At 66.6% G+C, this 110,175-nt stretch carries 115 protein-coding genes and 1 pseudogene (1 of these 116 only partly in view); 66 read left to right on the top strand and 50 right to left on the bottom strand.

What is annotated here, in order from left to right; translation table 11 throughout:
* A protein-coding gene (gene mutY / locus ABCN56_RS07800) for an A/G-specific adenine glycosylase (protein ID WP_343080245.1) crosses the window boundary here: on the bottom strand, positions 1-890 show its 5' portion. Its footprint begins 181 nt before the window's first position; the window shows 890 of its 1,071 coding nt (coding positions 1-890); the start codon lies at positions 888-890; its stop codon lies beyond the left edge, outside the window.
* Between the two features lie 72 nt (positions 891-962).
* On the opposite strand from mutY, the gene ABCN56_RS07795 reads away from it, so the two are divergent.
* Genes ABCN56_RS07795 through ABCN56_RS07785 form a run of 3 tightly spaced genes read left to right on the top strand, consistent with a single transcriptional unit; the run spans position 963 to position 3,304 of the window.
* On the top strand, positions 963-1,493 hold the full coding sequence (locus ABCN56_RS07795) for a DUF721 domain-containing protein (RefSeq protein WP_425466102.1): 531 nt from the start codon (positions 963-965) through the stop codon (positions 1,491-1,493).
* A 5-nt stretch (positions 1,494-1,498) separates the two neighbouring features.
* Positions 1,499-2,167, top strand: coding sequence for a DsbA family protein (locus ABCN56_RS07790; protein WP_343080243.1), 669 nt, complete (start codon positions 1,499-1,501; stop codon positions 2,165-2,167).
* A 3-nt stretch (positions 2,168-2,170) separates the two neighbouring features.
* Positions 2,171-3,304, top strand: coding sequence for a CaiB/BaiF CoA transferase family protein (locus ABCN56_RS07785; protein WP_343080242.1), 1,134 nt, complete (start codon positions 2,171-2,173; stop codon positions 3,302-3,304).
* Between the two features lie 72 nt (positions 3,305-3,376).
* Here ABCN56_RS07785 and lpxK read toward each other — a convergent pair whose 3' ends face one another.
* The 6 genes from lpxK to ABCN56_RS07755 form a co-directional block, all read right to left on the bottom strand.
* A complete protein-coding gene (lpxK, locus tag ABCN56_RS07780) occupies positions 3,377-4,369 on the bottom strand; it encodes a tetraacyldisaccharide 4'-kinase (protein WP_343080241.1) in 993 nt (330 codons plus the stop codon).
* On the bottom strand, positions 4,369-5,625 hold the full coding sequence (locus ABCN56_RS07775; RefSeq protein ID WP_343080240.1) for a 3-deoxy-D-manno-octulosonic acid transferase: 1,257 nt from the start codon (positions 5,623-5,625) through the stop codon (positions 4,369-4,371). Before ABCN56_RS07775 ends, lpxK begins: the two co-directional genes overlap by 1 nt.
* An 11-nt stretch (positions 5,626-5,636) precedes the next feature.
* Positions 5,637-5,882 (bottom strand): DUF4170 domain-containing protein, encoded by a 246-nt coding sequence (locus tag ABCN56_RS07770; RefSeq protein ID WP_343080239.1) that lies wholly within the window; start codon positions 5,880-5,882, stop codon positions 5,637-5,639.
* A gap of 205 nt (positions 5,883-6,087) precedes the next feature.
* A complete protein-coding gene (locus ABCN56_RS07765; protein ID WP_343080238.1) occupies positions 6,088-7,818 on the bottom strand; it encodes a hypothetical protein in 1,731 nt (576 codons plus the stop codon).
* 86 nt (positions 7,819-7,904) lie between these two features.
* Positions 7,905-8,708, bottom strand: coding sequence for a 3'(2'),5'-bisphosphate nucleotidase CysQ (locus ABCN56_RS07760; RefSeq protein ID WP_343080237.1), 804 nt, complete (start codon positions 8,706-8,708; stop codon positions 7,905-7,907).
* Entirely contained in the window at positions 8,695-10,041 is a 1,347-nt protein-coding gene (locus ABCN56_RS07755) for a TldD/PmbA family protein (RefSeq protein WP_343080236.1), read from the bottom strand. The genes ABCN56_RS07760 and ABCN56_RS07755 overlap by 14 nt, the downstream gene beginning before the upstream one ends.
* A gap of 494 nt (positions 10,042-10,535) precedes the next feature.
* Between ABCN56_RS07755 and ABCN56_RS07750 the strand changes: the two genes are divergently transcribed.
* A complete protein-coding gene (locus ABCN56_RS07750; RefSeq protein WP_343080235.1) occupies positions 10,536-10,988 on the top strand; it encodes a universal stress protein in 453 nt (150 codons plus the stop codon).
* Between the two features lie 768 nt (positions 10,989-11,756).
* On the opposite strand, the gene ABCN56_RS07745 is transcribed toward ABCN56_RS07750, so the two are convergent.
* The gene (locus ABCN56_RS07745) at positions 11,757-12,596 is read right to left on the bottom strand and encodes a sulfite exporter TauE/SafE family protein (RefSeq protein WP_343080234.1); all 840 of its coding nucleotides are present in this window, start codon (positions 12,594-12,596) and stop codon (positions 11,757-11,759) included.
* 265 nt (positions 12,597-12,861) lie between these two features.
* Positions 12,862-14,358: a DUF2125 domain-containing protein gene (locus tag ABCN56_RS07740; RefSeq protein WP_343080233.1), complete on the bottom strand. Its 1,497-nt coding sequence runs from the start codon at positions 14,356-14,358 to the stop codon at positions 12,862-12,864.
* 156 nt (positions 14,359-14,514) lie between these two features.
* On the opposite strand from ABCN56_RS07740, the gene ABCN56_RS07735 reads away from it, so the two are divergent.
* Positions 14,515-15,129, top strand: coding sequence for an enoyl-CoA hydratase/isomerase family protein (locus ABCN56_RS07735; protein WP_343080232.1), 615 nt, complete (start codon positions 14,515-14,517; stop codon positions 15,127-15,129).
* A 1-nt stretch (position 15,130) separates the two neighbouring features.
* Here the strand turns inward: ABCN56_RS07735 and ABCN56_RS07730 are convergent, their stop codons facing one another.
* The gene (locus tag ABCN56_RS07730; RefSeq protein ID WP_343080231.1) at positions 15,131-16,309 is read right to left on the bottom strand and encodes a thiolase family protein; all 1,179 of its coding nucleotides are present in this window, start codon (positions 16,307-16,309) and stop codon (positions 15,131-15,133) included.
* Between the two features lie 96 nt (positions 16,310-16,405).
* On the opposite strand from ABCN56_RS07730, the gene ABCN56_RS07725 reads away from it, so the two are divergent.
* From ABCN56_RS07725 to ABCN56_RS07715, 3 genes are all read left to right on the top strand, one after another.
* The gene (locus tag ABCN56_RS07725) at positions 16,406-16,744 is read left to right on the top strand and encodes an STAS domain-containing protein (RefSeq protein ID WP_343080230.1); all 339 of its coding nucleotides are present in this window, start codon (positions 16,406-16,408) and stop codon (positions 16,742-16,744) included.
* Between the two features lie 58 nt (positions 16,745-16,802).
* Entirely contained in the window at positions 16,803-17,309 is a 507-nt protein-coding gene (locus tag ABCN56_RS07720; protein ID WP_343080229.1) for an ATP-binding protein, read from the top strand.
* A gap of 139 nt (positions 17,310-17,448) precedes the next feature.
* Positions 17,449-19,029 (top strand): gamma-glutamyltransferase family protein, encoded by a 1,581-nt coding sequence (locus ABCN56_RS07715; RefSeq protein ID WP_343080228.1) that lies wholly within the window; start codon positions 17,449-17,451, stop codon positions 19,027-19,029.
* A 7-nt stretch (positions 19,030-19,036) separates the two neighbouring features.
* On the opposite strand, the gene hspQ is transcribed toward ABCN56_RS07715, so the two are convergent.
* A complete protein-coding gene (hspQ, locus tag ABCN56_RS07710; RefSeq protein ID WP_343080227.1) occupies positions 19,037-19,363 on the bottom strand; it encodes a heat shock protein HspQ in 327 nt (108 codons plus the stop codon).
* Positions 19,364-19,447: 84 nt separating this feature from the next.
* Here hspQ and ABCN56_RS07705 point away from each other — a divergent pair, with 84 nt between their 5' ends.
* Both ABCN56_RS07705 and ABCN56_RS07700 read left to right on the top strand, forming a co-directional pair.
* A complete protein-coding gene (locus ABCN56_RS07705; protein WP_343080226.1) occupies positions 19,448-20,329 on the top strand; it encodes an AEC family transporter in 882 nt (293 codons plus the stop codon).
* Between the two features lie 76 nt (positions 20,330-20,405).
* Positions 20,406-20,990, top strand: a complete 585-nt coding sequence (locus ABCN56_RS07700) for a transglycosylase SLT domain-containing protein (RefSeq protein ID WP_343080225.1) — start codon at positions 20,406-20,408, stop codon at positions 20,988-20,990.
* A 7-nt stretch (positions 20,991-20,997) separates the two neighbouring features.
* Here ABCN56_RS07700 and ABCN56_RS07695 read toward each other — a convergent pair whose 3' ends face one another.
* Entirely contained in the window at positions 20,998-21,600 is a 603-nt protein-coding gene (locus ABCN56_RS07695; RefSeq protein WP_343080224.1) for a LolA family protein, read from the bottom strand.
* Between the two features lie 102 nt (positions 21,601-21,702).
* Positions 21,703-23,280 (bottom strand): bifunctional metallophosphatase/5'-nucleotidase, encoded by a 1,578-nt coding sequence (locus tag ABCN56_RS07690; protein ID WP_343080223.1) that lies wholly within the window; start codon positions 23,278-23,280, stop codon positions 21,703-21,705.
* A 303-nt stretch (positions 23,281-23,583) separates the two neighbouring features.
* Here ABCN56_RS07690 and ABCN56_RS07685 point away from each other — a divergent pair, with 303 nt between their 5' ends.
* Genes ABCN56_RS07685 through ABCN56_RS07675 form a run of 3 tightly spaced genes read left to right on the top strand, consistent with a single transcriptional unit; the run spans position 23,584 to position 24,674 of the window.
* The gene (locus ABCN56_RS07685; protein WP_343080222.1) at positions 23,584-23,817 is read left to right on the top strand and encodes a hypothetical protein; all 234 of its coding nucleotides are present in this window, start codon (positions 23,584-23,586) and stop codon (positions 23,815-23,817) included.
* Between the two features lie 54 nt (positions 23,818-23,871).
* Complete coding sequence (locus tag ABCN56_RS07680) at positions 23,872-24,090, top strand: hypothetical protein (protein WP_343080221.1); 219 nt, start codon at positions 23,872-23,874, stop codon at positions 24,088-24,090.
* Complete coding sequence (locus ABCN56_RS07675; protein ID WP_343080220.1) at positions 24,087-24,674, top strand: Fic/DOC family protein; 588 nt, start codon at positions 24,087-24,089, stop codon at positions 24,672-24,674. Before ABCN56_RS07680 ends, ABCN56_RS07675 begins: the two co-directional genes overlap by 4 nt.
* A 45-nt stretch (positions 24,675-24,719) precedes the next feature.
* Here ABCN56_RS07675 and ABCN56_RS07670 read toward each other — a convergent pair whose 3' ends face one another.
* The 4 genes from ABCN56_RS07670 to ABCN56_RS07655 form a co-directional block, all read right to left on the bottom strand.
* Positions 24,720-25,508, bottom strand: a complete 789-nt coding sequence (locus ABCN56_RS07670) for a DUF7946 domain-containing protein (protein WP_484214019.1) — start codon at positions 25,506-25,508, stop codon at positions 24,720-24,722.
* 132 nt (positions 25,509-25,640) lie between these two features.
* Positions 25,641-28,541, bottom strand: a complete 2,901-nt coding sequence (locus ABCN56_RS07665) for a DNA translocase FtsK (RefSeq protein WP_343080218.1) — start codon at positions 28,539-28,541, stop codon at positions 25,641-25,643.
* Positions 28,542-28,554: 13 nt separating this feature from the next.
* Positions 28,555-29,736 carry an aminotransferase class I/II-fold pyridoxal phosphate-dependent enzyme gene (locus ABCN56_RS07660; RefSeq protein WP_343080217.1) on the bottom strand — a complete coding sequence of 394 codons (1,182 nt, stop codon included), beginning with the start codon at positions 29,734-29,736 and terminating at the stop codon, positions 28,555-28,557.
* A 131-nt stretch (positions 29,737-29,867) separates the two neighbouring features.
* Positions 29,868-31,196 carry an amidase gene (locus ABCN56_RS07655; protein WP_343080216.1) on the bottom strand — a complete coding sequence of 443 codons (1,329 nt, stop codon included), beginning with the start codon at positions 31,194-31,196 and terminating at the stop codon, positions 29,868-29,870.
* Between the two features lie 85 nt (positions 31,197-31,281).
* Here ABCN56_RS07655 and ABCN56_RS07650 point away from each other — a divergent pair, with 85 nt between their 5' ends.
* A complete protein-coding gene (locus ABCN56_RS07650) occupies positions 31,282-32,508 on the top strand; it encodes an FAD-dependent monooxygenase (RefSeq protein ID WP_343080215.1) in 1,227 nt (408 codons plus the stop codon).
* A 3-nt stretch (positions 32,509-32,511) separates the two neighbouring features.
* On the opposite strand, the gene ABCN56_RS07645 is transcribed toward ABCN56_RS07650, so the two are convergent.
* A complete protein-coding gene (locus ABCN56_RS07645) occupies positions 32,512-34,164 on the bottom strand; it encodes a thiamine pyrophosphate-binding protein (RefSeq protein ID WP_343081451.1) in 1,653 nt (550 codons plus the stop codon).
* A gap of 136 nt (positions 34,165-34,300) precedes the next feature.
* Here ABCN56_RS07645 and ABCN56_RS07640 point away from each other — a divergent pair, with 136 nt between their 5' ends.
* Together ABCN56_RS07640 and ABCN56_RS07635 are read left to right on the top strand one after the other, a co-directional pair.
* A complete protein-coding gene (locus ABCN56_RS07640) occupies positions 34,301-34,783 on the top strand; it encodes an SRPBCC family protein (RefSeq protein WP_343080214.1) in 483 nt (160 codons plus the stop codon).
* Complete coding sequence (locus ABCN56_RS07635; RefSeq protein ID WP_343080213.1) at positions 34,780-35,568, top strand: HTD2 family dehydratase; 789 nt, start codon at positions 34,780-34,782, stop codon at positions 35,566-35,568. Before ABCN56_RS07640 ends, ABCN56_RS07635 begins: the two co-directional genes overlap by 4 nt.
* Positions 35,569-35,572: 4 nt before the next feature.
* Here the strand turns inward: ABCN56_RS07635 and ABCN56_RS07630 are convergent, their stop codons facing one another.
* The 3 genes from ABCN56_RS07630 to ABCN56_RS07620 form a co-directional block, all read right to left on the bottom strand.
* A complete protein-coding gene (locus ABCN56_RS07630; RefSeq protein ID WP_343080212.1) occupies positions 35,573-36,289 on the bottom strand; it encodes an LrgB family protein in 717 nt (238 codons plus the stop codon).
* Positions 36,282-36,638, bottom strand: coding sequence for a CidA/LrgA family protein (locus tag ABCN56_RS07625; RefSeq protein WP_343080211.1), 357 nt, complete (start codon positions 36,636-36,638; stop codon positions 36,282-36,284). Before ABCN56_RS07625 ends, ABCN56_RS07630 begins: the two co-directional genes overlap by 8 nt.
* Positions 36,639-36,780: 142 nt before the next feature.
* Complete coding sequence (locus ABCN56_RS07620) at positions 36,781-37,113, bottom strand: hypothetical protein (RefSeq protein WP_343080210.1); 333 nt, start codon at positions 37,111-37,113, stop codon at positions 36,781-36,783.
* Between the two features lie 234 nt (positions 37,114-37,347).
* Here ABCN56_RS07620 and smc point away from each other — a divergent pair, with 234 nt between their 5' ends.
* A complete protein-coding gene (gene smc, locus ABCN56_RS07615; protein ID WP_343080209.1) occupies positions 37,348-40,806 on the top strand; it encodes a chromosome segregation protein SMC in 3,459 nt (1,152 codons plus the stop codon).
* Positions 40,807-40,814: 8 nt separating this feature from the next.
* On the opposite strand, the gene ABCN56_RS07610 is transcribed toward smc, so the two are convergent.
* Positions 40,815-41,420 (bottom strand): rhodanese-like domain-containing protein, encoded by a 606-nt coding sequence (locus tag ABCN56_RS07610; protein ID WP_343080208.1) that lies wholly within the window; start codon positions 41,418-41,420, stop codon positions 40,815-40,817.
* 201 nt (positions 41,421-41,621) lie between these two features.
* Here ABCN56_RS07610 and ABCN56_RS07605 point away from each other — a divergent pair, with 201 nt between their 5' ends.
* Complete coding sequence (locus ABCN56_RS07605) at positions 41,622-42,797, top strand: helix-turn-helix transcriptional regulator (protein ID WP_343080207.1); 1,176 nt, start codon at positions 41,622-41,624, stop codon at positions 42,795-42,797.
* Between the two features lie 55 nt (positions 42,798-42,852).
* A complete protein-coding gene (locus ABCN56_RS07600; protein WP_343080206.1) occupies positions 42,853-43,329 on the top strand; it encodes a YbjN domain-containing protein in 477 nt (158 codons plus the stop codon).
* Between the two features lie 6 nt (positions 43,330-43,335).
* On the opposite strand, the gene ABCN56_RS07595 is transcribed toward ABCN56_RS07600, so the two are convergent.
* Both ABCN56_RS07595 and ABCN56_RS07590 read right to left on the bottom strand, forming a co-directional pair.
* A complete protein-coding gene (locus ABCN56_RS07595) occupies positions 43,336-44,511 on the bottom strand; it encodes a lytic murein transglycosylase (RefSeq protein ID WP_343080205.1) in 1,176 nt (391 codons plus the stop codon).
* Positions 44,512-44,679: 168 nt separating this feature from the next.
* Complete coding sequence (locus ABCN56_RS07590) at positions 44,680-45,672, bottom strand: glutathione S-transferase family protein (protein ID WP_343080204.1); 993 nt, start codon at positions 45,670-45,672, stop codon at positions 44,680-44,682.
* 198 nt (positions 45,673-45,870) lie between these two features.
* On the opposite strand from ABCN56_RS07590, the gene ABCN56_RS07585 reads away from it, so the two are divergent.
* Positions 45,871-46,221 (top strand): hypothetical protein, encoded by a 351-nt coding sequence (locus ABCN56_RS07585; RefSeq protein ID WP_343080203.1) that lies wholly within the window; start codon positions 45,871-45,873, stop codon positions 46,219-46,221.
* Between the two features lie 43 nt (positions 46,222-46,264).
* Positions 46,265-46,912: an RluA family pseudouridine synthase gene (locus ABCN56_RS07580; RefSeq protein ID WP_343080202.1), complete on the top strand. Its 648-nt coding sequence runs from the start codon at positions 46,265-46,267 to the stop codon at positions 46,910-46,912.
* A 15-nt stretch (positions 46,913-46,927) separates the two neighbouring features.
* On the opposite strand, the gene ABCN56_RS07575 is transcribed toward ABCN56_RS07580, so the two are convergent.
* The 4 genes from ABCN56_RS07575 to ABCN56_RS07560 all read right to left on the bottom strand — a co-directional run bounded on the left by ABCN56_RS07575 (position 46,928) and on the right by ABCN56_RS07560 (position 49,548).
* Positions 46,928-47,110 carry a Trm112 family protein gene (locus ABCN56_RS07575; protein WP_343080201.1) on the bottom strand — a complete coding sequence of 61 codons (183 nt, stop codon included), beginning with the start codon at positions 47,108-47,110 and terminating at the stop codon, positions 46,928-46,930.
* Positions 47,107-47,745, bottom strand: a complete 639-nt coding sequence (locus ABCN56_RS07570) for an LON peptidase substrate-binding domain-containing protein (protein WP_343080200.1) — start codon at positions 47,743-47,745, stop codon at positions 47,107-47,109. The genes ABCN56_RS07575 and ABCN56_RS07570 overlap by 4 nt, the downstream gene beginning before the upstream one ends.
* A gap of 27 nt (positions 47,746-47,772) precedes the next feature.
* Positions 47,773-48,684 (bottom strand): tetratricopeptide repeat protein, encoded by a 912-nt coding sequence (locus tag ABCN56_RS07565; protein ID WP_343080199.1) that lies wholly within the window; start codon positions 48,682-48,684, stop codon positions 47,773-47,775.
* A gap of 75 nt (positions 48,685-48,759) precedes the next feature.
* Positions 48,760-49,548 carry an exodeoxyribonuclease III gene (locus ABCN56_RS07560; protein WP_343080198.1) on the bottom strand — a complete coding sequence of 263 codons (789 nt, stop codon included), beginning with the start codon at positions 49,546-49,548 and terminating at the stop codon, positions 48,760-48,762.
* A 131-nt stretch (positions 49,549-49,679) separates the two neighbouring features.
* Here ABCN56_RS07560 and ABCN56_RS07555 point away from each other — a divergent pair, with 131 nt between their 5' ends.
* On the top strand, positions 49,680-50,222 hold the full coding sequence (locus ABCN56_RS07555; RefSeq protein ID WP_343080197.1) for a hypothetical protein: 543 nt from the start codon (positions 49,680-49,682) through the stop codon (positions 50,220-50,222).
* A 94-nt stretch (positions 50,223-50,316) separates the two neighbouring features.
* Here the strand turns inward: ABCN56_RS07555 and ABCN56_RS07550 are convergent, their stop codons facing one another.
* Complete coding sequence (locus tag ABCN56_RS07550; protein WP_343080196.1) at positions 50,317-51,003, bottom strand: response regulator transcription factor; 687 nt, start codon at positions 51,001-51,003, stop codon at positions 50,317-50,319.
* A gap of 159 nt (positions 51,004-51,162) precedes the next feature.
* Between ABCN56_RS07550 and ribA the strand changes: the two genes are divergently transcribed.
* The gene (gene ribA, locus ABCN56_RS07545) at positions 51,163-52,251 is read left to right on the top strand and encodes a GTP cyclohydrolase II (RefSeq protein WP_343080195.1); all 1,089 of its coding nucleotides are present in this window, start codon (positions 51,163-51,165) and stop codon (positions 52,249-52,251) included.
* Positions 52,248-52,760, top strand: coding sequence for a L,D-transpeptidase family protein (locus tag ABCN56_RS07540; protein ID WP_343080194.1), 513 nt, complete (start codon positions 52,248-52,250; stop codon positions 52,758-52,760). Before ribA ends, ABCN56_RS07540 begins: the two co-directional genes overlap by 4 nt.
* Here ABCN56_RS07540 and ABCN56_RS07535 read toward each other — a convergent pair.
* The 5 genes from ABCN56_RS07535 to ABCN56_RS07515 all read right to left on the bottom strand — a co-directional run bounded on the left by ABCN56_RS07535 (position 52,748) and on the right by ABCN56_RS07515 (position 57,770).
* Positions 52,748-53,404, bottom strand: a complete 657-nt coding sequence (locus tag ABCN56_RS07535; protein WP_343080193.1) for a YggS family pyridoxal phosphate-dependent enzyme — start codon at positions 53,402-53,404, stop codon at positions 52,748-52,750. The two genes, ABCN56_RS07540 and ABCN56_RS07535, sit on opposite strands and share 13 nt — an antisense overlap.
* A gap of 97 nt (positions 53,405-53,501) precedes the next feature.
* Complete coding sequence (locus tag ABCN56_RS07530; protein ID WP_343080192.1) at positions 53,502-54,428, bottom strand: porin; 927 nt, start codon at positions 54,426-54,428, stop codon at positions 53,502-53,504.
* 191 nt (positions 54,429-54,619) lie between these two features.
* A complete protein-coding gene (locus ABCN56_RS07525) occupies positions 54,620-55,561 on the bottom strand; it encodes a porin (protein WP_343080191.1) in 942 nt (313 codons plus the stop codon).
* Between the two features lie 189 nt (positions 55,562-55,750).
* Entirely contained in the window at positions 55,751-56,701 is a 951-nt protein-coding gene (locus ABCN56_RS07520) for a porin (RefSeq protein ID WP_343080190.1), read from the bottom strand.
* A 190-nt stretch (positions 56,702-56,891) separates the two neighbouring features.
* Positions 56,892-57,770 (bottom strand): porin, encoded by an 879-nt coding sequence (locus ABCN56_RS07515; RefSeq protein ID WP_343080189.1) that lies wholly within the window; start codon positions 57,768-57,770, stop codon positions 56,892-56,894.
* A gap of 285 nt (positions 57,771-58,055) precedes the next feature.
* Between ABCN56_RS07515 and ABCN56_RS07510 the strand changes: the two genes are divergently transcribed.
* The 7 genes from ABCN56_RS07510 to ABCN56_RS07480 all read left to right on the top strand — a co-directional run bounded on the left by ABCN56_RS07510 (position 58,056) and on the right by ABCN56_RS07480 (position 65,581).
* Entirely contained in the window at positions 58,056-58,553 is a 498-nt protein-coding gene (locus tag ABCN56_RS07510) for a DUF3576 domain-containing protein (RefSeq protein ID WP_343080188.1), read from the top strand.
* 96 nt (positions 58,554-58,649) lie between these two features.
* A complete protein-coding gene (leuS, locus tag ABCN56_RS07505) occupies positions 58,650-61,202 on the top strand; it encodes a leucine--tRNA ligase (protein ID WP_343080187.1) in 2,553 nt (850 codons plus the stop codon).
* A complete protein-coding gene (gene lptE / locus ABCN56_RS07500; RefSeq protein ID WP_343080186.1) occupies positions 61,189-61,674 on the top strand; it encodes an LPS assembly lipoprotein LptE in 486 nt (161 codons plus the stop codon). Before leuS ends, lptE begins: the two co-directional genes overlap by 14 nt.
* On the top strand, positions 61,671-62,693 hold the full coding sequence (gene holA, locus ABCN56_RS07495; protein WP_343080185.1) for a DNA polymerase III subunit delta: 1,023 nt from the start codon (positions 61,671-61,673) through the stop codon (positions 62,691-62,693). Before lptE ends, holA begins: the two co-directional genes overlap by 4 nt.
* 77 nt (positions 62,694-62,770) lie before the next feature.
* The gene (locus ABCN56_RS07490) at positions 62,771-63,358 is read left to right on the top strand and encodes a glutathione S-transferase family protein (protein WP_343080184.1); all 588 of its coding nucleotides are present in this window, start codon (positions 62,771-62,773) and stop codon (positions 63,356-63,358) included.
* A 379-nt stretch (positions 63,359-63,737) separates the two neighbouring features.
* A complete protein-coding gene (locus tag ABCN56_RS07485) occupies positions 63,738-64,997 on the top strand; it encodes a PQQ-dependent sugar dehydrogenase (protein WP_343080183.1) in 1,260 nt (419 codons plus the stop codon).
* Positions 64,997-65,581 (top strand): c-type cytochrome, encoded by a 585-nt coding sequence (locus ABCN56_RS07480; RefSeq protein ID WP_343080182.1) that lies wholly within the window; start codon positions 64,997-64,999, stop codon positions 65,579-65,581. The genes ABCN56_RS07485 and ABCN56_RS07480 overlap by 1 nt, the downstream gene beginning before the upstream one ends.
* Positions 65,582-65,658: 77 nt before the next feature.
* On the opposite strand, the gene ABCN56_RS07475 is transcribed toward ABCN56_RS07480, so the two are convergent.
* Positions 65,659-66,849, bottom strand: a complete 1,191-nt coding sequence (locus ABCN56_RS07475; RefSeq protein WP_343080181.1) for a TIGR03862 family flavoprotein — start codon at positions 66,847-66,849, stop codon at positions 65,659-65,661.
* A 77-nt stretch (positions 66,850-66,926) separates the two neighbouring features.
* On the opposite strand from ABCN56_RS07475, the gene ABCN56_RS07470 reads away from it, so the two are divergent.
* The 7 genes from ABCN56_RS07470 (at position 66,927) to ABCN56_RS07440 (ending at position 74,852) form a co-directional block, all read left to right on the top strand.
* A complete protein-coding gene (locus tag ABCN56_RS07470; RefSeq protein ID WP_343080180.1) occupies positions 66,927-67,244 on the top strand; it encodes an HNH endonuclease in 318 nt (105 codons plus the stop codon).
* 52 nt (positions 67,245-67,296) lie between these two features.
* Positions 67,297-67,752: a GAF domain-containing protein gene (locus ABCN56_RS07465; protein WP_343080179.1), complete on the top strand. Its 456-nt coding sequence runs from the start codon at positions 67,297-67,299 to the stop codon at positions 67,750-67,752.
* Positions 67,753-67,860: 108 nt separating this feature from the next.
* The gene (locus ABCN56_RS07460; RefSeq protein ID WP_343080178.1) at positions 67,861-68,433 is read left to right on the top strand and encodes a helix-turn-helix domain-containing protein; all 573 of its coding nucleotides are present in this window, start codon (positions 67,861-67,863) and stop codon (positions 68,431-68,433) included.
* Between the two features lie 11 nt (positions 68,434-68,444).
* Positions 68,445-69,068 carry a LysE family translocator gene (locus ABCN56_RS07455; protein ID WP_343080177.1) on the top strand — a complete coding sequence of 208 codons (624 nt, stop codon included), beginning with the start codon at positions 68,445-68,447 and terminating at the stop codon, positions 69,066-69,068.
* A 3-nt stretch (positions 69,069-69,071) separates the two neighbouring features.
* The gene (locus ABCN56_RS07450; protein ID WP_343080176.1) at positions 69,072-71,510 is read left to right on the top strand and encodes a GcvT family protein; all 2,439 of its coding nucleotides are present in this window, start codon (positions 69,072-69,074) and stop codon (positions 71,508-71,510) included.
* The gene (locus tag ABCN56_RS07445; RefSeq protein WP_343080175.1) at positions 71,507-72,403 is read left to right on the top strand and encodes a homocysteine S-methyltransferase family protein; all 897 of its coding nucleotides are present in this window, start codon (positions 71,507-71,509) and stop codon (positions 72,401-72,403) included. Before ABCN56_RS07450 ends, ABCN56_RS07445 begins: the two co-directional genes overlap by 4 nt.
* Before the next feature lie 4 nt (positions 72,404-72,407).
* A complete protein-coding gene (locus tag ABCN56_RS07440) occupies positions 72,408-74,852 on the top strand; it encodes a GcvT family protein (RefSeq protein WP_343081450.1) in 2,445 nt (814 codons plus the stop codon).
* A gap of 57 nt (positions 74,853-74,909) precedes the next feature.
* Here the strand turns inward: ABCN56_RS07440 and ABCN56_RS07435 are convergent, their stop codons facing one another.
* From ABCN56_RS07435 to ABCN56_RS07420, 4 genes are all read right to left on the bottom strand, one after another.
* The gene (locus ABCN56_RS07435; protein ID WP_343080174.1) at positions 74,910-75,680 is read right to left on the bottom strand and encodes a TIGR01458 family HAD-type hydrolase; all 771 of its coding nucleotides are present in this window, start codon (positions 75,678-75,680) and stop codon (positions 74,910-74,912) included.
* 57 nt (positions 75,681-75,737) lie between these two features.
* The gene (locus ABCN56_RS07430; protein WP_343080173.1) at positions 75,738-76,181 is read right to left on the bottom strand and encodes a DMT family transporter; all 444 of its coding nucleotides are present in this window, start codon (positions 76,179-76,181) and stop codon (positions 75,738-75,740) included.
* 89 nt (positions 76,182-76,270) lie between these two features.
* Positions 76,271-77,899: an acyl-CoA dehydrogenase family protein gene (locus tag ABCN56_RS07425; RefSeq protein WP_343080172.1), complete on the bottom strand. Its 1,629-nt coding sequence runs from the start codon at positions 77,897-77,899 to the stop codon at positions 76,271-76,273.
* A gap of 66 nt (positions 77,900-77,965) precedes the next feature.
* Positions 77,966-78,187 (bottom strand): hypothetical protein, encoded by a 222-nt coding sequence (locus tag ABCN56_RS07420; RefSeq protein ID WP_343080171.1) that lies wholly within the window; start codon positions 78,185-78,187, stop codon positions 77,966-77,968.
* 148 nt (positions 78,188-78,335) lie between these two features.
* Between ABCN56_RS07420 and ABCN56_RS07415 the strand changes: the two genes are divergently transcribed.
* Complete coding sequence (locus ABCN56_RS07415; protein WP_343080170.1) at positions 78,336-79,511, top strand: alpha/beta hydrolase; 1,176 nt, start codon at positions 78,336-78,338, stop codon at positions 79,509-79,511.
* Positions 79,512-79,736: 225 nt separating this feature from the next.
* Here the strand turns inward: ABCN56_RS07415 and ABCN56_RS07410 are convergent, their stop codons facing one another.
* Complete coding sequence (locus ABCN56_RS07410) at positions 79,737-80,270, bottom strand: L,D-transpeptidase family protein (RefSeq protein WP_343080169.1); 534 nt, start codon at positions 80,268-80,270, stop codon at positions 79,737-79,739.
* The gene (locus tag ABCN56_RS07405; protein ID WP_343080168.1) at positions 80,267-81,439 is read right to left on the bottom strand and encodes a MalY/PatB family protein; all 1,173 of its coding nucleotides are present in this window, start codon (positions 81,437-81,439) and stop codon (positions 80,267-80,269) included. Before ABCN56_RS07405 ends, ABCN56_RS07410 begins: the two co-directional genes overlap by 4 nt.
* A 129-nt stretch (positions 81,440-81,568) precedes the next feature.
* Between ABCN56_RS07405 and def (ABCN56_RS07400) the strand changes: the two genes are divergently transcribed.
* Genes def (ABCN56_RS07400) through ABCN56_RS07375 form a run of 6 tightly spaced genes read left to right on the top strand, consistent with a single transcriptional unit; the run spans position 81,569 to position 84,421 of the window.
* Positions 81,569-82,090 carry a peptide deformylase gene (gene def / locus ABCN56_RS07400; RefSeq protein WP_343080167.1) on the top strand — a complete coding sequence of 174 codons (522 nt, stop codon included), beginning with the start codon at positions 81,569-81,571 and terminating at the stop codon, positions 82,088-82,090.
* A 1-nt stretch (position 82,091) separates the two neighbouring features.
* A complete protein-coding gene (def, locus tag ABCN56_RS07395; RefSeq protein WP_343080166.1) occupies positions 82,092-82,586 on the top strand; it encodes a peptide deformylase in 495 nt (164 codons plus the stop codon).
* Positions 82,583-83,086 carry a peptide deformylase gene (gene def / locus ABCN56_RS07390; protein WP_343080165.1) on the top strand — a complete coding sequence of 168 codons (504 nt, stop codon included), beginning with the start codon at positions 82,583-82,585 and terminating at the stop codon, positions 83,084-83,086. The genes def (ABCN56_RS07395) and def (ABCN56_RS07390) overlap by 4 nt, the downstream gene beginning before the upstream one ends.
* Entirely contained in the window at positions 83,083-83,979 is an 897-nt protein-coding gene (gene fmt / locus ABCN56_RS07385) for a methionyl-tRNA formyltransferase (protein WP_343080164.1), read from the top strand. The genes def (ABCN56_RS07390) and fmt overlap by 4 nt, the downstream gene beginning before the upstream one ends.
* 53 nt (positions 83,980-84,032) lie before the next feature.
* On the top strand, positions 84,033-84,272 hold the full coding sequence (locus ABCN56_RS07380) for a GlsB/YeaQ/YmgE family stress response membrane protein (protein WP_343080163.1): 240 nt from the start codon (positions 84,033-84,035) through the stop codon (positions 84,270-84,272).
* Entirely contained in the window at positions 84,269-84,421 is a 153-nt protein-coding gene (locus ABCN56_RS07375; RefSeq protein WP_343080162.1) for a hypothetical protein, read from the top strand. The genes ABCN56_RS07380 and ABCN56_RS07375 overlap by 4 nt, the downstream gene beginning before the upstream one ends.
* On the opposite strand, the gene ABCN56_RS07370 is transcribed toward ABCN56_RS07375, so the two are convergent.
* The 4 genes from ABCN56_RS07370 to ABCN56_RS07355 form a co-directional block, all read right to left on the bottom strand.
* Positions 84,418-85,038: a trimeric intracellular cation channel family protein gene (locus tag ABCN56_RS07370; RefSeq protein ID WP_343080161.1), complete on the bottom strand. Its 621-nt coding sequence runs from the start codon at positions 85,036-85,038 to the stop codon at positions 84,418-84,420. The genes ABCN56_RS07375 and ABCN56_RS07370 overlap by 4 nt on opposite strands.
* Entirely contained in the window at positions 85,035-85,505 is a 471-nt protein-coding gene (rnhA, locus tag ABCN56_RS07365; protein ID WP_343080160.1) for a ribonuclease HI, read from the bottom strand. The genes ABCN56_RS07370 and rnhA overlap by 4 nt, the downstream gene beginning before the upstream one ends.
* Before the next feature lie 64 nt (positions 85,506-85,569).
* Complete coding sequence (gene ispH / locus ABCN56_RS07360; protein WP_343080159.1) at positions 85,570-86,523, bottom strand: 4-hydroxy-3-methylbut-2-enyl diphosphate reductase; 954 nt, start codon at positions 86,521-86,523, stop codon at positions 85,570-85,572.
* A 112-nt stretch (positions 86,524-86,635) separates the two neighbouring features.
* Entirely contained in the window at positions 86,636-87,208 is a 573-nt protein-coding gene (locus tag ABCN56_RS07355; protein WP_343080158.1) for a LabA-like NYN domain-containing protein, read from the bottom strand.
* Between the two features lie 107 nt (positions 87,209-87,315).
* Between ABCN56_RS07355 and folK the strand changes: the two genes are divergently transcribed.
* The 11 genes from folK to recO all read left to right on the top strand — a co-directional run bounded on the left by folK (position 87,316) and on the right by recO (position 96,168).
* Positions 87,316-87,909, top strand: coding sequence for a 2-amino-4-hydroxy-6-hydroxymethyldihydropteridine diphosphokinase (folK, locus tag ABCN56_RS07350; RefSeq protein ID WP_343080157.1), 594 nt, complete (start codon positions 87,316-87,318; stop codon positions 87,907-87,909).
* Between the two features lie 79 nt (positions 87,910-87,988).
* On the top strand, positions 87,989-88,342 hold the full coding sequence (gene rpoZ, locus ABCN56_RS07345; protein WP_343080156.1) for a DNA-directed RNA polymerase subunit omega: 354 nt from the start codon (positions 87,989-87,991) through the stop codon (positions 88,340-88,342).
* 28 nt (positions 88,343-88,370) lie between these two features.
* Positions 88,371-90,488: a RelA/SpoT family protein gene (locus tag ABCN56_RS07340; protein WP_343080155.1), complete on the top strand. Its 2,118-nt coding sequence runs from the start codon at positions 88,371-88,373 to the stop codon at positions 90,486-90,488.
* 25 nt (positions 90,489-90,513) lie between these two features.
* The gene (locus ABCN56_RS07335) at positions 90,514-91,170 is read left to right on the top strand and encodes a DUF2062 domain-containing protein (RefSeq protein WP_343080154.1); all 657 of its coding nucleotides are present in this window, start codon (positions 90,514-90,516) and stop codon (positions 91,168-91,170) included.
* Between the two features lie 87 nt (positions 91,171-91,257).
* Positions 91,258-92,019: a pyridoxine 5'-phosphate synthase gene (locus tag ABCN56_RS07330; RefSeq protein WP_343080153.1), complete on the top strand. Its 762-nt coding sequence runs from the start codon at positions 91,258-91,260 to the stop codon at positions 92,017-92,019.
* 8 nt (positions 92,020-92,027) lie between these two features.
* Positions 92,028-92,429, top strand: coding sequence for a holo-ACP synthase (acpS, locus tag ABCN56_RS07325; RefSeq protein WP_343080152.1), 402 nt, complete (start codon positions 92,028-92,030; stop codon positions 92,427-92,429).
* A gap of 129 nt (positions 92,430-92,558) precedes the next feature.
* Complete coding sequence (lepB, locus tag ABCN56_RS07320) at positions 92,559-93,338, top strand: signal peptidase I (RefSeq protein WP_343080151.1); 780 nt, start codon at positions 92,559-92,561, stop codon at positions 93,336-93,338.
* Positions 93,335-94,024: a ribonuclease III gene (gene rnc / locus ABCN56_RS07315; RefSeq protein ID WP_343080150.1), complete on the top strand. Its 690-nt coding sequence runs from the start codon at positions 93,335-93,337 to the stop codon at positions 94,022-94,024. Before lepB ends, rnc begins: the two co-directional genes overlap by 4 nt.
* Positions 94,017-94,931 carry a GTPase Era gene (gene era / locus ABCN56_RS07310; RefSeq protein WP_343080149.1) on the top strand — a complete coding sequence of 305 codons (915 nt, stop codon included), beginning with the start codon at positions 94,017-94,019 and terminating at the stop codon, positions 94,929-94,931. Before rnc ends, era begins: the two co-directional genes overlap by 8 nt.
* On the top strand, positions 94,921-95,259 hold the full coding sequence (locus tag ABCN56_RS07305; protein ID WP_343080148.1) for a DUF1491 family protein: 339 nt from the start codon (positions 94,921-94,923) through the stop codon (positions 95,257-95,259). The genes era and ABCN56_RS07305 overlap by 11 nt, the downstream gene beginning before the upstream one ends.
* Positions 95,260-95,445: 186 nt before the next feature.
* Positions 95,446-96,168, top strand: coding sequence for a DNA repair protein RecO (gene recO, locus ABCN56_RS07300; protein WP_343080147.1), 723 nt, complete (start codon positions 95,446-95,448; stop codon positions 96,166-96,168).
* On the opposite strand, the gene ABCN56_RS07295 is transcribed toward recO, so the two are convergent.
* Entirely contained in the window at positions 96,159-96,551 is a 393-nt protein-coding gene (locus ABCN56_RS07295) for an META domain-containing protein (RefSeq protein ID WP_343080146.1), read from the bottom strand. The two genes, recO and ABCN56_RS07295, sit on opposite strands and share 10 nt — an antisense overlap.
* Before the next feature lie 133 nt (positions 96,552-96,684).
* Here ABCN56_RS07295 and ABCN56_RS07290 point away from each other — a divergent pair, with 133 nt between their 5' ends.
* The gene (locus ABCN56_RS07290; protein ID WP_343080145.1) at positions 96,685-97,893 is read left to right on the top strand and encodes an MFS transporter; all 1,209 of its coding nucleotides are present in this window, start codon (positions 96,685-96,687) and stop codon (positions 97,891-97,893) included.
* A gap of 41 nt (positions 97,894-97,934) precedes the next feature.
* On the opposite strand, the gene ABCN56_RS07285 is transcribed toward ABCN56_RS07290, so the two are convergent.
* The gene (locus ABCN56_RS07285; protein ID WP_343080144.1) at positions 97,935-99,602 is read right to left on the bottom strand and encodes an acyl-CoA dehydrogenase family protein; all 1,668 of its coding nucleotides are present in this window, start codon (positions 99,600-99,602) and stop codon (positions 97,935-97,937) included.
* A 171-nt stretch (positions 99,603-99,773) separates the two neighbouring features.
* On the opposite strand from ABCN56_RS07285, the gene ABCN56_RS07280 reads away from it, so the two are divergent.
* Positions 99,774-100,532, top strand: a complete 759-nt coding sequence (locus tag ABCN56_RS07280; protein WP_343080143.1) for a sulfite exporter TauE/SafE family protein — start codon at positions 99,774-99,776, stop codon at positions 100,530-100,532.
* Positions 100,533-100,730: 198 nt separating this feature from the next.
* Here ABCN56_RS07280 and ABCN56_RS07275 read toward each other — a convergent pair whose 3' ends face one another.
* Positions 100,731-102,329: a phosphoenolpyruvate carboxykinase gene (locus ABCN56_RS07275; RefSeq protein WP_343080142.1), complete on the bottom strand. Its 1,599-nt coding sequence runs from the start codon at positions 102,327-102,329 to the stop codon at positions 100,731-100,733.
* A 354-nt stretch (positions 102,330-102,683) separates the two neighbouring features.
* Here ABCN56_RS07275 and ABCN56_RS07270 point away from each other — a divergent pair, with 354 nt between their 5' ends.
* From ABCN56_RS07270 to ABCN56_RS07240, 7 genes are read left to right on the top strand one after another with little or no spacing between them, the layout of a single operon-like run.
* Complete coding sequence (locus tag ABCN56_RS07270; protein ID WP_343080141.1) at positions 102,684-103,385, top strand: response regulator transcription factor; 702 nt, start codon at positions 102,684-102,686, stop codon at positions 103,383-103,385.
* Positions 103,382-105,109, top strand: coding sequence for an ATP-binding protein (locus tag ABCN56_RS07265; RefSeq protein ID WP_343080140.1), 1,728 nt, complete (start codon positions 103,382-103,384; stop codon positions 105,107-105,109). Before ABCN56_RS07270 ends, ABCN56_RS07265 begins: the two co-directional genes overlap by 4 nt.
* Positions 105,106-105,549 (top strand): HPr kinase/phosphorylase, encoded by a 444-nt coding sequence (locus ABCN56_RS07260; RefSeq protein WP_425466087.1) that lies wholly within the window; start codon positions 105,106-105,108, stop codon positions 105,547-105,549. Before ABCN56_RS07265 ends, ABCN56_RS07260 begins: the two co-directional genes overlap by 4 nt.
* Positions 105,546-106,466, top strand: a complete 921-nt coding sequence (gene rapZ, locus ABCN56_RS07255) for an RNase adapter RapZ (protein WP_343080139.1) — start codon at positions 105,546-105,548, stop codon at positions 106,464-106,466. Before ABCN56_RS07260 ends, rapZ begins: the two co-directional genes overlap by 4 nt.
* A 6-nt stretch (positions 106,467-106,472) precedes the next feature.
* Positions 106,473-106,874, top strand: coding sequence for a PTS sugar transporter subunit IIA (locus tag ABCN56_RS07250; protein ID WP_343080138.1), 402 nt, complete (start codon positions 106,473-106,475; stop codon positions 106,872-106,874).
* Complete coding sequence (locus tag ABCN56_RS07245) at positions 106,871-107,143, top strand: HPr family phosphocarrier protein (protein ID WP_343080137.1); 273 nt, start codon at positions 106,871-106,873, stop codon at positions 107,141-107,143. The genes ABCN56_RS07250 and ABCN56_RS07245 overlap by 4 nt, the downstream gene beginning before the upstream one ends.
* 46 nt (positions 107,144-107,189) lie before the next feature.
* Complete coding sequence (locus tag ABCN56_RS07240) at positions 107,190-108,062, top strand: lysophospholipid acyltransferase family protein (RefSeq protein ID WP_343080136.1); 873 nt, start codon at positions 107,190-107,192, stop codon at positions 108,060-108,062.
* A gap of 30 nt (positions 108,063-108,092) precedes the next feature.
* On the opposite strand, the gene ABCN56_RS07235 is transcribed toward ABCN56_RS07240, so the two are convergent.
* On the bottom strand, positions 108,093-108,968 hold the full coding sequence (locus tag ABCN56_RS07235; protein ID WP_343080135.1) for a 3-hydroxybutyryl-CoA dehydrogenase: 876 nt from the start codon (positions 108,966-108,968) through the stop codon (positions 108,093-108,095).
* Between the two features lie 175 nt (positions 108,969-109,143).
* On the opposite strand from ABCN56_RS07235, the gene ABCN56_RS07230 reads away from it, so the two are divergent.
* A complete protein-coding gene (locus ABCN56_RS07230; protein WP_343080134.1) occupies positions 109,144-109,968 on the top strand; it encodes a DUF6473 family protein in 825 nt (274 codons plus the stop codon).
* Between the two features lie 66 nt (positions 109,969-110,034).
* Here ABCN56_RS07230 and ABCN56_RS07225 read toward each other — a convergent pair.
* A pseudogene (locus ABCN56_RS07225) lies at positions 110,035-110,175 on the bottom strand (electron transfer flavoprotein subunit alpha/FixB family protein); the annotation flags it as partial.

The following is a 110,175-nucleotide window of genomic DNA, read 5'->3' as shown; positions in this document are numbered from 1 at the left end:
TCCGCGCCCGCGTCGCTCCAGCCCGCGTCGAGCGGCGGCGCATCCCGTGGCGTCTCGGACCAGTCCGATCCGGGCCAGCCGAGCATGCCGCCCAGAAGGCCCTTTTCCTCGCGCCTTTCGAGAAGAAACGCCCCGTCCGCCCGCCGCGCCACGTAGGCGATGCCGAGGCGGGTGGGCTTTTCCGGCTTGGGGCTTTTCCGCGGGAGTTCCGCCTGCCGCCCCTGGGCCCGCGCCGCGCAGGGCGCGCGCAGCGGGCAGATCCCGCAGGCGGGGTTGCGCGGGGTGCAGATCGTGGCGCCGAGGTCCATCATCGCCTGCGCGAAATCGCCGGGCCTGGCGCTCGGGGTCAGGCCCTCGGCCAGCGCCACGAGTTCGGACTTGGCGGCGGGGAGGGGTGTTTCGACGGCATGGAGCCGTGCGACGACGCGCTCAACGTTGCCGTCGACCACCGTGGCGGCTTCGTCGAAGGCGATCGCGGCGATGGCGGCCGAGGTGTAGGGGCCGACGCCGGGGAGCGCGGCAAGGCCCTCGCGCGTTTCCGGGAAGCGCCCGCCATGATCTGCCACCACGGCCCGTGCGCATCTCAGAAGGTTCCGCGCCCTGGCGTAGTAGCCGAGCCCCGCCCATTCGGCCATGACATCCGCGTCCTCCGCAGCGGCCAGCGCGGCGACGTCGGGCCAGCGATCCGTGAATCGCCTGAAATAGTCCCGCACGGCGGCGACGGTCGTCTGCTGGAGCATGACCTCCGACAGCCAGACCCGATACGGGTCGGGGCGGACGCCCTGCCGGCGATCGGCCGGGCCGACGCGCCAGGGCATAACGCGCGCATGCGCGTCGTACCAGTCGAGAAGCGCCTCGCTCACGCCACCGCTCTCCAGACCGTCACGCAATCTTTATGCCCCCTGAAGCCATTCCTCTGGCGTCCAGCGCCCGCCCGCATAGAATAGCTCCGGATGCAGGAAATGACAGGCATGAGCGAGGATCGCCAGACCAGACGCCAGCGCGGCTTCGAGCCCGCCTCGGGCCTCTTGCGGGAAAGGATCCGCAAGGCCGGGGAGGCGCGTGGCTTCGCCGTGTCGCGGCTTCTGACGCACTGGACCGAGGTCGTGGGCGAGGAAATCGCCCGCGTCGCCAGGCCGGTGAAGATCGGCTACGGGCGCGAGGGGCTCGGCGCGACGCTCACCCTTCTGACCACGGGCGCCGCCGCGCCGATCCTCCAGATGCACCTGCCGAAGATTCGCGAGCGGGTGAATGCCTGCTACGGTTACAACGCGATCGCCCGTGTGAAGATCACCCAGACCGCTCCATCGGGTTTCGCCGAGGGGCAGGCGGAGTTCATGGCGGCGCCGAAACCCGCGTCCGCCCCGCCGCGCCCCGAGGTCGTCCGTGCCGCGCACACCGTGGCGCGGGACGTTCATGACGATGGATTGCGTGCCGCGCTTGAAGCCTTGGCGCAAAACGTGTTGTCTCGCGCCGACGAACAGAAAGGTTGACCCGGATGTCCAACAAACTCGCCCTTGCCGCCCTCGCCATTGCCGCCGTCGCAGGCGGTGCCTGGTGGACGACCCGCGGCGCGGAGCCGTACCCCGCGCTGTCGATGGCCGCCGTCGCCCAGGAGGCCGTGACGGATGAGCAGTTGGCGATGGTGCCGGACATGGTCATTGGCCAGGCCGATGCACCGGTGACGATCATCGAATACGCGTCCTTCACCTGCCCGCACTGCAAGAACTTCCACGATACCGTGTTCGAGCAACTCAAGGCCGACTACATCGACACCGGCAAGGTGCGCTTCGTCTACCGCGAGGTCTACTTCGATCGCTACGGCCTCTGGGCCGGAATGATCGCCCGCTGCGGCGGCGAGATGCGTTACTTCGGCATCACCGACATGATCTACGACACGCAGAAGGACTGGATCGGCGACGGCGAGCCGGCGACGGTCGCCGAGAACCTGCGGAAGATCGGTCTCAAGGCGGGGCTGTCAAAGGACCAGATCGAGGTTTGCCTCAATGACCAGACGATGGCCGAGGCGATGGTCGCGACCTACCAGAAGAACGCGACCGAGCACGGTGTGAACGGAACGCCGAGCTTCGTTATCGAGGGCACGACCTATTCGAACATGAGCTACGAGGAGATGAAGAAGATCCTCGACGAGAAGCTGGCGAACTGAGGAATGTCGCCGCTTGAGGGCCTGAAGGTCGTCGAATTGGCGCGGATTCTGGCCGGTCCCTGGGCCGGCCAGATGCTCGCCGATCTCGGTGCGGAAGTCATCAAGGTCGAAGCCCCGGAGGGTGACGATACCCGCCGCTGGGGACCGCCGTTCATAGAACGCGAGGGCGATCGCTCGGCCGCCTATTTCCACTCCTGCAATCGCGGCAAGAAATCGGTCATCGCCGATTTCCGGAAGCCGGAGGATCTGGACTTCGTCCGCAAGCTCGTGGCCGAGGCGGACATCCTGATCGAGAACTTCAAGGTCGGCGGCCTGAAGAAATACGGGCTCGACTACGAGAGCCTGAAGGCGGTGAACCCGCGCCTCATCTACTGCTCGATCACGGGCTTCGGGCAGGAGGGCCCCTACGCCCACCGAGCGGGCTACGACTACATCATCCAGGGCATGTCCGGTCTCATGAGCGTCACCGGCGATCCGGAGGGCCAGCCGCAGAAGGTCGGCGTCGCGGTAGCCGACGTGTTCACCGGCGTCTACGCGGCGGCGGGCATCCTTGCCGCCGTCCACCAGCGCGAGAGGACGGGCGAGGGTCAGCACGTCGACATGGCGCTTCTCGACGTCTCGACCGCGATCATGGCGAACCAGGCGATGAACTACCTCGCCACCGGGAACGCGCCGAAGCGGCTCGGCAACGCGCATCCGAACCTCGTGCCCTACCAGGTCTTCGACTGCGCTGATGGCTGGATCATCATCGCGACGGGCAACGACGCGCAGTACCAGCGGCTCTGCCGGCTTCTGGGCCTGCCGGAACTCGCCGAGGCGCCGGAGTTCCGGACCAACGCGGACCGCATCGCGAACCGCGAGGACCTGACGCGCCGCCTGACCGAAGCGACCACGCGGTTCGCCAAGGCCGAGCTTCTCTCCGCCTGCGAGGCAGAGGGCGTTCCGGCCGGGCCGATCAACGAGCTGTCGGAGGTCTTCGACGATCCGCAGATAGTTGCGCGAGGGCTGAAACTGGATCTGGGCGGCGTGCCGACCGTGCGCTCCCCCTTCGTCTTCTCGGGTGCGGAACTGGCCCTGGAACGGCCATCGCCGAAGCTTGGCGAGGATGACGCGGAGGTGCGCGGCCGGCTGGGCTAGGCCTGGCGGAACGCGGGGCACGGGGGGCATACCCCCCGCGCACCCCGAGAGATATTTGTGGCCAGAAAAAAGTCAGAGGTCGAGACGCGAGAGCGCCTCGTCCAGCGGCGTCCAGTCATCGAGCTCGAGCCGCACGGGCAGGCTGAGGACCTTCGGCCGGAACGCGGCGGGCAGCCGCACCGCATCCTTTTCCGTCGTGACCATCTGCGCGTGCAGCAGGTTCGCCTCCGTCTCGAGGCGGGTGAGCAGCGCGGGCGTGAAGGGTTGATGGTCGTCGAGCGCTTCGGCGCGGGCAAGCTCCGCCCCGAGGTTCTTCAGCGTGGCGAAGAATTTCTCCGGATGGCCGATCCCCGCGAAGGCGAGGACGCGGAGGCCGTCCCAGTCCATGCCGGTCTGCAGGGGCGCGAGATGCCCGGTCACGTGCGGAATGGAAACATCCCTTCCCCAGGTGACGCGAAAGGCGGCCTGGGCCTGGTCCGGGCCGATCGAGAGCATGAGGTCGGCGCGCTTCATGCCCGCCGCGACGGGTTCGCGCAAAGGCCCCGCGGGAAGGCAGCGACCGTTGCCGAAGCCCCGCGCGGCATCCACGACCACGAGCGAGAGGTCCTTGGCGAGACCGGGGTTCTGCAGCCCGTCGTCAAGGAGGATCGCCTTCGCGCCGGCGGCCACCGCCGCCCGCGCGCCTTCCGCGCGGTCCTTCGCGACCCAAACCGGCGCGAAGGCCGCGATGAGGAGCGGTTCGTCCCCGACTTCGGCCGCGCTGTGCCTGCGTTCGTCCACCCGGACAGGGCCCTCGAGGCTGCCGCCATGGCCGCGGCTGACGACGTGGACGTCGATGCCGCGGGCGCCGAGGCGCTGGGCGAGCGCGATGACCGTGGGCGTCTTTCCGGTTCCGCCGGCGTTGATGTTTCCGACGCAGATCACCGGGACACCGGGCCGGAAACCGGGCCCCCGCGCGACGCGGCGCGCGGTCAGGAAGGCCGCGATCCAGCCCAGGGGGGCAAGAAGTCGCGCCTGCCATGCGGGGGACCTGGGATCGGTGAACCAGAATGCCGGAGCCCGCATCAGGCCCGCGCCCCGGCCGGCACGGCCTTTCCCGGCGCATTCGCGCTATCCATCAGCGCGAAGAGCATCTGCATCACCCGTTCGGTCACTTCGGCGCCGCCCGAAGATGCGGCCCAGGCGTTATGCGCCAGAAGCGCGGCCTTGTCCGGCGCGATGAGGTCGGTCACGGCTTCTGCAAGGCCGGCCGCATCCCCTACCCGCCGTGCCGCGGCGGCTTCGCCGAGGCGGGCATAGGCCTCCGGATAGGGGCCGGGATTTGGGCCGTGGAGGATCGCCGAGCCGAGCGCGGCCGGTTCGATCGGATTGCGGCCGGTTCCGCCCTCGCTGAGGGTTCCGCCCATGTAGGTCACGGGGGCAAGCCGGTACCAGAGCCCCATCTCGCCCTCGCTGTCGGCGATCAGGACCTGCACGTCGTCCTCGGGGTCCTCATCCCGCGACCGCACCGCGACGGTAAGACCCTCGGCCTTGAGGCGCTCGCGCAGGTGCTGTGCCCTTGCCGGGTGGGAGGGCGCGAGGATCAGGAGCATCCGGTGGGCATGCCTGAGCGCGCGCGAATGCGCGGCGAGCACCGCGTCCTCCTCGCCGGGCGGACAGGCCGCGGCGAGCCAGACGGGCCGTGCCTGAAGGATTTCGGCGAGATCCTCGCGTTCCGCTTCCGAATGGCGGAGAGGTTCGGTCGTCTCTTCGATGCGTCCGGTCACCTTGATCGGAAGCTTCTGGCGAACCGAAGCACGGAGAGCCGCCGCACTGTCCTCGTCGCGCGCGAGGATCAGGTCGAAGCACGACAGAAGCGCGGCGGCCATGCTGCGCGTCCATCGCCAGGGAGTCCTCGCCGTGGCGGAAAACCGGACGTCGGCGAGGACGAGCGGAATACCCTTGGTGCGGGCCGTGGAGAGGAGAACGGGCGGAAGATCCAGCCCGGTGAGAAGAAGCAGCGCCGGGCGCAAATGGTCGAGAACGGTGGTGACATCCGGGGCGCGATCGGCCGGAAACGGCATCGACACACTGCCTTCGGGGAAACCCGAGAGATCAGGCGGATTGCCGGGAGAGGTCACGATGAAAACGAGGTTCGGCCGGGACCGGGCCATCTGCCGCGCGAGGTGCGCGAGGCTGAGAACCGGCGTCCCCGGGCAGGCGTGGAACCAGATGACCTCCCCCGCCGGGCACGGGGGCAACGCAGGCGCGTCCGGCCCGACGCGCCGGCCGGGCCAGCGCGCGAAGAGGAGGTAAAGCCAGAGGCTCAGGGACCCGGGCATCGTTCCTGGGCTCAGCCGCCCAGTTCCTCGGTGGGGCCCGCCTCGGCTTCCTCATCGCGGAGCCGGTGCAGGTGGGCGATGAAATAACGGGTATGAGCGTCGTCGACCGTGCGCTGCGCCTCGGCCTTCCAGGCGGCGTAGGCGGATTTGTAGTCGGGGAAGACGCCGACGACGTGGATCTGGGCGGGGTCCTTGAAGGTCGTCTTCGAGGGGTCCACGAGCTCGCCGCCGAAGACGAGATGAAGACGCTGTGTCATGGATCGGAGCTCCTGTCCTTGTGCCGGCGCGAAGGTATCCGAGGGGACAGGGGGGCTCAAGGAGCGTCTGAAAGGGGGCGGATCTTCACGCGAGAGAGAACGGGTAAGGGGTTGATCCCAAATGGTGTCGCAAATTTCCTTTACGTGATCTCAAGCCTTTGCGCGGGGTTTTCACGGGGGACGCGCCCTGTCCTGCCACCGCGCTTCACCCGCCGCGGCGGGTGGCGATGTCGGCGAGAAGGCGGTCGGCCATGGTGACCATGTGGGCGGCCTGTGCCTTCACGAACACCTCGCGGGCGGCGCGAGCCTGCGCCTCGGCCTCGTCGAGATGGGCGGGGTCGGCGGTCTTGTCGAAGGCGATCAGGGCAAGATTGGCGAGGTTGCCTTGGGTCATCGCCCATTGCAGGGGCGCGGCCTCGCGGGTCCAGACGGTGAGTGCGGCCTCTTGGGCGGCGCGCGCCTCGGGGATGCGGGCAGCGCCAGGCTCGCGCGCGGCGATCTCGGCCAGCGCGTTGCCGAGGTTGCTTTGTGTCATGGCCCAGTCGTTCGGCGCCTTGTCCCGGGTAAACACGGTCAGTGCCGCTCGGTGGGCGGCGACGGCGGATTCCAGCCGGGCGGTGCGCGGTTCCAGCCGGGCGAGGACAGAGAGCGCGGTGCCACGGTTCATCTGGAGAGCGGCCCAGCTGAACGGCACGCGGTCGCGCGTGAGTTCGAGAAGGGCAGAGTCGTAGGCGGCAATCGCGGCCTCAAGCCGCGCGGCGCTGCCTTCGCGTTCGCCCAAGGTGGCGAGCGCATTGCCGAGCGCCATTTGTGTATTGGCCCAGGTTATCGGCGTGGCATCGCGGGTGAACCCGGTCAGCGCGGCCTCGAAGGCGGCGATGGCGGCCCGAAGGCGTGCGGTCCCGGACTCGCGCTGGCCGAGGGAGCGCAGGGCGATGCCGAGGTTCAGCTGGGTCTGCGCCCATTCCAGGGGCTCCGTGTCGGAGTGGCGTTCGGTGAGTGCGGCTTCGAATGCCGCGATGGCGGATTGCAGATCGGCCGGGCTGGCCTCGCGCACGCCGAGGGTGAGGAGCGCTGCGCCGAGGCTGTTCTGGGCAGAGGCCCAGGCAAGGCGTTCTCCCGATCGGTCGTAGCCGGCGATGGCGATGATGAACGTCGCCGCCGCGGCGCGGAGCGTTTCGGGCTCGGCTCGCTGGCGTCCGAGGAAGAACAGGACATAGGCGTGCGCTTCCACCAACACCGCGCGCTGCGCCTCGGTGAGGCCCGGGGGCGGGTTGGTGGCAAGCTGGGCGGTCTGCGGGCGGAGAAGCTCGAAGATGGGCGCGGTGTATTGGCCGGCTTCCTCTTCGCTCAGCCGCACCAGCGCGGCGGTGCGGGCCGCGAGCGGGGGCCCCAACGCCTCACCCAGGGCAACCGGCAGCGCAAAGCGGGCCACACGGAACTCGCCCGTGTCGGTGCCGGTTTCGTGGCTCAGGCGCAGATCGAGGCTGTCGCGGTCGCCGCCGACCTCGCCCCAGATCACCACGTCGGCATGGGCCCTGCGGGCGAGCGCCTCGGCGACGCTTTCGGCGCGCCGGGCGATCTCGGCCTCGGATCCGGCCTCTTCGCGCAAGATGCAAGGCACGGTGACGACGTCGATCGCGGCGCCCGGAAGCTCGGAGTAGAGGCCGCGCAGGGTCTCCACGGCAAGGCGGGAGAATTCCTCGTCCCTGTCGTTCGGAAGATAGGTGACCGCAACGCGGAACAGCGCGGTATCGGGCTGTGGCGGCAAGGGGGTTTCACGCGTGACGCAGGCCATCGCGTCCTCGGGGCGGAGCCGGGCCGTGGCCCAGTCGAGGACCGTCCGCGCGAGGTCGGTCGCGAGCCCGGTCACGACGCCGATCGCGATCGTGGTGGCAAGCGCGACGGCGGCGGTCCAGCCGAGGTATCTGCGCATCTGGGTCTCCGGGCGTGACCGGACTTCGCGAGGGTTTCGCAGCGGCGGGGCGAAGTCAAGCCGGGGGCGGCCGAGGGGGCGCGAGATCAGGCCCGGGCGTCAGGGACACGCAGCGCGGGGGTGAGCCGGCCGATCAGGTCCGCGTGCAGCCCCGGGGGCGCGGCGAGGATGCCTTCGGCGCGGGGTTCGGGGCGGTTGTAGGCGATGGCGCCGCCGTGGCGGTCGGTGACGGCGGCTCCGGCGCGGCGGGCGATGAGGTCGCCGGCGGCGATGTCCCACTCCCAGGTGGGGCGGAGCGAGAGCGCGGCGTCGAAGCGGCCCTGGGCCACGAGGCAGAGGCGGTAGGCCATGGAGGCGCGGAACTCGCGGCGCACGGCCGGCGGGCGGCCCTGCCAATGCTCGGGGGAGAGCGCCCATCTTGCGGTGAGCACCGTGGCGCCGCCGGTACGGGAGGTGCCGCTGGCCGCAATAGGCTGTCCGTTCAAGGTGGCGGGGCCGTCCTCGGCCGCGGCGAAGGTGAGGTTCAGCGCGGGGAGGTGGACGACGGCGGCTGTGACGCGGCCGGCTTCGGCCACGGCGAGGGCGTGGGCGAAGGTCTTGTCGCCTTCGAGGAAGGCGCGTGTGCCGTCGATCGGGTCGACGATGAAGGTGCGCTCGGCGGAGAGGCGGGCGGGGTCGTCCTCGGTTTCCTCGGAGAGCCAGCCGTAGCCGGGGCGCGCGGCCGCGAGTTCGCGCTCGAGCATGGCGTTCACGGCGAGGTCGGCTTCGGTCACCGGGCCCGCGCCCTCGGGTTTCTCCCAGACCTTTGGGCGGTTCCGCCAGTGGCGCAGCGCGATCGTTCCCGCTTCGCGCGCGGCCTCGATCAGGAGGAAGAGGTCATTCGCCGGCAAGCGTGAGGCCCTCGACAAGGAGGCTCGGGACGACGTGCGAGAGGTAGGTGCGGGCGTCGTTCGCTGGCGTGAGGCGCAGGAGCATGTCGCGGAGGTTCCCGGCGATGGTGCATTCGTTGACCGGGTAGGCGATTTCGCCGTTCTCGACCCAGAACCCCGAGGCGCCGCGCGAATAGTCGCCCGTCGTCGGGTTGATCGAGGCGCCGATGAGCGAGGTCACGAGGAGCCCCGTGCCCATATCGCGGATGAGGTCCTCGCGGGACTTGTCGCCCTGCGTGAGCGCGATGTTGGAAACGGCCGGCGAGGGCGGCGAGGAGGTTCCGCGCGCGGCGTTCGCCGTGCTTTCCATCCCGAGCTTCCGGGCGGTGGCGAGGTCGAGGACCCAACCCGTCAGGACGCCGTCCTTCACGATGTCGCGGCGGCGCGTGGCGAGGCCCTCGGCGTCGAAGGGGCGGGAGCCCGAGATGCGCGGGCGGTGCGGGTTCTCGGTCACCGAAAGGGTCGTGGGCAGGACTTCCTTGCCGAGCGCGTCGCGGAGCCAGGAGGAGCCGCGCACGATCGACGCGCCGTTGATCGCGGCGAGGAGGTGACCGACGAGGCCGCCCGAGATGCGTTCGTCGTAGAGGACGGGGTAGGCGCCGGTCTTCGGCTTCCGCGCGCCTGCGCGGGCGACGGCGCGTTCGCCCGCGAGCCTGCCGACTTCCTCGGGCGACGGCAGATCCGCGCCATAGGTTCGGCTTTCGGCGGCCCAGTCGCGTTCCATCTTCGTGCCCTCGCCGGTGATCGCGACAGCGGATACGGAGCGGGAGGTGCGGGCATAACCGCCCGAGAAGCCGTTCGTCGCGGCAAGGTGCAGGCGCCGGCGGCCATAGGCGGCGCTGGCCTGTTCGGCCTTGGCGACGCCCTCGACGCCGAGAGCCGCGGCCTCGGCCCGAAGCGCGTCTTCCTGAAGTTCCGCGGCGGAGGGCTCCGGCGACGGGTCGCAAAGGTCGAGCGCGGTGAGGTCCCAACCGGTCGCGAGCTGCGAGGGGTCGGCGAGGCCCGCGTTCGGGTCCTCGGGCGCCTCGCGCGCCATGGCGACGGCGCGTTCGGCCATCTCTGCCATCGTGCGCGAGGAGGTGTCGGAGGCCGATACACAGGCTTGCCGCCCGCCGATCAGGACGCGGAGCCCGATCTCCACTCCTTCGGACCTTTCGGCCTGTTCCAGCGTGCCGGACCGCACGTCGATCGAGACGGAAGTTCCCTCCACCGCGATCGCGTCGGCGGCCGACGCACCGGCCTTGCGGGCGGCGTCGAGCAGGGCGGCGGTGAGGGTTTCGAGGGTGTCGCTCATGGATCGGGTTCCGGTCTGATCGTGCCCTTCGGACCTAGTGCCGAAGGACGCCCGGCGCAAGTCGGGGCGGGCGGTGTGGGTGGAACGCGCGCAAGGCTCGGGCCGGCCAGACCCCATGCCATATGTGTTGCAGATGGCGCGTCACTTCATTGCCGCAGCTTTTCCTGCGTCCTTGATGCCGCGAATGGCAGCCTCGGCCCGAAGCGGACGAGACAAACAAGGCAAAACCGGCGATTTCTTTCCCCACGCGTTGAGGTCGCGAGATCGGGACCGTTCCCAAGTGACGTCCAGCCGCATTATGGCCCCAGCTTGCCGTCTTTGGCATGACGCGCGAATGCCTGAACGAAGTTTACGTATTCACGCGAACTGCTATAGGTTCGATGGACGCGGCGGCTCGGCGTCTTCCGGCTTGGTTGGTTGGGAACGCGTTTGGCCAATCAACAACGACAGGACAGCGAACTGCCACTATCAGATCTGCGAAGGGAGACACGAGGATGATTGAGAAGCTTTTGGTTGCGGTCGACGGATCCGGCCATTCGCTCAAGGCGGTTGAATATGCGGCGGAAATCGCGGCTGCCTGCAACGCGACACTCCTCATCCTCACGGTATTGAGGCCACGCCAAACCCCGAAGGTATCTGAAGAACTGCGCAAATACGCTCAACTGGAGCAGATCGCAGGGGCCGAGTATGAAGCGATCAAGTTGTTGTCGAGCGAGTTGTTGGCAGAGGCCGAGGAGATCGCACGGAACAAGGGCGCGAAACTCATTGCGAAATCGGTCGAGTCCGGACCGGTCGCCCGAACGATCGTCGATGTTGCCAAGAGGAATGACGTGAGCATCATCGTCATCGGCTCTCGCGGTCTGGGAAACATCGAGGCAACGTTGCGCGGAGGCGTTTCTCACCGCGTCGAGCTTCTGGCAAAATGCCCGGTCCTCACGGTCAAATAAGGATATCGGCCAGAACGCAGGCGCACCTGGTCTTTGGGGGCGATAGCCTTCTCAGAAACCGACCTGCCCAATGCCGGCTCTGTCCCGCAGATCGGACCTTGGGCAGTTCCTGGACTCCCGACACGTCGTCCCACTCTCAGAAACGGCTTTAAGAATAGAAGGGGCGGCTCGATCCATCGAGCCGCCTCAAGCAGGGGCGCGAGCCAGACGGTTGTACATCTGGGTCGTCCTCGCGCAGTTCCGTCAGATCAGGGCGACGACCGCAGCCGGCACGCCCAGCATGCCACCCAGGATCAAAATCATCGCAAGGCCAAGTCCTTTGAACATTCTTTCTCCCACACATTAGGGCTCGGTTGAGGCCAACGAATTAGGAGCGTCTGACATTGGGAGTATGCGTCATCCTGCCGCATTTCCCGAAAGCTCCGCCTGACTGCCGAGCCCGGTCTTGGCCGTCGCGGTCGACCGATGCAGCTCATTCCCAGGCAAGCGACTTGCGGCGGTTGATTGTTCACCGGGGCTATTCCGGCAGACCCTTGCCGGCAATCCGGTCCAATTCGGCGGAGTGACCGATACACACCAAGATCAAAGCCCCGATAATCGCCCAGCCAACGTAAGGCGTCGCAGGCTTGCGCGAGAGCCCGACCAGGAGCGCCAGATGTCAGCTGCGCGTCCAGACTGTCGGATGCTGCGGAGCGTTCGAACGGAAGCAGTTGGGGCATTCCGGACGTTCAGCGAGTGTGCGTCATGCGCATTCCTGACCCTTACGCCTCAGAATGCTCGAACCACAAGGCTCACTCCCATCGCCGACAGCATCAAAAGCACGGAGAGGCGGAAAGCGTCGGGAGATAGGTAGTGCCGAATCCGCTCGCCGAATTTCAGGCCGGTGAAAGCGAAGGCAGTGCCGATAGTCGACAGGATCACTCCGTCCCTAGTGAAGAGGCCAAGGCGCTCGAGCCCGACGGCCATGATGACGCTGGATAAGGTAAACGAGCAGTTGATTGCCTGTACGAAGACGTTTCGTTCGAGATGCAGCGCCATGAGATAGGGCATGGAAGGCATAACCTGCGACCCCGTCAGCCCGTTCACCGCGCCGGTCAGGAAACCGCTGACCGGGCCCAACGGGCGCTCCCACCGCGCGGGCAGCCGTACCTCTGGTCTGGCGTAGGCAAAGGTACACCACGACACGAGCACCACCCCCAGGACGCCGCCCGCCTGCCTCCCGTCGATGAGCGCGAGCGCCCAAAGGCCCACGATCAGCCCCGGTACCGTCGCAACCAGCATGGGCCAGAATCGGCGCAGGGTCTCGCCGAACCGTCCCGCCCCGTGCATCACTGCAAGATTGGATGAGATCGACGGGATTATCAGCAACGGCAGCGCCTCTTTCAGGCCGACGGTCACAGCGAGAAACGGCAGGCATGTCGTCGAGAACCCGAGCCCCGTCACTCCCTTCGCCGTCGCGGCGAGCAGATAGGTCGCGAGGATTGCCGCAACCTGCCAGCCGGAATAGTCAAACTCCATGTGCTCCCCGACAATCCCATAGGTGCCCGAAATCTCGGCTCGATCATCAATGATATGAAATCCGCGAGATTCCATAGCCAAATCGGACATGGCAGGAACGGGAGAGGCGTAACGTCAAAGCCAGCACCTTGCCGCTAGGTGTCGGCAGCGGGTACTCTTGGCACCCTGAGGACTTAGCCTCAAAGGCGGTAGTCGGGAGCGAACCGGACATCTGAAATTTTGGCTGAACCGCAACTCCGTCCCGCATGACCGACGTTCCAGAATCCTCGACCGCCTCGCAGATTTCCGGGAACATCGGGAAAAAGGGCCGCCCGCGCGTGGCGGACGGCCCCTTTGCGGTTCCTTGTGGCCGGGCTTACTGGAGCCGCTGGCCGTTGGCGTAGAGCCCGCCGTCCTCGCGGAATTCGATCTTCGAGGTCAGCGCGTCCTCGCCCGCCGGGACGGCGAACATGCCCATCATCATCCGCGCGCCCATCGCCTGGTCCTCGGGCAGGAGGCCCATCGCAACCAGCTTGTCCAGCAGCGCGTTGGCGCCCGTCAGCGAGAGATCGAGCGCGCCGAGCGGCTTCGGATAGCCCATCGACATGTCGGAATTGTCGAAAGTGAAGCCGCCCTGCCCGCTGAGTTCGGCGCCGACGGCCTTGATGCGCACCTCGTTCACGTCGAGCGCGTTCAGTTCGCCCGGTGCTTCCGTCATCTCGGCGGCTTGCTCCGGATCGAAGATTTCGGCCGTGAGCTTCGCTTCGCCCGAGACGTCGACGATCAGCGTGGCCGGATCATGCGGCAGCTGACCGGTCGGGTCGAACATGCCCCAGAGTTCCTCGGGCAGCGACAGGTCCACGAGTTTCAGCACGAGGCCGAACGGCTTCGAGTCGTCCGACTTCACGATCGGCATCGCGAGGCGGAAGGCGCTTTCGGCCAGCGTGATGTTGATCGGGAAGGGAACCTGCGCGCCGGCGATCGTCATCTCGGACGCGCCGCCCGTGCCGCCATAGGACAGGCCGTCCTCCGACATCGCGAAGTCGAGACTGCCGCCCGCGCCCGTCGCGCTGAGCTGCATGGACTCGGCTTCGTCCTGCACGTCAAAGGAGTAGCTGCCGCCGGCATAGGTGAAATTGCCGTCGACCGCGAAACCCGCCTTGAGCGCGGCGACGAGGTCCTGCATGTCCACGTTCCCGGGCATGGTCGCCGTCGAGGACCCGGTCAGCGCCGACATCTCGCCGCTGGCGGTGAACGTGCCGCCGCCCTCCGGATCGTTCGCCGCCATGTCGAAAGCCAGGCTGTCGGTCGAGAAGGTCGACGTGATTTCGCGCGCGTCGGTTCCGGTCATGCGGTACTGCGCGACGTTGCCCGTCATCACGACGTTCAGGTCGAAGGGAAACGTCTCGTCGTCAACGGTCGCGCCTTCCATGGCGATGGCGAGTTCCGGCGCGGTCATGTCGTAGGTCATGTCGTCCGCGGAGCCGGAGACGATGGTCGACATGCCCGTCTGCCGCAGGATCATCGTCATCTCGACCGTCTCGCCGGTTTCGGGCTTGGTGACGACGTTCAGCGGGATCTCCTCGGGTATGGTGATTTCCACGCGGCCGTCGCCGAGATCCCGGAGACGGACCTCGCTGATCGTGGTCTCGAAGCTGCCCTCGGGCATCTCGGTGGAGACCTTTGCGCCAGTGACGACCAGCGTGTCGCCGGATTGCTCCTGCGACTCGGCCGAAAGCACCTGGCCCATGGATGCGTAGTAGTCGACCCAGGACTGCCAGACCTCCTCGGCGGAGACATCGGCGTGAACCGAGGTGCTGCCAAGCAGGACGGCGAGAAGCGCGCCGCCGCCAAGGGTTTTCCACTGTGCCATAACGAACCTTTCTTGAGGCTTAATCGGATCAAGAGAGCATCCCGCGCCGCAGGGGGGCGGGTCAAGGCCCTCTCACTGGTGGATTTCCACCAGTTGCATTAGGTAAATGGCGGGCAAGACGATGGCTTTGACAAGGCATTTCAGAGCGGGGGCGGGATGATCCAGGTCGAACGGACCGACGGGCTGATGCGGGTCGTGATCGACCGGCAGGACAAGGCGAACGCGCTGACGCGCGAGATGCTTGCCGGGATCGCCGAGGCCGCCCGGGACGCCGCGCGGGACCACGCGGGGGCCTTCGTCCTGACCGGTGCCGGAAAGGTGTTTTCGGCGGGCGCGGATCTCGACGAGGCGCGGGCGGGTCTTGCGACCGACCCCGTCTGGGAAGAGCTTTCCGGCGCGATCGCCGCGCTCCCCTGCCTGACGGTCGCGGCCCTGAACGGCACGCTCGCCGGCGGGGCCTTCGGGATGGCTCTTGCCTGCGACATCCGCCTCGCGGCTCCGGGCGCGAAGTTCTTCTACCCCGTCATGAAGCTCGGCTTCCTGCCGCAGCCATCGGACCCCGGAAGGCTCGCGGCGCTGGTGGGCCCGGCGCGGGCGAAGATGATCCTGATGGGTGGCGCGCGCGTCCCAGCGGAGGAGGCGCTGGCCTGGGGTCTCGTCGACCGGATCGTGCCGGAGGGCGGGCTCGACGCCGCAGTGGAGGCGATCACGGCGGACGCGCTGGGCGCGAAACCCGGGCACGCCGCCGCGATCAAGGCGATGATCGGCTAGCTCAGGGCCGCTCGATGGCGATGGCGGTGCCCTCGCCGCCACCGATGCAGATCGCGGCAACCCCGCGCTTCAGCCCGCGTTTTTCCAATGCGTTGAGCAGCGTCACCATGATCCGCGCACCCGATGCGCCGATCGGGTGGCCGAGCGCGCAGGCCCCGCCGTTGACGTTCATCCTTTCCCGCGGGACGCCGAGTTCGGCCATGAAGGCCATTGGCACGACCGCGAAAGCCTCGTTCACCTCCCACAGATCGACGTCCCCGATGCCCCAGCCGAGCCGGTCGAGGAGCTTTCTCGTGGCGGGCACCGGGGCGGTTGGGAAGAGCGCGGGCGCGTGGGCGTGGCTCGCGTGGCCGAGGATGCGGGCGCGGACCGCGAGGTTTTCTGCCTCCGCCACGCGGGCCGAGGCGAGGACGAGCGCCGCGGCGCCGTCGGAGATCGAGGAGGAGTTTGCCGCCGTCACCGTGCCGTCCTTGCGGAAGGCGGGCTTCAGCGTGGGGATCTTGTCAGGGCGTGCGGTGCCGGGCTGCTCGTCCTCGCCAACCACGGTTTCGCCCTTGCGTGTCGTGACGGTGACGGGCGTGATCTCGCCCTCGAAGGCGCCGGTGGCCTGGGCCTTCTGGGCGCGGGTAAGGGAGCCAAGCGCGTATTCGTCCTGCGCTTCGCGGGTGAACTGGAACGCCTCGGCGCAGTCCTCGGCGAAGGTGCCCATGAGGCGGCCCTTGTCGTAGGCGTCCTCGAGCCCGTCCAGGAACATGTGGTCGATGACCTTGCCGTGGCCGAGCCGCGCTCCGCCGCGCATGGCCGGGAGAAGGTAGGGCGCGTTCGTCATGCTCTCCATGCCGCCCGCGACCATGAGGCCCGCCTGCCCGAGCGCGATCTGGTCGGCGGCCATCATCACCGCCTTCATCCCCGATCCGCACATCTTGTTGAGCGTGGTCGCCGGCACGGATTCGCCGAGGCCCGCCTTGAAACCCGCCTGCCGCGCGGGCGCCTGGCCCTGGCCCGCGGGGAGGACGCAGCCCATGAGAAGCTCCTCCACGAGACCTGGATGCGCCCCTGCCCCGGAAAGCGCCGCCCGGATGGCCTCGCCGCCGAGTGTCGGCGCGTCCACGCCGGCAAAGACGCCCTGAAAGCCGCCCATCGCCGTGCGGGCCGCGCCCGCGATCACAACGTCCTGCATCAACCGCTCCTCTCTCAGGGTCCGGAGAAAGACATACCGAATGGTAAGGTTTGCCGTCTAGCCTCGCCGCGACTGGGGAGTGTGGCGGAGGCGGAGATGGACCTTTTCGCGGAGGCGCTGGACGGCGCGCTGGTGGTCAGGGTGGGAGAGCAGCGGATCGATGCAGCGATCGCCATCCAGTTCAAGGACAGGATGCGGGAAATCGCCGCCCAGCCTGCGCCCCGGGTCGTTCTGGACCTGTCGGCGGTGCAGTTCGTCGACAGTTCGGGGCTGGGCGCGATCGTTTCGGTCATGAAGTTCCTTGCCCCCGCGAGGAAGCTGGAACTCTCCGGGCTCACGCCGAACGTGCAGAAGGTCTTCCACCTGACGCGCATGGACACGGTCTTCACGATTCACGCCGCTTTTCCAGAGCAGAAGCTGCAAGATGCAGTGTGACCCGGCTTTCTGTCCCCTGCCCTGCGGCATGACGAGGCCCGGGTGCCAGGATGACCAGATGGCGGACGACTGCCGCCTGCCGGAACGGGAATTCCGGCAGACCTTCCCGGCCGATCCGATGCTGGTTCGGAGCGCCCTGCGCGCTGCCGTCGCGCGCTACATGCGCCGGATGACTTCGGAAGAGGCGGGGACGATGGAACTTGTTCTGGCGGAGGTGCTGAACAACATCGTGGAACACGCCTATGCGGGCCGGAAGGGGGGAATGATCGACCTGTCCATCTCGGTCACGGGGCGGGGCCTCGAGGTACGCGTCGCCGATCAGGGCCTGCCGATGCCCGGAGGCGTTCTGCCGGCCGGCCTCGCCCCGTCGCTGAAGATGTCCGGAGGCACGCAAGATCTGCCGGAGGGCGGCTTCGGCTGGTTCCTGATCCACGACCTCACGCAGGACATCGACTATCTGCGCGACGGGCGGACCAACCGGCTCCGCTTCGTCCTGCCGCTTCGTCGCGAAGGTGCGGTCATGCCCGAATCCTGCCCTATTGCCTCCGCACTGGGGTCAGATTGATACGGATCAATGGGGACCGTAGCTGTTCTAGGCTTCCCTCGGCGCCGTTGTTTACAGCCCCCACCCAGTACGCGGCGCCGAGGTATTTCCTTCCCGAGAATCCCGACCTAGCCTCGCCCTGCCATCAGGGGAGTTGCGCGTGCGGGATTTCCAGCTTCCGGGCCGGTCGCCGGTCTATGCCACGAATGGGATCTGCGCTACGTCGCATCCCCTCGCCGCCAAGGTCGCGGTCTCGGTACTCGAACAGGGCGGCAACGCGGTTGACGCCGCGATCGCCGGCGCGGTTCTCCTCGGTGTAGCGGAACCGCAGATGACCGGGGTCGGCGGTGACTGCTTCGTGCTTCTGAAGCCTGCGGGCGAGGAACGGATCGTCGCGCTGAACGGCTCGGGCCGGGCGCCCGCAGGGCTGTCGGCGGAGGCGTTACGCGGTCGGGGGCTTGCAGCGGTGCCGACGGAAGGCGTCGATGCCGTGACCATCCCAGGCGCCGTCGACGCCTTCTGCCGGCTCTCGGCGGACTGGGGGAGGCTGGGGCTTGCCGCGTCGCTCGCGCCGGCGATCCGGTACGCGGAGGAGGGCGTCCCGGTCGCGCCCCGCGTCGCCTTCGACTGGGCGGAGAACACCGCGCGCCTTACGGGGGAAGCACGGCGGTTCTACCTTTCCGGCAGCAAGGCGCCGACGGTCGGGCAGGTCTTCCGCGCGCCGGGCCAGGCGGAGGTTCTGCGCCGGATCGTCAGGGAGGGCCGCGCGGGCTTCTACGAGGGCGAGGTGGCTCAGGACATGGTCGCCTCGCTCCGGGCGCTCGGGGGAGGGCACACGACCGAGGATTTCGCGGCGACGCGGTCGGATTATACGGAGCCTGTCCGGGGCGAGTATCGCGGTCACGAACTGGTGGAACATCCGCCCAACGGACAGGGCGCGACCGCGATCCTGATGCTGAACATCCTTAAGCATTTCGACATGGCGGCGCTTGCCCCCTTCAGCGCGGAGAGGGTGCACCTCGAGGCGGAGGCGGCGAAGCTCGCCTACGACGCGCGCAACCGGTTCCTCGCGGATGCGGACTTCGTGACGCGCCTTGACCACATGCTCGCCCCCGAGACGGCCGAACGGCTCGCGCGACTCATCGACCCGGTGCGGGCCATGGAACAGCCGCCCCAACGGGCCGAGGCCGTGCACCGCGACACGGTCTACATCACGGTCGTGGACCGGGACCGGATGGCGGTGTCGCTGATCTATTCGATCTATTGGGCCTTCGGTGCGGGCATCGCCTCGTCGAAATTCGGCATCCTGTTCCAGAACCGCGGCGCGGGCTTCACGCTGGAGCGGGGGCATCCGAACGAGGCGGCGGGCGGCAAGCGGCCCATGCATACGATCATACCGGGGATGCTGAGGCGCGAAGGGCGGCTCGTCATGCCCTTCGGCGTGATGGGCGGCGCTTATCAACCCGCCGGCCACGTCGCGGTGGTCAACAACCTTGGCGTCTACGGGACGGATCCGCAGGAGGCGCTGGATGCGCCCAGGGCCTTCCCCGACGCGGGCAAGCTGAAGCTTGAACGGGGTCACTCGGCGTCCGTCAAGGCCGGACTTGCCGCGATGGGACATGACGTCACCATTTCCCCGGCGCCCCTGGGCGGCGGGCAGGCGATCCTGATCGACCACGAGGCGGGCGTGCTGATCGGTGCGTCCGACCCGAGGAAGGACGGCTGCGCGCTGGGTTACTGACCGGAACTCAGTTCAGGTTGAACTGGAGGGGGTAACGCCCGTCCTCGAAATCGCCGAAAAGGTCGGCGAGGTCGGGATGGTCCACCGGCTCCCCGGAAGCATCGGGGACGAGATTCTGTTCCGACACGTATGCGACGTAATAGGAATGCTCGTTCTCGGCGAGGAGGTGGTAATAGGGCTGGTCCTTCGCGGGACGGCTTTCCTCGGGGATGGACTGGTACCATTCCTCGGTGTTGGAAAACATCGCGTCCACGTCGAAGACGACCCCGCGGAACGGGTGCTTTCTATGGCGCAGGACCTGGCCGAGATTGTATTTAGCCCGTGTCGACAGCATTGGATTGCAACCCCTTACTTTGCTTAGTAATCCCGACCGGCGGTGAATGTCCACCGTTCATGCTGATTCAGGCGGAAACAGTCCGTGACAATCATCCTGACAGTACTTCAGATCGTCGCGCCGGTCTTCATCCTTGCGGCTGTGGGCTTCGTCTGGGTCAAGGCGGGGTTCGAATACCGGGTGGAATTCGTCACGCGGCTGGCGATGACGCTTTCCGTGCCCTGCCTGATCTTCGTCGCGCTGATGCGCGCGGACGTCGATCCCTCGGCGCTCACCGCCATCTCGCTCGCGTCGCTCGTGGCCTATGCGCTGGTCACGGTCGCCTTGTGGATCATCGTCGCGGTTGGGCGGCTGGACCGTCGGACCTACCTTGCGCCGCTGATCTTCGGGAACACGGGGAACCTCGGCCTGCCGCTCGCCATGTTCGCCTTCGGCGAGACGGGGCTCGGGCTCGCGGTCGTGGTCTTCGCGATCATGGCGGTGATCTCCTTCACCTTCGGGGTCTGGCTGGTCGCGGGCGGCGGTTCGCCCATGCGCGTCGTGAAGGAGCCGATGGTCGGCGCGACGCTCCTCGGGGCACTCTTCCTCTGGCAGGGCTGGAAGACGCCGGACTGGATAACGAACACCCTGCAGCTTGCCGGGCAGATGGCGATTCCCCTGATGCTGATCACGCTGGGTGTCGCGGTGGCGCGGCTTCACCCGCGGGGTTTCGCGCGGCCGCTGATCCTGTCGCTCCTGAAAGCCGCGATCTGCACCGGGATCGCCTGGGGTGTGGGCCGGGCCTTCGGGCTGGAGGACGTCGCCTTCGCGGTGCTCGTGCTGCAGGTCGCGACACCGGTTGCGGTCACGTCCTACCTCCTTGCGGAGAAATACGCGGAGGATGCGGAATCCGTCGCGGGGCTCGTCGTTGTCTCGACGCTGACGTCGGTGTTCACGATTCCGCTGACGCTCGCCTTCCTGATCTGAAACCTGCAGCTTTGTGATTCCACGTTCTCGTGAAATCCCCTAAACTGCCGCAAAACAAGAATACGGCGAGAGGCAGATGAGCAGCTATCTTCGCGCGGCGCTGATACTATTGCTGGTCGCATCCTGCGGCGGCGGGAACTTTTCCGCGCCGCGAAATCTGGATGACGCCTGTTCGATCGTCAGCCAGCGACCCGAGTACCTGAAGGCCATGCGGCGGACGGAACGGCGCTGGGGTGTGCCGGTGCATGTGCAGATGGCCACGATCTACCAGGAATCGAAGTTCATCGGGAATGCGCGGACGCCGTTCCGCTATGCGCTGGGCGTGATCCCGATGGGCCGGCAGTCCTCCGCCTACGGCTATTCGCAGGCGCTGGACAACACCTGGGACGAATATCGCCGGGACGCGGGCCGCCGCAGCGCGAAACGCGACAAGATCGCGGACGCCACCGATTTCATGGGCTGGTACATGCACGGCACTTACGAAAAGCTCGGCATCCCGAAAAACGACGCGCAGAACCAGTACCTGGCCTACCACGAGGGCCGGTCCGGTTTCGCCCGCGGCAGTCATAACGAGAAGTCGTGGCTCCTTCGCGTCGCCGCAGATGTCGCCACCCGCTCCGAGATCTACCGTCAGCAGCTGATCGCCTGCCGGAAGGGCTGATGCCCCGTCAGCGGGTCCGCTGCTGGGTTTCGTAGGTGATGTTGAACAGGAAGGTGGAGAAGTCTCCGCCCATCTTCAGATCGTCGAGGACCACGCGAGTCTGGCCGCCCGCCTCGTCCGTGATGACCCATTCCCGAAGCTCGACCGGATCGTTGGAGAAAACGAGCTGGATCGTGCCGTATTCCGGGTTTTCGGGATCCTGCGCGATGACGATGGTACGGTCGCCCGCATCCTCGTGGCCGACGACCATCCTGGCCCGGCCGAGGTCCACTTTGTTGGCGAGGATCAGGTTCAGGGGCGTCTTCTTGAGCGGATACTGTTCGGGCGGCTGGTTCGACTTCGGGTCGAAGATCGCGACCTGCCCGCCGCCGGCGAGCACGAGTGTCCTGTCGGGCGGATCGTATTCGAACCGCACCCGCCCCGGGCGCTTGATGTAGAGCTTGCCGGACGAGCGTGAGCCGTCCGAGTTGATCTGGGTGAAGGTGGTCTCCGCCGTCCTGATACCGTTGAGGTAGTTCGACAGAACCGAGAGCGGAAGCTTCTCGGCCGAGGCCGGGAGGGCGAGGGCAAGCCACAGGAGCGGCAAGAGGGCGAGGCGCAGCATTTTCATGCCCCCTATCTAGCCCTTCCTCCCACCGTTGTAAGCCCCGCCCGGATCACATTCGCCTCAGCGGCGACCGCAGGCCCATGGAGCCGTTCGGACGCCTGCCGTTCAGTTGGCCTTCGGAAGAATTCGCCCCCCAGGATTCGGTGAATAGGGGCTGTTGTCCCGGAGAAAATCGGCGGTGACATCGGAGAGGAGAGGACCATAGTCGAAATGGTACAGCGGGTCCTCGAACATATCGTAGCCGAACCCGCCATTTCGCACCCACGCGCTTGTCGCCACGCCGTAGATCTTCCCCCGCTTCAACGGAACAAGGACGTCGCCTTCCGACACCATGACATCGGAGACTCGGGAACCGGGCTCTGCTTCAGGGTCGAATGTGAACTTCAGTCCCGAGACCTGGGGGAAACGCTCCGAAAGTTCTTCCCCGCTGGCGACGCCATGCTCCAGGGCTTCCAGAACCGTGGCGCCGGAGACCTGAAGCCACGCCAGTCTGTCCTCGCCGCGCAAGGATGCCCGGACATCCGGGAATGTCACGGCGCCGCCGTTGATCGATGTCAGAATTCCCGCCGCCGGGAGAACCGAGATCTGAACGCCTCGATCCCTTGCGTAGTGAAGCATCGCGTCGGTCACCAGGTTCCCCAACGCGCATTCACCAGTCCGGCAGGAATCCTGCTCGCCGTCGATTGGACCCGTTGCCTCGGCAATAGCCCTGGCACCCAGGTCAGCTAGCCGTTCCTCGGCTTCCGCTATGATCTTCGCGGTCGCCTCGTCGGCGGCTATGGCCGAATCCAGGAGGATCGGTTCACCACTTGCCTTCGTCACCGTTCCCTCATCATCGAACGTGACACGAAGGCTCCCGAGGTATTTTCCGTAGGGATACAGCTGCACGATCGCCGTCTTTCCGATCATTGTGGGGTATTTCCCCGATGCGGCGGGGTCCCGGTTCGACAGCAGGATGTGGCTGTGACCACCGACGATCACGTCGATGCCGTATGTCTCCCGTGCGAGCTCCTTGTCCATTTCGTAGCCCAGATGCGAAAGCACGATGATCTTGTTGACGCCGATACGGTCAAGACGCTCGACTTCCGCCCGAACGGCGCGGAACGGGTTGTCGAAAGACACGTTCTTTCCCGGCTGGGACATGCTGTGCATGTCCTGCAGGGTGACGCCGACAATGCCCAGCCTCTCGCCCGACCGCTCGATCACGGTCGAGCTCTGGATCGCGCCGGACAGTTCTGGCTCGTTTCCGACATCGATATTCGAGACAAGGACCGGAGCGTCGAGCAGCTCGCAGAACTGCCCCAGCACCTCGGCGCCCTCATCGAATTCGTGATTGCCCAGGGTCATCGCATCGTAGCCGAAGCCATTCATCATCTCGGCGGCAAGGCGGCCCCGGTAGTACCGGAAGAAATCGGTGCCCGAAAACTGATCGCCGGCGTCGAGCAGGATGGAGTTGTCCGAGCGCGCCCGGGCCTCAGCGATCGCCGTGGCCAGACGCGCCGCGCCGCCATAGCACGCCCCCTTCGCGTCGTCTGCTTCCGGGCAGTCGAGGCCATCGGCCGTTATTGGCTTGAAGCGTGAATGGAAGTCGTTCGTGTGCAGGATCGTCAGATCGAAGTCCGCAAGGCCGGGGCCCGTGCCGACCAGCAGGAATCCGAACGCCGCCAGTAGTCGAATTGACATGCACGCCTCGTAGCTTTTCGAGCGCCGCCGATCAGCCAGCCCGCCTCGACTGACGAAGCACGATTATCATGCTGGCTTCTTCAGGGCCACCGGTCGGAGCTATCTGCCGGACCGGGTGATCCGTGCATGCTGCTGGCGGCCGTTCGACCCAGGGTCCGCAAGGAGGCTGATTCAGGCCGGCAGGGCGATGGCGGGGTCGCGACGGAACACCGGAGGCGGCCATCTTTGCTGCGTCGAGACCGATCCGGGTGGACGCGGACGTGGTGGCCTTCTTCCGGGCGATGGGGCCGGCATCTGACGCGGATGAATGCGGTCCTGAGAACCTTCATGCTCGCCCGGCTGGCGGGCCTGGTGACGGGGCCGGAGGAGGTGCGCTGTGCGCCCACGCATGAGGAGGAGATGATGGAGCTCCGCCGCGAAATCCTCGACCACGCCATCGCCGAAACCGACGCCCGCGAGGCGCGGGAGAAGGCGGCGGAAGAGAAGAAGGACCTGGAGGCGCGGCGGGCGCTCCGGGATGCGCGGTTGGGGAAGTAGGGGGGCAACATTTGCCATATACACTTGGCCTTTGAAACCTGATAGGCTGCCAGCATGACGAAGACCATTGCCACTTCACGCAGCACCACGACGGGCCGGTTTTCCCCGAAGCCCTTGGGAAAGTCTAAGGCCGCAAAGTTCGCACAAGTTGAAGGTATCACCCTGACCGCGAAGTCGAAAAAAACCTTGGTGCGGCTTGAGGCGAGCGGTCTCAAGGGGGATGCCTTGCGAGCCGCCATTACCGGCACCTTTGAGAAAAAGCGGAGCGGATGAGCCGGTACGATGCGGCGGACGATCCGCTGTGCTATCCGGGTACCGGCGTTCTTCGCAACAAGGCGGGCCTGAAGGATCAGGACGAGCTCGACCAGTTCGAACAGTTGATGTTCCAGACCCGCGCCGAGGAACCTCTGCCGCCCGGCAATTTGGACTATGCGCACTACCGTGCAATCCACCACCACTTTTTTCAGGACGTGTATGACTGGGCGGGGAAACCACGCAAGATACGGACCGCCAAGGGTGGCAACTGGTTCTGCTTTCCCGAAAACATCGAACGCGAGATGGATAAGCTCTTTGCGGACCTCACAGCGGAGAACCATCTGGCCGACCTGAGAAGTATCGAGGCCTTCGCCGAACGCGCAAGCCACTTCATCGCCGAACTGAATGCGATCCATCCGTTCCGCGAGGGTAACGGGCGCTGCCAACTTACGTTGCTGCGTGAACTGATGGAACTTGCGGGCTTTCCGATGGACGAGGACCGGATCGATCCCGAGGGGTTCATGCAGGCGATGATCGCGAGTTTTTCGGGGAGGTTGGAACCCTTGGTGATCGCAGTTTCGGGGATGGTTCAGGGCAAGTAGTCGAGATAGAGTTTCTACTGCCCGTCCACGGCCATAACCCGCTCTTTAATTTTCTGCTCTTTCGCAATCGGACAGCAGCAGGCGCTTTGTTTCTCCTTTCGCCGATTTTATCTCCCGCACTACCAAATTAAGTTTCTTCGGCAGAGAGTTTGTGCTGCCATGGTGGGACCAAGTGACATATCTGAGACTAGCTCCCGGAAAATCTCCATCCGGCCGAAACGGAATTATTCTACCGTGCTGATCGGAGAACACCCTTCCGTTGCGAGTGATTGAGTTAAACCTGGTCACATTCCCTGTGATGGTAGAGCTTCCGGGGTTTTCCTCTCGTGTGTTGACCCAATCTTTAGAATCCTGATCGAATACTATGAGATCGGACCTCGGTCTCTCCAATGATATCGTGGTAACTCCGTCTCCAATGGGCCGGTGCGCCCTCTGTAGGCTACCTTCAAGCGTTTCAGCAAGCTCGTCGAAAAAGGGTTCATCTTTATCGATTGCTTTCCTAATTGCTGCCGTTTCGGGTTCACCACTGAAAACACCCGTTGCTTTCTTGAACACCGCTTTTATGAAATCATAAAAAACTGGTGCCGCCGCACCGGCAATCACTGGATACTGCTCGACTAAAACTACAAGATCGACTAAGAAGCTCCCTTGGCGGGCCGGCAGAAGAAAGAACTCTGCGCTGCGAGCTGCTGTAGCCCTAGTAACAATTTTTCCTGACACATAAGCGTGCGTTGCAATTTGTACGGCTTGCGCCAACCCTTGAATAGATGTCGCGCCATCATAAAGTGGCAGCTTTCCTTCTCCTGCGACTTGCCCACGATATCTAATCCTCAACCCAAACTTTTTTTTGTTCCATGCGCCGATCCGTTCGAGAGTCAGCGAATTTGAATATCGTTGTTGCGGAACTTACAAGCTAAAATTGATTGCCGTCTGGAGGTTCTCCCTAAAGGTGCTGCGGAGTGAGCCCTACTGCTCCGGCACCAGTATCTCCCGCTTGCCGACATGGTTGGCGGCGGAGACGAGCCCCTCCTCCTCCATCTGCTCCACCAGCCGCGCGGCCTTGTTGTAGCCGATGCCGAGCTTGCGCTGGATGTAGGAGGTCGAGACCTTGCGGTCGCGCAGCACGACCTGCACCGCCTGGTCGTAGAGCGCGTCCTCGCCGTCTGTGTTGCCGCCGAGCCCGAGGACGAGGTCGATGTCGGCCTCCTTCTCCTCGTCGGGGCCCTCCACGACGCCGGACATGTATTCAGGGGGGCCGAAGCTCTTCAGGTGGGTCACGATCTCCTCGACCTCTTCGTCCGACACGAAGGGGCCGTGGATGCGGGTGATGCGCGAGCCGCCGGCCATGTAGAGCATGTCGCCCATGCCGAGGAGCTGTTCGGCGCCCATTTCGCCGAGGATGGTGCGGCTGTCGATCTTCGAGGTGACCTGGAAGGAAATGCGGGTCGGGAAGTTCGCCTTGATCGTGCCGGTGATGACGTCGACCGAGGGGCGCTGGGTCGCCATGATGAGGTGAATGCCGGAGGCGCGGGCCATCTGGGCGAGGCGCTGGATGCAGGCCTCGATCTCTTTCCCGGCCACCATCATCAGGTCGGCCATCTCGTCGACGATGACGACGATGTAGGGCAGCGCGACCGGCATGAATTCCTCGGTCTCGAAGACCGGATCGCCGGTTTCCTCGTCGAAGCCGGTCTGGACGGTGCGCTTGAACATCTCGCCCTTCGACAGCGCCTCGCGGACGCGGCCGTTGTAGCCCTCGATGTTGCGGACGCCCATCTTGGACATCTTGCGGTAACGCTCCTCCATCTCGCCGACCACCCACTTCAGCGCGACGACGGCTTTCTTGGGGTCGGTGACGACGGGAGAGAGAAGGTGCGGGATGCCGTCATAGACGGAAAGTTCCAGCATCTTCGGATCGATCATGATGAGCCGGCATTCCTCGGGAGAGAGCTTGTAGAGGAGCGAGAGGATCATCGTGTTGATCGCGACCGACTTGCCCGAGCCGGTGGTGCCGGCGATCAGGAGGTGGGGCATCTTGGCGAGGTTCGCGACCACGGGTTCGCCCGAGATGTCCTTCCCGAGAGCGAGGGGCAGGCGCATGTTCGAGTCGCCGAAATCGCGCGCCGCGAGGATCTCGCGCAGGACGACCTTTTCGCGGTGGGCGTTCGGAAGTTCGATCCCGATGACCGAGCGGCCCGGCACGGTCGAGACGCGGGCCGAAAGCGCGGACATCGAGCGCGCGATGTCGTCGGCAAGCCCGATCACCCGGCTGGCCTTGAGGCCCGGGGCGGGTTCAAGCTCGTACATCGTGACCACGGGGCCGGGGCGGACCGAGACGATCTCGCCCTTCACGCCGTAGTCGTCGAGCACGGATTCGAGCATCCGCGCGTTTTCCTCCAGTGCCTCGTCCGAAAGCTGGTGACGCTGGATCGTGACCGGGTTCGTCAGCAGCGACAGCGGCGGAGCCTCGTATTCGGCGGCCTTGGGTTCGTCGAACTTCAACCGGGGCTGCGCTTCGGCCTGGGCCTGGCGCGAGGGAGCGAGCGTCTTCTTGGACGAATGCTGCACGACCCGGCGCGGCGCGGCGGGGGCCGCGGGCGCGTAGGCGTAATCGGGCTCCATCTCGTCGTCCTCGACGTCGAGATCGGCGTAGGCGAGGTCTTCGTAATCGTCCTCGGTCTCGAACAGGGGCTTGGCCGAGAGGGGCTCCGGCGCGTCGCGCTGCGGAGCCGGCGCCGCGGCAGGAGCGGCCATCGGCGCGAGGTTCGGGCCCGCCGAAGCGGCTCGCGCGGCGGTGAGCGGCGGTTCGGCGCGGAGCGCGCCGGGAAGGGGGCGCGGCGCGGAGGCTTCGCTGCGCGACTTGACAGCGTCGGCGATGCGCGCGCGGATCCGTTCGGCGCTGGGCGCTTCGGCCTCGTAGGCGCTGCGGGGCGCGGTGCGTTCGATCAGTTCGGGTTCCAGATAGAACTCCGGATCGGGATCCGCCGTGCGGCGCATCAGCGACGGCATGCGGGCGAAGAGGCCGGTCCGCTCTGCCGGAGGCTGCGGCGCGGGGGCCGGTTCGGCGGCGTAGCGCGGTTCGGCCCGCAGGACACGGGCTTGGGGTGCGGTGGCGGGGGCCGCGGTCAGCGAGGCGTCGCGGCGATGGGACAGCGCCTCCTCCCGTGCCGTGGCGCGGCGTTCACGGTAGTCGCGCGCGGCGGCGGCGGAGGCCCGCGCGCCCTTTCCTGCAAGGCTCAGACCATGCGCGTAGGCCATGACCGTTCCGAGAAGCAGGAAGCGCCAGATCGTGCGCAGTTCGCGGTTGTCGAAGCCGGTGACGAAGGCGGCCATCGCCAGCATCGCGACGCCCATGATGACCGAGAGGACCTTGAGGCCGAAGGTCGCCGTGACCGGCACGACGCCGAGGACGGCCCCCAGAACGGTGTCGCCGAAGAGCCCGCCGAGGCCGAAGCTGTGTACCCAGTCGCCGCCCGGGAGCAGCGTGGAAGCGTAGACGGAGGCCAGCGCAATCGCGATCGGCGCGAAGATCACGCGGGACAGCGCGCGTTCCTCGCCACGGTGCAGGACGAAGCGGAGGCCCCAGGCGGCGAGGACGACGGCGATACCCCAGGAGGCATGGCCCGAGATGACATAGAGCGGCGAGGCGACCGATGCGCCGAAGCGGCCAAGGAGGTTCTGCGCCGGCGCGTCGGTCGCGACCAGCCAGTTCGGGTCGTCGGGCGAATAGCTGCCAAGGAGCATCGCGACCAGAAGACCGGCCACGATCAGCGCCACGCCGAACAACTCCTTGCCGCGACGTTCGACCACGGCCTGCATGTTCTGGTCCAGAAGCGGGTCACGCTCTCTCGCCTGATAGGATGCCATGTCTACCCCGTCCTCAGTTGTACAGGCAGTCGCGGAGCCGCGAGAGCCCGCGCCCCATGTCTTCAAGTGGGGCCACCATCGCCACGCGGATGTAGCCCTGGCCCGGATTGAATCCTTCGACTTCGCGCGAAAGGTAGCCGCCGGGCAGGACCCGCACTCCCGTCTCGCGCCAGAGTTTCAGCGCCGCGGCCTCGCCGTCCTCGACCGGCAGCCAGAGGAAGAAGCCGCCCTCCGGCCCCTCGTAGCCCGGCACGCCCTCGAGGATCTCGTCGGCGGCTGCGTATTTTTCCTGATAGAGCGCGCGGTTCGCCTCCACATGAGCCTCGTCGGCCCAGACCCGTTCGGAAACGCGCTGGATCGGCAGCGGCAGGGGCGCGCCTGCATAGGCGCGAAGCTGGCGGATGCGCGCGATGGAGCCCGGCCCGCCCGCGACGAAGCCGGAGCGCAGGCCCGGCAGGTTCGACCGCTTGGACAGCGAATGGAAGGTCAGGACCCGTTCCGCATCGGCGCCGGTTTCCTGTGCGACTTCCAGCACGCCGGGCGGCGGGGCCGTGCGCCAGATCTCGGAATAGCATTCGTCGGCGAAGATGCGGAAATCGTGCTTCTCGGCCAGCCGCAGGAGCCCGGCCCAGTAGTCGCGGGAAGCGACCGCACCCTGCGGGTTGGAGGGAGAGCAGAGATAGGCGACGGCCGTGCGCTCCAGGATATCGGAAGGCAGGAGGCCGAAATCCGGCAGGAAGCCGTTATCCGCAGTTGCCGGGACGTAGACCGGTTCTGCGCCGATGGTCAGCGCCGCCACCGCGTAGACCTGATAGAAGGGGTTCGGCATCAGGACGACCGGCCGCTTGCCGCCCTTCTTCTCGGGGCAAAGCGCGAGAAGCGCGTTGAACAGCCCTTCGCGCGTGCCGTTCAGTGCCATCGCCTGCTCTGCGGCGTCGATCCGAACGCCGTAGCGGCGGTGCAGCCAGTCGCCGATCGCGGCCAGAAGCTCCGGCGTGCCCTCGTTCGGAGGGTACTTGCCGAATTCCGCGAGGCTTTCGGCGAGGATCGGGCCGATGAAGTCCGGCATGGGGTGCTGCGGCTCGCCGATGGTCATGTGAATGACCTCGCCGCCCGCGGGATGCACGTCGAGAAGCTTCCGCAGACGCGGAAACGCGTAGTCTGGCAGGTTCGAAAACCGCTCGGGAAACACCATTACTGCCTCGGTTTCGGGATCATTGCGCCCCGTTTTCGGAAACTTTAGCCAATGGCGGGCCACGGGTCCAGAAAAAGGGATGCTTTCCCAAGGCTTGACCCGGACAAGTGTGGCATTCCGGCCCGTCGGCCTCAGGCGAGGGCCGCTTCGGCGGCGGCGCCGAGGCGGAGCAGGCGTTCTTCCTGCATGGGCCTGCCAAGGAACATGATCCCCGCAGAGGGAAGGCCCGTTGGCAGCGTCAGCGCCGGGACCTCCATCAGGTTGCCGACCCTCGTATTGCGGAGCGTCAGGAGGTTCGCGCGGACGTAGAAATCGCTGTCCGCGAGAAGCCGTTCCGTCTCCGGCGGCGCGATCGGCGCGGTGGGCAGGATCACGGCGTCGTAAGGGGCGACGGCCTTGGCCCAGTCCGCGCGAAGTTCCCGAAGGCGGCGCCAGGCGGTGACGAAATCGGCGGCCGTCACCCCCGCGCCGGAGCGGAAGCGTTCGAGAATCGGGGGAAACATCTTTTCCGGCGACGCTTCGATCGCGGTGCGCCAGATGCCGTAGGCCTCGGGCGTGTAGAGAATCGCGGAAAGGCCGAGCGCGTCGTCGGCGGCCGCGACCTTCGCGTCGTCGATCCGGGCGCCGGCGGCCTCGAGCCGGGACACGGCGCTTTCGAAGCCCGCGCGGGGAACCTCGTCGAGATCCTCGAGCGCCTTGCCCTCTAGGACGAGAAGGCGGACGCCCTCGAGCGTGGCACCGGAAAGGTCGGCGGGGCGGCAACCCTCCAGCGCCGCGAGGAGTAGCGCGGCATCCTCGACGGTCTTCGTTAGGGGACCCACGGTGTCGAAGCTTTCGACGAGCGGCACGACGCCCCGGCAGGAGAGCCGGCGGAGCGTCGTCTTCAGGCCGACGAGGTCCTGCCAGGCGGCGGGGATGCGCACCGATCCGCCCGTGTCCGAGCCGATCGCGGCGGGCGCGAGGCCCATGGCGACGGTGGCCGCAGCGCCGGAGGAGGAGCCGCCGGGCACGACCTTCGGATCGTTCACGTTGGGCGGTGTCGCCGTGACCGGGTTCAGGCCGAGGCCGGAAAACGCGAGTTCCGACAGATGCGTCTTGCCGAGGCAGACGAGGCCCGCCTGGGTCGCGTTCACCAGCACGTCGGCGTCACGTTCGGGCACGCGGCCCTTCAGCAGCGCGCTTCCCGCCTCGGTCGCGACGCCTGCCGTGTCGTAGTTGTCCTTCCAGGAAACCGGCACGCCATCGAGCGGCCCGCGGCGGTGGCCGGCCTTCGCCCTGATCCGCGCGGCCTCGGCTTCGGCAAGCGCGCGTTCGGCCGTCAGCCGTGCGTAGATCCGGTTCATCTCCGGATGCGCACGGGCCCGGTCGAGAAAAGCCGCAGCAAGCTCAACCGGGTCGATCTCGCCCGCGCCGATCGCGCGGCCGAGTTCCGCCGCGCTCATCCCAGACCAGTCCTGCATCATGCCCTCGCAAGGTTTCGCGCGATGGACGGTAGCGATACGGGGCAGCATGGACAATCCCGCAGCCGCAGCCATATTGGCCGGCATGGATACCGATTCAGACGTGATCATCGCGGGCGGCGGGCTCAATGGCCCGGCGCTGGCGCTTGCACTGGCCCGGGCGGGGCTGAGCGTGACCGTAGTGGACGCCCAGCCGCCGCGCTTGCGCGCCGAGGCCGAGTTCGACGGGCGCGCCTACGCGCTGGCGCTCGCCTCGAAGCGGCTTCTGTCGGCCATAGGGGTCTGGGACCACGTGGCAGGCAGCACGCAGCCGATCCTCAGGATCATCGCAAGCGACGGGCGCCCAGGCGAAGGCCCCGCGCCTTTCTTCCTCGATTTCGACGCCGCCGAGATCGAGGAAGGCCCGATGGGCTACATGCTGGAGGACCGGTTTCTTTACGCAGCTTTCCTCGACGCCATGGAGGCGGAGACAGGGATCACTCTCGTTCCAAGGACCACCGTGACCGGGCAAGAGCCGGGCCCAGCGACGATCAGCGTGACGTTGTCCGACGGGCGGAGCCTGTCAGGGCGGGTGCTCGCGGGGTGCGACGGGCGCCAGTCGGGTACGGCGCAGCGGGCGGGAATCAGCCGCTCCGGCTGGGGCTACGGCCAGATCGCCGTGGTCTGCGCGGTGGATCACGAACGCCCGCACGAAGGCACGGCCCAACAGTTCTTCATGCCGACGGGGCCGCTTGCGATCCTGCCACTGCCCGGCAACCGCTCCTCCATCGTCTGGAGCACGACCGAGGAAGAGGCGAAGGCAGTCATGGCGCTGGACGACGCCAGTTTCCTCGACGTGCTCAGGCCCCGGTTCGGGGACTACCTGGGCGAGATCAGTCTCGCCGGCCCGCGTTTCACCTATCCCTTGAACCTGACGCTCGCGAATTCCTACGTCGCGCCGCGCGTGGCGCTGGTCGGCGACGCGGCGCACGGCGTTCACCCGATCGCCGGGCAGGGGCTGAACCTTGGCCTTCGCGACGTGGCGGCGCTGGCGCAGGTGCTGGTCGAAGCTGCGCGGCGGGGCGAGGATATCGGCACAATCGACGTGCTGGAGCGTTACCAGAGCTGGCGGCGTTTCGACTCGACGATCCTTGCGCTTGGCATGGACGGGGTGAATCGGCTCTTTTCCAACGACAACCCGCTCCTGCGTGGCGTCCGCGACTTGGGGATGGGGATCGTCAACGCGATCCCTTCCCTTCGGCGCGGCTTCATGCGGCAGGCGGCGGGCCTCAAGGGCGACCTGCCGCGCCTTCTGGAGGGGCGGCAGATCTGAGGCTCAGGCGCCTTTCAGCCCGATCGCACGGGTTTCGGAGAGCGTGAGCGAAGTCGAAAGCGCCTCGGGGTCCAGGCGAAGCTCGATCACCGCCGGCAGGCCGGAGGCACGCGCCCGCTCGAAGGCGGCAGGGAAGTCCTCGGTCCGCTCCACCGTCTCGCCGTGGCCGCCATAGGCCCGGGCGAGCGCGGCGTAGTCGGGGTTGGCGAGTTGCGTACCGGAAACCCGGCCCGGGAAGTTCCGTTCCTGGTGCATCCGGATCGTGCCGTACTGGCCGTTGTTCGCGACGATGGTGATGACGGCTGCACCGTATTGCGCGGCGGTCGACATCTCGTTCAGCGTCATCTGGAAACAGCCGTCGCCTGCGAGGCAGACGACCGTTCGCCCCGGGTTTTCAAGCTTCGCGGCGATGGCGGCAGGAAAGCCGTAGCCCATGCTGCCCGAGGTCGGCGCGAGCTGGGTGCCGTAGCCCTTGTAGCGGAAGTAGCGGTGCAGGAAGGCCGCGTAGTTTCCCGCGCCGTTCGTCAGCACCGCGTCATCTGGCACGTTGTCCGACAGCCAGCGGATCACCTGCTCCATCCTGACCGCGCCGGGCGTTTCCTTGGGCTGCTGCCAGGCCTCGTACTCGGCGCGCGCGGCCTTGGCCCAGTCGTCCCAGCGCCGCGGCGCTGGCGTGTCGGCAAGCGCGGCGGTCATCTCGACGGCGTCGGCGACGATGCCGAGATCGGGGCGGAAGACGCGACCGAGTTCGGAGGCGTCGGGGTGGACGTGAACGATCGTCTTGCCGGGGTCCGCCGGGTGCATGAGTTCATAGCCACGGGTCAGGTTGTCCCCGATCCGCGCGCCGAGGACCAGGATCAGGTCGGCGTCCTGCAGCCGCTTGCCGAGCTTCGGGTTCATGCCGACGCCAAGGTCGCCCGCGTAATTCGGGTGACGGTTGTCCATGTGGTCCTGCCGGCGGAAGGGGACGGCGACCGGAAGGCCCCAGCTTTCCGCGAAGCGGGCGAGGTCGGCGGCGGCCCCGGCGTTCCACCGGCTGCCGCCGGCGATGACGAGGGGGCGTTCGGCCTTCGCCAGCGCCTTGGCCACGGCGGCGGCTTCGGCGGCGCTGACGCCCGGCGGCACCGGGGCGGGAGCGGGAAGGTCAGGGACTTCGGCACTGGAGGACAGCATGTCCTCTGGCAGCGCGAGCACGACAGGGCCGGGGCGGCCGGAGGTGGAGATGTGGAAGGCGCGCGAGACGTATTCGGGGATGCGCTCCACCTGGTCGATCTCGGAGGCCCATTTCGCGACGGTTCCGAACACGGCGCGGTAATCGACTTCCTGGAATGCCTCGCGGTCGCGGTGGTCGCGGGCGATCTGGCCGACGAAGAGGATCATCGGGGTCGAGTCCTGTTTCGCGACATGCACGCCCGAGGACGCGTTCGAGGCACCGGGTCCCCGCGTGACGAAGGCGACACCCGGGCGGCCCGTCAGCTTGCCCGTCGCCTCGGCCATCATCGCCGCGCCGCCTTCATGCCGGCAGACGATGTTCTGGATGTCGGCGTCGTGCAGACCGTCAAGCGCCGCGAGGAAACTTTCGCCGGGAACCGAGAAGACCCGCCTCACTCCCTGACGCACCAACTGGTCCACCAGGATCTGCCCGCCGTGCCGCATTGCCGCCTCCGCCATCCGCCGTCGCCACGGACCTTGCGCGAGGCTGAGGGCAAGGGCAAGCCCACCCGGAATCCCGCTTACCGGTTTCAGTGTTCGACGCTAGGATCCGGGCATCGCCGCGCGACAGGAGATCGCCATGACTTCCCCGGACGAAAGCCTCGATCTTGAACTGCGCCGTCACCTCGCCGCGCCGCGCGCCAGTCTCTGGCGTTGCTGGACGGAGCCGGAGCTTCTGAAACAGTGGCTCTGCCCGAAGCCGTGGGGCGTCTCGACCTGTGTCGTGGATCTGCGTCCCGGAGGGAGGTTCCTCAGCACGATGCTGAGCCCGGAGGGCGAGGAGTTCCCGAACGACGGGGCTTGGCTCGAGGTCGTGCCGGGGGAGAGGCTCGTGTTCACCACCGCGCTCCGCGAAGGCTGGCGGCCGTCGGCCGCCAAGATCCATGACCTTGCCATGACCGCGGTCCTCAGCTTTGCCGATGCGCCTGGCGGGGGCACCAGCTACCACGTGCGGGTGATGCACGCCGATGCCGAGGGCAAGGCGCGGCACGAGGCGATGGGGTTCCACGAGGGCTGGGGCGTCACGACCGACCAGCTCGAAGAACTGGCGTTGACGCTATGAGCACGACGGGCGGCGTTCGACGGCTGACCGATGCGATGGACCCGGCGCGGGCGCAGGCGCTGGCCGCCACGCTGGGAATCGGCTTCGACGCGGATGCGGCCCTGCCGCCTTTCGCGCATCACATCTACTTCTGGGAGGCGCTGCCCGAGGCCGAGCTTGGCCGCGACGGCCACCCCGCGCGGGGCGCGTTCCTGCCCGACCTCGGCCTGCCGCGACGGATGTGGGCGGGCGGTCGGCTGGAGTTTCCCGCGCCGCTTTGCGCCGGGCGGCCGGCCGAGAAGACCTCGGTCATCGAAGCGGTGGAGAGGAAGCAGGGGCGCAGCGGGCCGCTGGCCTTCGTGACCATCCGGCACGAGATCCGGCAGCAGGGGCGGCTTTGCGTCGCCGAGTGGCAGAACGTCGTCTACCGGGAGGATCCGGCGCCTGGGGCTCCGGCGCCGGTGCCGCCCGCCGCGCCGGAGGGCGCGGAAGAGACGGATGTGCTGAGGTTTTCGACCACCAAGCTCTTCCGTTACTCGGCACTGACCTTCAACGGACACCGCATCCACTACGACCTCGATTACTGCCGCGAGGTGGAGGGCTACCCGGGCCTGATCGTCCACGGCCCGCTTCTGGCGCAGCACCTGATGCTGATGGCGGCCGCGCGGGGGGCGCTGAGGCACTTCCGCTACCGGGCCACCGCGCCCCTTTTCCATTTCGAGACGGCGACATTCGCTCGGGCGGGCGCGAAGCTCTGGGTCGCGGGGCCGGACGGGCGGCTCTGCATGGAGGCCGAAGCGGGCTGAGCCGTCAGAGGAAGAAGCGCAGGACCACGGGCGCGATCAGTGCGGTCAGGACTGCGTTCAGCCCCATGCCGATCCCGGCGAAGGCTCCCGCCGTTTCATGCACCTGGAAAGCGCGGGCGGTGCCGATGCCGTGGGCCGCAACGCCGACCGCGAAGCCCCGGGCGCGCCAGTCCGTGAGCCGCAGCGCGTTCAGAAGGGGGGTCGCCACGACGGCCCCGATGATCCCGGTCAGAAGCACCAGGACGGCGGTCAGCGTCGGCGCGCCGCCGAGTTTCTCGGATATCCCGATCGCGACCGGCGCGGTCGTCGATTTCGCGGCGAGCGAGGCGAGCACCGCGCCATCGACCCCGAAGGCCTTCGCCACCGCAAGCGCCGAAAGGACCGCCGTCAGGGAGCCTGCGAGAAGCCCCGCCGTCATCGGCAGAACGGCGCGGCGTACGTGGGCGAGGTTCGCGTAGAGGGGGGCGGCCAGCGCCACGGTCGCGGGGCCAAGCATGAAGTGGACGAACTGCGCGCCCTCGAAATAGGTGCGGTAGTCGGTGCCGGTGGCGAAGAGCACGACCGCGAGGAGAATCACGGCGATGAGCACCGGGTTGACGAGGGGCTTCCTCCCCGAGGCGCGGGAGGCCGCGTCGCCGATCGCATAGGCGATGAGGGTGAGCGTGAGCCAAAGAAGCGGCTCCCGCGCGAGGTAGGACCAGATCAGCGCGGCGTCAGACATCGCCCCTGTCCCCCGTGATGCGGGCCACCGCCGCGAAGGTCAGCGCGCCGACGGCGATGGCGAGGATGGTGGAGACCACGAGCGCCACGAAGATCCCCAGGCCCTCGTCGCGCAGGACGCCCATATGGGCGACGACACCCACGCCGGCCGGGACGAAGAGAAGCGACAGATGGGCGAGAAGCCCCTGCGCCGTCGGGCGGATCGCCGCGGCGAGGCGTGGCGAGGCGAGGAAGGCCGCGACAAGCGCGACCATGCCGAGCACCGGGCCGGGAAGCGGCAGGTCGAAGGCGCGCGCGGCGGCTTCGCCCGCGAGCTGGAAGGCGAGGATCGTGGCGAGTGCGGGGATCATGCTCTGGCTCCGTGTGCGGCGGTGACACGAGCCTAGCGGCGGGCGGGCGCGGCGCAAGGGCTTGCGCGGCAAGGAAAAGGGCCCCCGGATCGATCCGGGGGCCACAGTAAAGGCGGGCGAAGGGAGAACGCCCGCCGGGAGGTCATTCCGCCGGGATGGCGGCCGCGCTTCCGGGTTGGTCGAAGTGTCGGCGGAAGCGGGAAAGGGCGGAAAGGTTCCGGATCAGCGGCTTGACGTCGAGAAAGCCGAAGACGGCGATCCCGGCCATGGCGACCGCCGCGGCGATCTTGAGCGCGGTGCTGTCGCCCCGGAGGACGCGCGCGATGTCCTCGAAGACGGGCACGCTCTGGCCGGGGTGCGGCACCCAGAATATCAGGTACATGAAGAAAGTGACCGTCAGGCCCCCCGCCCCCAGCGAAGCGAGGAAATGAAGCGGCGAGTAGCTGTCCGCAGGCCGGTTTGTGGTCGGTTGCATGCGCACCCTAAACATTCCTGGATTTGAATGTGAATATACGAATATGTCCAGCCATGCACTGCGACATCCTGACCGGGGACGAAGCGCCTTTCTGGCCCCGGGTTTCGTGGCCCCGGGGGCAATATCTTGGGGATAAGCGGCGGGTTGTCGCCAGATCGGGTGGTCAAAGGTTGACTCGCGGGAGTGCCCTGCGAAGGATTGCAGACCTGTCGGAATCAGAGCCGAGTCGATCAATTGCGTTTCACCCGCCTGCGCCTCAACGGTTTCAAGAGCTTCGTCGACCCGACGGAACTCGTGATCCATGACGGGCTCACGGGCGTCGTCGGGCCGAACGGCTGCGGCAAGTCGAATCTCCTCGAAGCCCTGCGCTGGGTGATGGGCGAAAACCGCCCCACGGCCATGCGCGGCGAGGGGATGGAGGACGTGATCTTCGCCGGCGCGGCTTCGCGGCCGGCGCGGAACTTCGCGGAAGTGGCGTTGATGATCGACAACGCGGAACGCCTCGCGCCCGCCGGGTTCAACGACTCCGACCACCTGGAGATCGTGCGGCGGATCACGCGAGACGCGGGCTCCGCCTACAAGGTCAACCTGAAGGAGGTCCGCGCGCGGGACGTGCAGATGCTGTTCGCGGATGCCTCGACCGGCTCGCATTCGCCGGCGCTGGTGCGGCAGGGGCAGATCGCGGAACTGATCAACGCGCGGCCGAAGAACCGGCGGCGCATCCTTGAGGAGGCGGCGGGCATTTCCGGCCTCTACCAGCGGCGCCACGAGGCGGAACTGAAGCTTTCCGCGACGGAACAGAACCTCGCCCGCGTTGACGACGTGGTCGAACAATTGGCGCAGCAGCTTCAGCAGCTTGCCCGCCAGGCGCGGCAGGCGGCCCGCTACCGCGAGATCGGCGAGGAACTGCGTCGCGCGGAGGGGATGCTTCTCTACCGTCGCTGGCGCGAGGCGGATGACGCGCGCGTCGCCGCGGAGGCGAGCCTCAGGGAACGTGTGACGCAGGCTGCGCAAGCGGAAGGCGCAGCGCGGGCCGCAGCCAAGGCGCGCGCGCAGCGGGAAGAAGCGCTGCCGCCCCTGCGCGAGGAGGAGGCGATTGCCGCCGCCGTCCTGCAACGGCTCCAGGTGCAGCGTGACACGCTCAAGGACCAGGAACAGCGCGCGATCCAGGCGATCGAGACGCTCAAGGGCCGGATCGAGCAGCTGGTCCGCGACATGGAGCGAGAAGAGGCGCTGAACCGGGACGCGGGCGAGACGATCGCGCGGCTGGAGTGGGAACAGGCGCAGATCGCCAAGGCTTCCGAGGGGCATGAGGACAGGCTGTCGGCCGCGGCGGACGCCTCGCACGAGGCCGCGCAGGTCCTGGCGTCGCGGGAATCGGCGCTGTCCGAGCTGAACGAGGACGTGGCGCGTCTGTCGGCGCGGCATCAGTCCGCGCACCGTCTTCTGGCGGATGCCAAGTCGACCGTGGACAGGAACGAGGCCGAGGTCGCCAAGGCCCGCGCGGCGGCGGAGGAGGCCGCAGCGGCGCAGGCCCGCGCGGCCGAGGAATTTGCCCGGGCCGAAGCGGCCGAGAACGAGGCACGCGCGGCGGCGCACGCGGCCGAAGCGGCGCTTGCCGAGGCCGACGATGCCCGGGGCGAGGCACAGTCGCGGGAGGCGGAGGCACGCGCCGCCCGGTCCGAGGCCGAGGGCGAGGCCAACGCGCTGCGCGCCGAGGCCGCGGCGCTTGCCAAACTCGTCGAGCGGGAGGCCGCGACGGGCCACCAGCTTCTCGACCGGGTCCGGGTGGAAAAGGGGTTCGAACGTGCGCTTGGCGCGGCGCTCGCCGACGATTTGCGCGCGCCGGAAGTATCGGGCGACGGCGGATCGGGCTGGGGGGTGCTGCCGGCCTATGCGCAGGCGCAGACCCTGCCCGAGGGCGTGAAGGCGCTGTCGAACCATGTCACCGTGCCGGAGGTTCTGGCGCGAAGGATCGGCCAGATCGGGATTGTCGCAACGAAGGCCGAGGGCGCGCGGCTGCAGGCGGCGCTGCAGCCGGGCCAGCGGCTGGTCACGGCCGAGGGCGACCTCTGGCGCTGGGACGGGTTCCGCGCGGCGGCGGAGGACGCACCATCGGCGGCGGCGCTGCGGCTTCAGCAGCTGAACCGGCTATCCGACCTCAAGCGCGACCTCGAGGAAGCGTTGGGCCGGGCGGAAGGCGCGCGGCAAGCCCACGAACTTCTGACGGTTCGGCTGGCCGCCGCGACGGAGGCGGACCGGAAAGCCCGCGAGGCGCGGCGCGAGGCGGACAGGATCGTGGCGGAAGCGAGCCGGGCGCTGTCGAAGGCCGAGGCGGATCGTTCCATCGCCGGTGGCAAGGTGGAAAGCGCACGCCTTGCCGCGGCGCGCCACGACGAGGAGGCGTTGGGCGCGCGGGCGCGGCTGAAGGAGGCAGAGGCCGCGGTGAAGGCGCTGCCGGACCTGGATGCGGCGCGGGCCGAGGTCGAGGATGTGAAGCTCACGGTCGAGGCGGCCCGGATGACGATGCTCGCCAAGCGGTCGGCCCATGACGAGGTGCGCCGCGAGGGCGAGGCGCGCGTGCGCCGCCGGCAGGAGATCGTCAAGGAGATCTCGGGCTGGAAGCACCGGTTGGAGACGGCCGGCAAGCGGATCGCGGAACTGACCGAGCGGAAGGGCGAAAGCGAGGCGGAGCTGAAGGAGGCGAGCGCCGCGCCTTCCGAGATCGCGGCGAAGCGGGAAGAGCTTTCCGACGCCATCGAGGCCGCCGAGGCCCGGCGCCAGACCTCCGCCGACCGGCTGGCGGAAGCGGAGACCGCACTTCGTGAGGCGGCAATGGCGGAACGCGATTCTGAACGTGCCGCAGGCGAAGCGCGGGAGGCCCGCGCCCGTGCCGAGGCGCGGGCGGAAGCGGCGCGCGAGACGGTCGCCTATGCCGTGGAACGCATCCGCGAGGAGACGGAGTCCATGCCATCAGACCTGCTGGCAAGCCTCGACGCCGACCCTGGCGAAATGCCCTCGGCGGAGACGCTCGACCACGACGTGAACCGCCTGAAGCGGCAGCGCGACGCGCTCGGTGCCGTTAACCTGCGCGCCGAGGAGGACGCGCGCGAGGTGCAGGCCGAACATGACAACCTCGTCGCCGAGAAGGCGGACCTGGAGGAGGCCATCAAGAAGCTCCGGTCGGGCATCGCGGGCCTGAACCGCGAGGGGCGCGAGCGGCTGCTGACGGCCTTCGAACAGGTCAACTCCAACTTCCGCAACCTCTTCACCCATCTCTTCGGCGGCGGCGAGGCGAACCTCGTCCTCGTTGAAAGCGACGATCCGCTGGAAGCTGGGCTCGAGATCATGTGCCAGCCGCCGGGGAAAAAGCTCTCGACGCTGTCGCTCCTGTCGGGCGGCGAGCAGACGCTGACGGCGCTGGCGCTGATCTTCGCGGTCTTCCTCGCGAACCCCGCGCCGATCTGCGTTCTCGACGAGGTGGACGCGCCCTTGGACGACGCGAACGTGACGCGGTTCTGCGACCTCCTCGACGAGATGACGCGGCGGACGGACACGCGGTTCCTGATCATCACCCACCACGCGGTCACGATGAGCCGGATGGACCGGCTCTTTGGCGTGACGATGCAGGAACAGGGCGTGAGCCAGCTAGTCAGCGTGGACCTGAAGCGGGCCGAGCAGCTGGTGGCCTGAGCCGGTCCTCACATCCGATCGCGCGGATAGGCCTGCGTCAGCTCGATGCTGTAGGTCCAGGCGAGCCCTGCGTTCTTCCAGCCGTTCACGGTGCGATGGCCGGCATGGGGCCCCGTCTTCGCCTTGTCGCCTTCGAAGCCGTCAAGGACCGAGTACACGTTGGTGTAGCCAATCTCGTAGAGCTGGTTCGCCGCCTTCGCGCTGCGTGTGCCGGAGCGGCAGAGCAGCACGATCGGCGTGTCTTTCGTGACATCGTTTTCCATTGCGTAGGCCTCGAACTCCATCAGGAAGTCCGGATTCTGCGCAAGCTTGTAGCCGTGCGAGTCCGGGTCGAAGACCGGCGGTACGGCCATTTCCATGTAGGGAATGTTGACGTTCGCCCGCGTGGGCAGTCCGAGGAAGGCGACTTCCGCGCGCGTGCGCACGTCGATCAGGATTGCATGGTCGTCCTTCAGCAAGTCGTCGGCTTCGGTGGCCCAGAGGTAGAGCCCGGCCCTGGTCTGCTTGGCCTCGGGGATGTCCTGAGCGGCCGCCTGGCTGAAGCTCAACGCCGCGAGGGCGAGCGCCGCGAAGGTCAGGCGGGACCCGCGCGATACCGGAGCAAGTGGTTTCATGTCGTTCTTCTCCAGTGATTTGTTGCTGTTGTCGTTCCCTTTACGCTGGTCGTCCGGGGGCGGAGCGCACCCCGGATCGAAGCATGCCAATCGCGCCCGGCCGTCGCGCCTCCCATGTGGGAGGGGAGGCGATCAGGGTCTGTGTCGGATCGGGATTCCGTGTTAGGCTCCCGACTTTGCTGCTTGTTGTGCATTCCCCGCGTGGACAGGTTGATGCTGGAAAAGCGGTTCATTGAAATCGTGGAGCGGTGCTACGCCTCGCTGGAGGACCCCTGTTGCCTTGAGGAGGCGCACGATCTCATCGGCCAAAGCATCGGAGCGGATGCGGGCGACATCGTGACGGAAGCCAGCTTCTCGAATTCGATCGAAACGCATGGAAGCTTCGGTTTCGATCCGGACTTCCTGAAGAACTATGACAGCGAGTTCCTCGGCAAGAACCCCTGGGCGGAAAATCTCGCGCTCCTGTCCCGCAACCGGTTCCACACCGACGCGGAAGATTCGCCGGACTTTGCGCGCAGCGCCTATTTCAACGAATGGGTCCGGCCGCAAGGGTTCCACCACTCGGTTGGAGCAATCCTGAACGAAGACGCCGGGCAGGTGACGTGGGTGGGCTATGTGCGGAATGCCGGCCGTGCGCCGTTCGAGGCGGAGATCGCCTTCCTCGGCCGGCTCCTGCCGCATCTTCGCCGGACGGTCTCGCTCTCGAACCGGATCTCCTGCCTGCATGGCGAATGGGCGAGCCTCAGCGCCGTGTTGTCCGCTCTGAAGCTTCCGGTCCTCGTGGTGGACGGGGCGCAGAGGGTGGTCTTCTTGAACGAGGCGGCAGAACGCTTCGTGAGGCGGTCCCGTCAGGTCGGTATCACGCGGAGTGGCGTCCTGACGGCCACGGGTGCCGCGGGCGAAAGGCTTCGGGTGGCGCTGGACCGGGCGGCTCGGATCCTGGACCGGGCCGACATGCCCCCGGACCGGACCATTCTGGTCGAGGATGACCGAGAGGCGGTCGCCGCGACGGTCATACCCTTGTGCGGCTGGCAGACGGCCACGGTTCCCGCAGGCCGCGCGGCGGTCGTTCTGTGCGGGTTCGATCCGGAGACGATGCCGGATCTGAGCGCATTCGCAGCCCGGCACGGACTGACCGAGACGGAGACGGAACTGGCCCGGCACATCGCCTGCGGCAAGGGCGTCGCAGACTTCGCGCAGCAGAAGGGCATCGCGGCAAGCACGGTGCGGTGGCATCTGAAGAACCTCGAGGCGAAGGCGGGCGTCTCGCGCGTCGAGCAGCTGGTGGCGGCGATCCATGCGAGCATCCTGCCGGTCGCGAACGGGGCGACTGAGGCCGTGATCCATCGATTGGGGGGTGACCCTTCCCTTTCTTGACCAGGTCTACTCGCCCCGGCAATCTCGGAACGGGGGCGGAAGAGGAAGCAAAATCATGACCTTGACCTTCGCGCGCGCCGCGCTGGCCGCCGCTTTCGCAATGGCGGCGGTTCCGTCCCAGGCAGAGAACCTCCGGGCCTCGGACCCCGATGCGGTGATGCTCGCCATGCAGAAGGAAGGGTTCCTCGTCACCCGCGAGACGGCGGACGATGGAACGCCGAAGCTCGTCTCGCGCGTGTCGGTCTCGCGGTTCCAGGTCTATTTCTACGGCTGCGACAAGGCCGGCGAATCCTGCACATCGATCCAGTTTTCGGCGGGCTACGATCTCGACGCGCCCATGTCCGCCCTGAAGACGAACCAGTGGAACTCCGAGAACCGCTATTCCCGCGCCTTCATCGACGACGAGGGCGACCCCTATCTGAAGCTGGACCTCTCGCTCTTTGGCGACGGCACCGGACAAGAGAACTTCGGCGAGGTTCTCGACCTGTGGCGGCTGCTCGTTGAGGATTTCGAGGATTTCATCGACTGGTAGGCGCGGCTAGAGCCGCGACAGGAGGTCCCGCGTCGGCCAGGCGTCGGCGGGCAGGCCAAGGCGCATCTGTTCCTTCTGCACCGCCGAACGGGTAAGCGCGCCGAGAATGCCGTCGATCGCGCCGACGTCGTGGCCCCGGGCGGCGAGCTTCTTCTGCAGGCTCTTCATCTCGGCATCGCTCAGCGCCGGATCCGGGTTTCCGGCGTCGAACACGGGCGCACCCTCCAGGCGGGTTGCGAAATAGGCCGCCGTCGTGACGTAGACGAAGCTCTGGTTCCACTCGAAGAAGACGCGGAAGTTCGGGTAGGCGAGGAAGGCAGGCCCCTTCCGCCCCATGGGCAGGAGGACCGAGGCCCTGAGGCCACGAGGCAGGCTTCCGGAGCGCGGCTTCACCCCCATCGCGGCCCATTGGTTGGTGGTCAGCTCCGTGTCGAGCCCGGTTTTCGACCAGTCGAGGTTCTGGGGCACGGTGACTTCCTGAAGCCAGGGCTCGCCCGGGCGCCAGCCGAGGCCGCGCAACATCTTCGCCCCGGACATGAGCGCGTCGGGCGGCGAGGTCTTGAGGCTCACGTGCCCGTCGCCGTCGCCGTCGACTCCGTTCACGAGGATGTCCTCGGGCAGCATCTGCACCATCCCGATCTCGCCCGCCCAGGCGCCGGTGGTGCGCGCGGGGTCGAAATCGCCGCGTTCGTAGAGCTCGAGTGCGGCGAAGACCTGCGGCCGGAACAGGTGCGGCCTGCGGCAATCGTGCGCGAGCGTGACGAGCGCGTTCAGAGTGTTGAAATCCCCCTGGACCTGCCCGTAGTCGGTCTCCAGCGCCCAGAAGGCCAGGAGAACGCCGGGGGAAACGCCGTAGTCGGACTTGATCCGGTTGAAGACGGCCGCCCATTTCTGGGCGTTACGCTGGCCGTTGGTCATCCGGTTCTGCGAGATGACGGCACGGGCGAACTCTGCGAAGGTCTTCTTGAAGATGCCCTGAGCGCGGTCGGCGCGGATCACCTTCGGGTCCTGCCGGACCGAGGCGAAGAACGCATCGACCGTGGATGGCGCGTGGCCCATCCGCACCGCCTCCGCCTTCATTTCACGGACGAAGCCGCCGAAGTCGCCGCCGCAGCTCGCCGCCTGGCCCATGCCGGGCAGGAAAGAGATCGCGAGGACGGACAAGGCGGCGTGCAGGCGCATGAAAACCTCCGGGATCTGCCGGAAGGGAGATTAGCAGCCAAAGGGGACGAGGCAACCGGTGGTCCGGCCAAAGCCGGCGCATCGGCGGATTGTTGGCGATATGGAAACATTAACACGCGGCCGGAAACAATCCGGCCGCCCGCGTCCTACGCTCGACGGGGGCTATGCTCAGGTTGCCTCGGCGACCCGTTCCCGTCCATGCGGCGCTAGAAAATCGAGTTCGGGGCCGATGGGCACGATCCTGTGCGGATTGATGGTTTCGTGGCTGTAGTGGTAGTGGCGCGTGATGTGGTCCATCCGCACCGTCGCGGCGACGCCGGGCACCTGGTAGAGGTCGCGCGTGTAGGCCCAGAGGTTCGGGTAGTCGACGATGCGGCGGCGGTTGCATTTGAAGTGGCCGTGATAGACCGTGTCGAACCGCACGAGCGTGGTGAAGAGCCGCCAGTCGGCTTCGGTCAGACGGTCGCCCATCAGGTAGCGGCGCTCCGAAAGACGGTCCTCCAGCCAGTCGAGGGTTTCGAACAGCGACGTGACGGCTTCGTCATAGGGCGCCTGCCTCGTGGCGAAGCCCGCCTTGTAGACGCCGTTGTTCACGGTGTCGTAGACGCGCCGGTTGAGGGCTTCGATCGCGTCGCGAAGCTCCTCCGGCCAGAAGTCCAGCCGGTTCCCCGTGAGCCCGTCGAAGGCGGAGTTGAACATCCGGATGATCTCGGAGCTTTCGTTCGACACGATGGTGCCGCGCTTCCGGTCCCAGAGGACGGGCACGGTGACACGCCCTGAAACCGCCGGATCGGCGCTGGTGTAGATGTCACGGAGGAAGGGCAGGCCGTGCAGACGGTCACCCGTCGTGCCGGGGAAGGTGGTGGAGAAGGTCCAGCCGTCCCCCAGCATCTCGGGATGGACGACGGAGACGGGGATCAGCTCCTCCAGACCTTTCAGCGCGCGGAAGATCAGCGTGCGGTGCGCCCAGGGGCAGGCGTAGGACACATAGAGGTGATAGCGCCCCGCCTCGGCGGGGAAACCGCCTTCGCCTGTGGGGCCCGGCCTGCCGTCGTCCGTGATCCAGTTCCGGAAGCGCGCGGACGTTCTTTGAAACGCGCCGCCGGTCTTGTCGGTGTCATACCATTCCGTCGACCACATGCCGTTGAAGAGCTGGCCCATGCTGATCTCCTTTCAGGACTGCCAGCTAATTTCTGCTTCGTGGCGCGCCAACTGGCATTGCCGCGCAGGGCCTATGCGTCGGCGCACAGGCGGGTCGCCGCGCGCCGGCGTCAGACGGCCGGTTCCGCTAATTCCCGGCCTTGGCTTGATTTTCGTCGCCGACATGGCAGTCTATCCACAGGGACGGGAGGGTGAGTCATGTCTGAGTATCTGCCCAAGGAAGTACGGGCCGGGCTGGAGGAGGCCCGAAAGCGCGACCTGCGCCGCCGCTCGCGGCTGCGGGTTCTGGTGGGGGACGATGTCTATCCGATCTTGCGGTTCTGGGACGACGGCTTCACGCTCGATGCCGACCAGGTCGCGCATTTGAGGGGCCTCGTCGACATCTACGACGGGTCCCGCCACCTGTATCAAAGCCTGATCGTGGCCTCGGACGTCTCCGAGGGGGAGCTTGTCTGCGTCATGAAGCGGTCCACCGCGGCCCTCGACCGGGCTCCTCTGGACTTCGCGCGGGACGAGAATGCACCCATTGCTCTCATCGGGCGGGCCTGAGCTGGCGCTTGACCTCGTCTGAACGGCGCGGCAGGAGGCGGGGATGAGCGATGACTACACTCCGCCCGACGAACCCCTGCGCGTAATCCATGCCGATCACCAGATCCTCGTGGTGGACAAGCCTGCGGGGCTTCTTTCCGTACCCGGCAAGGGAGACCACCTGGCGGATTGCCTGATCGAACGAATCCGTGCGGCTTTTCCGGAGGTTCTTCTGGTGCACCGGCTCGACCGGGACACCTCGGGCGTGATGGTCTTCGCGCTCACCCCCCACGCCCAGCGTCATCTTGGACTCCAGTTCGAAAACCGCCAGGTGCGGAAGGTCTACGTGGCCCGTCTCTGGGGCCGACTCGAGGAAAAGGAAGGCCGGGTCGACCTGCCGCTCTGCGTGGACTGGCCGAACCGGCCGCGCCAGCACGTCGATTTCGAGAACGGCCGTCCCGCGCAGACAGACTGGCGCGTGGTGCGCTACGAGGACGGGACGACACGTGTGCGTCTCATGCCGCAGACCGGGCGCAGCCACCAGCTCAGGGTGCACATGAAGGAGATCGGTCACCCGATCCTCGGCGACCCGCTATATGCAGAGGGCCCTGCGCAGGATTTCCCGCGGCTGATGCTGCACGCCGAGAGTCTTCGGTTCCGGCACCCGGACGGCGGCAAGGGGATGACCTTTTCGGCCCCCTGCCCGTTCTGAGGACGATCCCGCCGGTCAGTCGAGTTCGCGGGCCTCGTCCACGAGCATGATCGGAATGCCGCCACGGATCGGAAAGGCGAGTTTCGCGGACCTGGAGACCAGCTCCTGCCGCTCCTGGTCGTAATGAAGCGCCGAGTGCGTTACCGGGCAGACCAGCGCCTCGAGCATCCGGCGGTCGAATTCTGGCGTTTCCGTCATTGCATCACCTCCTCGCCGCCCCCGCGCAGCGCGTATTCCATGAGCGTCACGAGGGTCTCGCGACGGGTAACGAGCGTCGGCGCTTCCAATAGCGCCTGCTTGTCCTCGGGCTCGAAGGGCAGAAGCATGGAGAGCGAGTTGATCAGCAACTCCTCTTCGGCCTCCTTGAGGCTTTGCCAGTCGCTGGAAAGCTCCCGTGCTTCGAAGAACCGGGCAAGCAGCGAAAGGAAACGTTCGCGGCAGAAGGCGCGATCCTCCTCGGCGGTTCGGGAAAGGTCGTGGGAGAACCCCTCCCAGCTGACTTCCGCGCGGCGATAGGGCGTGAAGCCATCGACTTCGCGGATCAGGCGGAAGCGGGAAATCCCGGTCAGCGTGATCATGTAACGGCCGTCCTCGGTTTCCGAGAACGCCGTGAGGCGCCCGGCGCAGCCGATCGAGGTAAGACGGTTGCCGCCCGGCCCCGCCAGGGGTTGGATCATCCCGATGACACGCTGTGGCGTCTTCATCGTGTCGTCGAGCATGGCGAGGTAGCGGGGTTCGAAAATATGCAGCGGCAACCGGGCCCGCGGCAATAGCAACGCGCCCGGCAAGGGAAAGATCGGGATGGTGTCGGGCAGGTCGGCAGCCTGGATCATGTAAACCAAACTAGCGCGCGCCCCGTGTCAGGCAAAGATCATCGACGAAAGCCGCCGGCGCCCCTTCAGGACAATCGGGTCCTGGGGCGGCAGGGCGTCGAAGATCGTGAAGAGCTGAGCCTTGGCCGCGCCGTCGTTCCATTCCCTGTTGCGGCGGAAGAGCTCCAGAAGCTCCTCGACCGCGGCTTCCGTCTTGCCGGCGGCATAGAGCGCCTGGGCGAGATCGAAGCGCGCCTGGTGATTGTCGGGCTCCTCCAGCACCTTCGCCAGCAGGTCCGCCACCGGGCCTGCATTCGCCGCCTGCTTGGCAAGCGCGATCTGCGCTCGGACGGCTTCGAGTTCCGGCGCCTTGGCGATCGCGGCGGGGGCGGAGTTCAGCATCGCCTCGGCCGAGTCGGTCTCGCCAAGCGCGATCCGCGCCCGGGCGAGGCCACCAAAGGCCGCGGCGCTCTCCGGCTCTTCCTCGAGGATCGCGGCGAAGGTTTCCGCGGCGTCCGCAGCCGCACCCTCGGCCAGCATCGTCTCGGCCGCCTCCAGCGCCTCGGAAAGCCCGCCGTCACCGGCAAGCGCGGCGACGCGGTCGACGAACTTCTTCACCTCGGAGCCGGGAAGCGCGCCTTGGAAACCGTCGACCGGCTGACCCTGCCAGAAGGCATAGACCGTCGGGATCGACTGAATCCTGAGCTGTCCCGCGATCATCTGGTTTTCGTCCACGTTGACCTTGGCCATGCGGACCTTGCCCTTCGCGGCCGTCACCTCCGCCTCGAGCGCCGGGCCGAGCGTGCGGCAGGGCCCGCACCAGGGCGCCCAGAAGTCCACGATCACCGGCACCTCGCGGCTGGCTTCCACGACCTGAGCCATGAAATCGGCCTCGGTCACGTCCATGATCAGATCGCCCGCCGCGGGGGCCGCATCCTGTTTCTGTCCGAGTTCGAGCATGATTGCCCCTTTCCTGAAGTCGTTGCCCTCTATATGAGCCCAGCCCGCCCGGACGCCAAGGGGCAAAGCCCACGCTCAGAGATCGAAGGTCGCGAAGACGGGGGCGTGGTCTGAAGGCTGTTCCCATCCGCGGGCGGCGCGGAGAACGCGACTCCCGTGCGCGGCGTTCGAGATGTCCGGGGTGGCCCAGATGTGATCGAGCCGGCGGCCCTTGTCGGCCGCGTCCCAGTCCTGAGCGCGGTAGGACCACCAGCTGTAGAGTTGCCCGTCAGGGATGTCCTGCCGCGTGATGTCGACCCAATTCCCCGCTTCCTGCGCGTCGGAGAGGTGTTCGACCTCGATCGGCGTGTGCGAGACGATCTTAAGAAGCTGCTTGTGGTTCCAGACGTCGTCCTCGCGCGGGGCGATGTTCAGGTCGCCGACGAGGATGGATTTCGCCGGACCATCCTCGCGCGCCCAGTCCCGCATCTCGGACACGAAGTCGAGCTTCTGGCCGAATTTCTCGTTCTCCTCGCGGTCGGGAATGTCACCGCCCGCAGGAACGTAGAAGTTGTGGATCGTCACGCCGTTCTCCAGACGCGCGGCGACGTGCCGGGCGTGGCCCAGCCCCGCGAAGTCGCGGTCGCCCGCGTCCACGATCGGCAGGCGCGACAGGATCGCGACGCCGTTGTAGCCCTTCTGGCCGCGCGCCACCATGAACCGGTAGCCGAGAGCGGAGAATCCCTCGGTCGGGATCTTCTCGACCGGGCTCTTGCATTCCTGAAGGCAGAGAACGTCCGGCGCCTCTTCCGCGAGAAGCCGCGCCACCAGTCCTTCGCGCAGCCGCACGGAGTTGATGTTCCAGGTCGCGATGGTGAACGGCATGCATCCTCTCCTTCCGGTCCGGCGGGACCATAACGGCGCGCGCGGCACTTCGCCAGCCCAAGGGATTGTGACTTGAGGACGGGCGTGCGCCATGCAAAACGGAAAAGGCCTTGAACCAAGGGAGACCGCCCATGCGAATTCTTGCCGCCATCGCCCTCAGCGCGCTCTTCGCGTTGCCCGCCGCCGCGCGTCCGCTGACGCCGGAGGAGGCAAAGGACATGGGCAAGGCCGTGGACATCCACCTGCGCTCCATCGGACGTGGCGAGGCCGAGCGCATCGCTTCCGCGATTCCGCCGCGCGTGCTGAACGTGTTCGCGGGCCAGGCCGGCATCGAGGCGAGCCAACTGATCCCGACGCTGGCAGAGCAGATGAACGAAGTGATGAAGAACGCCAAGTTCTCCGATTTCTACTCGGACAAGAGCGCGCTCGATGCCAAGGACGAGACGCTGGCCGACGGAACGGTCGTGACCTGGGTTCTCGTGCCGACCGCCTTCACGACCGAGACCGCGGACGGCAAGACGCGGAACGAACAGCCGCTCTTCGTCCTCCGCGAGGGTGACAAGTGGTACATGATGCGGATCGAGGGCGAGGCGCAGCGGCAGCTTGTCGGCTTCGCCTACCCGTTCCTGAACGAGGTGGAGATCCCGCCGTCGCGGGCCACACCGATCAACTGAGGTCCCTAAAAAAAGGGCCGGACGCGTGGCCCGGCCCAGTCCAACAGGGAGGATGCCACGTCATCACCCCGACGTGGCCAGGGGAACTCATACGCTACGCAACCAGTTTATACCCGCCGGATTCGGTCACAAGAAGGCGGGCATTTGACGGATCCGGTTCGATTTTCTGGCGAAGACGGTAGATGTGCGTCTCCAGCGTGTGGGTGGTGACACCCGCGTTGTAGCCCCAGACCTCGTGCAGAAGGACATCGCGCGGCACCACGCCCTCGGTCGCGCGGTAGAGGAACTTCAGGATGTTGGTCTCCTTCTCGGTAAGGCGGATCTTCCGGTCCTTCTCGTCGATCAACATTTTCATCGCCGGCTTGAACGTGTAGGGGCCAAGCTGGAAGACCGCGTCCTCGCTCTGCTCGTGCTGGCGCAGCTGCGCGCGGATCCGGGCGAGAAGCACCGGGAACTTGAACGGCTTCGTGACATAGTCGTTCGCGCCCGCATCCAGCCCGAGGATCGTGTCGGCATCCGTGTCGTGGCCCGTCAGCATCAGTATCGGGCATTTGACGCCCTGCTTGCGCATCCGGCGGCAAAGCTCGCGTCCGTCGGTGTCCGGCAGGCCCACGTCGAGGATGACGAGGTCGTAGAACGCCGCCTTGATCTTCTCGATCGCCTCGGCGCCGTTGGCGGCTTCGAAAACGTCGAAGTCTTCCGTCGAAACGAGTTGCTCGGCGAGCGCGTCGCGCAGGTCGTCATCGTCGTCGACCAGAAGTATTTTCTTCAGGTTGGCCATGTCCTTGCCCTCCATCTGCCTTTGTGGACAGATGAGCAGAGCTCACGGGGCCGGCAAGATTTGCAACAAAGCTTTCACGCGGACGTGTCGGTTGGCCGGGGATTGTTTCAATTTCTTTCGAGGGGTCTTAGATAGGGGGCAGCAAATTCAAGGTCCCCGATGCCTCTTGGCCCCTCCCCTGCCGAACGCCTGAATCGCGCCCGCGCCGATCTGCGCATGGGCGTGCCGGTCGTCCTTCGCTCGCAGGAGGGCGCGGCGCTCGTCGTGGCGGCGGAGGAGCTTGATGCGGACCGCCTGGGGCGGATGCGCGCGATGGGTCCCCTGACGCTCGCCCTGACCGCGCGGCGGGCCGAGACGCTGAAGGCGCGGGCTTATGACGACGATCTCGCGCGGGTGGTCGTGCCGGACGATGCGGGCCTCGCCTGGGTCCAGGCGATGGCCGATCCGGCGGACGACCTCACTTCGCCGATGAAGGGGCCTTTCGTGTCGCTGCGCGAAGGGCCGGCGGATCTGCACCGCGCCGCGATCGCCTTGGCGAAGTCAGCGCGACTGCTTCCCGCCGCGCTGCTCGTACCGGTGGCGGAGCCAGGAAAGCTGGCGGAGGCAGAGGGCCTGACGCTCCTCGACGTCGCCGAGGCGGAGGCCGGGGCTCTCGACGCGCCGGTGTTGCATCCGGTCGCGCATGCACGTGTGCCAATGGCGGCGGCGGAGGCGGGCCGGCTTCACATCTTCCGTCCCGAAGACGGCGGCGAGGAGCATTACGCGGTCGAGGTCGGGCGGCCCGACCGCGACAAGCCTGTGCTTGCGCGAATCCACTCGGCCTGCTTCACGGGCGATGTCCTGGGCAGCCTTAAGTGCGACTGCGGGGCGCAGCTGGCGGCCGCGCTGAAGCAGATGGCTGCGGAGGGTTCGGGAATCCTCCTGTACCTCAACCAGGAAGGTCGCGGGATCGGGCTTGCCAACAAGATGCGGGCCTATTCGCTGCAGGATCAGGGTTTCGACACGGTCGAGGCGAACCACAGGCTCGGGTTCGAGGATGACGAGCGCGATTTCCGAATCGGCGCCGCGATCCTGAAGAAGATGGGCTTCTCCTCGGTCCGGTTGCTGACGAACAACCCGCAGAAGATGGCGATGATGGAGGCGCAGGGCGTCAAGGTGGCGGAGAGGGTGCCGTTAAAGGTCGGCCGGACTAGGCACAACGAGGGCTACCTCGCCACGAAGGCGCGGAAATCGGGGCACTTGCTGTGACGCAGCACGATCTTGTCGTCACGCGCTGGGGCACCCGATTCCTCGGGCGGCAGTTCCCGTCCTCCATCGGCCGTGGCGGGATCACCCATGACAAGCGCGAGGGCGATGGGGCGACACCCATCGGCACGCACAGGATCGTCGGGATGCTCTATCGCCCTGACAGGATCGCGGCATCGGCGTTGCCGCGCTGGGCGGTGCCGATCGGGCCGCAGGACCTCTGGTGCGACGATCCGGGGCATAAAGCCTACAACCACATGGTCCGCGCGCCTTTCGCCCCTTCGCATGAACGGCTGTCGCGCGCCGACAGGCTCTACGATCTCGTCCTCATCACCGACTGGAACTGGCCCGAAGCTGTGCCGGGAAAGGGCTCGGCCATCTTCGTCCATAGCTGGCGCGCGCCGCGCTACCCGACGGCGGGTTGCGTCGCATACCGGAGGGATGACCTGATCTGGATCGCGAACCGCGTCCTGCCCGGCACGCGGCTGATCGTCCGCGGTCAGGCAGAGTAATCGCGCGCCCCGAAGATCGCGCTGCCGACCCGCACATGGGTCGCGCCGTGGGCGATGGCGGTTTCGAAATCGGCGCTCATGCCCATCGAAAGCCCCGTGAGCCCGTTCCTCTCGGCCATCCGGGCGAGCATGGCGAAGTGCGGCCCGGGATCCTCGGCCTCCGGTGGGATGCACATCAGCCCCCGGATCGGCAGCCCGAGGCCGCGGCAGTCCGCGACGAAGGCATCCGTATCGGCGGGAAGAATGCCGGCCTTCTGCGGCTCCTCCCCGGTATTCACCTGGATAAACAGCTCCGGGCACTCGCCCCGCGCCTCGGCGAGCCGCGCGAGCTTCTGCGCGAGGCTCGGCCGATCGACCGTGTGAATCGCGTCGAAAAGCTCGACCGCCGCCTTGGCCTTGTTGGTCTGAAGGGGGCCGATCATGTGAAGTTCCACCCCGGCGAACCGCTCCCGGAGCGACGGCCACTTGGCTGCGGCCTCCTGCACGTAGTTCTCGCCGAAGACGCGGTGCCCCTCTTCCAGCACGGTTACGACGCGATCGAGCGGCTGCACCTTCGACACCGCGATCAGCGTCACGGAACCCTCCGCGCGCCCCGCCCCGGCCTCCGCGGCCCTGATCCGCGTCACGATCTCCGCCAGTCCCATGTGCCGCCTCCCTTTCGGGTCAGGAAAACCACGCCGGGCCCAAAAAGAAAAGAGCGGGCGCAAGGCCCGCTCTTCCGTTTGTCTTGGTCCGTTCGGATCAGAACGTGAACGAGATGCCGAAGTCGGCGATCTCGTTGTCGTTGGTCTGGTCAGACACGTAGCCACCCTTCAGCGAGGCGCCGCCGCCGAGGTCATAGGACGCGCCGATGCCGTAGGCTTCGGTGCCGCCAAGCGGCGTGCCGTTCAGCTCGCTGTTGTCCTTGTAGTAGGCGGTCACCGTCAGAGCGTTGACGGCATAGTCAACCGACAGAGCGTACTGGTTGAACGTGCCAAGCGTGTCGACATCCACCTGCGTGGCGATTGCCTTGACAGTCGCGGGGCCGAAGTTGGCCGACGCGCCAAGCACGTAGTGGTCGATGTTCGCGCCGACGAGGTCCAGCTCTGCACGCTCGTAGCCCAGGGAGACGGTGAAGTTGCCCATGGCATAGGCACCAGCCAGCGAGTAGGCGTCCACGTCGCCCGTCGGGTTGGTCGCAGAAGCGTAGAACGACAGATCGCCCATGCTGTATTCGTACAGCGCCGAGGGCTCGCCGGTGAAGCCGGCGCCAGCCTGGAAGTCGGTACCGCCTTCGGCCATGTACTGAAGCTCGTTCAGGTCGGAGAGGCCCGTGAGGCCCACACCCGAAACGTCACCCGTGGCAGCCTTGGCCGCGCCGTCCACATCGCCCATGGAGAGCTTGCCGAAAGCTCCGGAGATGTAGACCGAGCCAGCAGCGCCGTTGGCGGCCGAAGCCGGGGAGCCGGTGGTGGTGTCGTAGTGGTCGACGCGAGCCGAACCACCGAACTGCAGGCCGCCGTCGGTTTCGCCCGACGCGGTGAACTTGATGCGGATGCGGCTGGTGAAGTTCCAGTCCGCGCCGTCGTAGATGACGCCCATGCGGCCGTCGCCGCCAACGGTCACTTCGGCCGCGGCGACGCCGGCGGTCAGGACCAGGGCGGTCGTGGCAAAGAGAGCTTTTTTCATTGGTCTGCCCGTCACTCGAAGATTTCAGGATATGTCGAGCGTTACAGGCCGGAACGCCTGGCGTGTAGAACTTTGCGGTAGCTCGGGTCGGAGTTCTTGCGATGAGATGCAGGAGGGCCACAGGTTCAACCGGCCGAAAAGGAAAAGAGCGGGCGCCAGGCCCGCTCTTCCCATTGTTCTGTCCGTTCGGATCAGAACGTGAAGGACACGCCGAAGTCGCCGATCGTGTCGGATGTGCCAGCCGGGTCGCTGTCGAAGTTGACCACGCCGCCTTTCAGCGAGGCACCGCCGCCGAGGTCATAGGACGCGCCGAGGCCGTACGCCTCGATCTGATTGCCCGTACCGGCGTCTTTCATCGTGTAGTAGCCCGTGACGGACAGGGCGCCAGTCGTGTAATCAGCCGAAACGCCATACTGATCGAGGTCGGGACCGATGGACGCATCCGCCACGCCATAGTTGGCCTTCAGCGTCACGCCACCGAAGGTCGCGGAACCGCCAGCAATGATGTGGTCAACGTTGCCAGAAGCGGTCGTGTCCAGACGCTCGTAGCCGAGGCCGAAGGAATAGTCGCCCATCCCGTAGGCGACACCGATCGAATAGCCTTGATCCGCGGCGCCGCTGCTCCAGGGCGACAGGTCAAAAGTGTTCCCGGTGCCGTCGGACATCGAGGCGTAGAACGACAGGTCGCCCATCGTGTATGCATAAAGGACGTGCGGATCGCCGCCCGACTCCATCGACGAGGTCACGTAGAGGGTCTCGTTGTAGTCGCCGAGGCCGGTGAGGCCGACGCCGGAAACGTCGCCGACAGCGCTTTCAGCGGCCGAATCGACGTCGCCCATCGTGATCTTGCCGAAAGCGCCGGAGATGTAGACCGAGCCGGCAGCGCCGTTGGCGGCCGATGCGGTGGAGCCGACGGTGGTGTCGTAGTGGTCGACGCGGGCCGAGCCACCGAACTGCAGGCCGCCGTCGGTTTCGCCCGACGCGGTGAACTTGATGCGGATCCGGCTGGTGAAGTTCCAGTCCGCGCCGTCGTAGATGACGCCCATGCGTCCGTCGCCGCCGACGGTCACTTCAGCCGCGGCGACGCCGGCGGTCAGGACCAGGGCGGTCGTGGCAAAGAGAACCTTTTTCATTTTGCTGCCCGTTGACTAGGGGTTTCAGGATGCGAGTGACGATACAGTCTGGGGCGCTGCCGGTGTAGAAATATGCTGCGGCATGGCCCGGAGTTTTCCCGCTGCGATGCAGGATGACCACAGTCGTGTCCGGAAAAAGAAAAGAGCGGGCTCGATGCCCGCTCTTTCCATTGTACTGGTCCGTTCGTATCAGAACGTGAAGGACACGCCGAAATCGCCGCGGGTTTCTTCCACTGCGATGCCCGGGTCGTCCACGCGGACAACGCCACCCTTGAGCGAGGCGCCGCCGCCGAGGTCGTAGGACGCGCCAACGCCGTAGAAGTCTGCGTCCAGTCCGGAGTATCCGTCGCCGCCGCGGAAGTTGGCGTAGTAGCCGGTCACGGTCGTCGCACCCATCGTGTAATCGACGGAGAGCGACAGCTGGTCCATGATTCCATCGAAGCCATCTTCGTCGTAGCGGGCGAAGCGAACCTTGCCCGTCACGTCGCCGAAGCTGGCGTCAGCGCCAATGATCCACTGCGACGCGGCGTTGCCCCAGGTGTCGCTGAAGTGCATCTTGCCGCTGCTGCCCCAGGAGGAGCCGGCCTGGCTGGTGCCCGAGTCGACGTATTCGTAGCCGGCGCCTACCATGAAGTTGCCGAAGGTGTAGTTGGCGCCGATGCCGTAGTCGCCCTGGCTGTTGGCCGAGAGGAACAGGCCGAAGTCGCCCATCGCGTAGCTGTAAAGCGCGTGCGGGTCTTCGTTGCCCGAGACATAGGCGATTTCGTTGTAGTCGCCGAGGCCGGTCAGGCCGACGCCGGACACATCACCGAGCGCGGCTTGCGGGGCCACGTCGACGTCACCCATCGAGAGCTTGCCGAAAGCGCCCGAGATGTAGACTTCACCGGCGGCGCCGTTGGTGGCGGAGCCCGTGGAGGCCGCAGTGGTGTCGTAGTGGTCGACGCGAGCCGAGCCGCCGAACTGCAGGCCGCCGTCGGTTTCGCCCGACGCGGTGAACTTGATGCGGATCCGGCTGGTGAAGTTCCAGTCGGAGCCGTCGTAGATGACGCCCATGCGGCCGTCGCCGCCAACGGTCACTTCGGCCGCGGCAACGCCGGCGGTCAGAACCAGGGCGGTGGTGGCAAAGAGAACTTTTTTCATTGGTCTGCCCGTCGCTCCAAAAATTCACGATAAATTAACTTTTGCAGCAAAAACCCATCTTTCGCAGCAAGAATCACTCGTCCTGGCCGGGGTTTTGGGTGTCCGATGCATGATCGACACAGTTTTCCGGGCCGAAAAAAGAAAAGAGCGGGCCTAAGCCCGCTCTTCCCCTTGTACTGGTCCGTTCGGATCAGAACGACAGCGAGATACCGAAGTCGGCAACCGTGTCCACGTCGTTGTCAACAACGCCGCCCTTGAGCGAAGCGCCGCCGCCGAGGTCGTAGGACGCGCCGATGCCGTAGTAGTCGTTGTCCGCCGTCGGAGCGGTGTTGTCCACGTGACGGTAGAAGCCGGTCACGGTCAGAGCGCCGGTCGTGTAGTCGGCCGAAACGCCGTACTGGTCGAAGTCGGCGCCAACGGCGTCGAGATCGGCGGTGCCGTAGACGGCTTTCAGGCTGACAGCGCCGAAGGAAGCCGAGCCGGAGGCGACGATGTGCTCGCCAACGCCGTCAACGGTTTCGTAGCCGAGGCCGAAGCCGTAGTCGCCCATCGAGTAGCCGACGCCGACCGAGTAAGCTTCGTTCGGGGTGCCGTCCATCATCGAGACGTAGAACGACAGGTCGCCCATCGAGTAGGCGTACAGAGCGCCCGGATCGCCGCCCGACTCGAGGCCCGACGAGAGGTAGGCGGTTTCGTTCAGGTCGCCGAGGCCGGTGAGGCCAACGCCCGACAGGTCGCCGACAGCGTTTTCAGCGGCCGAGTCGATGTCGCCCATCGTGATCTTGCCGAAGGCGCCCGAGATGTAGACCGAGCCAGCAGCGCCGTTGGCGGCCGAAGCCGTGGAGCCGGTGGTCGTGTCGTAGTGGTCGACGCGAGCCGAACCACCGAACTGCAGGCCGCCGTCGGTTTCGCCCGACGCGGTGAACTTGATGCGGATCCGGCTGGTGAAGTTCCAGTCAGAGCCGTCGTACACGACGCCCATACGGCCGTCACCGCCGACGGTCACTTCAGCCGCGGCGACGCCGGCGGTCAGGACCAGGGCGGTCGTGGCAAAGAGAACCTTTTTCATTTCGTTTTCCCTCGTTGTCTCAAAGGTCGCCCAACTCAGGGGAATCCGAATTGGGTATGGGCTCTATTTCTCGACTCGCCGCAGGCAATGCAATCGCAAGGCTTTGAGAATCGGGAATTGACGCCCGGCGTGGTGCAGAGTTGCCACAGTGGCGGAATGCCGCCGCCCGGAAGGCGCTGGCGGGACAGGCGCCGGATTCAAGGTAACAGCCCGTAGCGGGGAAAAACCTTGTCGCCTTACGGCCCTTCCGCTAGAGAACGGAAAAGGGCAACGAGGGCAGTATTTATGACCTTCCAACGCACGGCGCGCATGATCCTTCTAGGCGGCCTCGTGGCGGCGCTGTCGGCTTGCGGCGGCGGCAACCTCTTCACCCGCCAGACCAGCGACAATCGGGCCGTGCCGAAAGAGCGGGTGGAAACCTCCGCCTCCGAGCGCACCGATTCGACGATCTGGGACATCTTCGGCAACAAGGATGACCCGAACGTCACCGTAGAGGTGAACAAGTATATCTGGCAGGCCTCGCTCGAGGTGCTGAACTTCCTGCCGATCGAATCGGTCGACCCCTTCACCGGTGTGATCGTGACGGGCTACGGCACGCCGCCGGGCGGCGGACGGGCCTACCGGGCGACCGTCTATGTGCAGGACCCGGCGCTCGACGCGCGGTCGCTGAAGGTTGCGCTGGTGTCGCGCTCCGGTCCGGTTTCGGCCGATACGGTCCGCGCGGTCGAGGACGCGATCCTTACCCGCGCGCGGCAGCTTCGGGTCCGCGACAAGGGACTTTAAGCGGAAGCTCCGCCCCCGGGGCCACTGGATTCCGCCGCGAGCACAAGTATAAACGCCGGGCCTGAAGCCCGGCGTTTTGCATGAGAAGGACAAGGGATGTCGCGCTACGACCCTGCAGTAAGCGAACCGAAATGGCAGCAAGCCTGGGACGAGGCTGGCGTCTTCCTTGCCCGGCGCGATGCGGCGAAGCCGAAATACTACGTGCTGGAGATGTTCCCCTATCCCTCGGGGCGCATCCACATGGGCCACGTGCGCAACTACACGATGGGCGACGTGATCGCCCGCTACAAGTCGTCCTGCGGCCATTCGGTGCTGCACCCGATGGGGTGGGATGCCTTCGGCATGCCCGCCGAGAACGCCGCGATGGAGCGTGGCGGCCACCCGAAGGACTGGACCTACAACAACATCGCCGACATGCGGGCGCAGATGAAGCCCCTCGGCCTTTCCATCGACTGGTCGCGGGAATTCGCGACCTGCGACCCGGAATATTACGGCCAGCAGCAGGCGATGTTCCTTGACTTCCTCGAAAAGGGCCTCGTCTACCGCAAGGCCGCGGTCGTGAACTGGGACCCGGTGGACATGACAGTTCTCGCCAACGAGCAGGTCATCGACGGCAAGGGCTGGCGCTCCGGCGCGCCGGTTGAGCGGCGCGAGCTCACGCAGTGGTTCTTCCGCATCTCGGACTTCGCGGGCGAGCTTCTTTCAGCGCTCGACACGCTGGAGAAGTGGCCGGAGAAGGTGCGCCTCATGCAGGCCAACTGGATCGGCAAGTCGCGCGGTCTTGAATTCGGCTTCTCTACCATCGGCGCCCCCGATGGGTTCGAGCGGATCGAGGTCTACACGACGCGGCCCGACACGCTGCTGGGCGCTTCGTTCTGTGCGATCTCGCCCGATCACCCGCTGGCCAAGCAGCTTGAACGCCACGATTCGAAGATCGCCGAGTTCGTCGCCGAATGCCGGCGCGTGGGAACCTCCGAGGAGGCGCTGGAAAAGGCCGAGAAGAAGGGCATGGACACGGGCATCCGCGTCCGCCATCCCTTTGACACCTCTTGGGAACTTCCGGTCTACATCGCGAACTTCATCCTGATGGACTACGGCACGGGCGCGATCTTCGGCTGTCCGGCGCATGACCAGCGCGACCTCGACTTCGCGCGCAAGTACGACTTGCCGGTGATCGACACCTTCGTCGCCCTCGAAGGCGGCGAGCCGGTCGGGAACGAGGCCTTCGTGCCGCCGAAGACCGAAAAGGTGAAGTGGCTGAAGAACTTCGCCTGGGACCCGGTGGCAACCGGCGAGGAAGCCGTCGCGGCCGCCATCGCCTTCTGCGAGGACAAGGGCGTGGGCCGGGGCGTGACCAACTACCGCCTGCGCGACTGGGGTCTTTCGCGCCAGCGCTACTGGGGCTGCCCGATCCCGGTCGTGCACTGCGCCTCCTGCGGTGTCGTGCCGGAGCGCAAGGAAAACCTGCCCGTCCGTCTTCCCGACGACGTCAGCTTCGACAAGCCGGGCAACCCGCTCGACCGGCATCCGACATGGCGCGACGTGCCCTGTCCGGATTGCGGCCAGCCCGCGAAGCGCGAGACGGACACGATGGACACCTTCGTGGACAGCTCCTGGTACTACGCCCGCTTCACGGCGCCGCACGCGACTACCCCCACCGCGCCGGAGGACGTCGACTACTGGATGAATGTCGACCAGTACATCGGGGGCATCGAGCACGCGATCCTGCACCTTCTCTATTCGCGATTCTTCGCGCGGGCGATGCACCTGACCGGCCACCTGCCTGAAAAGGCCGTGGAGCCGTTCAACGCGCTCTTCACGCAAGGGATGGTCACGCACGAGATCTACATGACCCGCGACGCGGCGGGCCGCCCCGTCTACCACCTCCCCGAGGAGGTCGAGGAGGGCAAGCTCAAGGCTACCGGCGCGCCGGTCGAGATCATTCCTTCGGCCAAGATGTCGAAGTCGAAGAAGAACGTCGTGGACCCGGTGAACATCATCCGCGACTTCGGCGCGGACACGGCGCGCTGGTTCATCCTGTCCGACTCGCCGCCCGAGCGTGACGTGGAATGGACCTCGGCAGGGGCCGAGGCGGCTTTCCGGCACCTTTCGCGGGTATGGCGCCTGGCCGACGAAATCGCTCGCAACGATGGCGGCGAAGCCGCGGGCGGCGAGGACGAGGCGCTTCTGCGCGCGATGCACCGGGCGATCGCCGACGTGACGCAGGGAATCGAGGGCTTCGCCTTCAATACCTCGGTCGCGAAGCTCTACGCGTTCACCAACACGCTGGCGAAATCCAAGGCCGGCGTGGCGGCGAAGCGCGAGGCGATGCGTGCGATGGCGCAGCTCATGTCCCCGATGACGCCGCACCTCGCGGAAGAAGTCTGGGCGATGCTCGGCGGCGAGGGGCTCGTGGCCGTGGCGCCCTGGCCCAAGGCGGATCCGGCGATGCTGGTAGAGGATTCGGTCACGCTGCCGATCCAGATCAACGGCAAGAAACGGTCGGAAATCACGGTGCCCAAGGAGATGGTCGCCGAGGAGGTTGAAAAGCTCGCGCTTGCCGACGAAGCTGTGGCGAAGGCGCTTGCGGGCGCCCAACCCAGGAAGGTGATCGTCGTGCCGGGCCGCATCGTCAATGTCGTCGTCTGACCGCCGCAAGGTTATCGCCCTTCTCGCGGCGCTGCCGCTGGCGGCCTGCGGCTTCGCGCCGGCCTATGGGCCGGGCGGGGCGGCTTCGGCGCTTTTCGGCCGCGTCGCCTTCGATGTGCCCGAGGACAAGGCGGGCTTCGATCTTGTCGGGCGCCTCGAGGAACGGCTGGGGCGGACCGCCGATGGCGAGTTCCGCCTGTCCTACCGGATCGAGACGAAGGAAACCGGACTGGCGATCACGCCCGAGGCTGCGGTCACACGCTACAACGTCACGGGCTCCGTCGCGTTCACGCTGACCGACAGCATGGGCGCGACGCGGGCCGAGGGCCAGGTTTCCACCTTCACCTCCTATTCGGCGTCGGGAACGACCGTTTCCACCGCCACCGCGCGTGAGGATGCCTATCGTCGCCTAATGGTCATCCTGGCCGACCAGATCGTCACGCGTCTCATTCCCGTCGGGGCGGGCGGATGAAGCTATCGGGCGCAGCCGCGGTCCGTTATTTCTCCCGGCCGGAACCTGATCGCGCGGGGCTTCTGATATTCGGCGCCGACGCGATGCGCGTGGCGCTGCGGCGGCAGGAGGTGATCGCCGCGCTGATCGGGCCCGAGGGCGAGGCCGAGATGCGGTTGACCCGAATCCCGGCCTCCGATCTCCGCAAGGACGCGGCGCTCCTTTCGGACGCCGTCAGGGCGCAGGGCTTCTTCCCCGGCCCGCGAGTCGCCTTCGTCGAGGATGCCACCGACACGCTGGCCCCCACCATCGCCGCGGCCTTGGCCGACTGGCGCGAGGGCGATGCGCAGATCGTCGTGACGTCAGGTTCCCTCACCGCGAAATCCGCTCTGAGGAAGGCGTTCGAGGAACATGCAAACGCCTATGCGGTCGGTATCTACGACGATCCGCCGAGCCGAGAGGAGATCGAGGCGACGCTTGCAAAGGCCGGTCTCAGGGAAATCGGCGGCGATGCGATGACGGATCTCCTGGCACTGGCGCGCAGCCTCGATCCCGGCGACTTCCGCCAGACGGTCGAGAAGATCGCGCTCTACAAGCATGGCGATTCGGCACGGCTTGCATCCGCGGACGTGGCAGCCTGCGCGCCCGCCACTGTGGAGGCGGAGGTGGACGACGTCCTTCACCTCGTCGCTGAACAGCGGGCCTCCGAAGTGGGGGCGATGCTCAGGCGGCTGGAGGGGCAGGGCGTCAATCCCGTGACGCTCTGCATCGGTGCGATGCGGCATTTCCGGGCGCTTCACGCCGCGGCGTCCGATCCCGGGGGCGCGGCGGCCGGCATTGCCCGGATGCGCCCGCCGATCTTCGGCCCGCGGCGGGACAGGATGCTCAAGCAGGCGCAGGGCTGGGGCGTCCCGAGGCTCGAACAGGCGATCGCGCTTCTGGTGGAGACGGACCTGACGCTGCGGTCGTCTTCCCGCGCGCCGGCGATGGCGGTGATGGAACGCGCGCTGATCCGCCTCTCCATGGCCGGGCGGCGCTGAACGGCCCGATCGGGAGCCTCTTGCAGCCCGGACGCGGCCCGCGCATCCTGTCTCCGGGAGCTTTGGGGAGGCCCGTGATGTACACCGTGATCGGAACCGTGAAGAGCCGCGCGGCGCGGGTGCTCTGGATGCTGGAGGAACTCGGGCAGCCCTACGAACACATCCCGGCCCAGCCGCAGTCCGAGGGCGTCGTGCAGTTCAACCCCGCGGGCAAGGTTCCGGTGCTCATCGAGGACGGGACGCCGATCACCGATTCGACAGCGATCATCCAGTACCTGGCCGACAAGCACGGAAAACTCACCTACCGGGCCGGCACGCTCGACCGTGCGCGCCAGGACAGCCTGACCCAGTTTCTCCTCGACGAATTCGACGCTGCGCTGTGGATGGCGGCGCGGCATTCCTTCGTCCTGCCGGAAGAACTCAGGCACGCCGCGATCAAGAACACGCTGCGCTGGGAATTCGAGCGGAGCCAGAGGACGCTCGTGCACAGGATGGGCGAGGGGCCGTTCGTCATGGGCGACACCATGACCGTGCCCGACATCATTCTCACCCACTGCGGCAACTGGGCGCTGGCGGCCAAGTTCCCGATCGTGGAGCATCGGCTTTCCGACTACCTCCAGCGGATGCGGGAACGCCCCGCCTTCAAGCGCGCAATGGCGCTCTGAGCCGCGCAACTCCCGGAAGAAATCCGTCCTTTCTCTCTGTTCTCCTGATCGTGGCGCGGCCGCTCCGGTCGCGCCGTGTCCGGCGCTGCGGGATTTTACCGTGGACGCCGGAGAAAATCGTTGACTCAGGGGAAATTGGTTATTTACGTTTACCAGAGCCGGGGGCATGTTGGGAGGCGTGCAAGCAGGCAATCAGGCAATTATTTCTTGGCCAAGCTGCGCTAAGGCCCCGGATCACTGCTTCGGGGTAAGGTCCTTGCGTGGGTTCCGGTGAGGTTTTCTGACCGGAACCGCCTTGGTCCGACGGGTGGTCTGCGCGACACGCAGGCGGCCATCCCCAAAACGCGTCGAATCACGTACAACCAAGGGAGGAATTTTGATGAGATATCTGCTTTCTTCTATCGCCGCGCTGGCGCTTTCTACGGGCTTGGCGCAGGCGCAGGCGCAAACCGACGTGCCTGACAACCTGGAAAAGCTTTCGGCCTTCCAGACCACGGGGGTTACCGACTTCACCTTTGTCGAGCAGGGCGGCGACTATGCCGAGGGGATCAAGAAGAACCTCGAGCGGATCAAGATGCCGCCGGGCTTCAAGATCGAACTCTACGCCGTCGTGCCGGATGCGCGCCACATGGCCGTCGGCCCGCAGGGCATCGTCACCTTCGTCGGCACGCGCAAGGACAAGGTCTGGTCCGTGACCGACCGCAACAAGGACCGCGTCGCGGACGAGGTGAAGGACTTCGCACCGTCGCTGCGCTTCTCGATCCCGAACGGGCCGTGCTTCTCCAAGGATGGCTTCCTCTACATCGCCGAACAGAACCGGGTTCTCCTGTTCCCGGCGGCGGAGTTCTTCTACGAAAGCCCTGACGTCGCGGCCTTCAACCTCGTCAAGCAGGGCGACCTGATCCCGCCGGAAGAAGAAAGCTTCAACCACACCGCGCGGGTCTGCAAGATCGGGCCGGACGGCAAGATCTACATCTCGCTCGGCCAGCCGTTCAACGTGGCGCCGCCCGAGAAGCTCGACCTCTACAGCAAGGTCGGTATCGGCGGCATGATCCGGATGAACCTCGATGGAACGGGGCGCGAGGTCTACACCTACGGCATCCGCAACTCGGTCGGGCACGATTTCCACCCGGTCACAGGCGAACTGTGGTTCACGGACAACCAGGTCGACGGCATGGGTGACGACATCCCGCCGGGCGAACTCAACCGCCAGACGGCGATGGGCCAGAACTTCGGTCATCCGTGGTACGGCGGCGGTGACGTTCGCACGAACGAATATGCGGGCCAGGAAGTGCCGGTCGACGTCGTGATGCCTGCGGTGGAGATGGTGGCCCATGCCGCGGACCTCGGCATGACCTTCTACACCGGCAACATGTTCCCGGAGAAGTACAAGAACGCCATCTTCTCGGCGCAGCACGGGTCCTGGAACCGCACGACGCCGGTCGGCGCGCGGGTGATGGTCACCTTCATCGACGATGAGGGCAACGCTACCTCCGAGCCGTTCGCCGAAGGCTGGATCGACGAGAACGGCGAATATCTCGGCCGCCCGGTCGACGTCGCGCAGCTGCGTGACGGGTCGATCCTCGTCTCCGACGACCTCGCCGGGGCGCTCTACCGGATCTCGTACGAGGGCAATTGATGCGTCTTGCATTGATCCTTGGTCTGGGCGGGGTTCTCCTCGCCCAGGCCGGCTTGGCCGAAGAACTTCCGGGCGATCCGGAGGCCGGGCGCAAGAAGGCCGGCCAGTGCCGCACCTGCCACGGCCTCAACGGCTTCGCGCAGATCCCGATCGCGCCGCATATCGGGGGCGAGAATCCGCTCTACATCGTTCACCAGCTCACTGCTTTCCGCGATGGCACGCGTGAGCATGAGATGATGTCGGTCGTGGCGAAGGCGCTCGACGATCAGTCGATCGCCGATCTGGCCGCCTGGTTTTCGTCGCAGAGCGTGACGGCCACGCTGCCCGCCGGGGCGACCGAGGACATGGCCCCGGAGGCCTGTGTCGGGTGCCACGGGGCGGACGGCATCGCGCTGATCGAGGACGCGCCCAACCTCGCCGGCGAGAACGTCGTCTACATTGAAACGCAGCTGAAGGCCTTTCGCACCGGGAAGCGCGTGAACGACACAATGACCGGCATCGCGGCGGAGCTTTCGGATGCCGACATGAACGCGGCGGCGGACTGGTACGCGGCGATAAAGCTGGACATTCCTCCGGTCAAGTAGCCGGCTGCGGGGCTTTGAGCTCCCCTCACCGCAGAACGACTCCCGCGCGCTTTTCAAGGCGCGCGGGTTCTTTTTAGTCAGTCTTCCTGGCCTTCCGAAGCGCCTGCAAGAGAAGCCGCTGCGGCGCGCCCGGCCCAGCGTCCCGTGGCAAGGCATGCGGTCAGCAGGTAGCCCCCCGTCGGCGCCTCCCAGTCGAGCATCTCGCCGCAGGCGAAGACGCCGGGCAGCGCCTTGAGCTCCAGCTCATCGGACAGGCTTTCCCGCGTAACGCCGCCAGCCGTCGAGATCGCCTCGTCCATCGGGCGCGGACCCGCGTGGCGGACGGGCAGCGCCTTCAGAAGCCGCGCCAGCGCGGGGCCCGAGGGCAACGGGCGCCCGAATTCCTGCAGAAGCGCGATCTTGACCGGATCGAGCTTCAGCGTTTTCCGAAGCCAGTTCGCGACCGTCTCCTTGCCCCTTGGACGAGAGAGGCGCCCCGTCGCCTCGGCGAGGCTGCGGTCGGGCAGGAGGTCGAGCGCGAGCGGCGCGCCGTCCCGGACCGCGGCGGACACGGCATAGATCCCGCCGCCCTCGATCCCCCGCGCGGAAATCACGAACTCCCCCCTCTCGCGCCGGTTCCCGGCGATCAGCGCGACGCCTTTGACCGGCTGGCCGAAGTGTTTCTCCATCTGCGGGGACCAGTCGACCCGGAAGCCAACGTTCGCGGGCCGGAACGGTGCTATCTCCACACCCTTTCCGGCCAGCCGCGGCACCCAGGCCGCGTCCGATCCGAGCCGCGCCCAGCTTGCGCCACCAAGCGCGAGGATGGTGACCGAGGGGCGCTCCACGACGCGCCCTTCGGGTGTTTCAAAGACGAGGCCCCCGTCGTCGAACCCGGTCCAGCGCCAGCGCGTGCGAAGTGCCACACCCGCCGCCGCAAGGCGGGTGAGCCAGGCGCGGAGGAGGGGCGAGGCCTTCATCGACACCGGGAAGACGCGCCCCGAGGAGCCGGTGAAGACCTCCTCGCCAAGCCCGCGCGCCCAGTCCATGACCTCGGCCGGCCCGAATTCGGCAAGTATCGGCTTCAGCCAGCCCGCGTCGTAATGCGCGGCGAAAGCCTCTGATGGCTCGTCCTTGGTCAGGTTCAGGCCCGACTTCCCGGCCATGAGGAACTTCCGGGCGGGCGTCGGCTTCGCCTCGGCCACGACGACCCGTTGCCCGGCGCGTGCCAAGACCTCGGCGGCCATCAGCCCCGCGGGCCCCGCGCCGATCACCAAGGCTTCCGTCACGCGCGCCCCCTTGCCTTCCGCCGTCCGGGCGCCATCCTCGTCTCTGGCCCGGACCAAGACAAGGGGCGACCGTACGCATGGATGACGAAGATCCGATCTGCCCGCTCTGCGGCCGGCCGATCCCGCCGGACGTCCCGCAGAGCCTCCATCACCTCGTCCCGAAGCTCAGGGGCGGCAAGGGCGGCGCGACGGTTCTCCTGCACCAGATCTGCCACAACGAGATCCACGCTACGCTGAGCGAAAGCGAGATCGCGCGCGGCTTTTCCACGGTTGAGGCCCTGCGCGACCATCCGAGGCTCGCGAAATTCATCGGCTGGGTCGCGAAACGGCCGCCGGACTTCCGGTCCCGCACGCCCGGCGGGCGCCGCCGGAAAGGAGCGCGAGGCCCCGCTTGACGGCACCTTCCCGTAAGGCTCAACTGGCGCACCGATCCTCCGTGAGACGATGATGAAGGTGGACTACCCTACCCTCGCCGCCACGATCGCGAGCCTGACCGAAGGCGAGACCGACGAGGTCGCGCTTATGGCGACCGTCGCGTGCGAGGTGCACCATTCCGACGACCGCTTCGACTGGACGGGGTTCTACCGGGTCGTCGGCCCCGAACTTCTCAAGATCGGGCCCTACCAGGGCGGGCATGGCTGTCTCGTGATCCCGTTCTCGCGCGGCGTCTGCGGTGCGGCGGCCCGCACGGGGGAGGTTCAGCTCGTTCCCGATGTGGAGGCGTTTCCCGGGCATATCGCCTGCTCTTCCTCCACGCGGTCCGAGATCGTTCTTCCGGTGTTCGGAAAGGGCGGGCGGCTTATCGGTGTCTTCGACATAGACAGCGATCTTCCCGCCGCCTTCACGGAGGAGGACAGCGACGGATTGTCCACGATCCTGGACTCCGTCTTCGGCGGCCTCTGACGGTCACTTGCCTGAGAAGCCGATCAAATCGTCAGCACACGCCGCGCTTGCGAAGTCGCGCGAATCATGCCAGCGTGAAAAAAACCGCTAAAATTTCACGTGACGCCAGTGCCGCACAGAGACACCAACCGGCCCAAAAGCCTCGGCTCCGACCTGCGGACGCTCAGGAAGGCGCGCGGGCTGACGCTTGCGGCAATGGCCGACCGGCTTGGGCGGTCGGTTGGCTGGTTGTCCCAAGTGGAACGCGACCTATCCGTGCCGGGAATCGCTGATCTCCGTCAGATCGCTTCAATCCTCGAGGTCCCCCTGTCGCTGTTCTTCGGCCGCGCGGCGGTCGTGGACGGAGAGGACGGGATCGTCGTTCGCGCCGGCGCGCGCCGCCCGATCGGTTCGGCCGAGGCGGGGCTGGTGGAGGAGCTGCTCTCCCCCGACCTGACCGACGCTTTCGAGGTCGTCCATTCCACTTTCAGGCCAGGTGCCTCGCTGTCCCGAGGGGTTGCGCGGCCAACGCAGGAAGTGGGCTACCTGGTTTCCGGCCGGCTCGAGATCACGATCGGGGGCCGTTCCTTCATCGTCGGGCCGGGAGATTCCTTCCGCATTCGGGGCGAGCCCTATTCCTGGGCCAATCCTTATGAAGAACCAGCGGTCGTGATCTGGGTGATCGCGCCCCCGGTCTATTGAGGCGGCCTGGAATGTGGAACGTTTTCCTGACCTTCCCACCCGAGAGCGTGATCGCCTTCGCGCTGTCGGGCATCGTCCTCAATCTCGCGCCGGGGCCTGACGTGTTCTTCGCGACGGCCTCGGGGTTGCAGGGCGGGCCGCGTGCGGGGGCGGCGGCGGGCATCGGCGTCGGGCTCGGCGTGACGTTTCACGTGGGCCTCGCGGCACTGGGCCTCTCGGCGCTGATCGCGGCGAACCCGGGCGCGCTTCACGCGATCAAGTGGGCCGGGTCGGCATACCTTCTGTTCCTCGCCTGGAAATCCTGGACCGCGCCAGCGGCTTCGTCCGGGAAGCGTGGCGCGACCCACCCCCGGCGGGCCTTCGCGCGCGGCATCCTCAGCAACGTCCTCAACCCCAAGCCGGTTCTTTTCCTGATCGCCTTCCTGCCGCAGTTCACGAACCCGGCCATCGGCCCCCTCTGGCAGCAGATCCTGGTTCTGGGCGCCATCTTCGCCGCGACAGGCGCGATCATAACCGCAGGCTACGGGGTGCTGGCAGGCGTTCTCGGCAGCGCCCTCGCCGCCCGGCTTTCCATCCTCAACCGCGTCGCCGCCGTTGTCTTCGGCGGCCTCGCACTGAAACTCGCAACGGAGTGAGACATGGCAGACTTTCCCACCACGGCCCGAGTGGTGATCATCGGCGGCGGCGCGGTCGGCGCCTCATCGCTCTACCACCTGGCCAAGGCCGGGTGGACGGATTGCGTGCTGCTGGAGAAGAACGAACTCACGGCCGGGTCCACCTGGCACGCGGCTGGGAACGTGCCGACCTTCTCTACCTCGTGGTCGATCATGAACATGCAGCGCTATTCGACCGAGCTATACCGGGGGCTCGGGCAGGCCGTCGACTACCCGATGAACTACCACGTCACGGGCTCGGTGCGACTTGCCCATAGCCGCGAGCGGATGCAGGAGTTCGCGCGCGCCATGGGCATGGGCCGTTACCAGGGCATGAACCTGGAGCTTCTGGGGCCGGACGAGATCCGCGCGAAATATCCCTTCCTCGAACTCCATGACCTCCAGGGCGCGCTCTATGACCCGGCGGATGGCGACATCGACCCCGCCCAGCTTACCCAGGCCCTTGCCAAGGGCGCGCGGGAGATGGGGGCGACGATCCTGCGCCACTGCCCGGCGACGGGCGTGAGCCGCAAGAATGGGGAATGGATCGTCCATACCGAAAAGGGCGACATCCGCGCCGAGATCGTGGTGAACGCGGCCGGCTACTACGCGCAGCGGGTCGGGGAGTGGTTCATCCCCCACGGCGGACGGCGCGTGCCGATGATGGTGATGAGCCACCAGTACCTCCTGACGGACGAGGTCCCGGAAATCGCCGCATGGACGAAGGAGGTCGGCCACAAGCTGCCGCTCCTGCGGGACGTGGACGTGTCCTACTACCTCCGGCAGGAGAAGGCGGGCTTCAACCTCGGCCCCTACGAACGCGCCTGCCGCGCGCATTGGGCGGACCCGTCCGATCCGATGCCCGAGGACTTCTCGTTCCAGCTTTTCCCTGACGATCTGGAACGGCTGGAGCACTACATCTCCGACGCGATGGCGCGGGTGCCGCTTCTGGGAACGGTCGGCGTGCAGAAGGTCATCAACGGCCCGATCCCCTACGCGCCGGATGGGAACCCTCTGATCGGCCCGATGCCCGGCGTGCCGAACGCGTTCGAGGCCTGCGTCTTCACATTCGGCATCGCCCAGTCGGGCGGGGCGGGCAAGGTGCTGGCCGAATGGATCACGGAAGGCGCGACCGAATGGGATATGTGGTCCTGCGACCCGCGCCGGTTCACCGGATACGCCGACCACGACTACTGCGTCACCAAGGGGATGGAGGTCTACGGCCACGAATACGGCATGCACTTCCCCCACGCCCGCTGGCCCGCCGGTGCGGACAAGCGCCTGTCGCCGCTTCATTCGCGGCTGAAGGACGCGGGCGCGGTGTTCGGCGCCTATAACGGCTGGGAACGCGCCAACTGGTTCGCGAAACCGGGCGACGATACTTCGTGGGAAGCGACCCAGACCTGGGACCGCGCAGGCCCGTGGGAGGACCGGATCGCCGAGGAATGCGCCGCCGTCCGTGACGGCTGCGGGGTGCTGGCGATCTCGGGCTTTTCGCGCATTGCGGTCGAAGGCCCGGATGCGCGGGGCTTCGTGGATGGCCTTTCCGCCTCGCGCCTGCCGAAGGAGGGCCGCATCGGCCTCGCCTATTTCCCGGACGCTCGCGGCCGGATCGTGACCGAGATGTCGGTGATCCCGCGGTCTGAGGACGAGATCTGGCTCATCACCGCAGGTGTCGCGCAATGGCATGATGGCGAGCTTCTTTCCCGCCAGGCGCCGGAAGGCATCACGATCGCGGACCGGTCGGACAAGTACGAATGCCTGCTCGTCACCGGCCCGAAGGCCCGCGACATCCTCGCGCCTCACACGGACGCAGACCTGAGCCTGCCGTGGCTCTCGGTGCAGGAGGCGAAGGTGTGTGGCGTGCCCTGCGTGCTCATCCGCGTGTCCTTCGCGGGCGAGCTTGGCTGGGAGGTGCATTGCCCCATCGCCGACGCGCCCGCGATCTGGGACGCGGTCACGGCGGCGGGGGCGAAGCCCTTCGGCATGTGGGCGCTGAACAACCTGCGGATCGAAAAGGGCTACCGCGCCTGGAAGGGCGATCTGTCGACCGACTATTCGCTGCTGGAAGGCGGGCTGGAGCGTTTCATCGACTGGGGCAAGGATTTCCCCGGCAAGGCGGCTCTTCAGACCGAGAAGCAAAGCGGTGTCCGCAAACGCTTCGTCACCCTCACGGTCGACGCGCCGGAGACCGACCCGCCCTACATGGCCAACCTCTGGCATGACGGGCGGATCGTGGGCGAGATCACCTCCGCCGCCTGGGGCTACCGCGTGGGCGCCTGCGTGGCGCTGGGCATGCTCAGGACGGACCTTGCCGAGCCTGGAACGAAGCTCGAGGTCGAGATCTACGGCCAACGCGTGCCCGCCGAGGTGAAGGGCGACGGCCCGCTCTGGGATCCGGCGAACGAAAGGATCCGGGCATGACGCGGGTAACGCTTCTCGACGGCGGACTGGGGCAGGAACTCGTCGCCCGGTCGGGCGACGCGCCGACGCCCCTGTGGTCCACGCAGGTGATGATCGACCATCCGGGCCTCGTAGAGGCTGTCCATGCCGACTACTTCGCGGCCGGCGCGACCATCGCCACGACGAACACCTACGCGATCCACCACGACCGGCTGGTGAAGTTCGGGATCGACGACCGGTTCGAGGCCCTGCACATGCAGGCCGTAGCCGAAGCCAGGGCCGCGCGCGACGCGCACGGGTCGGGCCGGATCGCGGCGTCGCTCGGTCCGCTGGTCGCCTCCTACCGGCCCGAGACGCTTCCGCCGCATGACGAGGCGGTGGCGAAATACGCGGAAGTCGCGCGCCTTCTCGCGCCGCATGCCGACATTCTCCTGGCAGAAACGGTGGCGTCGCTGGCCCATGCCCGCGCGGTTCTCGAGGGCGCTAGGGGCCTTGGCAAGCCCGTGTGGCTCTCGGTCACCGTGGACGACGAGGATGGCTCGCGGCTCCGCTCCGGCGAGCCGGTTGCTGGCCTTGCCGCCATCGTCGGCGAACTCGGGGCCGACGCGGTTCTTGCGAACTGTTCGGCGCCCGAGGCGATGGAGGCCGCGCTTCGGGAACTCGTGAAGATCGGTCTTCCCTTCGGGGCCTATGCCAACGGCTTCCGCCAGATCACCAAGGAGTTCCTGAAGGACAGCCCGACCGTTGACGCGCTGGAGGCGCGGCCGGAGATGACGCCCGAACTCTATGCCGACTTCGCGATGCGCTGGGTCGGGATGGGCGCGACCATCATCGGCGGCTGTTGTGAAACGACACCCGCCCATATTGCCGAAATCGCCCGCCGGCTCCGCGCCGCAGGGCATCAGATCGTTTGAGGACATCATGGATCTACCCACCAAGGCCCGCGTGGTCATCATCGGCGGCGGCGTCGTCGGCTGCTCGGTCGCCTATCACCTGACGAAGCTCGGCTGGAAGGACGTCGTCCTTCTCGAACGCAAGCAGCTGACCTCCGGCACCACCTGGCACGCGGCGGGTCTCATCGGCCAGCTTCGCGCCACGGCGAACCTCACCCGCCTCGCGCGGTATTCGGCCGAGCTTTATGCCGGGCTCGAGGCCGAAACCGGCGTCGCCACCGGCTACCGCCGCGTCGGCTCCATCTCGGTGGCGCTGACCGAGGCGCGGAAGGAGGAGCTTTTCCGCTCCGCCGCGATGGCCCGCGCCTTCGGCGTGCCGGTCGAGGAACTTTCTCCCGCCGAGGTCAAGGACCGCTATCCGAACCTCAACATCGAAGGCGTGGTCGCGGGCGTCTGGCTTCCGACCGACGGGCAGGGCGACCCCGCCAACATCGCGCTCGCCATGGCGAAGGGCGCGCGGATGGGTGGCGCGAAGGTCGTCGAAGGCGTGAAGGTCACCGCCGTCACCCGGAACGGCGGCCGCGCGACCGGCGTCGAGTGGGAAGCGGGCGGCGAGAAGGGCCATATCGAGGCCGAGCATGTCGTCAACTGCGGCGGCATGTGGGGGGCGGAGATCGGCCGAAAGGCCGGGGTCACCGTGCCCTTGCAGGCCTGCGAGCACTTCTACATCGTCACCGAACCGATCACCGGTCTCGGTCCGCAGCCGGTCCTGCGCGTTCCGGACGAATGCACCTACTACAAGGAGGACGCGGGCAAGTACCTCGTCGGTGCCTTCGAGCCAAAGGCCAAGCCCTGGGGTCTTCAGGGCATTTCGGAGGATTTCTGCTTCGACCAGCTGCCCGAGGACGTCGCCCATTTCGAGCCGATCCTCGAAAGCGCGATCAACCGCATCCCGCTTCTGGAAACCGCGGGCATCCACACCTTCTTCAACGGGCCGGAAAGCTTCACGCCGGACAACTCCTACCACCTCGGCCCGGCACCCGAGCTTCAGGGCTTCTGGGTCGCGGCGGGCTTCAACTCCATCGGCATCCAGTCCGCGGGCGGCGCGGGCATGGCGCTGGCCGAGTGGATGGAGACGGGCGAGAAACCCTTCGACGTGGGCGATGTGGACGTCGCGCGGGCGCAGCCGTTCCAGCGCAACCGCCGCTACCTCGCCGAACGCGCGACGGAGTCGCTGGGCCTTCTCTACGCGGACCACTTCCCCTACCGGCAGAAAGCCACCGCGCGGGGCATCCGCCGCACGCCTTTCCACGCCCAGCTTGACGCCGAGGGCGCGGTCTTCGGTGAACTCGCGGGCTGGGAACGCGCGAACTGGTACGCCAAGCCCGGCGAGCCACGGGAATACCGCTATTCCTGGGGGCCGCAGAACTGGTTCCAGAACACGAAGTCCGAGGTCGCGGCGATCCGCACCGGGGTCGGCATGTACGACATGTCGAGCTTCGGCAAGATCCGGGTGGAGGGTCCGGACGCGATGGCCTTCCTCAACCGCGTCTGCGGCAACGAGGTGGACGTGGACCCGGGACGCATCGTCTACACGCAGTTCCTGAACGACCGCGGAGGGATCGAGGCCGACGTGACCGTCACGCGGCTTTCCGAAACCGTCTACCTCGTCGTCACGCCCGCCGCGACGCGCCGCGCCGACCAGGCCTGGCTCGCCCGCCACGTCGGAGAGGCCCGCGTCGTCCTGACCGATGTTACTCCCGCCGAAGCTGTTCTGGCCGTCATGGGCCCGAAAGCGCGCGACCTCATGCGCGCAGTCAGCCCCGACGATTTCTCGAACGACGCCTTCCCCTTCGGCACCGCGCGGGAGATCGAGGTCGGTCTCGGTCTCGCCCGGGCGCACCGGGTGTCCTACGTCGGTGAACTCGGATGGGAGGTCTATGTCTCTGCCGACATGGCCGCGCATGTGTTCGAGACGCTGCGCGAGGCTGGGACATCACTCGGCCTCAAGCTCGCCGGGATGCACGCGATGGATTCCTGCCGGATCGAGAAGGCATTCCGCCACTTTGGCCACGACATCACCTGCGAGGATCACGTCCTCGAAGCCGGGCTCGGCTTTGCCGTGAAGACGGCGAAGGCCGATTTCATCGGCCGCGACGCGGTTCTCCGCAAGCGCGACGAGGGGCTTTCGAAGCGCCTCGTCCAGTTCCGCCTGACCGAGGCCGACGCGATGCTCTACCACAACGAACCCGTCATCCGCGACGGCCGCATCGTCGGGCACCTCTCCTCGGGTGCCTATGGTCACCACCTCGGCGGCGCGATGGGCCTCGGCTACGTGCCCTGCGCGGGGGAGAGCCCGGCGGATATGCTCGCTTCGGCTTACGAGATCGACGTGGCCGGGCGGCGGGTGAAGGCGGAGGTCTCGCTGAAGCCGATGTACGATCCCGAAGGCGCACGCGTCAAAGCCTGATCCGAACCCGGGCGGCGCGGGAAGACCGCGCCGCCCCTAGCACGCGTCCCGGAGGCGTCAGCCGCGTTCCGAAAGGATCAGGTCCACGGCCTCCCCGACGTCCGCGACGACGGCCGAGGGCCTTGGGTCCACCCTGTCCTCGTCGCCGTCCCGGTACTTGCCGGTCCGCACGAGGATACCTAGACCGATCCCGGCGGCCAGCGCTCCGGCGACGTCGCTTTCCGCGTCGTCGCCGATCATGACGGCTAATGCAGGATCGCAGCCCATGCTTGCCACGGTGGCGCGGAAGAAATCCGCCTCGGGCTTGCCGAACAAGATGGGCTTCGTCCCGCTGGCATATTCAAGGGCATGCACGAAGGGCCCCGCGTCGAGGCTCAGAAGCCCGTCCTTGTCCCGGAACACCCGGTTGGCGGCAAGCGCGAGGAACGGCGCGCCGTCCTGCAGCGCGCGGAATGCGTTGTTCATGTTCTGGTAGCTGAACCGGTCCGCCGCGTCGCCGACGACGACCGCCACCGGGCCTTCCGTGCCGCAATCGGCGAAGTCCTCCTCGAGCCCCGGGTGGATCAGGAGGTGCGGGACATGGCCGTTCTCGTCGAGCCAGGCGCGCGCGGCTGCGACGGGCGTGAAGACCTCGTCAGGCGCCACGCCGATTCCGAACGCCGCGAGTTCCTCGATGAGCCGGCGTTTCGAGCGCCGCGTCGAGTTCGTCAGGAACCGGACGGGAAGGCCTGCGGCGTGAAGCCGTTGCACCGCCTCTGCCGCTCCGGGAACGGCCTTGTCGCCCTCGTGGAGCACGCCGGAAATATCCAGAAGGACACCGGTGATCATGGCTCGAGACTGCATCAGGCGCCGGATGCGGTCAACTTGGCGCGGTCTTCCGACGCCTCACTTGAAGGTGACGAGATACACCCCCGCGATGACCATGAAGGCGCCCGCGACCTTGCCGACCGTCAGTGCGGTCGACGGCGCGCCGAACAGGCCGAGTTGACCGAACACGAGACCCGCCAGCACCTGCCCCGAGACGAGCAGGACGAAGAACGCCCCGATCCCGATGCGCGGCACCAGGTAGGACGAGCCGATGATCATCCCGGCGCTCATGACCCCCGCCGTGAGCAGCCAGACCGGCAGGTTGCCGATCTTTGCGAAGTCCGCGCCCCGGCCGCCCGTGGCGAGGGCGATGACGATCGACGCTGCGAACGCGATCCCGAAGAACGGGACATTCGCCATTGGCGCGGAGCCAAGGAGCCTTGCCGTCTGGGCGATCATCGGGAGGTAGATCGAGATGATCGCCCCGAGTGCCATGGCGAGAAAAATCAGTGGAATGGTCATCACCGGTCTCCCTTTTTCACCGCCGGGCCGATCATCGGCCCGAAGCGTTCTGCCGTCCTGTCACGCGCCGCGTCCGGATGCGGGCGGCCTCAGTCCCTGTCCGCCAGCCTCGCGAGGATGGCGGTCACGTCGTGCTTGCCGATGGCCCCGGTCGTCCGTCCGCCTTCCCCGGCGATCCGGGTCGCGACGAAGGCCTCCGCCACCGCCGGCGGGGCGTGGCGCAAGAGGATCGAAGCCGTCAGAAGGAGGGCCGAGCGCTCGGCGAACCAGCGGGCCTCGGCCTCGGGCGGAAGCACGGGCCAGCGCGACAGGTGATCCTCGACCGCCGCGTCGAAGCGCCGGTCTGCTCCCACGGCCGATCGAATCTCGACCAGAAGCACCTCGGCCGCCAAGGGTTCGCGCGCAAGCGTCCGCAGGATGTCCAGGCAGATGACGTTCCCCGCCCCTTCCCAGATACCGTTCAGCGGTGCTTCGCGGTAGAGCATCGGCATGGGCGTGTCCTCGACGTAGCCCATGCCGCCCATGACCTCCATCGCCTCGAATACGACGATCGGGCAGCGCCTGTTGGACAGGTACTTGGCCAGGGCCACGCCGATCCGTGCGAAGGCGCGGTCTTCGGGGCCTTGCCCATCGAAGGCGCGGGCCACGCGGAGCCCGAGCGCCAGGGCGCCCTCCCAGTCCAGCGCGAGGTCGGCCAGCACGGCTCGCATCAGCGGCTGGTCGATCAGCCGGCGCTGGAAGGCCGTGCGGTGCGCGGCCCAGTGGTGCGCCTCGCCAAGCGCGGCGCGCATCAGGCCCGCCGGCGCCATCGCCGTGTCGAGGCGCGTATGATGCACCATCTCGATGATCGTCCGGACGCCCTGCCCCTCTCCCCCGATTCCGTAGGCCAGCGCGCCGTCGAACTCGATCTCCGCCGAGGCGTTCGAGCGGTTCCCGAGCTTGTCCTTGAGCCGCATGATCTGGACCCGGTTCCGCTCGCCCTCAAGCCAGCGCGGGACAAGGAAGCACGTCAGGCCCGCCGGCGCCTGCGCAAGCGTCAGGAACCCGTCGGACATTGGGGCGGAGCAGAACCACTTGTGCCCCGTCAGGCGCCATGCCTCGCCATCGGCCACGGCCCGCGTCGTGTTCGTCCGCACGTCCGAGCCGCCCTGCTTCTCCGTCATCGCCATGCCGAGGGTCGCGCCGGACTTCTCGGCGACGGGCCGCAGCGAAGGGTCGTACTGCCGGGACAGAAGCTTCGGCCGCCATTTGCCCGCGAGGTCGTCGGATGCCGAAAGTGCAGGGACGGCCGCGTAGGTCATCGTCATCGGGCAGCAGTGGCCGGGTTCCACCTGGCTGGCGAGATAGACCATCGCGGCATGGGTAACGTGGCCTCCCGGCCGACGCTCCCACGCGACCGCTGCGTAGCCTGCGCCCAGACTCGTTTCCATGAAGCGGTGATAGGAGGGGTGGTAACGCACCTCGTCGAGCCGCCGGCCGCCGCTGTCGAAAAGCCGCAACTCGGGCGTGAAACGGTTGGCGTCCCGCGCCGCCTCCCGCATCGCGGCGGCGCCGAGCACCCCGCCGTAGTCCGCGAGCGCGCCTGCCTGCCCACCCTCCCGCGCGACCGCTTCGCGCAAGGGCGCATCGGTCTGCCAAAGGTCCACGTCGCCGCGTTCGCCGGGCTGGTTCTGCACCTCGTGCGTGGCAAGGTCGGCGCGGGGATCGGATCGGGTCATCTCGGCCTCCGAACTCAGGATAAACCCGCGGGGGATTTCCGGCCAGCGGCGCGAGAGGGGCGAGTTTCAGGTGTTCCTGCGAAGCGGAACCCGCATGAGCCCCATCAACCTGTCGAGCCAGGAGCGGTCTGGCTGGCTACGCGCCGCCGGGACGAGCGACCTCGCGAGCCTGTGCGCCTGTTCGGAGCGCGCAAGGCGCCCGCGCGCCATGTAGTAGGCGGTGTCGATCGACCCGTCGGGCCGCGTCCGGATCGGGGTCTCGTGTTCCTCGTGCATCGTGATCTCCATCGGTCTGGTTCGGACTTCCGGAAAGATCGCGCGGTCGCGGACCCGGCGCTTGAAGAACCCCTTGAGAAAACCCTGATTAATTCCTGAGATTCCGGCCCCGGAGGTGCTTGGAACTTGAGATGCGCCCCGATTGGGCGTTTCATGACGCATGCTCTACCGTTTCGACGACTGCGAGCTGGACTTGCGGCAACACGAGTTTCGCCGCGGGGGCGAGGTCGTGCCGCTCGAACCGCAGGTCTTCGATCTTCTCGCGCTCTTCGTCACCCGCGCCGGCGATCTGGTCGATCGCGACAGCATGATCGAGGAGATCTGGGGCGGGCGCATCGTTTCCGAGGCCGCGATTTCCTCGCGCATCAACGCCGTCCGGCGCGCGATAGGCGACGATGGCCGCGCGCAGCACCTGTTGAAGACGGTCCCGCGGCGGGGGTTCCGGTTCGTTGGGGAAGTCTCCGAAGCCGCCGACGCGCCTCGCGCCCAGCAAGGCGAAGAGACGCAGAAGATCAGGATGACCAGGTCGCGGGATGGCGCGCGGATCGCCTTCACGACGACGGGCAGTGGCCCGCCCCTGATGCGGGCCGGGCATTTCCTTACCAATCTTGAACTCGACTGGAAAAGCCCGATCTGGAGGCCGCTATTGAGCAGGCTCGGCGAGCGCTTCTCGGTCACGCGCTACGACCAGCGCAGTACGGGCCTGTCCGATCCCGCGCCGAAGTCGCTCGCGCTGGACCGGCTGGCGGAAGACCTCGAGGCGGTCGCCGATGCGGCGGGCCTGGACCGGTTCCCGATCTTCGCAACCTCGCAGGGCGTTCCCGTGGCCGTGGCCTTTGCCGCCAGGCATCCCGAAAGGGTCAGCGGCCTCGTGCTCTACGGCGGATACGCCCAGGGTCGCAGTGTACGCGGGACAGAAGAGGAAACGCGGAACGCCGAGGCGATAACGACGATCCTGCGGCAGGGCTGGGGACGCTCGGGCAGCGCCTTCGCGACCGCCTTCGTGGCCCTCTACATGCCCGACGCGACGCACGAGCAGTTGCAGCACGTTTCCGAGATGCAGCTTGCCTCCGCCACGCCGGAAAACGCGGTGGCACTGCGCCTAGCGATCGATTCCTTCGACGTGACGGAACTGATGGGGTCGGTGCGTGCGCCGACGCTGATCCTTCATGCCCGGGAAGACGCCGTCCATCCGGCGGCGCAGTCCGGAGTGCTCGCCGCCGGCATACCGGGCGCGCAACTTCACGTCATGGAAAGCCGCAATCACATACCGCTTCCGCAAGACCCCTGCTGGTCGGAGCTGATCGAAGCCGCTGTCGGGTTCCTCGACGCGTAGGCGGCACGGCGCCGTGAGTTGCCTGGCCCCTTGGGGTTTCGATCCGGGCCGCCAGGGTTGCCCCTTCCAAAGCCGTCCTGAGGAGGACCCCGTCTCATGTGTTGCTTCGTCTGCCGTTGACGTGTCGACGACGAGTACCCGTCAGCCCCGATCATCGAGAACGCGGGCAAATGGGTGCCGGGCGGGTCAGCGAGGTGATTTCCGGATGACTGCGGAGTCGCCGTCTCAGGGGCGGATCTCCACCTCCGTCCCGATCTGCACCACCCGCCACAATTCCTCTATCTCCGCGTTCGACACCGCGACGCATCCGGCCGTCCAGTCGTGCCGTATCGTGGCCACGCCCGGCATCGCGTTTGGCTGGCCGTGGATGAAGATGTCGCCGCCGGGAGAATATCCGCGAGCCGCCGCCCGCGTCCGGTCCTCGGGTTGCGGATAGTCGATCCCGAGGGAGAGGTGATAGGCGCTGTTTGCGTTCTTGCGGTCGATCCGGAAGGTCCCCTCCGGCGTCTTTCCGTCGCCCTGCCGTTCCTTGTCGCCGACCGGAGCGAAGCCGAGCGCGACGCGGTATGTCCGCAGCGCCTCGCCCTCGCGGAAGACGGTGAGGCGGCGGGCGGCTTTCTCGACCATGATGCGGTCCACGGTTCCCGTCAGCGGCGCGGGTGGCGCGGGTGGAAGGCGGAAACTGTAGACGGCGAGGAAGCCCAGACCGAGCCCGATCAGAAGAACGACAAGCCGAAAGAGCCGCGCTGTCCTTTTCATTGAAGGTCGCGGAAAGCCCTTTGCAGCCGCTCCACCGCCTCCGCCACGCGGGCGCGCGGCGTGGCGATGTTGAAGCGCAGGAAGTTCTCGCCGCCCTTGCCGAAGGTCGGCCCGTGGTTCACGGCGATCTGCGCCTGCTTCTCCACCCGGTCGAGGAATTCCTCACGCTCCATCCCGGTTCGCGCGAAATCGACCCAGGCGAGGTAGGTCGCCTCCAGCCGCATCGAGGCGAGCCCGGGGATGGCGTTCACGCCCTCGTCGAAGAGCCGCCGGTTCCCGTCAAGGTAGGTCAGAAGGGCGTCGACCCATTGCGCTCCGTCGTCCGAATAGGCCGCCGTCGCCATCATCACGCCGAAGCTGTTCGGAGAAATCCCGAGCGCCATCATCCGGCCCGCGAAGGCCTTGCGGAGCGTGGGGTCGGGAATGATGACGTTGCCGATATGGGCGCCGGCGATGTTGAAGGTCTTGGTCGTCGCCGTCATCATCACAAGCCGGTCGAGGATGTCGGGTGCGGCCAGCGGCATCGGGATATGGTTGTGCCCCGGAAAGACGAGGTCATGGTGGATCTCGTCCGAGACGAGGACCAGGTCGTGCCGCTTGCAGAAGTCGGCGACCCCGCGCAGTTCCTCGGCGGTCCAGACCCGCCCGCCGGGATTGTGCGGCGAGCAGAGGATGAACAGCCGCTCTTCCCCCGTCATCTGCGCGTCCCAGGCATCGAAGTCGGGCTTGTAGCGCCCGCCTTCCCCGACCAATTCGCATTCCACCACACGCCGCCCCGAGGCTTTGATGACGCGCGCGAAAGCGTGGTAGACGGGCGTCATCAGCACGACGCCATCGCCCGGCTTCGTATAGGCTTCGATGCAGAGCGCCGCGCCGTTGACGAGACCGGCGGTGGTGAAGATCCAGTCCGGCTCCACCTCCCAGCCGTGCCGCGTGGCCATCCACCAGCGGATCGCGTCGAGATAGGCGCGGTCATCTCCGAAATAGCCGTAGATGCCATGCGCGGCCATGTCCTCGACGGCCTTCTGGACCGCCGCCGGCGGGCGGAAGTCCATGTCCGCGACCCACATCGCGATCCCGCTGTCGGCGGGGACGCCGTAGATCTTCTCCATCATGTCCCATTTGACGGAATGGGTGCCGCGGCGGTCGATGATCTCGTCGAAATTCATGAGGGTCTCCTTCGCCGCGCAGGTTAGCTCCGGGCGGCGCGGGCGCAAGAGGTGCCGCGCATCGCAAGGGCGCGCAAAGCGGATTTCCAACCATTGCGCCGTGCGGGGGCTTCGCCTAAATCGGGGACCATGACGATACGCCCGATCCTCATCCATCCCGACCCGCGCCTCAAGAAAGCCGCCGACCCTGTCGCCGAGGTGACGGAGGAGGTGCGCACGCTCGCCGCGGACATGCTGCAGACGATGTACGAGGCGCCGGGCATCGGCCTTGCCGCGCCCCAGGTCGGCGTCATGAAGCGGCTTCTCGTGATGGACTGCGTGAAGGAAGCGGACCAGGCGCCGCGGCCCATGGTTCTCATCAACCCTGTCATCCTCTGGTCCTCCGAGACGCGCAGCGTCTACGAGGAGGGCTGCCTTTCGATCCCCGAACAATATGCCGAGGTCGAGCGCCCCGCTGAGGTCCGCGTCCGCTGGATGGGACTCGACGGCGAGGAGACGGAGGAACATTTCTCCGGTCTCTGGGCGACCTGCGTGCAGCACGAGATCGACCATTTGGACGGCAAGCTTTTCATCGACTATCTGAAGCCGCTCAAGCGGCAGATGATCACCCGCAAGATGGAGAAGCTGAAGCGCGAGCGGGCGCGGGCCTGACGTGGCGGTCCTGCCGATCCTGCGCTGGCCCGATCCACGCCTCTCGCAGGTCTGCGCGGGTGTCGGCGCGATCACGGAAGACGTCCGGTCTCTTGCCGCCGACATGCTGGAAACGATGTATGCCGCGCCCGGCCGTGGGCTTGCCGGACCGCAGGTCGGCGCGATGCTTCGCATCTTCGTGATGGACACGACCTGGAAGGAGGGTTCGCCCGCGCCGCGCGTCCTCGTCAATCCCGTCCTCGAATGGGCCTCCGACCGGCTCGCGACCGGCCCCGAAGGATGCCTGTCCATCCCCGGCGTCACCGCCGAGGTGACCCGCCCCGCCGAGGTGCGGATGCGCTGGACCGGCCTCGACGGTCGGGAGGCGGTCGAGACACTCGCCGGTTTCGCCGCGATCTGCGCGCAACACGAACTCGACCATCTCGACGGCATCGTGACCTTCGACCGCGTCGCGCCCGACCTGCGCGCGCGGCTTGAGACGGAGTATGCCGCATGACGGTCCGCCCCTTCGTTCCCTACCCGGACAAGCGCCTGCGTACCGCCGCCGAGCCGGTGCCCGCCGTTACCGAAACCGTGCGGATGATCTGGGACGACATGGTGGAGACGATGGACGCGATGCCCGGTTACGGCCTCGCTGCCCCTCAGATCGGGATCATGCTGCGCCTTGCCGTCGTGGACTGCTCCGACAAGCGCGGGCAGGCTGTGAAGATGGCGAACCCTGAAATCCTCCACGCCTCGATCCAGCTCCGCAAGCACGAGGAGGCGAGCCCGAACCTTCCCGGCGTCTCTGCCATCATCGAACGCCCCCGCGCCGTGACCGTTCGCTTCCTCAACGAGCAGGGCGAGGTCGAGGAAAAGGATTTCGTCGGCCTCTGGGCGACCTCCGTGCAGCACCAGATCGATCACCTGAACGGCCGGATGTTCATCGACCACCTGAGCCCGGTCAGGAAGAAGTTGCTGGTCGCCAAGGCAGAAAAGCAGCGGAGGCGAGTGTGAAGGTCGTCTTCATGGGCACCCCGGATTTCGCCGTTCCCGCGCTCGACGCCGTGGCGTCCGAAAACGAGATCGTTGCCGTCTACTGCCAGCCGCCCCGCCCCGCGGGCCGCGGCCAGAGAGACCGGCCATCGCCCGTGCAGCGCCGGGCGGAGGAACTTGGCCTTCCCGTCCGCCACCCGAAAAGCCTGAAGGGCGCGGAGGAGCAGGCGGAATTCGCCGCACTCGGCGCCGACGTCGCCGTCGTCGTCGCCTATGGCCTGATCCTGCCGAAGCCGGTGCTCGATGCGCCCGCAAAGGGCTGCCTCAACATCCACGCCTCGCTCCTGCCGCGCTGGCGCGGGGCGGCGCCGATCCACCGCGCGATCCTCGCGGGCGACAAGGAAACCGGCGTCTGCATCATGCGGATGGAGGAGGGGCTGGATACCGGCCCCGTGCTTCTCTGCGAGGCGACCCCGATCGGGCCGCAGGAAACCACGGCCGACCTTCACGACCGCCTCGCTGGGCTCGGCGCGCGGCTGATCCGGACGGCGCTCGAACATCTCGATGGCCTGAAGCCCGAACCCCAGCCGGAGGAAGGCGTCACCTATGCCGCCAAGATCGACAAGGACGAGGCGCGCATCGACTGGACCCGTCCCGCGACCGAGGTGGACCGGAAGATCCGCGGCCTTTCGCCCTTTCCGGGGGCATGGACGACGATCGGCGGGGAAAGGGTGAAGCTCCTGCGCTCGCGCCTCGCGCTCGGGCAGGGCGAACCGGGCGAGGTCCTGACGGGCTTCACCATCGCCTGCGGCGCCGACGCGGTCGAGATCACCGAGGCGCAGCGCGAAGGAAAGCGGCCGATGCCCGCCGCCGAGATCCTGCGTGGCATGACCCTGCCGGCCCGGTTGGACTGACATTCACAAATCGTCCCGCCTGATCCATAGTGTCGCCAACAAGGAGGCCGGGCATGCAGGTAATCTGGCTCATCATAATCGGCGCCGCCGCTGGCTTCATCGCCACGAGGCTCATGAAGATCGAGGCCGACCTCATCACCACGATCGCGATCGGGGTACTCGGGGCGCTCGTCGGCGGTCTCGTGCTGCGCATCCTTCTCGCGGTCACGGGCTGGGCGGCGGGGTTCATCGGCGCCATCCTCGGCGCGATGCTGCTGATCTGGCTCTGGCAGACCTACGGACCGAAACGATGATACGCGGCCTCACGCTCACCCTCGCCGGGTTCCTCGGGACTCTCGTTCTGGCCCGCGTCCTGCGGCTTGCGCTCTGGCTCGCGCTGCGGCCGGGCGGCTGGGCCGTCCTCGCCACGGGCGCCCTCCTCGCCGCCACGGCGATGCGCTAGCGGCGCGGCGGGCGCGCCCGGTAGACGGGAAGTTGCCAGCCGAAGGCCATGCTGCCCGCGCGAAGTCCGAAGGTCACCGCCCCGCACAGCGCGAGCCCCGCACCGGCTCCAAGCCATGGCCCGGCCAGCGTCGCTGCAACGGAGCCCGCGAAGGCTGCGGTCACGTACAGCTCGCCCTGCTTCAGGACCAGCGGCACCTCGTTGCAGACCACGTCGCGCATGAGGCCGCCGAAACATCCGGTCGCAACCCCCATGAAGACGACGACCGGCCAGGGCTGCCCCAGCGCCTGCGTGACCGCGACGCCTGCCGGCACCGCGACGGCCAGCGCGCAGGCGTCGAGCCAGAGGATCGCGCGGTAGCGGCTTTCGAGGAGATGCGCGGTGAAGAAGACGGTGACCGCGGCCGCGGTGGCGACGAAGATCACCGAGGGGCTCGCCACCCAGAAGACCGGGTTCCGGTCGAGGAACAGGTCGCGCAGCGTTCCGCCGCCCACGGCGGTCAGGCAGGCGACGAAGACGAAACCCACGATGTCCAACTGCGCGCGCGAAGCGACCAGGGCGCCTGTCAGCGCGAAGACCGCGACAGCGGCGTGGTCGAGGATCAGCGCAGGATTCATTGTCCCGAAGTCCGAGCGGGCTTGTAGGGGGCCATCCCTTCCCGCGCCAGGGCGTCCGCGCGTTCGTTCTCCGGGTGGCCGGCATGGCCCTTGATCCATTCCCAGGTCACGCGGTGCCGGTTCCGCGCCGCGTCGAGCCGCTGCCAGAGTTCGGCGTTCTTCACCGGCTTCCGGTCGGCCGTCCGCCAGCCGTTCTTCTTCCAGCCGTGGATCCACTGGGTCACGCCGTTCTTCACGTAGGCGCTGTCTGTCACGACGGTGATGGTCGAAGGCTTGCTGAGCGCCTCGAGCGCCGAGATGGCCGCGAGAAGCTCCATGCGGTTGTTGGTCGTCTCCGCCTCGCCGCCCTTGAGTTCACGCTCCTTCACCACGCGGTCGCCCTCGCGTGCGATCAGGAGAACACCCCAGCCCCCAGGACCCGGGTTCCCCGAACAGGCTCCATCGGTGTAGGCGAACAGCTCCGGCATATGCCCCTTCTTCTGGCTCGAAATTTTCCCGGGGGGCCGGGGGCGGACAGCCCCCCAGCCTACTTCAGGCAGGCTCGCGCAAAACGCGCGGGACCTTGAATTCTACGTTCTCGCGGGCGGTCTCGACCACTTCCACGGTGACGTCGAAACGCTCGCGGAAGGCGTCGATGACCTCGTTCACCAGCACCTCGGGCGCCGAGGCGCCGGCCGTCACGCCGACAGCCGTCACCCCCTCGAGCGTGCGCCAGTCGATGTCGGCGGCGCGCTGGACAAGCTGGGAATAGGCGCAGCCCGACGAGCGGCCGACCTCCACGAGCCGTTGCGAGTTGGAGGAATTCGGCGCCCCGATCACCAAGAGCGCGTCGATCTTCGGTGCGATGGCCTTCACCGCCGCCTGGCGGTTCGTCGTCGCGTAGCAGATGTCTTCCTTCGCCGGTCCGACGATGCCCGGAAACCGCCGGGTCAGCGCCGCGACGATCCCTGCGGTGTCGTCGACCGAAAGCGTCGTCTGGGTGATGTAGGCCAGCCGCGAAGGATTCCGCGGCGTGATACGGGCCACGTCGTCGACCGTCTCGACGAGGATCACCTCGCCCTCTGGCAACTGGCCCATCGTGCCCAGAACCTCCGGATGCCCGGCATGGCCGATCATCACCATCTGGAGGCCGTTCTCGGAATGACGCGCCGCCTCGGAGTGCACCTTGGTCACGAGGGGGCAGGTCGCGTCGACATGGACCATGTTCCGCCGCCGCGCCTCTTCGGGAACCGATTTCGGAACGCCATGGGCCGAGAACACGACCGGACGGTCGTCCGGAACTTCATCCAGTTCCTCGACGAAGACCGCCCCCTTGGCGCGCAGGCCATCGACGACGAAGCGGTTGTGCACGATTTCGTGGCGCACGTAGACCGGCGCGCCCCATTTCTCGAGCGCCATCTCGACGATGCGAATCGCACGGTCCACGCCCGCGCAGAATCCGCGCGGCGCCGCGAGGTAAAGGGTGAGGGGGGGCTTGGCCGTCATCGCGTCGGGGTCCCGGTCATGTCCAGTTCTGGGCCAGACCTAAGCCCCGGGCGGTGCGGCGTCCAGCCCCACCTCGTCCTTGTCCGGGGCCTGTCCGGCCCCGGAAAGCCCGTCACTCGCTTGCGGCGGCGAGGTCCTCGCGCTCGGGGCGCGTCTCGCGCGGCGGCCTGCCGATGACTTCGCGCAGCTCGTCGAGCTCGATGAAGTTGTCGGCCTGGCGGCGCAGCTCGTCGGCGATCATCGGCGGCTGCGACCGAATCGTCGAGACGACCGAGACGCGGACTCCCTGGCGCTGAAGGCTTTCCACGAGCGGGCGGAAATCGCCGTCGCCGGAGAACAGCACGATGTGGTCCACGCGAGGAGCCAGTTCCATGGCATCGACCGTCAGCTCGATATCCATGTTGCCCTTGACCTTCCGGCGGCCCTGGCTGTCGATGTATTCCTTCGCCGGTTTCGTCACCATCGTGAAGCCATTGTAGTGAAGCCAGTCGACAAGCGGGCGAATCGGAGAATAGTCGTCATTCTCCAAGAGTGCCGTGTAGTAGAAAGCGCGCAGGAGCTTGCCGCGCCGCATGAACTCCTGGCGGAGGAGCTTGTAGTCGATGTCGAACCCGAGTGCCTTCGCAGCCGCGTAAAGATTCGAGCCATCGATGAACAGCGCTAGCCGTTCGTCCTTGTAGAACATAAAAAATTCCCTTCCGAAATCGTCCCGCCGGAGGGTTCAGTGAGTGTGTGAGTGGAAACATGGATTACCGAAAATGCACGGCGAGACGCTCACGAACATAGGAAATAATGCAGGTGTCGCAATATATGGAACCGACCGGAAAGTGCAGGTTGGCGGCAATCGGCTTAGGCGGTAACCTACCGACCGCCTTCGGATCGCCCGCCTCCGCACTGGCTGGCGCGCTGGCAGCGCTCGGCCGGGCAGGGCTTGAGATTCGTGCCGTCAGCCGATTCTTCCGCACCCCCGCGTATCCGCCGGGTTCAGGGCCCGACTTCGTGAATGCCGCGGCTCTTCTTCTCACGGACCTTGCGCCGGAGGAACTTATTCGGCGGCTCCATGAGGTCGAGGCGGAATTCGGTCGCGTGCGCGAAAGGCGCTGGGCCGCAAGGACCGTGGATATCGACCTTCTGTTCATGGATGACATGGTTCTGCCGGACGAAGCGACATACGACCGCTGGCGAAAGCTCGATCCGGAGCGTCAGACGCAGGAAGCGCCGGACTGCCTGATCCTCCCGCATCCCCGTATGCATGAGCGCGGCTTCGTGCTGATTCCCCTGGCGGAGATCGCGCCGAAATGGCGTCATCCCGCCATTGGCCGGACCGTGGCGGAGATGGTGAAGGCGCTTCCTGCCGCTGACAAAGACGCGATAAGCCCGCTTTGAAGGGATTCTGTCCTTGTCAAGACTCTTCGATCGGCCTATTTAGCGGGTTCCATCTCTCCCAGGACGAACGGAGTAGCTCATGGCCCGCGTGACGGTAGAAGATTGCGTTGACAAGGTTCCGAACCGGTTCGAGCTCGTCATGCTCGCCGCGCATCGTGCGCGCGAAGTCGCGTCGGGCGCTCCGCTGACGATCGACCGTGACAACGACAAGAACCCCGTCGTCGCGCTCCGCGAGATCGCCGAGGAGACCCAGGGCGCCGAGGATCTGCGCGAGCGGATGATCGAAAGCCTTCAGACCCAGATCGAGGTCGACGAGCCGGAAGAAGACCAGATGGCGCTTCTCATGGGCTCCGAGGTCGATCGCCCGCAGGCCGACGACATGTCGGAAGAGAAGCTGCTGCGCGCGCTCATGGAGGCGCAGGGCGAAGGCTGAACGGCCGAATACGCCTGGTGGGCCGGGAATGATCGACGTCGAAGACCTGATCTCGCTGGTCCACAACTACAACCCCAGGACAAACGCTGCGCTCATACGCGAGGCGTATGACTATGGCTTGAAGATGCATGAGGGGCAGACCCGCCAGTCGGGCGAGCCCTATTTCATGCATCCGGTCGCGGTCGCGGCGATCCTGACCGAGCAGCGGCTGGACGACGCATCGATCATCACGGCGCTTCTGCACGACACGATCGAGGACACGAAGTCCACCTACGGAGAGATTTCCGCCCGTTTCGGGGAGGAGATCGCAGAGCTCGTGGACGGGGTGACGAAGCTCACCAACCTCCAGCTCACGACGAGCGAATCCAAGCAGTCGGAGAACTTCCGCAAGCTGTTCATGGCGATGTCGAAGGATCTGCGCGTGATCCTCGTCAAGCTTGCGGACCGGCTGCACAACATGCGGACGATCAAGTCGCTCAGGCCCGAGAAGCAGGCCCGCAAGGCGCGCGAGACGATGGACATCTACGCGCCGCTAGCCGGCCGGATGGGCATGCAGTGGATGCGCGAGGAACTCGAGGACCTCGCGTTCAAGGTCCTCAACCCTGAGGCTCGCGCCTCGATCATCCGCCGCTTCATCACGCTCCAGAAGGAATCGGGCGACGTAATCCACAAGATCACCGCCGATATCCGCGCCGAACTCGACAGGGAAGGGATCGAGGCCGACGTCTTCGGCCGCGCCAAGAAGCCCTATTCGATCTGGCGCAAGATGAAGGAGAAGGAGCTGGCGTTCTCGCGGCTCTCCGACATCTACGGCTTCCGCGTCATCACCCGGACCGAGGCGGATTCCTACCGCGTGCTCGGTGTGATCCACCAGCGCTGGCGCGCGGTTCCCGGGCGGTTCAAGGACTACATCAGCCAGCCGAAATCGAACGGCTACCGCTCGATCCACACCACGGTCTCGGGCCGCGACGGCAAGCGGGTGGAGGTGCAGATCCGCACCCGCCAGATGCACGAGGTGGCCGAGGCGGGCGTCGCCGCGCACTGGTCCTACCGGGACGGCGTGCGGGCGCAGAACCCCTTCGCCGTCGATCCCGCACGCTGGATCACGACGCTGACCGAGCGGTTCGAGGGTGGCGACCACGACGAGTTTCTCGAAAATGTCAAACTCGAGATGTATGTCGACCAGGTGTTCTGCTTCACGCCGAAGGGGGACGTGGTGCAACTGCCCAAGGGTGCGACACCCATCGACTTCGCCTATGCGATCCACACGCGGATCGGCAATTCCTGCGTCGGCGCGAAGGTCGACGGCATCCGCGTGCCGCTCTGGACGCGCCTGAAGAACGGCCAGTCGGTCGAGGTCATCACCGCCGCCGGACAACGGCCGCAGGCCACCTGGATCGATATCGTCGTGACCGGGCGCGCCAAGGCCGCGATTCGCAAGTCGCTGCGCGACGAGGACCGCGAGCGCTTCGTGAAGCTCGGCGCGGAACTCGCCCGCGTGGCTTTCGAACACCACGGCCGCAAATGCACCGACAAGGCGCTGAGGACCGCGGCAAAGACGCTCGGCATTTCGGACGAGACGGAGCTTCTGGCGCGGATCGGCAGCGCGGAGCTCGTTGCCCGCGAGGTGATCGAGGCGCTCTACCCCGAACTCGTCTCCGCCCAGATCGAGGAGGTCGACGCCCGCCGCCCGGTCGCGGGCCTTGCCGCCGACCAGTCCTTCCGCCGCGCGGCCTGCTGCCAGCCGGTACCGGGCGAACGGATCGTCGGGATCACCTATCGTGGCCAGGGCGTCGTGATCCATGCCATCGACTGCCCCGCGCTAGCAGAGTTCGAGGACCAGCCCGGCCGGTGGGTGGACCTGCACTGGCTTTCGGGCCGGCACGCCCCGGTCCATACTGTCAGCCTCAACGTAACGATCGCCAACGACGCTGGTGTTCTCGGTCGGATCTGCACCTTGATCGGCGAGCAGAAGGCCAATATTTCCGACCTGCATTTCGTGGACAGGAAGCCGGACTTCTACCGCCTGATCGTCGAGGTCGATCTCAGGGACACGGAACATCTCCACGCGGTGCTGACGGCGCTGGAGGCGGAAAGCGCCGTCGCGCATGTCGAGCGACACCGCGACATAAATCGCAAGCCCTGAACAGGGGCCGGGAAGGACAAGCCAGGTGGTTTTCAAGCGGCGTGCAAAAAGGTCTTACGCGCGCATCCTAGCCGAAGCCTTCTATCCGCGCGGGGGGTGGACGCGGGCCTTTCACTACGTGCGCCACCGGCTGCACCGCCTGCCCGACAAGCCTTACAGGATCGCGCGCGGCGTGGCGGCCGGGGTCTTCGTGAGCTTCACGCCGTTCTTCGGCCTGCATTTCATCTTTGCCGCGCTCGTCGCGAAGCTGATACGCGGGAACATCCTCGCGTCGTTGCTCGCGACGTTCTTCGGCAATCCGCTGACCTTCCCGATCATCGGCTTCGTGTCGCTGAAGCTCGGCCACCTGATACTCGGGACGAGATTCGACGTCGCGGCACATGCCTCGCTCCTGTCCTCGTTCACGAGCGCGGGCGGGGAGTTGAAGGACAACTTCTTCGCCATCTTCACGGACGAGACGGCGCACTGGGAAAGCCTGATCGGATTTTTCGACAGCGTGTTCCTGCCCTATCTCGTGGGGGGCATCGTCCCCGGTATCATGACGGGCGTGGCCTTCTACTACCTCTCCGAGCCGGTGATCGCGGCGTATCAGAAGCGGCGGCGCAAGAAGCTGAAGGAGCGGTTCGAGAAGCTGAAGGCGAAGCTGCACGCCCGCGCAGGGGAAGGCTCGGAAGGCGGCTGACCGTGCCTTGGCGCAGCGCGAAAATCCGGTTTTCCCGCGCAGGGGCAATAGGCTAGTTTCCACCCGACAGAATTGCAGGAGGGTTCCATGTCGCTTAGCCGCCCGCTCGGGCGCCTGCGCCTCGGCGTCAACATCGACCACGTCGCGACCGTTCGGAACGCGCGCGGATCGGCCTATCCGGACCCGGTGCGCGCCGCGAAGCTCGCCGAGGAGGCTGGCGCCGAAGGGATCACGGCCCATCTGAGGGAAGACCGCCGCCACATCTCCGACCACGACATCGAGCGGTTGATGGAAACGCTGACCCTGCCCCTCAACTTCGAGATGGCCGCGACGGACGAGATGCAGAAGATCGCGCTTCGCCACCGCCCGCACGCGGTCTGCATCGTGCCCGAACGGCGCGAAGAGAGGACGACCGAGGGCGGGCTGGAAGTCGCGCGCGAAGAGAACCGCCTGGCCCATTTCATCGCGCCGCTGCGCGAGGCGGGCTGCCGCGTCTCTATCTTCATCGCCGCGGACCGGCGTCAGATCGAGGCCGCCCAGCGGATCGGCGCGCCCGTCGTCGAACTGCATACCGGCGCCTATTGCGACGCCCATGCCGAAGGCGATTTCGAGGCGCGCGACCGCGAACTCGAGCGGCTGCGCGAGATGTCGGCGTTCGCGCATTCGATCGGCCTCGAGGTCCATGCGGGCCACGGCCTGACCTATGACACTGTCAAGCCCATCGCCGCCTTCCCTGAGGTGATGGAGCTCAACATCGGCCACTTCCTGATCGGCGAGGCGATCTTCCGCGGCCTCGTCCCGGCGATCCACGAGATGCGCCGCCTGATGGACGAGGCGCGGGAGGGGTAGGAAGCCGCATGATCCTCGGAATCGGCACCGATCTCGCGAATATCGAACGGATCGAGCGCACGCTCGAACGCTTCGGCGACCGTTTCCGCGACCGCGTCTTCACGGAGGCCGAGCAGCGCAAGGCGCGCCGCCGGAAGGACGAAGCCGGAACCTACGCCAAGCGCTGGGCCGCGAAAGAGGCCTGTTCCAAGGCGCTCGGCACGGGGTTGCGCATGGGCATCGGCTGGAAGGACATGGGCGTGACGAACCTCGAAACCGGACAGCCGGTTATGCATCTCACCGGCTGGGCCGCCGAAAGGCTGGCGACGATGACGCCCCCGGGCCATGAGGCGATCGTTCACGTGAGCCTGACCGACGACCACCCCTGGGCGCAGGCCTTCGTGGTGATCGAGGCGCGGCCAAAGGTCTGAGGGTGGCGTCTCCCGCGCGCCGCAATGTGATTGATGTAACTGGCGGAGGAAGGCGGCGCAGCTTGACTCCCCGACTGGCACCGATCATTTAGCGCGGGGCGTGCGCGCAGGCAGGAACGGGGCAGTCGGATGTCGGCAAAGAAAAGCGACGGGATCGTCGAGACGATAAAGACGATCTTCTGGGCGCTCGTGATCGCGGGAGTGTTCCGGACACTGTTCTTCCAGCCGTTCTGGATCCCGTCGGGTTCGATGAAGGACACGCTGCTGATCGGCGACTTCCTCTTCGTCAACAAGATGGCCTACGGCTATTCGCGTTATTCATGCCCATTCGCGATCTGCCCGATCTCGGGCCGGATCTTCGCCTCCGAGCCGGAGCGCGGCGACGTCGTCGTGTTCCGCCACCCGACGAGTGGCAGCGACTACATCAAGCGGCTGATCGGCCTTCCGGGCGACACGATCCAGATGAATGCGGGCGTTCTGCAGATCAACGGCGAGCCCGTGAAGCTCGAACCCGCCGGCCTCTTCGAGGAAATCAAGGAACCGCAGGGCCCGGAACGCCGCCCGCCCTACTGCACGAACGATCCCGTGGGCCTCGGCGGCGTCTGCGAGAAGGAGCGCTTCCGCGAGACGCTCCCGAACGGCGTCACGCATGACGTTCTGAACATCCGCACCTCCAGCGTCGATGACACGCCCATCTTCACGGTGCCGGAAGGGCATTACTTCTTCATGGGCGACAACCGCGACAACAGCCAGGACAGCCGGGTTTCGGTCATCGGCGGCGGCGTGGGGATGCTCCCGGCCGAATACCTGATCGGCCGCGCCGACCGGATCATGTTCTCCTCCGCCGGGCGGTCGCTGTTCTTCTTCTGGACCTGGCGGTCGGACCGCTTCTTCAAGGCGATCGAGTGAAACTGTCGGCGGATCTCGCGGCCTTCGCGGCCCGGATCGGGCACGAGTTCTCCCGCCCCGAGCTTCTTCTGCGCGCGGTCACCCATGCCTCGATCGCGACGCCGACGCGGCCGGACAACCAGCGGCTGGAATTCCTGGGCGACCGGGTTCTCGGCCTCGTCATGGCCGAGGCCCTTCTGGCCGCCGACAAGGGCGCGACAGAGGGTCAGCTCGCCCCCCGCTTCAACGCGCTCGTCCGCAAGGAGACCTGCGCCGACGTTGCGCGCGAGGTCGATCTCGGCGCGGTCCTGAAACTCGGCCGGTCGGAGATGATGTCGGGCGGGCGGCGCAAAGAGGCGCTCCTCGGCGACGCGATGGAGGCCGTGATCGCGGCGGTCTACCTCGACGCCGGTTTCGAGGCAGCGCGGACCCTGGTTCTGCGGCTCTGGGGCAACCGGATCGGCACCGTGAAGGCGGACGCACGGGACGCCAAGACCTCGCTTCAGGAATGGGCGCAGGCGCGTGGGTTCGAACCGCCGGTCTACACCGAACTGAAGCGTGAGGGGCCGGATCACCAGCCGGTCTTCACGGTCGAGGTGCGGCTCAAGACCGGCGAGGCCGAGGTCGCGAGGGCCGGCACCAAGCGGCAGGCGGAACAAACAGCGGCGAAGGCGCTCCTTCGGCGCATGGAGACAGGAAATGGCTGAAACCACGCGTGCGGGCTTCGTGGCGCTCATCGGCGAACCGAACGCCGGGAAATCCACCCTTCTGAACCGGATGGTCGGGGCCAAGGTCTCGATCGTGACGCACAAGGTGCAGACCACGCGGGCGCGGATCCGGGGCGTCTGCATGGAGGGTGACAGCCAGATCGTCTTCGTCGACACGCCCGGCCTGTTCCGGCCGCGCCGCAGGCTCGACCGGGCGATGGTGGCGGCCGCCTGGGGCGGCGCGGCGGATGCCGATGTCGTCGTCCTCCTTGTCGAGGCGCATCGGGGGCTGACTGAGGGCGTCAAGACGATCATCGAGGCTTTGAAGGAACGGCTTGGCGAAGGCCGGACCGTCGCGCTGGCGATCAACAAGATCGACCGGGTCAAGGCTGAGGCGCTTCTGGGCCTTTCGGCGGAATTGAACGGAGCCTATCCCTTCGCCCGAACCTTCATGATCTCCGCCGAAAAGGGCTACGGCGTGGACGACCTGCGCGAATGGCTTGCGGCGGAACTGCCCGAAGGCCCCTGGTTCTACCCGGAAGACCAGATCGCCGATCTGCCGATGCGCATGATCGCCGCGGAGATCACGCGCGAGAAGCTGACGCTCAGGCTGCACGAGGAACTGCCCTATCAGCTGACGGTCGAGACCGAGAACTGGGAGGACCGCAAGGACGGTTCCACCCGGATCGACCAGATCGTCTACGTCGCCCGCGATGGCCACAAGGGCATCGTGCTTGGCCACAAGGGCGAGACGATCAAGGCGATCTCGCAGGCGGCGCGGGCCGAACTGGCCGAGTTCCTCGGCCGTCCCGTGCACCTCTTCCTGACGGTGAAGGTGCGGCCCGGCTGGCTTGAAGAGGCCGAGCGCTATTCGGAAATGGGGCTCGAGTTCAAGGATGGCGACTGAGCCACGGCTCACGGCCGATTTCTGGGTTCGCGCCTATCTTCAGAGGCTGGAGATGGCGCACATCCCGGCCTATGTGACGCTGCGGGGCGACGCGACGGCAGGTGCGGTACTCGTGAAATGCGCCACGCTCGACGGGCAGGCGCGGCTCTATCAGCGCAGCTTCGACCTGATGACGGGTCAGCGCACATGGGTCACGCTCGCCGACGGGGCGGAGAGCGACGTGGATGCGGCCATCGAACGCCAGCGCCGGAATGATCCCGACCTCTGGGTGATCGAGATCGAGAGCCGCGACGGGCGGACGCTTCTCGACGAAGACGGCCTCGCCTGACCGGCGGCCTGCCCGGGCAACGATCGTCCGTTGCGGTTTCCCGTGTCCCGGTGCGAGTGTAAGGAGGATCGGGAGGTCGTTACCTCCATCCCGTGAGCCCCTTCGGCGGAATGCGACCAAGCACGGGAGGCCATGGGAGGTGAGCCCGGCGCCCCGTTCGAGCGGGGTCCCCTTCTGGGAGGCGGTATGGAATGGCGGGATGAAGGCGCGCTTCTCTCCGTGCGTGCGCACGGGGAAAGCGCGGCGATCATCGAAGTGTTCACCCCGGCCCATGGCCGGCACGCGGGCGTGGTGCGGGGTGGCGGCTCGCGCCGGCTCGCGCCGATCCTGCAGCCCGGCGCGCAGCTCGACGTGACCTGGCGGGCGCGGCTGGACGAACATATCGGCGCGTTCACGGTGGAACCGATCCGGTCGCGCGCGGGGCTGATGGCCGACAGGCTGGCGCTTTCCGCGCTGAACTCGGTCTGTGCGCTTCTCCGCTTCACCCTCCCGGAACGCGAGCCGCACCCGTCGCTCTATGCCTCGACGATCGGCCTGCTGGATGCGCTCGGTGGAGAGCCGGACTGGCATCTCCGCTACGTGCGCTGGGAACTGAAGCTCCTCGAAGACATGGGCTACGGGCTTGACCTCGGCTCCTGCGCCGTGACGGGCGCGCGGGAAGAACTCGTCTACGTCAGCCCGAAATCCGGGCGCGCCGTGAGCCGGAAGGGCGCGGGCGAATGGGCGGACCGGCTTCTTCCGCTACCGCAGTTCCTTCTCGGCCAGGGGCCGGCTACGGTCGAGGAACTGGCGGCGGCCCTGAGGACGACGGGGCATTTCCTGGAACGCCATCTCGCCGCCGACCTGGGGGATAAGCCCCTCCCGGACTCGCGCCGCCGTTTCGTGGAACAACTCGCCCGTCAGTCCTGAAGGCGGACGAAGACCATCCGGCGTCCGGCATCGCCTGAAAGTGTCAGCACGTCCTCGTCCACCTCGACGGTGCGCATCGCGGCCAAGGCGTCGAGGAACCGGGTCTCGGCATCCAGTTCGGGGCAGGCCATCCGCGTCGCCGCGATCGGTCCCGCCGCGAAGTCCGGGTAGGTCGCCGACTGCGCCGCCGTGTAGCGGTTGCACGGTGCCGCACCCGCGATCCGGCCCTCTTGCGGGAATTCGATCGTGGCCTCGGCCGCGAATTCCGCGCCGTCGAGTTCCGTGAGCCGCCAGACCGATCCTTCCCCGGCAAGCGAGGTGAGCGTCGCATCCGACGTGCAGGCGGCCAGGAAGGGAAAGATCAGGGCAAACCGGCGGAACATGGGGACAGCCTGGCCGCGTCCGTGGCCCTTGGCAAGTCCGCGCCGCCGACGCCGTCCGCCAGCGACCGGTCCGTGTCGAAAACGGCCAAGACGAACGCGGGAGAAGTGGCGATAGGAGATCAAAGGAGAGCCCATGGCCAGCCGCTACATCCCCGAATGGATTCGTCATGCCCCGACGCCGAGCGTGAGGGGGTTCGCGATCCTTACGACCTTCGACTCCTCGGTGCGGGCCATGCTCGTTTCCGTCTGGCCACTCGTGATGTATCGCACGCTCGGCGATGCAGGGGCCGTCAGCCGGGTGTATTTCTGGGTCGGCGTCGCTGCGCTCGCGCTCGGCCTCATGGTGCCGTGGATGGGCCGCCTCATCCCGCGCCGCTGGATGTACACGCTCGGCATCAGCTTCTACCTGGTCGGTCCGCTGCTCGCGATCATGGGCGGCGCGATTCCGACCGCTCTCGGCCTTGCCGTCATGTCCGGCGGGACGGTGACGATCTTCATCTCGCTCAATGCCTACGTGATGGACTATATCGCGCGCTCGGAACTCGGGAAGGGCGAGACGCTGAAGCTCCTCTACAGCGGGATTTCCTGGGCCGTGGGGCCGGTCCTGGGGGTATGGCTGCTGAAACTGTGGGAGCCACTCCCCTTCCTCATCGCGATGGGCTTCGCGGTTGGCCAGGGCGCGACGTTCTGGGCGATGCGGCTTGGGAACGGCAAACTCATCAGTCGGGCGAGACGACCGGCGCCCAATCCCCTGGCCTACCTCGGCCGGTTCTTCGCCCAGCCGAGGCTCGTGGCGGGCTGGCTGTTCGCCGTGATCCGGTCCTGCGGCTGGTGGGTCTACGTGGTCTACCTGCCGATCTTCTGCATCGAGTCCGGGTTGGGTGATCAGATCGGTGGTCTCGCACTGTCGGCCTCGAACGCGTTCCTTCTGCTGGCGCCCTTCATGCTGCGCTGGATGCAGCGCAATTCGGTCCGTCACGCCGTCCGCACGGGCTTCCTTGCCGCCGGCACGCTGTTTCTGGTCTCGACCGGGGGGCTTCTCTGGCCGCCCTTCGCCGTGATCGCGCTTTTCGCGGCGTCCTTCTTCCTCGTGGTTCTCGACATGTGCGGGGGGCTGCCATTCCTTATGGCGGTGAAGCCCTCCGAACGAAGCGAGATGTCGGCTGTCTACTCAAGCTTCCGCGACGTGTCGGGGATAATCACGCCGGGCGTGGCATGGCTCGTGCTTCTTGGTGCGCCGCTCGCCGGTGTCTTCGCCGCAAGTGGCGCTGGTCTGCTGCTTGCCTGGGGTATCGCAGGACGGCTGCATCCGCGCCTTGGCGGGCAGCGGATGGCCGCGTAGCAATTCCGGCTTCGGGCGCGGAACTGGCACGCGCCCGACCCTCAGTCGAGTAGCCGCCGCGCGATCACCTGAGCCTGGATCTCCGCCGCGCCCTCGAAGATGTTGAGGATGCGCGCGTCGCAAAGGATCCGGCTGATCTTGTATTCCAGCGCGAAGCCGTTGCCGCCGTGGATTTGCAGCGCGTTGTCGGCCGCCGCCCAGGCCACGCGCGCGCCCAGAAGCTTCGCCATGCCGGCCTCGAGGTCGCAGCGCTTGTCGTGATCCTTCTGCCAGGCCGAATGGTAGGTCAGCTGTCGCGCGATCATGATTTCGACGGCCATCATCGCGAGCTTGCCCGCGACGCGCGGGAAGGCGATCAGGGACTTGCCGAACTGCTTGCGGTCTTCGGCGTACCGCAGCCCTTCTTCCAGCGCGGACTGCGCCACGCCGATCGCGCGGGCGGCGGTCTGGATGCGCGCCGATTCGAAGGTCTGCATCAGCTGCTTGAAGCCCTGGCCCGGCACGCCGCCCAGAAGGTTCTCGCCCTTCACGCGGAAACCGTCGAAGCCAAGCTCGTATTCCTTCATGCCCCGGTAGCCGAGGACCTCGATCTCGCCGCCGCTCATGCCGGGCGTCGGGAAGGGGTCTTCGTCCGTCCCCGGAGTCTTTTCGGCGAGGAACATCGACAGGCCGCGGTAGTCGGTCGTCTCCGGGTCGGTCCGCGCGAGAAGCGTCATCACGTGCGTCCGAGCGGCATGGGTGATCCAGGTCTTGTTGCCGGTGACGACCCAGTCATCGCCGTCCTTCACCGCGCGCGTCCGGAGGCTGCCGAGGTCGGAGCCGGTGTTCGGCTCGGTGAAGACGGCCGTGGGTAAAATTTCGCCGGAGGCGAGCTTCGGCAGCCAATTCGCCTTCTGCTCGGGCGTCCCGCCGCAGAGGATCAGCTCCGCCGCGATTTCGGACCGCGTGCCGAGAGAGCCCACGCCGATGTAGCCGCGACTCAATTCTTCGCTGACCACGACCATCGAGGCCTTGGAAAGGCCCAGACCGCCGAATTCCTCCGGGATCGTCAGGCCGAAGACGCCAAGCTCGGCAAGCTCCCGGATGATCTCCATCGGGATAAGTTCGTCCTTCAGGTGCCAGTCATGTGCATGCGGCACCACGCGCTCGTCGGCGTAGCGGCGGAACTGTTCGCGGATCATCTCCAGCTCGTCGTCGAGCCCCGTGGCGCCAAACGTCCCGGCGCCATGCGAATCGCGCATCAGTTCCACGAGCCGCTGGCGGGCGGCGGCCGTGTTGCCCCGGGCCATCAGGGTCTCTGCCGCTGCCGCGCCATCGGGCCAGGCAAGGCCGAGGTCCTGCAAGCGCGCAGTCTCGCCCTGGCTCATCGGAATCCCGCCCCGGATCTGGCCGAGGTATTCGCCGAAACCGATCTGAAGAATCAGCGCTTCCATCTCGCCGAACTTGCCCGCGTCGCGCAGACGGCCGGCCCAGGCGTCGAGTTGCCGTAGCGCTTCGACATAGGTCGCGAGCCAGGACAGCGCATGCGCGGCGAACTGCTGACGTTCCAGCGCGGCGCCGGAAACGCGGCCGTCCACGGTGACTTCGTTTCGCAGGGCGGTGGTCGCTTCGGCCAGAAGCGCCTCGACCGGGGAAAGAGCGGCTTCCGTCAGTTCCGTCAGGTCGGCAAGAACAAGGCCCTGCTGCATTTCGGCTCCGTCATGCGCCATGAATCGGCTCCCTTTTTGCGGTTGCAGCAGGAATAGGGATTTTGCATGTGCAGCGCAATATTAATTCGTGGAGGATTGCCGAAACGATTGAAAGTGTCGCGCGTGTTTTGCGGCTGCGCATGGTGAGCGGAAGCTTTATAGCCAACGGGAAAGCGCAAGGAATGCAGACGGATGTCCGGCCTCGATCCCGCCACCCTCGCCATCGTTCTGGCGATCACGCTCTTCGCGGGTTTCGTGAAGGGTGCGGTCGGCTTCGCGATGCCGATGATCATGATCTCGGCCTTCTCTTCCTTTCTTCCCGCAGAGACCGCACTCTCGCTCCTGATCCTTCCAACGCTCTTCACGAACATCGCCCAGGCGTTCCGGCAAGGCTGGCGGGCTGCCTGGGAAAGCACTGTCACCTACCGGCGCCACATCGTGATGGTCGTCGTGTTCCTTATGATCTCCGCGCAGTTCGCCACGGCGATCCCGCAGAAGGTGATGCTGGCGATCCTCGGCGTGCCGATCGTCGCCTTCGCGCTCTGGCAGCTTTCCGGACGGAGCCTTGCGATCCGGATCGAGCATCGCGGGCGGGTCGAGGCGTTCATGGGCATGATCGGGGGCCTGTATGGCGGCGTCTCCGGGATCTGGGGGCCGCCGCTCATCATCTACCTGCTTTCGATCGGGGCGGAGAAACGCGAACAGGTGCGGGTGCAGGGAGTGGTGTTCCTGATCGGCGCCGTGACGCTGACGGGTGCGCATCTCTATTCGGGCGTTCTGAACGAGAACACGCTTCCGCTCGCAGTGGTGGTGACGATCCCGGCGGCGATCGGGCTCTGGGGAGGGTTCCGGCTCCATGACCGGCTCGACCCGGCGCGATTCCGGCGCTGGACGCTGATTCTCCTCGCGATCACGGGCGCGAACCTCGTCCGGCGCGCGGCCGGGCTGTAGAGCGTCTGGCCGCCGGGCAGTTCGATCTGCCGGTGTGTCATCCCGCCGAAGGCCGGCTTCGTCAGGCGGCCGGCAACAGACTTCACCGTGACCCCGCGCGGACCAGTTTGGCGCGCGGCAGGGGGGGTATGGCCAGAATGTTGGGAAAAAGAAAAAAGTCGGCGCCGGACATGTTGCCGGCGCCGCCTGAATGGGTCGTCAGCCGATCGCGGCTGCCTGCACGTCGGCGTCGATGTAGGGGACGTACTGCGCGAAGTTGTCGGCAAACATCTTCACGAGCTTGGCCGCCTGGACGTCATAGGCAGCCTCGTCTTCCCAGGTCCGGCGCGGGTCGAGCAGGACGTCGGCCACTTCCGGCACCGAGACCGGAACCTCGAAGCCGAAGTTCGGGTCCTTGCGGAACTTCGCGTTCTTCAGCGAGCCGTCGAGCGCGGCGGTCAGCAGGATCCGCGTCGACCGGATCGGCATCCGCGCGCCCTTGCCGTAGGCGCCGCCGGTCCAGCCGGTGTTCACCAGCCAGCAGGTCGCGCCCGTCTTGGCGATCTTTTCCTGCAGGAGCTTCCCGTAAACCTCGGGGCGGCGCGGCATGAACGGCGCGCCGAAGCAGGTGGAGAAGGTGGGCTGCGGCTCGGTCACGCCCTGTTCGGTCCCCGCGACCTTCGAGGTGAAGCCCGACAGGAAGTGATACATCGCCTGAGCGGGCGTCAGCCGCGCGATGGGCGGCAGGACGCCGAACGCGTCGCAGGTCAGCATCACGATGTTCTTCGGATGCCCGCCAAGCGCGTTCTCCGAAGCGTTCGAGATGTATTCGAGCGGGTAGGCGCAGCGCATGTTCGCCGTCAGGCTGTCGTCCGAGAAGTCGAGTTCCCGGGTCTCCGGATCGAAGACCATGTTTTCGACGACGGACGCGAACTTGGTCGTCGTCGCGTGGATCTCGGGTTCTGCTTCCGGCGACAGGTGGATCGTCTTGGCGTAGCAGCCGCCCTCGAAGTTGAAGGTGCCGCGGTCCGACCAGCCGTGCTCGTCGTCACCGATGAGCGTCCGCGCGGGATCGGCCGAAAGTGTCGTCTTGCCGGTGCCGGAGAGGCCGAAGAAGACCGCCGTGTCGACCGGGTTGCCGATCGCGTGGTTGGCCGAGCAGTGCATGGCCATCACGCCCTTGCCGGGCAGGATGTAGTTGAGAAGCGTGAACACCGCCTTCTTGTTCTCGCCCGCGTAGGCCGTGCCGCCGATGAGGATCAGGCGCTTGTCGAAGTTCAGCGCGATCACCGTCTCGGACCGGCAGCCGTGCCGTTCCGGGTTCGCCGTGAACGAGGGGCAGTTGATGATCGTGAACTCCGGCACGAAGTCCGTGAGTTCTTCCCGCGACGGGCGGCGAAGCAGGTGGCGGATGAAAAGGCTGTGCCAGGCGAGTTCCGTCACGACGCGCACGTCGAGGCGATGCTCCGGATCGGCACCCGCGTAAAGATCCTGGACGTAGAACCGGCCGCCCTTCATGTGGGCGAGCATGTCGGCGTGCAGGCGGTCGAACGCATCAGGCGCCATCGGCGCGTTGTTTTCCCACCAGATGTTGTCCTCGACCGAGGAAGTGCGGACAACGAACTTGTCCTTGGGCGAGCGACCGGTGTGCTTGCCGGTCGTCACCAGCAGCGCACCACCCTTTCCGAGCGTGCCCTCGTCCCTGATCAGCGCCTGTTCCAGCAGGGCAGGCTCCATCAGGTTGTAATAGATCGCGCCGAGCCCCGTGATGCCCTGATCTTCCAAGCGGTTCGACGGGTTCACACGTCCTGTTGTCATCCTGCAAGCTCCTGAAGCCGCGTTGCGGCGTCGTAAGGTTTCCTTCGACCCCCGGGCCAGTGGGAGCCGACCGGCCGGAACGAAGGGCCGATACGGCCCTATAACATGCTGATCCGACGAAGAAATGGAAACTTTGCCTCAGTTAGCGCAACCATTTCCCTGTTAGCGCAACAATCGCCCGGGATCGGGTCCTGGGGGCGCGATTGGTGACATAAAATGGACAAACCCTTTCTATAACATCGTCTCTCTGGGGCAACGCTTGTTGCGATTCGGTCAATTGGTATTGATTGCGTGGCCCGGAATAAGGACTATGCGGAAAAATCAAGCACGAAGAGCAGTACGGGAATGATGACAATGGCCAGGATCGCGTTGGTCGACGACGACCGGAACATCCTGACGTCCGTCCAGATGACACTGGAAGCCGAGGGCTTCGAAGTGGAAACCTACAATGACGGGCAGTCGGCGCTGGATGCCTTCAACAAACGACTGCCGGACATGGCGGTCCTCGATATCAAGATGCCACGCATGGACGGGATGGACTTGCTTCAGCGGCTCCGACAGAAGACGTCGATGCCGGTGATCTTCCTCACGTCCAAGGACGACGAGATAGATGAGGTGCTCGGCCTCCGGATGGGCGCAGACGACTACGTCAAGAAGCCCTTCTCGCAGCGTCTCCTCGTCGAACGCATCCGGGCGCTTCTGCGCCGGCAGGAGGCGATCGACTCGGGCGAAGTCGCCACGACCGAGGAAACCAAGATCATGGTCCGCGGAAACCTGACGATGGACCCGCTGCGCCATTCCGTGAGCTGGAAGGGGAAGGACGTGACGCTCACAGTCACCGAATTCCTGCTTCTCCAGGCGCTCGCGCAGCGGCCCGGCTTCGTGAAGAGCCGCGACCAGTTGATGGATGTGGCCTATGACGACCAGGTCTATGTGGACGATCGCACGATCGACAGCCACATCAAGCGGCTCAGGAAGAAGATGCGGACGGTGGACGACGACTTTTCGGCCATCGAGACGCTCTACGGTATCGGCTACAGATACAACGAAGAATGACGCTGACGTCCAAGATCGACGTTAAGATGCCGGAGCACCGTCCGAGCGCAGGCGTTGTCTTGGGCGAAGACTGGGTCGCGCCGGAAAGCACGGTGGACATGGAGCTCCGTGCGGAGCGCGAGCGGCGGCGCTTTGTCAGCGTCAACCGTTCGCCGCTGGCGCGCAAGCTCGTCACCTTCAACCTGCTGGCCATTGTCGTTCTGGTGGCGGGTGTCCTTTACCTGAACCCGTTCCGCAGCAATCTCGTCTACTTGCGGGAAACGGCGCTCGCCACCAAGGTCCAGCTTGCAGCAAGCGCCTACCAGCGCCAGCTTGCCACCGAGGCGCAGGCGTCGGTCGGCATCGCTCGAGAGCTTCCGAAAGGTCTGCTCGAACTGGAGCTTCCCGAGGGCTCGGCATTCTACCTGTTCAACGTCGATGGCCGGATCGTCGGCACGGTGCGCGGCCGGGCGGAAGTGCTGCAAACGGTCGACGGCGGCACCGCCCCCGATCTTCGTCCGACGCCGATCGTCAGTTTCCTCGATGATGTCTGGTCAAGCCTCGTCGCGCTCCTTACCGGTCCGCAGGCCGCCACTTCCTCCGCACTCGATGCCCGGGTGCAGGCGGCCCGGCTGTTCGCCGGGGCCAAGGACGGTGCCACGAAGGTCGAAACCGGGCGCACTCATTCCGGCGACACGCTGATTTCGGCGGCGACGCCGGTGCTCCGCGATGGCCAGGTCGTCGGCGTGCTGGCCCTTTCGACCTGGGCGCCGGAGATCGACCTTCTCGTCCGAACCGAGCGTGAACAGGTCCTGCAGATCGGCCTGATCGCGGCCGTGGTATCGATCGCGTTCAGCCTGCTTCTTGCCTCGACGATCTCGAACCCGCTCTCCGACCTCGCCACGGCGGCGGAACTCGGCCGCGACAGGAACGCCCGCAAGATTTCCCCCGGCCGCGTCCGCATTCCAGACCTAACCGCGCGGCCCGACGAGATCGGCCGCCTTTCCGCCGCCATGCGTGGAATGGTCGCGGCGCTCTACGACCGGATCGACGCGAACGAACAATTTGCCGCCGACGTCGCGCACGAGATCAAGAACCCGCTCGCGAGCCTGCGATCCGCCGTGGGCACGATGCGCGTGGCCAAGCGCGACGACCAGCGCGAGAAGCTGCTTGCGGTGATCGAGCATGACGTCCGCCGGCTCGACCGGCTGGTCAGCGACATCTCCAACGCCTCGCGGCTCGATAGCGAGCTTGTGAAAGAGGAGGAGGAAAGCTTCGACCTCCTCAAGATGCTGTCGAACATCGTCGAGTACCAGACCGAGGAAGCCCGCGCGAAGGGCGTCGATTTCATCGCCGACCTGCCGCAGCAGCCGATCATGATCCTCGGCCTCGAGGCCCGGCTCGCGCAGGTTTTCGTCAACATCATCTCGAACGCGATTTCCTTCTGCGAGGCGGGTGACGCCGTTCGCGTCTGGGCGCGGCAGCGGGAAAACCGCGTGCTCGTCGTGGTCGAGGATACGGGCCCCGGCATACCGGAACAGGCGCTGACGAAGGTCTTCAAGCGTTTCTATTCGGAACGCCCCGTGGGGCAATTCGGGAACCATTCCGGCCTCGGTCTGGCCATCTCGAAGCAGATCGTCGAAGCTCATGGTGGCGTGATCTGGGCCGAGAACATTCGCCCGACGAATGCCGACATCACCTCCGAACCTCTGGGCGCACGCTTTGTCGTGGGCCTTCCGTTGTGAGCCCCGCCACGGCAATCCGCACAACCGGGGAAGTCCTGCACGCGTCCTGCGTGGCATTCGGCCCGGCCGCGATTCTCATCCTCGGCCCGTCCGGCTCGGGGAAGTCGGCTCTCGCGCTTCAACTCATGGCGCTGGGCTGCGACCTCGTCAGCGACGACCGGACCGAGGTGTCGATCGACGGTGAGGCCGTGATGGCGCGCGCCCCCGCCGCGATCCGCGGCATGATCGAGGCACGCGGCATTGGCCTTCTTGCCGCCGACGTGCGCGACAGGGTCCCGGTCCGGTTCGTCGTCGACCTTTCGCAGACCGAGACGGAGCGTCTGCCGCCCCCGCGTCAGACCAATGTGCTCGGCCGTGAGATGCCGCTCATTCACAGGGTGGAGAGCGCATATTTTCCGGCGGCGATCCTGCAATATCTCAAGGGCGGGAGGTCCGCGTGAACAAGGCCGAGGAACAACAGAGCGACAGCCAGGCCGTCCAGCGGGTCGTGCTGGTGACGGGCCCGTCGGGGTCTGGCCGGTCGACCGCGATCGATGCGCTCGAAGACCTCGGCTACGAGCCGATCGACAACCTGCCCCTGAGCCTCGTTCCGCGCCTTCTCGAAGGCCCGCCCATCAACTGTCCCATGGCGCTCGGCATCGACGTGCGCAACCGCGAATTCTCGACCGGGGGGATGATCGAGCTCATCGACTACCTGACGCGCATCCCCTCGGTCATCCCGGAGGTCCTGTTCCTCGATTGCAGCAACTCCGAGCTCCGGCGCCGTTACGGCGAGACGCGTCGCCGGCACCCGCTGGCAAAGGCGGAGGACCCGGACGCAGCTATCGCGCAGGAGATCGACATACTCGCACCGATCAAGGCGCGGGCGGACGTGCTCATCGACACATCGGAACTCTCGCCGCATGACCTCAAGGCGGAAATCGCGCGCTGGTTTGCCCAGGCAGACGAGGCGCGGCTCAGCATCTCGGTGCAGTCCTTCTCCTACAAGCGCGGCGCACCGCGCGGGCTGGACCTGATGTTCGACTGCCGGTTCCTGCGCAATCCGCATTGGGAACCCGCGCTCCGCGCGCTCGACGGTCGCGACCCGGTGGCCGCCGCCTATGTCGAGGCCGACCCGCGCTACGCGGCATTCTGCGACAAGATTCTGGACTTGCTCGCCCTTCTCCTTCCGGCGCAACTCGAAGAAGGCAAGAGCCATCTCGCCGTCGGATTCGGCTGTACGGGAGGGCAACACCGTTCCGTTACGATTGCGGAAAAAGTGGCCAAAGCGCTTGCGGAGGCCGGGTGGCAGGTGTCTAAGAGGCACCGTGAACTGGAAAGGCGGGCCGAAGGCCCCGCAACGGAAAAGGCAGGATAACCGGGCGTGATCGGCATCGTGATTGTCGCACATGGCGGGTTGGCGCGGGAATACCTCGCCGCTGTCGAACACGTCGTGGGCAAACAGACCGGAATCCTTGCCATCGCGATCGAAGACGATCATGACCGAGCCGCGAAACAGGCCGAAATCTGCGCCGCAGCCGATTCCGTCGACGATGGAACGGGCGTGGTCGTGGTGACCGACATGTTCGGCGGCTCCCCCGCCAATCTGTCTCTCATGGCCTGTGTCGAGAAGGATCGGCAGATCCTCTACGGCGCGAATCTGCCGATGCTGATCAAGCTGGCGAAATCCCGAAACCTTCCCGTTCCCGAGGCCGTAGCCTCCGCTCTCGACGCCGGGCGCAAATACATCGACTGTTACAGGGTATCGGGACAGCCCGCAAAATGACGACTTTCCGGCAACTTAGGATCGTGAACGAAAAGGGTCTGCATGCGCGCGCATCGGCCCGCTTCGTCGAGACGGTTGAACAATTCAACGCCAGGGCCCAAGTTTCCAGAGACGGGATGACCGTTTCCGGCGACAGCATCATGGGTCTTTTGATGTTGGCAGCGTCCAAGGGAACCGTTATTGACGTGCATTGCGACGGACCAGAGGAAACGGAACTGGCCGACGCGCTGGATAGTCTGGTGGCGGATCGCTTCGGGGAAGATTTCTGAGCGGTGCATCCGGTCCCCACGAAAAGCCCACCTTTCGGAGTAGATCGTGAAGGCCAATCGCAAGAACCCCGGTATCGGGCATCCCGACTACATCCCGTACGACACCAGTACGCTCACATTCGCGGAGTCTGGCGCAAGCCCCGCGCGGGCGCAGCTGATCCGCGCCATCGAATGGGTGACGGGCAAGATCACCCTTCTCAGGATCGCCAACGAATTCGAGAAGGGCGGCCGGGTCTATGAGACCACGTTCTGGGAAAAGATCCTCGACCTTCTGAAGATCGAGCTCCAATGCACCGAGGAAGAGATCCAGCGCATCCCGGCTTCGGGCCCTGTCGTCATGGTCGCCAACCATCCCTACGGCTTCGTCGACGGTGTCGCTCTGACCAGCATCGTCTCCAGGGTGCGGCCTGATCTGAAGATCCTTACGCGCGCCTTCTTCGCGAAGATCCCGGAAATCGACGCGCACATGGTGCCCGTCGCCTTCCCGCATGACCCGGATTCGACGCAGAAGAACATCGCCGTCCGCAAGGAGGTGATGGAGCACCTGGACCAGGGCGGTGTCGTAATCCTCTTCCCGGCTGGGCGTGTGGCCACGGCGCGCAAGCTCTTCGGCGAGGCCCTCGAGCACGACTGGAACCCCTTCACCTCCAAGATGATCCTGAAAAGCAGGGCGCGGGTGGTGCCGGTCTACTTCTCCGGTCAGAACGGCCCGATGTACCAATTCGTTCAACACTTCTCGCCGACGCTGCGCCAGAGCCTCATGATGCATGAGATCACGCGCCTCATGGGCAAGCCGATCCGTCCGGTCATCGGACAGCCGATCGAGCGCGAGGAGATCGATCCCTGGGTCCTGAACCCCCGCGGCTTCATGGAGCATCTTCGTGAGCGGACCCTTCAGCTGAGGAACCAGCAGAAGTAGCCGCCCATCGGCCTTTGAGGATTTTCGGCGTCAGCGCGTCGGCACCGGTTCCTCACCCCGATAGTCGTAGAAACCCCGCTTGGTCTTGCGGCCAAGCCAGCCGGCCTCGACGTATTTTGTCAGGAGCGGGCAGGGCCGGTACTTCGTGTCGGCGAGGCCGTCGTGCAGCACGTTCATGATCGCCAGGCAGGTGTCGAGGCCGATGAAATCCGCCAATTCCAGCGGCCCCATCGGGTGGTTCGCGCCAAGCTTCATCGAGGAATCGATCGACTTCACGGAGCCAACGCCCTCGTAGAGCGTATAGACAGCTTCATTGATCATCGGCATGAGGATCCGGTTCACGATGAAGGCCGGGAAATCCTCCGCGCTCGCCGCCGTCTTGCCGAGCTTTTCGACCACGGCCAGGAGCGTCTTGTAGGTCGGTTCATCGGTCGCGATGCCGCGGATCAGTTCCACGAGCTGCATCACCGGCACCGGGTTCATGAAGTGGAACCCCATGAACTTCTCCGGCCGGTCCGTGCGCGAGGCGAGCCGGGTGATCGAGATCGAAGAGGTGTTCGACGTCAGGATCGTATGCGGCAGAAGGTGCGGGACCAGGTCTTCGAAGATCGCCTGCTTCACGGTTTCACGCTCGGTTGCGGCCTCGATCACGAGGTCGGTCTTGCCAAGGTCCGCGAGCGTCAGAGTCGTCCGGATCCGGCCAAGCGCTTCGGACTTGTCCTCTTCGGAGATCTTGCCACGAGAGATCTGGCGATCGAGGTTCTTCGAGATCACCGCAAGCGCCTTGTCCAGCGACTCCTGGCTGATGTCGTTCATCAGAACTTCGTAGCCCGCTAGCGCGAAGACATGGGCGATGCCGTTGCCCATCTGGCCCGCACCCACGATGCCAACCGACCTGATTTCCATTGCTCTGCCCCTTACCGATGCGTGGCAGACCTTATGCCCCGCCCGACCGCCCGCGCAAGGCCGAACACGCCGCCAAAAGGGCAGCTTTCGACCTGTCAGCCGTTTCCGCTTAGCTGTTTCGTAAGGGATGGGGCGCAATCTGGCCGCGGGTGTATCAAAACTACGGTGGGATCAGATGACCTACGAATATCCGGGCGACGGCGCCCTGGACTATCTTCCGTGCCGCTACGGTCAATCGAAGCTTCTGTTCCGCGGGCCCCGGCGCCAGCTTGACGGCCGGTATTTCGCCGTCCTCGGCGGAACGGAGACCTACGGGAAATTCGTCGAAATCCCTTACCCCTCGCTCCTCGAAGGCACACTGGGGATGCCGGTCGTGAACTTCGGCTACCTGAATGCCGGGGCCGATGTCTTCCTGAACGATCCCTCGATCATCAGGTCCTGCAACGGCGCGCGCGCGACCGTCATACAGCTCACCGGGGCGCACAACCTGTCGAACCGGTTCTACGCCGTGCATCCTCGACGCAATGACCGGTTCCTCAGGGCCTCGACGCTGATGAAGACGGTGTTCCGCGAGGTGGACTTCACCGAGTTCCATTTCACGCGCCACATGCTCTCGGCGCTGAAGGAACGCGCCCCGGAGAAGTTCCCGATCCTGGTCGAGGAGTTGCGATCAGCATGGGTGGCCCGGATGCGGTCGCTTCTGCAGAGGATCGAGGGGGAGACCGTGCTGCTGTGGATTTCCGACGGCCATGCCGCACTGCCGGACCGCGACGCCCTCGGCCCCGAACCGCTGCTGGTCGACGAAGAGATGGTGGACGAAATCCGCCCCTACGCGAGCAGGCTGGTCAAGGTGGCGCCCAGCAGAGACGCGCGCGACGCCGGAACGCAGGGCATGCATTTCGCCCCGCTGGACGCGCTTGCCGCCACCCGGTTGCCGGGGCCTCGTGTCCATCAGGAGGTCGCCGACGCCCTCGCCCCCTTCTTGAAGTCGCTGGTCTAGAGCCCAAAATGCGAAGGCCCGCCGGTCGGCGGGCCTTCAACTTCACTGTTTCAGCCGAAGGATGGCTCAGATCTTCTCGATCAGTTCCGGCACCGCGGTGAACAGGTCCGCGACGAGGCCGTAGTCGGCGACCTGGAAGATCGGGGCTTCTTCGTCCTTGTTGATGGCGACGATGACCTTCGAATCCTTCATGCCGGCGAGGTGCTG

The sequence above is a fragment of the Ostreiculturibacter nitratireducens genome, from assembly GCF_032670585.1.
Classification (GTDB): Bacteria; Pseudomonadota; Alphaproteobacteria; order Rhodobacterales; family Rhodobacteraceae; genus Ostreiculturibacter; species Ostreiculturibacter nitratireducens.
This window is presented reverse-complemented; position numbering and strand designations above follow the sequence as displayed.

Coding starts and splice junctions, on each gene's coding strand:
- ABCN56_RS07795 (WP_425466102.1), top strand. CDS start 963: ATGACAGGCATGAGCGAGGATCGCCAGACCAGACGCCAGCGCGGCTTC.
- ABCN56_RS07790 (WP_343080243.1), top strand. CDS start 1,499: ATGTCCAACAAACTCGCCCTTGCCGCCCTCGCCATTGCCGCCGTCGCA.
- ABCN56_RS07785 (WP_343080242.1), top strand. CDS start 2,171: ATGTCGCCGCTTGAGGGCCTGAAGGTCGTCGAATTGGCGCGGATTCTG.
- lpxK (WP_343080241.1), bottom strand. CDS start 4,369: ATGCGGGCTCCGGCATTCTGGTTCACCGATCCCAGGTCCCCCGCATGG.
- ABCN56_RS07775 (WP_343080240.1), bottom strand. CDS start 5,625: ATGCCCGGGTCCCTGAGCCTCTGGCTTTACCTCCTCTTCGCGCGCTGG.
- ABCN56_RS07770 (WP_343080239.1), bottom strand. CDS start 5,882: ATGACACAGCGTCTTCATCTCGTCTTCGGCGGCGAGCTCGTGGACCCC.
- ABCN56_RS07765 (WP_343080238.1), bottom strand. CDS start 7,818: ATGCGCAGATACCTCGGCTGGACCGCCGCCGTCGCGCTTGCCACCACG.
- ABCN56_RS07755 (WP_343080236.1), bottom strand. CDS start 10,041: ATGAGCGACACCCTCGAAACCCTCACCGCCGCCCTGCTCGACGCCGCC.
- ABCN56_RS07750 (WP_343080235.1), top strand. CDS start 10,536: ATGATTGAGAAGCTTTTGGTTGCGGTCGACGGATCCGGCCATTCGCTC.
- ABCN56_RS07745 (WP_343080234.1), bottom strand. CDS start 12,596: ATGTCCGATTTGGCTATGGAATCTCGCGGATTTCATATCATTGATGAT.
- ABCN56_RS07740 (WP_343080233.1), bottom strand. CDS start 14,358: ATGGCACAGTGGAAAACCCTTGGCGGCGGCGCGCTTCTCGCCGTCCTG.
- ABCN56_RS07735 (WP_343080232.1), top strand. CDS start 14,515: ATGATCCAGGTCGAACGGACCGACGGGCTGATGCGGGTCGTGATCGAC.
- ABCN56_RS07730 (WP_343080231.1), bottom strand. CDS start 16,309: ATGCAGGACGTTGTGATCGCGGGCGCGGCCCGCACGGCGATGGGCGGC.
- ABCN56_RS07725 (WP_343080230.1), top strand. CDS start 16,406: ATGGACCTTTTCGCGGAGGCGCTGGACGGCGCGCTGGTGGTCAGGGTG.
- ABCN56_RS07720 (WP_343080229.1), top strand. CDS start 16,803: ATGGCGGACGACTGCCGCCTGCCGGAACGGGAATTCCGGCAGACCTTC.
- hspQ (WP_343080227.1), bottom strand. CDS start 19,363: ATGCTGTCGACACGGGCTAAATACAATCTCGGCCAGGTCCTGCGCCAT.
- ABCN56_RS07700 (WP_343080225.1), top strand. CDS start 20,406: ATGAGCAGCTATCTTCGCGCGGCGCTGATACTATTGCTGGTCGCATCC.
- ABCN56_RS07695 (WP_343080224.1), bottom strand. CDS start 21,600: ATGAAAATGCTGCGCCTCGCCCTCTTGCCGCTCCTGTGGCTTGCCCTC.
- ABCN56_RS07690 (WP_343080223.1), bottom strand. CDS start 23,280: ATGTCAATTCGACTACTGGCGGCGTTCGGATTCCTGCTGGTCGGCACG.
- ABCN56_RS07685 (WP_343080222.1), top strand. CDS start 23,584: ATGAATGCGGTCCTGAGAACCTTCATGCTCGCCCGGCTGGCGGGCCTG.
- ABCN56_RS07680 (WP_343080221.1), top strand. CDS start 23,872: ATGACGAAGACCATTGCCACTTCACGCAGCACCACGACGGGCCGGTTT.
- ABCN56_RS07675 (WP_343080220.1), top strand. CDS start 24,087: ATGAGCCGGTACGATGCGGCGGACGATCCGCTGTGCTATCCGGGTACC.
- ABCN56_RS07665 (WP_343080218.1), bottom strand. CDS start 28,541: ATGGCATCCTATCAGGCGAGAGAGCGTGACCCGCTTCTGGACCAGAAC.
- ABCN56_RS07660 (WP_343080217.1), bottom strand. CDS start 29,736: ATGGTGTTTCCCGAGCGGTTTTCGAACCTGCCAGACTACGCGTTTCCG.
- ABCN56_RS07655 (WP_343080216.1), bottom strand. CDS start 31,196: ATGCAGGACTGGTCTGGGATGAGCGCGGCGGAACTCGGCCGCGCGATC.
- ABCN56_RS07650 (WP_343080215.1), top strand. CDS start 31,282: ATGGATACCGATTCAGACGTGATCATCGCGGGCGGCGGGCTCAATGGC.
- ABCN56_RS07645 (WP_343081451.1), bottom strand. CDS start 34,164: ATGCGGCACGGCGGGCAGATCCTGGTGGACCAGTTGGTGCGTCAGGGA.
- ABCN56_RS07640 (WP_343080214.1), top strand. CDS start 34,301: ATGACTTCCCCGGACGAAAGCCTCGATCTTGAACTGCGCCGTCACCTC.
- ABCN56_RS07635 (WP_343080213.1), top strand. CDS start 34,780: ATGAGCACGACGGGCGGCGTTCGACGGCTGACCGATGCGATGGACCCG.
- ABCN56_RS07630 (WP_343080212.1), bottom strand. CDS start 36,289: ATGTCTGACGCCGCGCTGATCTGGTCCTACCTCGCGCGGGAGCCGCTT.
- ABCN56_RS07625 (WP_343080211.1), bottom strand. CDS start 36,638: ATGATCCCCGCACTCGCCACGATCCTCGCCTTCCAGCTCGCGGGCGAA.
- ABCN56_RS07620 (WP_343080210.1), bottom strand. CDS start 37,113: ATGCAACCGACCACAAACCGGCCTGCGGACAGCTACTCGCCGCTTCAT.
- ABCN56_RS07610 (WP_343080208.1), bottom strand. CDS start 41,420: ATGAAACCACTTGCTCCGGTATCGCGCGGGTCCCGCCTGACCTTCGCG.
- ABCN56_RS07600 (WP_343080206.1), top strand. CDS start 42,853: ATGACCTTGACCTTCGCGCGCGCCGCGCTGGCCGCCGCTTTCGCAATG.
- ABCN56_RS07595 (WP_343080205.1), bottom strand. CDS start 44,511: ATGCGCCTGCACGCCGCCTTGTCCGTCCTCGCGATCTCTTTCCTGCCC.
- ABCN56_RS07590 (WP_343080204.1), bottom strand. CDS start 45,672: ATGGGCCAGCTCTTCAACGGCATGTGGTCGACGGAATGGTATGACACC.
- ABCN56_RS07585 (WP_343080203.1), top strand. CDS start 45,871: ATGTCTGAGTATCTGCCCAAGGAAGTACGGGCCGGGCTGGAGGAGGCC.
- ABCN56_RS07580 (WP_343080202.1), top strand. CDS start 46,265: ATGAGCGATGACTACACTCCGCCCGACGAACCCCTGCGCGTAATCCAT.
- ABCN56_RS07575 (WP_343080201.1), bottom strand. CDS start 47,110: ATGACGGAAACGCCAGAATTCGACCGCCGGATGCTCGAGGCGCTGGTC.
- ABCN56_RS07570 (WP_343080200.1), bottom strand. CDS start 47,745: ATGATCCAGGCTGCCGACCTGCCCGACACCATCCCGATCTTTCCCTTG.
- ABCN56_RS07565 (WP_343080199.1), bottom strand. CDS start 48,684: ATGCTCGAACTCGGACAGAAACAGGATGCGGCCCCCGCGGCGGGCGAT.
- ABCN56_RS07560 (WP_343080198.1), bottom strand. CDS start 49,548: ATGCCGTTCACCATCGCGACCTGGAACATCAACTCCGTGCGGCTGCGC.
- ABCN56_RS07555 (WP_343080197.1), top strand. CDS start 49,680: ATGCGAATTCTTGCCGCCATCGCCCTCAGCGCGCTCTTCGCGTTGCCC.
- ABCN56_RS07550 (WP_343080196.1), bottom strand. CDS start 51,003: ATGGCCAACCTGAAGAAAATACTTCTGGTCGACGACGATGACGACCTG.
- ribA (WP_343080195.1), top strand. CDS start 51,163: ATGCCTCTTGGCCCCTCCCCTGCCGAACGCCTGAATCGCGCCCGCGCC.
- ABCN56_RS07535 (WP_343080193.1), bottom strand. CDS start 53,404: ATGGGACTGGCGGAGATCGTGACGCGGATCAGGGCCGCGGAGGCCGGG.
- ABCN56_RS07530 (WP_343080192.1), bottom strand. CDS start 54,428: ATGAAAAAAGCTCTCTTTGCCACGACCGCCCTGGTCCTGACCGCCGGC.
- ABCN56_RS07525 (WP_343080191.1), bottom strand. CDS start 55,561: ATGAAAAAGGTTCTCTTTGCCACGACCGCCCTGGTCCTGACCGCCGGC.
- ABCN56_RS07520 (WP_343080190.1), bottom strand. CDS start 56,701: ATGAAAAAAGTTCTCTTTGCCACCACCGCCCTGGTTCTGACCGCCGGC.
- ABCN56_RS07515 (WP_343080189.1), bottom strand. CDS start 57,770: ATGAAAAAGGTTCTCTTTGCCACGACCGCCCTGGTCCTGACCGCCGGC.
- ABCN56_RS07510 (WP_343080188.1), top strand. CDS start 58,056: ATGACCTTCCAACGCACGGCGCGCATGATCCTTCTAGGCGGCCTCGTG.
- leuS (WP_343080187.1), top strand. CDS start 58,650: ATGTCGCGCTACGACCCTGCAGTAAGCGAACCGAAATGGCAGCAAGCC.
- lptE (WP_343080186.1), top strand. CDS start 61,189: ATGTCGTCGTCTGACCGCCGCAAGGTTATCGCCCTTCTCGCGGCGCTG.
- holA (WP_343080185.1), top strand. CDS start 61,671: ATGAAGCTATCGGGCGCAGCCGCGGTCCGTTATTTCTCCCGGCCGGAA.
- ABCN56_RS07490 (WP_343080184.1), top strand. CDS start 62,771: ATGTACACCGTGATCGGAACCGTGAAGAGCCGCGCGGCGCGGGTGCTC.
- ABCN56_RS07485 (WP_343080183.1), top strand. CDS start 63,738: ATGAGATATCTGCTTTCTTCTATCGCCGCGCTGGCGCTTTCTACGGGC.
- ABCN56_RS07480 (WP_343080182.1), top strand. CDS start 64,997: ATGCGTCTTGCATTGATCCTTGGTCTGGGCGGGGTTCTCCTCGCCCAG.
- ABCN56_RS07470 (WP_343080180.1), top strand. CDS start 66,927: ATGGATGACGAAGATCCGATCTGCCCGCTCTGCGGCCGGCCGATCCCG.
- ABCN56_RS07465 (WP_343080179.1), top strand. CDS start 67,297: ATGAAGGTGGACTACCCTACCCTCGCCGCCACGATCGCGAGCCTGACC.
- ABCN56_RS07455 (WP_343080177.1), top strand. CDS start 68,445: ATGTGGAACGTTTTCCTGACCTTCCCACCCGAGAGCGTGATCGCCTTC.
- ABCN56_RS07450 (WP_343080176.1), top strand. CDS start 69,072: ATGGCAGACTTTCCCACCACGGCCCGAGTGGTGATCATCGGCGGCGGC.
- ABCN56_RS07445 (WP_343080175.1), top strand. CDS start 71,507: ATGACGCGGGTAACGCTTCTCGACGGCGGACTGGGGCAGGAACTCGTC.
- ABCN56_RS07435 (WP_343080174.1), bottom strand. CDS start 75,680: ATGATCACCGGTGTCCTTCTGGATATTTCCGGCGTGCTCCACGAGGGC.
- ABCN56_RS07430 (WP_343080173.1), bottom strand. CDS start 76,181: ATGACCATTCCACTGATTTTTCTCGCCATGGCACTCGGGGCGATCATC.
- ABCN56_RS07425 (WP_343080172.1), bottom strand. CDS start 77,899: ATGACCCGATCCGATCCCCGCGCCGACCTTGCCACGCACGAGGTGCAG.
- ABCN56_RS07420 (WP_343080171.1), bottom strand. CDS start 78,187: ATGGAGATCACGATGCACGAGGAACACGAGACCCCGATCCGGACGCGG.
- ABCN56_RS07415 (WP_343080170.1), top strand. CDS start 78,336: ATGCTCTACCGTTTCGACGACTGCGAGCTGGACTTGCGGCAACACGAG.
- ABCN56_RS07410 (WP_343080169.1), bottom strand. CDS start 80,270: ATGAAAAGGACAGCGCGGCTCTTTCGGCTTGTCGTTCTTCTGATCGGG.
- ABCN56_RS07405 (WP_343080168.1), bottom strand. CDS start 81,439: ATGAATTTCGACGAGATCATCGACCGCCGCGGCACCCATTCCGTCAAA.
- def (WP_343080167.1), top strand. CDS start 81,569: ATGACGATACGCCCGATCCTCATCCATCCCGACCCGCGCCTCAAGAAA.
- def (WP_343080165.1), top strand. CDS start 82,583: ATGACGGTCCGCCCCTTCGTTCCCTACCCGGACAAGCGCCTGCGTACC.
- ABCN56_RS07380 (WP_343080163.1), top strand. CDS start 84,033: ATGCAGGTAATCTGGCTCATCATAATCGGCGCCGCCGCTGGCTTCATC.
- ABCN56_RS07375 (WP_343080162.1), top strand. CDS start 84,269: ATGATACGCGGCCTCACGCTCACCCTCGCCGGGTTCCTCGGGACTCTC.
- ABCN56_RS07370 (WP_343080161.1), bottom strand. CDS start 85,038: ATGAATCCTGCGCTGATCCTCGACCACGCCGCTGTCGCGGTCTTCGCG.
- rnhA (WP_343080160.1), bottom strand. CDS start 85,505: ATGCCGGAGCTGTTCGCCTACACCGATGGAGCCTGTTCGGGGAACCCG.
- ispH (WP_343080159.1), bottom strand. CDS start 86,523: ATGACGGCCAAGCCCCCCCTCACCCTTTACCTCGCGGCGCCGCGCGGA.
- ABCN56_RS07355 (WP_343080158.1), bottom strand. CDS start 87,208: ATGTTCTACAAGGACGAACGGCTAGCGCTGTTCATCGATGGCTCGAAT.
- folK (WP_343080157.1), top strand. CDS start 87,316: ATGCAGGTGTCGCAATATATGGAACCGACCGGAAAGTGCAGGTTGGCG.
- rpoZ (WP_343080156.1), top strand. CDS start 87,989: ATGGCCCGCGTGACGGTAGAAGATTGCGTTGACAAGGTTCCGAACCGG.
- ABCN56_RS07340 (WP_343080155.1), top strand. CDS start 88,371: ATGATCGACGTCGAAGACCTGATCTCGCTGGTCCACAACTACAACCCC.
- ABCN56_RS07330 (WP_343080153.1), top strand. CDS start 91,258: ATGTCGCTTAGCCGCCCGCTCGGGCGCCTGCGCCTCGGCGTCAACATC.
- acpS (WP_343080152.1), top strand. CDS start 92,028: ATGATCCTCGGAATCGGCACCGATCTCGCGAATATCGAACGGATCGAG.
- lepB (WP_343080151.1), top strand. CDS start 92,559: ATGTCGGCAAAGAAAAGCGACGGGATCGTCGAGACGATAAAGACGATC.
- era (WP_343080149.1), top strand. CDS start 94,017: ATGGCTGAAACCACGCGTGCGGGCTTCGTGGCGCTCATCGGCGAACCG.
- ABCN56_RS07305 (WP_343080148.1), top strand. CDS start 94,921: ATGGCGACTGAGCCACGGCTCACGGCCGATTTCTGGGTTCGCGCCTAT.
- recO (WP_343080147.1), top strand. CDS start 95,446: ATGGAATGGCGGGATGAAGGCGCGCTTCTCTCCGTGCGTGCGCACGGG.
- ABCN56_RS07295 (WP_343080146.1), bottom strand. CDS start 96,551: ATGTTCCGCCGGTTTGCCCTGATCTTTCCCTTCCTGGCCGCCTGCACG.
- ABCN56_RS07290 (WP_343080145.1), top strand. CDS start 96,685: ATGGCCAGCCGCTACATCCCCGAATGGATTCGTCATGCCCCGACGCCG.
- ABCN56_RS07285 (WP_343080144.1), bottom strand. CDS start 99,602: ATGGCGCATGACGGAGCCGAAATGCAGCAGGGCCTTGTTCTTGCCGAC.
- ABCN56_RS07280 (WP_343080143.1), top strand. CDS start 99,774: ATGTCCGGCCTCGATCCCGCCACCCTCGCCATCGTTCTGGCGATCACG.
- ABCN56_RS07275 (WP_343080142.1), bottom strand. CDS start 102,329: ATGACAACAGGACGTGTGAACCCGTCGAACCGCTTGGAAGATCAGGGC.
- ABCN56_RS07270 (WP_343080141.1), top strand. CDS start 102,684: ATGGCCAGGATCGCGTTGGTCGACGACGACCGGAACATCCTGACGTCC.
- ABCN56_RS07265 (WP_343080140.1), top strand. CDS start 103,382: ATGACGCTGACGTCCAAGATCGACGTTAAGATGCCGGAGCACCGTCCG.
- ABCN56_RS07245 (WP_343080137.1), top strand. CDS start 106,871: ATGACGACTTTCCGGCAACTTAGGATCGTGAACGAAAAGGGTCTGCAT.
- ABCN56_RS07235 (WP_343080135.1), bottom strand. CDS start 108,968: ATGGAAATCAGGTCGGTTGGCATCGTGGGTGCGGGCCAGATGGGCAAC.
- ABCN56_RS07230 (WP_343080134.1), top strand. CDS start 109,144: ATGACCTACGAATATCCGGGCGACGGCGCCCTGGACTATCTTCCGTGC.